General features: G+C 69.9%; 104 protein-coding genes and 3 tRNA genes. 54 read left to right on the top strand and 53 right to left on the bottom strand.

The features are described 5' to 3' along the window. Positions 1–18 precede the first annotated feature (18 nt). Entirely contained in the window at positions 19–942 is a 924-nt protein-coding gene (gene sigJ, locus O2L01_RS04805; RefSeq protein WP_270120722.1) for an RNA polymerase sigma factor SigJ, read from the top strand. Positions 943–954: 12 nt separating this feature from the next. After that, complete coding sequence (locus tag O2L01_RS04800; protein WP_270120721.1) at positions 955–1,452, top strand: carboxymuconolactone decarboxylase family protein; 498 nt, start codon at positions 955–957, stop codon at positions 1,450–1,452. A 249-nt stretch (positions 1,453–1,701) separates the two neighbouring features. Here the strand turns inward: O2L01_RS04800 and O2L01_RS04795 are convergent, their stop codons facing one another. Then, positions 1,702–2,451 carry an AfsR/SARP family transcriptional regulator gene (locus O2L01_RS04795; protein WP_270120720.1) on the bottom strand — a complete coding sequence of 250 codons (750 nt, stop codon included), beginning with the start codon at positions 2,449–2,451 and terminating at the stop codon, positions 1,702–1,704. 121 nt (positions 2,452–2,572) lie between these two features. On the opposite strand from O2L01_RS04795, the gene O2L01_RS04790 reads away from it, so the two are divergent. Then, positions 2,573–3,112: a hypothetical protein gene (locus O2L01_RS04790; RefSeq protein ID WP_270120719.1), complete on the top strand. Its 540-nt coding sequence runs from the start codon at positions 2,573–2,575 to the stop codon at positions 3,110–3,112. Positions 3,113–3,219: 107 nt separating this feature from the next. Then, positions 3,220–3,747 (top strand): hypothetical protein, encoded by a 528-nt coding sequence (locus O2L01_RS04785; RefSeq protein ID WP_270120718.1) that lies wholly within the window; start codon positions 3,220–3,222, stop codon positions 3,745–3,747. Positions 3,748–3,895: 148 nt separating this feature from the next. On the opposite strand, the gene O2L01_RS04780 is transcribed toward O2L01_RS04785, so the two are convergent. The 4 genes from O2L01_RS04780 to O2L01_RS04765 all read right to left on the bottom strand — a co-directional run bounded on the left by O2L01_RS04780 (position 3,896) and on the right by O2L01_RS04765 (position 7,468). Next, positions 3,896–4,207, bottom strand: a complete 312-nt coding sequence (locus tag O2L01_RS04780) for a DUF1416 domain-containing protein (protein ID WP_205326659.1) — start codon at positions 4,205–4,207, stop codon at positions 3,896–3,898. A 29-nt stretch (positions 4,208–4,236) separates the two neighbouring features. Further along, on the bottom strand, positions 4,237–5,088 hold the full coding sequence (locus O2L01_RS04775; protein WP_270120717.1) for a sulfurtransferase: 852 nt from the start codon (positions 5,086–5,088) through the stop codon (positions 4,237–4,239). 506 nt (positions 5,089–5,594) lie between these two features. Next, positions 5,595–6,317 (bottom strand): LmeA family phospholipid-binding protein, encoded by a 723-nt coding sequence (locus tag O2L01_RS04770; protein ID WP_270120716.1) that lies wholly within the window; start codon positions 6,315–6,317, stop codon positions 5,595–5,597. 59 nt (positions 6,318–6,376) lie between these two features. After that, a complete protein-coding gene (locus O2L01_RS04765; protein WP_270120715.1) occupies positions 6,377–7,468 on the bottom strand; it encodes a hypothetical protein in 1,092 nt (363 codons plus the stop codon). Positions 7,469–7,927: 459 nt separating this feature from the next. On the opposite strand from O2L01_RS04765, the gene O2L01_RS04760 reads away from it, so the two are divergent. From O2L01_RS04760 to O2L01_RS04750, 3 genes are all read left to right on the top strand, one after another. After that, positions 7,928–8,650, top strand: coding sequence for a winged helix-turn-helix transcriptional regulator (locus tag O2L01_RS04760; protein ID WP_270120714.1), 723 nt, complete (start codon positions 7,928–7,930; stop codon positions 8,648–8,650). Positions 8,651–8,947: 297 nt separating this feature from the next. Continuing rightward, a complete protein-coding gene (locus O2L01_RS04755) occupies positions 8,948–9,265 on the top strand; it encodes a hypothetical protein (RefSeq protein ID WP_270120713.1) in 318 nt (105 codons plus the stop codon). A 5-nt stretch (positions 9,266–9,270) separates the two neighbouring features. Next, the gene (locus O2L01_RS04750) at positions 9,271–11,085 is read left to right on the top strand and encodes a hypothetical protein (RefSeq protein WP_270120712.1); all 1,815 of its coding nucleotides are present in this window, start codon (positions 9,271–9,273) and stop codon (positions 11,083–11,085) included. A gap of 397 nt (positions 11,086–11,482) precedes the next feature. Here O2L01_RS04750 and O2L01_RS04745 read toward each other — a convergent pair whose 3' ends face one another. The 6 genes from O2L01_RS04745 to O2L01_RS04720 all read right to left on the bottom strand — a co-directional run bounded on the left by O2L01_RS04745 (position 11,483) and on the right by O2L01_RS04720 (position 19,458). Then, the gene (locus tag O2L01_RS04745) at positions 11,483–12,541 is read right to left on the bottom strand and encodes an arabinan endo-1,5-alpha-L-arabinosidase (RefSeq protein WP_270120711.1); all 1,059 of its coding nucleotides are present in this window, start codon (positions 12,539–12,541) and stop codon (positions 11,483–11,485) included. A gap of 291 nt (positions 12,542–12,832) precedes the next feature. Then, a complete protein-coding gene (locus O2L01_RS04740; RefSeq protein WP_270120710.1) occupies positions 12,833–15,784 on the bottom strand; it encodes a S8 family serine peptidase in 2,952 nt (983 codons plus the stop codon). Positions 15,785–16,106: 322 nt separating this feature from the next. After that, positions 16,107–16,694: a DUF1707 SHOCT-like domain-containing protein gene (locus O2L01_RS04735; protein ID WP_270120709.1), complete on the bottom strand. Its 588-nt coding sequence runs from the start codon at positions 16,692–16,694 to the stop codon at positions 16,107–16,109. 39 nt (positions 16,695–16,733) lie between these two features. After that, entirely contained in the window at positions 16,734–17,171 is a 438-nt protein-coding gene (locus O2L01_RS04730; RefSeq protein WP_270120708.1) for a hypothetical protein, read from the bottom strand. A 398-nt stretch (positions 17,172–17,569) separates the two neighbouring features. Then, positions 17,570–18,424 (bottom strand): hypothetical protein, encoded by an 855-nt coding sequence (locus O2L01_RS04725; RefSeq protein ID WP_270120707.1) that lies wholly within the window; start codon positions 18,422–18,424, stop codon positions 17,570–17,572. 182 nt (positions 18,425–18,606) lie between these two features. Continuing rightward, entirely contained in the window at positions 18,607–19,458 is an 852-nt protein-coding gene (locus tag O2L01_RS04720; RefSeq protein ID WP_270120706.1) for a hypothetical protein, read from the bottom strand. Between the two features lie 381 nt (positions 19,459–19,839). On the opposite strand from O2L01_RS04720, the gene O2L01_RS04715 reads away from it, so the two are divergent. Next, positions 19,840–21,075 (top strand): hypothetical protein, encoded by a 1,236-nt coding sequence (locus O2L01_RS04715; RefSeq protein ID WP_270120705.1) that lies wholly within the window; start codon positions 19,840–19,842, stop codon positions 21,073–21,075. A gap of 25 nt (positions 21,076–21,100) precedes the next feature. Here O2L01_RS04715 and O2L01_RS04710 read toward each other — a convergent pair whose 3' ends face one another. Continuing rightward, positions 21,101–21,967, bottom strand: a complete 867-nt coding sequence (locus O2L01_RS04710) for a class I SAM-dependent methyltransferase (protein ID WP_270120704.1) — start codon at positions 21,965–21,967, stop codon at positions 21,101–21,103. Between the two features lie 105 nt (positions 21,968–22,072). Then, positions 22,073–22,783, bottom strand: coding sequence for a sensor domain-containing protein (locus tag O2L01_RS04705; RefSeq protein WP_270120703.1), 711 nt, complete (start codon positions 22,781–22,783; stop codon positions 22,073–22,075). 182 nt (positions 22,784–22,965) lie between these two features. On the opposite strand from O2L01_RS04705, the gene O2L01_RS04700 reads away from it, so the two are divergent. Next, entirely contained in the window at positions 22,966–23,418 is a 453-nt protein-coding gene (locus O2L01_RS04700) for a hypothetical protein (protein WP_270120702.1), read from the top strand. Between the two features lie 131 nt (positions 23,419–23,549). Here the strand turns inward: O2L01_RS04700 and O2L01_RS04695 are convergent, their stop codons facing one another. The 4 genes from O2L01_RS04695 to O2L01_RS04680 all read right to left on the bottom strand — a co-directional run bounded on the left by O2L01_RS04695 (position 23,550) and on the right by O2L01_RS04680 (position 26,394). Continuing rightward, complete coding sequence (locus O2L01_RS04695; protein ID WP_270120701.1) at positions 23,550–23,906, bottom strand: hypothetical protein; 357 nt, start codon at positions 23,904–23,906, stop codon at positions 23,550–23,552. A gap of 510 nt (positions 23,907–24,416) precedes the next feature. Beyond that, complete coding sequence (locus O2L01_RS04690) at positions 24,417–25,151, bottom strand: DUF7873 family protein (RefSeq protein WP_270120700.1); 735 nt, start codon at positions 25,149–25,151, stop codon at positions 24,417–24,419. A 205-nt stretch (positions 25,152–25,356) separates the two neighbouring features. Beyond that, positions 25,357–25,866, bottom strand: a complete 510-nt coding sequence (locus tag O2L01_RS04685) for a hypothetical protein (protein ID WP_270120699.1) — start codon at positions 25,864–25,866, stop codon at positions 25,357–25,359. A 36-nt stretch (positions 25,867–25,902) separates the two neighbouring features. Further along, positions 25,903–26,394, bottom strand: a complete 492-nt coding sequence (locus O2L01_RS04680; RefSeq protein ID WP_270120698.1) for a hypothetical protein — start codon at positions 26,392–26,394, stop codon at positions 25,903–25,905. 254 nt (positions 26,395–26,648) lie between these two features. Here O2L01_RS04680 and O2L01_RS04675 point away from each other — a divergent pair, with 254 nt between their 5' ends. Beyond that, entirely contained in the window at positions 26,649–27,386 is a 738-nt protein-coding gene (locus O2L01_RS04675) for a hypothetical protein (RefSeq protein WP_270120697.1), read from the top strand. A gap of 113 nt (positions 27,387–27,499) precedes the next feature. Here O2L01_RS04675 and O2L01_RS04670 read toward each other — a convergent pair whose 3' ends face one another. From O2L01_RS04670 to O2L01_RS04650, 5 genes are all read right to left on the bottom strand, one after another. Next, positions 27,500–28,231: a hypothetical protein gene (locus tag O2L01_RS04670; RefSeq protein WP_270120696.1), complete on the bottom strand. Its 732-nt coding sequence runs from the start codon at positions 28,229–28,231 to the stop codon at positions 27,500–27,502. 251 nt (positions 28,232–28,482) lie between these two features. Next, on the bottom strand, positions 28,483–29,049 hold the full coding sequence (locus tag O2L01_RS04665) for a hypothetical protein (RefSeq protein WP_270120695.1): 567 nt from the start codon (positions 29,047–29,049) through the stop codon (positions 28,483–28,485). A 219-nt stretch (positions 29,050–29,268) separates the two neighbouring features. After that, a complete protein-coding gene (locus O2L01_RS04660; protein ID WP_270120694.1) occupies positions 29,269–29,964 on the bottom strand; it encodes a GNAT family N-acetyltransferase in 696 nt (231 codons plus the stop codon). A 63-nt stretch (positions 29,965–30,027) separates the two neighbouring features. Continuing rightward, entirely contained in the window at positions 30,028–32,349 is a 2,322-nt protein-coding gene (locus O2L01_RS04655; protein ID WP_270120693.1) for a hypothetical protein, read from the bottom strand. Between the two features lie 132 nt (positions 32,350–32,481). After that, a complete protein-coding gene (locus O2L01_RS04650; protein WP_270120692.1) occupies positions 32,482–33,360 on the bottom strand; it encodes a hypothetical protein in 879 nt (292 codons plus the stop codon). A gap of 425 nt (positions 33,361–33,785) precedes the next feature. Here O2L01_RS04650 and O2L01_RS04645 point away from each other — a divergent pair, with 425 nt between their 5' ends. The 3 genes from O2L01_RS04645 to O2L01_RS04635 all read left to right on the top strand — a co-directional run bounded on the left by O2L01_RS04645 (position 33,786) and on the right by O2L01_RS04635 (position 36,129). Then, positions 33,786–34,649, top strand: a complete 864-nt coding sequence (locus O2L01_RS04645) for a hypothetical protein (RefSeq protein WP_270120691.1) — start codon at positions 33,786–33,788, stop codon at positions 34,647–34,649. A gap of 239 nt (positions 34,650–34,888) precedes the next feature. Further along, positions 34,889–35,791 (top strand): hypothetical protein, encoded by a 903-nt coding sequence (locus O2L01_RS04640; protein ID WP_270120690.1) that lies wholly within the window; start codon positions 34,889–34,891, stop codon positions 35,789–35,791. Next, a complete protein-coding gene (locus O2L01_RS04635; protein WP_270120689.1) occupies positions 35,788–36,129 on the top strand; it encodes a hypothetical protein in 342 nt (113 codons plus the stop codon). The genes O2L01_RS04640 and O2L01_RS04635 overlap by 4 nt, the downstream gene beginning before the upstream one ends. Before the next feature lie 288 nt (positions 36,130–36,417). On the opposite strand, the gene O2L01_RS04630 is transcribed toward O2L01_RS04635, so the two are convergent. From O2L01_RS04630 to O2L01_RS04600, 7 genes are all read right to left on the bottom strand, one after another. Beyond that, entirely contained in the window at positions 36,418–37,554 is a 1,137-nt protein-coding gene (locus tag O2L01_RS04630; protein ID WP_270120688.1) for a hypothetical protein, read from the bottom strand. 170 nt (positions 37,555–37,724) lie between these two features. Further along, positions 37,725–38,891 carry a M23 family metallopeptidase gene (locus O2L01_RS04625; RefSeq protein ID WP_270120687.1) on the bottom strand — a complete coding sequence of 389 codons (1,167 nt, stop codon included), beginning with the start codon at positions 38,889–38,891 and terminating at the stop codon, positions 37,725–37,727. Then, positions 38,888–39,424, bottom strand: a complete 537-nt coding sequence (locus tag O2L01_RS04620) for a hypothetical protein (protein ID WP_270120686.1) — start codon at positions 39,422–39,424, stop codon at positions 38,888–38,890. The genes O2L01_RS04625 and O2L01_RS04620 overlap by 4 nt, the downstream gene beginning before the upstream one ends. A gap of 3 nt (positions 39,425–39,427) precedes the next feature. Next, positions 39,428–41,074: a hypothetical protein gene (locus O2L01_RS04615; RefSeq protein WP_270120685.1), complete on the bottom strand. Its 1,647-nt coding sequence runs from the start codon at positions 41,072–41,074 to the stop codon at positions 39,428–39,430. A gap of 281 nt (positions 41,075–41,355) precedes the next feature. Next, positions 41,356–44,328, bottom strand: a complete 2,973-nt coding sequence (locus O2L01_RS04610) for an ATP-binding protein (RefSeq protein ID WP_344469313.1) — start codon at positions 44,326–44,328, stop codon at positions 41,356–41,358. 245 nt (positions 44,329–44,573) lie between these two features. Beyond that, the gene (locus O2L01_RS04605; RefSeq protein WP_270120683.1) at positions 44,574–44,963 is read right to left on the bottom strand and encodes a hypothetical protein; all 390 of its coding nucleotides are present in this window, start codon (positions 44,961–44,963) and stop codon (positions 44,574–44,576) included. A gap of 45 nt (positions 44,964–45,008) precedes the next feature. Further along, on the bottom strand, positions 45,009–45,287 hold the full coding sequence (locus O2L01_RS04600; protein ID WP_270111720.1) for a hypothetical protein: 279 nt from the start codon (positions 45,285–45,287) through the stop codon (positions 45,009–45,011). A 384-nt stretch (positions 45,288–45,671) separates the two neighbouring features. On the opposite strand from O2L01_RS04600, the gene O2L01_RS04595 reads away from it, so the two are divergent. The 7 genes from O2L01_RS04595 to O2L01_RS04565 all read left to right on the top strand — a co-directional run bounded on the left by O2L01_RS04595 (position 45,672) and on the right by O2L01_RS04565 (position 52,130). Then, positions 45,672–46,457: a hypothetical protein gene (locus O2L01_RS04595; RefSeq protein ID WP_270120682.1), complete on the top strand. Its 786-nt coding sequence runs from the start codon at positions 45,672–45,674 to the stop codon at positions 46,455–46,457. A 270-nt stretch (positions 46,458–46,727) separates the two neighbouring features. Next, on the top strand, positions 46,728–47,465 hold the full coding sequence (locus O2L01_RS04590) for a hypothetical protein (RefSeq protein WP_270120681.1): 738 nt from the start codon (positions 46,728–46,730) through the stop codon (positions 47,463–47,465). Continuing rightward, positions 47,462–47,767 carry a hypothetical protein gene (locus tag O2L01_RS04585; RefSeq protein ID WP_270120680.1) on the top strand — a complete coding sequence of 102 codons (306 nt, stop codon included), beginning with the start codon at positions 47,462–47,464 and terminating at the stop codon, positions 47,765–47,767. The genes O2L01_RS04590 and O2L01_RS04585 overlap by 4 nt, the downstream gene beginning before the upstream one ends. Positions 47,768–47,779: 12 nt before the next feature. Continuing rightward, complete coding sequence (locus O2L01_RS04580; RefSeq protein WP_270120679.1) at positions 47,780–48,751, top strand: hypothetical protein; 972 nt, start codon at positions 47,780–47,782, stop codon at positions 48,749–48,751. Beyond that, a complete protein-coding gene (locus O2L01_RS04575; protein ID WP_270120678.1) occupies positions 48,748–50,112 on the top strand; it encodes a hypothetical protein in 1,365 nt (454 codons plus the stop codon). Before O2L01_RS04580 ends, O2L01_RS04575 begins: the two co-directional genes overlap by 4 nt. A gap of 89 nt (positions 50,113–50,201) precedes the next feature. Continuing rightward, a complete protein-coding gene (locus tag O2L01_RS04570) occupies positions 50,202–51,776 on the top strand; it encodes a hypothetical protein (protein ID WP_270120677.1) in 1,575 nt (524 codons plus the stop codon). A gap of 15 nt (positions 51,777–51,791) precedes the next feature. Further along, positions 51,792–52,130 (top strand): hypothetical protein, encoded by a 339-nt coding sequence (locus O2L01_RS04565; protein WP_270120676.1) that lies wholly within the window; start codon positions 51,792–51,794, stop codon positions 52,128–52,130. Here the strand turns inward: O2L01_RS04565 and O2L01_RS04560 are convergent. Together O2L01_RS04560 and O2L01_RS04555 are read right to left on the bottom strand one after the other, a co-directional pair. Then, positions 52,121–53,374 (bottom strand): hypothetical protein, encoded by a 1,254-nt coding sequence (locus O2L01_RS04560; RefSeq protein ID WP_270120675.1) that lies wholly within the window; start codon positions 53,372–53,374, stop codon positions 52,121–52,123. The genes O2L01_RS04565 and O2L01_RS04560 overlap by 10 nt on opposite strands. Beyond that, positions 53,375–54,622, bottom strand: a complete 1,248-nt coding sequence (locus tag O2L01_RS04555; protein ID WP_270120674.1) for a hypothetical protein — start codon at positions 54,620–54,622, stop codon at positions 53,375–53,377. 399 nt (positions 54,623–55,021) lie between these two features. Here O2L01_RS04555 and O2L01_RS04550 point away from each other — a divergent pair, with 399 nt between their 5' ends. The 8 genes from O2L01_RS04550 (at position 55,022) to O2L01_RS04515 (ending at position 60,908) form a co-directional block, all read left to right on the top strand. Next, positions 55,022–55,339, top strand: a complete 318-nt coding sequence (locus O2L01_RS04550; RefSeq protein WP_270120673.1) for a hypothetical protein — start codon at positions 55,022–55,024, stop codon at positions 55,337–55,339. A 47-nt stretch (positions 55,340–55,386) separates the two neighbouring features. Continuing rightward, positions 55,387–56,133, top strand: coding sequence for a hypothetical protein (locus tag O2L01_RS04545; protein WP_270120672.1), 747 nt, complete (start codon positions 55,387–55,389; stop codon positions 56,131–56,133). Between the two features lie 239 nt (positions 56,134–56,372). Then, the gene (locus O2L01_RS04540) at positions 56,373–57,806 is read left to right on the top strand and encodes a hypothetical protein (RefSeq protein WP_270120671.1); all 1,434 of its coding nucleotides are present in this window, start codon (positions 56,373–56,375) and stop codon (positions 57,804–57,806) included. Between the two features lie 66 nt (positions 57,807–57,872). Next, positions 57,873–58,505, top strand: a complete 633-nt coding sequence (locus O2L01_RS04535) for a hypothetical protein (RefSeq protein WP_270120670.1) — start codon at positions 57,873–57,875, stop codon at positions 58,503–58,505. 173 nt (positions 58,506–58,678) lie between these two features. Next, positions 58,679–59,011, top strand: a complete 333-nt coding sequence (locus O2L01_RS04530; protein ID WP_270120669.1) for a YbaB/EbfC family nucleoid-associated protein — start codon at positions 58,679–58,681, stop codon at positions 59,009–59,011. Positions 59,012–59,013: 2 nt separating this feature from the next. Continuing rightward, positions 59,014–59,409: a YbaB/EbfC family nucleoid-associated protein gene (locus O2L01_RS04525; RefSeq protein WP_270120668.1), complete on the top strand. Its 396-nt coding sequence runs from the start codon at positions 59,014–59,016 to the stop codon at positions 59,407–59,409. Between the two features lie 15 nt (positions 59,410–59,424). Continuing rightward, positions 59,425–60,078 carry a hypothetical protein gene (locus O2L01_RS04520; RefSeq protein WP_270120667.1) on the top strand — a complete coding sequence of 218 codons (654 nt, stop codon included), beginning with the start codon at positions 59,425–59,427 and terminating at the stop codon, positions 60,076–60,078. Between the two features lie 5 nt (positions 60,079–60,083). Then, positions 60,084–60,908 carry a hypothetical protein gene (locus O2L01_RS04515; RefSeq protein ID WP_270120666.1) on the top strand — a complete coding sequence of 275 codons (825 nt, stop codon included), beginning with the start codon at positions 60,084–60,086 and terminating at the stop codon, positions 60,906–60,908. 65 nt (positions 60,909–60,973) lie between these two features. Here the strand turns inward: O2L01_RS04515 and O2L01_RS04510 are convergent, their stop codons facing one another. Together O2L01_RS04510 and O2L01_RS04505 are read right to left on the bottom strand one after the other, a co-directional pair. After that, complete coding sequence (locus O2L01_RS04510) at positions 60,974–62,053, bottom strand: hypothetical protein (protein WP_270120665.1); 1,080 nt, start codon at positions 62,051–62,053, stop codon at positions 60,974–60,976. Further along, entirely contained in the window at positions 62,053–62,376 is a 324-nt protein-coding gene (locus O2L01_RS04505; protein ID WP_270120664.1) for a type VII secretion target, read from the bottom strand. Before O2L01_RS04505 ends, O2L01_RS04510 begins: the two co-directional genes overlap by 1 nt. A 198-nt stretch (positions 62,377–62,574) precedes the next feature. Between O2L01_RS04505 and O2L01_RS04500 the strand changes: the two genes are divergently transcribed. Further along, positions 62,575–63,417 (top strand): Bax inhibitor-1/YccA family membrane protein, encoded by an 843-nt coding sequence (locus tag O2L01_RS04500; RefSeq protein WP_270120663.1) that lies wholly within the window; start codon positions 62,575–62,577, stop codon positions 63,415–63,417. A gap of 55 nt (positions 63,418–63,472) precedes the next feature. Continuing rightward, complete coding sequence (locus O2L01_RS04495) at positions 63,473–64,354, top strand: hypothetical protein (protein ID WP_270120662.1); 882 nt, start codon at positions 63,473–63,475, stop codon at positions 64,352–64,354. A 26-nt stretch (positions 64,355–64,380) separates the two neighbouring features. On the opposite strand, the gene O2L01_RS04490 is transcribed toward O2L01_RS04495, so the two are convergent. Continuing rightward, entirely contained in the window at positions 64,381–65,373 is a 993-nt protein-coding gene (locus O2L01_RS04490; RefSeq protein ID WP_270120661.1) for a Gfo/Idh/MocA family protein, read from the bottom strand. Between the two features lie 180 nt (positions 65,374–65,553). Here O2L01_RS04490 and O2L01_RS04485 point away from each other — a divergent pair, with 180 nt between their 5' ends. Next, complete coding sequence (locus tag O2L01_RS04485; RefSeq protein WP_270120660.1) at positions 65,554–66,189, top strand: copper resistance CopC family protein; 636 nt, start codon at positions 65,554–65,556, stop codon at positions 66,187–66,189. A gap of 4 nt (positions 66,190–66,193) precedes the next feature. Here O2L01_RS04485 and O2L01_RS04480 read toward each other — a convergent pair whose 3' ends face one another. The 5 genes from O2L01_RS04480 to O2L01_RS04460 are packed head-to-tail and all read right to left on the bottom strand — an operon-like array spanning position 66,194 to position 69,200. Next, positions 66,194–66,607, bottom strand: coding sequence for a molybdenum cofactor biosynthesis protein MoaE (locus tag O2L01_RS04480; RefSeq protein ID WP_270120659.1), 414 nt, complete (start codon positions 66,605–66,607; stop codon positions 66,194–66,196). A 4-nt stretch (positions 66,608–66,611) separates the two neighbouring features. Beyond that, positions 66,612–67,784 carry a molybdopterin molybdotransferase MoeA gene (locus O2L01_RS04475; protein WP_270120658.1) on the bottom strand — a complete coding sequence of 391 codons (1,173 nt, stop codon included), beginning with the start codon at positions 67,782–67,784 and terminating at the stop codon, positions 66,612–66,614. Then, positions 67,784–68,293, bottom strand: coding sequence for a MogA/MoaB family molybdenum cofactor biosynthesis protein (locus tag O2L01_RS04470; protein WP_270120657.1), 510 nt, complete (start codon positions 68,291–68,293; stop codon positions 67,784–67,786). Before O2L01_RS04470 ends, O2L01_RS04475 begins: the two co-directional genes overlap by 1 nt. Further along, the gene (moaC, locus tag O2L01_RS04465; protein ID WP_270120656.1) at positions 68,281–68,748 is read right to left on the bottom strand and encodes a cyclic pyranopterin monophosphate synthase MoaC; all 468 of its coding nucleotides are present in this window, start codon (positions 68,746–68,748) and stop codon (positions 68,281–68,283) included. Before moaC ends, O2L01_RS04470 begins: the two co-directional genes overlap by 13 nt. Before the next feature lie 47 nt (positions 68,749–68,795). Further along, positions 68,796–69,200 carry a hypothetical protein gene (locus O2L01_RS04460; protein WP_270120655.1) on the bottom strand — a complete coding sequence of 135 codons (405 nt, stop codon included), beginning with the start codon at positions 69,198–69,200 and terminating at the stop codon, positions 68,796–68,798. Between the two features lie 134 nt (positions 69,201–69,334). Here O2L01_RS04460 and O2L01_RS04455 point away from each other — a divergent pair, with 134 nt between their 5' ends. Continuing rightward, positions 69,335–69,700, top strand: coding sequence for a hypothetical protein (locus O2L01_RS04455; RefSeq protein WP_270120654.1), 366 nt, complete (start codon positions 69,335–69,337; stop codon positions 69,698–69,700). Further along, on the top strand, positions 69,693–70,094 hold the full coding sequence (locus tag O2L01_RS04450; protein WP_270120653.1) for a hypothetical protein: 402 nt from the start codon (positions 69,693–69,695) through the stop codon (positions 70,092–70,094). Before O2L01_RS04455 ends, O2L01_RS04450 begins: the two co-directional genes overlap by 8 nt. Here O2L01_RS04450 and O2L01_RS04445 read toward each other — a convergent pair. Further along, a complete protein-coding gene (locus O2L01_RS04445; protein ID WP_270120652.1) occupies positions 70,091–70,669 on the bottom strand; it encodes a TetR/AcrR family transcriptional regulator in 579 nt (192 codons plus the stop codon). The two genes, O2L01_RS04450 and O2L01_RS04445, sit on opposite strands and share 4 nt — an antisense overlap. Positions 70,670–70,751: 82 nt before the next feature. Between O2L01_RS04445 and O2L01_RS04440 the strand changes: the two genes are divergently transcribed. Next, positions 70,752–71,762 (top strand): NADP-dependent oxidoreductase, encoded by a 1,011-nt coding sequence (locus tag O2L01_RS04440; protein WP_270120651.1) that lies wholly within the window; start codon positions 70,752–70,754, stop codon positions 71,760–71,762. A 1-nt stretch (position 71,763) separates the two neighbouring features. On the opposite strand, the gene O2L01_RS04435 is transcribed toward O2L01_RS04440, so the two are convergent. The 4 genes from O2L01_RS04435 to O2L01_RS04420 all read right to left on the bottom strand — a co-directional run bounded on the left by O2L01_RS04435 (position 71,764) and on the right by O2L01_RS04420 (position 76,759). Beyond that, positions 71,764–72,348, bottom strand: a complete 585-nt coding sequence (locus O2L01_RS04435) for a hypothetical protein (RefSeq protein ID WP_270120650.1) — start codon at positions 72,346–72,348, stop codon at positions 71,764–71,766. Between the two features lie 13 nt (positions 72,349–72,361). Then, positions 72,362–73,609, bottom strand: a complete 1,248-nt coding sequence (locus O2L01_RS04430) for a hypothetical protein (RefSeq protein ID WP_270120649.1) — start codon at positions 73,607–73,609, stop codon at positions 72,362–72,364. Positions 73,610–73,706: 97 nt separating this feature from the next. Next, the gene (locus O2L01_RS04425) at positions 73,707–74,345 is read right to left on the bottom strand and encodes a hypothetical protein (protein ID WP_270120648.1); all 639 of its coding nucleotides are present in this window, start codon (positions 74,343–74,345) and stop codon (positions 73,707–73,709) included. Then, complete coding sequence (locus tag O2L01_RS04420; RefSeq protein ID WP_270120647.1) at positions 74,342–76,759, bottom strand: FtsK/SpoIIIE domain-containing protein; 2,418 nt, start codon at positions 76,757–76,759, stop codon at positions 74,342–74,344. Before O2L01_RS04420 ends, O2L01_RS04425 begins: the two co-directional genes overlap by 4 nt. 296 nt (positions 76,760–77,055) lie before the next feature. Here O2L01_RS04420 and O2L01_RS04415 point away from each other — a divergent pair, with 296 nt between their 5' ends. The 12 genes from O2L01_RS04415 to O2L01_RS04360 all read left to right on the top strand — a co-directional run bounded on the left by O2L01_RS04415 (position 77,056) and on the right by O2L01_RS04360 (position 97,162). Continuing rightward, the gene (locus O2L01_RS04415; protein WP_270120646.1) at positions 77,056–77,709 is read left to right on the top strand and encodes a hypothetical protein; all 654 of its coding nucleotides are present in this window, start codon (positions 77,056–77,058) and stop codon (positions 77,707–77,709) included. A 206-nt stretch (positions 77,710–77,915) separates the two neighbouring features. Next, positions 77,916–80,012, top strand: coding sequence for an SPFH domain-containing protein (locus tag O2L01_RS04410; RefSeq protein ID WP_270120645.1), 2,097 nt, complete (start codon positions 77,916–77,918; stop codon positions 80,010–80,012). A gap of 75 nt (positions 80,013–80,087) precedes the next feature. Further along, the gene (locus tag O2L01_RS04405) at positions 80,088–84,998 is read left to right on the top strand and encodes a DNA repair ATPase (RefSeq protein WP_270120644.1); all 4,911 of its coding nucleotides are present in this window, start codon (positions 80,088–80,090) and stop codon (positions 84,996–84,998) included. A 115-nt stretch (positions 84,999–85,113) separates the two neighbouring features. Further along, positions 85,114–85,842: a hypothetical protein gene (locus O2L01_RS04400; protein WP_270120643.1), complete on the top strand. Its 729-nt coding sequence runs from the start codon at positions 85,114–85,116 to the stop codon at positions 85,840–85,842. A gap of 286 nt (positions 85,843–86,128) precedes the next feature. Continuing rightward, positions 86,129–88,732 carry an ATP-dependent chaperone ClpB gene (gene clpB, locus O2L01_RS04395; RefSeq protein WP_270120642.1) on the top strand — a complete coding sequence of 868 codons (2,604 nt, stop codon included), beginning with the start codon at positions 86,129–86,131 and terminating at the stop codon, positions 88,730–88,732. A 1,718-nt stretch (positions 88,733–90,450) separates the two neighbouring features. Beyond that, positions 90,451–91,212, top strand: coding sequence for a hypothetical protein (locus O2L01_RS04390; protein ID WP_270120641.1), 762 nt, complete (start codon positions 90,451–90,453; stop codon positions 91,210–91,212). Next, positions 91,209–92,000, top strand: a complete 792-nt coding sequence (locus tag O2L01_RS04385) for a hypothetical protein (RefSeq protein WP_270120640.1) — start codon at positions 91,209–91,211, stop codon at positions 91,998–92,000. The genes O2L01_RS04390 and O2L01_RS04385 overlap by 4 nt, the downstream gene beginning before the upstream one ends. A gap of 84 nt (positions 92,001–92,084) precedes the next feature. Next, a complete protein-coding gene (locus O2L01_RS04380) occupies positions 92,085–93,347 on the top strand; it encodes an ArsB/NhaD family transporter (RefSeq protein WP_270120639.1) in 1,263 nt (420 codons plus the stop codon). Between the two features lie 82 nt (positions 93,348–93,429). Continuing rightward, positions 93,430–94,380 carry a hypothetical protein gene (locus O2L01_RS04375; RefSeq protein WP_270120638.1) on the top strand — a complete coding sequence of 317 codons (951 nt, stop codon included), beginning with the start codon at positions 93,430–93,432 and terminating at the stop codon, positions 94,378–94,380. A gap of 12 nt (positions 94,381–94,392) precedes the next feature. Continuing rightward, on the top strand, positions 94,393–95,208 hold the full coding sequence (locus O2L01_RS04370) for a hypothetical protein (RefSeq protein WP_270120636.1): 816 nt from the start codon (positions 94,393–94,395) through the stop codon (positions 95,206–95,208). Positions 95,209–95,231: 23 nt separating this feature from the next. Further along, a complete protein-coding gene (locus O2L01_RS04365) occupies positions 95,232–96,269 on the top strand; it encodes a hypothetical protein (RefSeq protein ID WP_270120635.1) in 1,038 nt (345 codons plus the stop codon). 71 nt (positions 96,270–96,340) lie between these two features. Then, positions 96,341–97,162, top strand: a complete 822-nt coding sequence (locus tag O2L01_RS04360; protein WP_270120634.1) for an MOSC domain-containing protein — start codon at positions 96,341–96,343, stop codon at positions 97,160–97,162. A 51-nt stretch (positions 97,163–97,213) separates the two neighbouring features. Here the strand turns inward: O2L01_RS04360 and O2L01_RS04355 are convergent, their stop codons facing one another. The 3 genes from O2L01_RS04355 to O2L01_RS04345 form a co-directional block, all read right to left on the bottom strand. Further along, positions 97,214–98,152 (bottom strand): DUF6528 family protein, encoded by a 939-nt coding sequence (locus O2L01_RS04355; protein ID WP_270120633.1) that lies wholly within the window; start codon positions 98,150–98,152, stop codon positions 97,214–97,216. A 218-nt stretch (positions 98,153–98,370) separates the two neighbouring features. After that, a tRNA-Arg gene (locus O2L01_RS04350) sits at positions 98,371–98,446 on the bottom strand. Between the two features lie 113 nt (positions 98,447–98,559). After that, positions 98,560–99,249, bottom strand: coding sequence for a hypothetical protein (locus O2L01_RS04345; RefSeq protein WP_270120632.1), 690 nt, complete (start codon positions 99,247–99,249; stop codon positions 98,560–98,562). A 142-nt stretch (positions 99,250–99,391) separates the two neighbouring features. On the opposite strand from O2L01_RS04345, the gene O2L01_RS04340 reads away from it, so the two are divergent. Further along, positions 99,392–100,534 (top strand): winged helix DNA-binding domain-containing protein, encoded by a 1,143-nt coding sequence (locus O2L01_RS04340; protein ID WP_270120631.1) that lies wholly within the window; start codon positions 99,392–99,394, stop codon positions 100,532–100,534. 198 nt (positions 100,535–100,732) lie between these two features. On the opposite strand, the gene O2L01_RS04335 is transcribed toward O2L01_RS04340, so the two are convergent. From O2L01_RS04335 to O2L01_RS04325, 3 genes are read right to left on the bottom strand one after another with little or no spacing between them, the layout of a single operon-like run. Then, positions 100,733–102,430, bottom strand: coding sequence for a DUF885 domain-containing protein (locus O2L01_RS04335; RefSeq protein ID WP_270120630.1), 1,698 nt, complete (start codon positions 102,428–102,430; stop codon positions 100,733–100,735). Further along, a complete protein-coding gene (locus O2L01_RS04330) occupies positions 102,427–103,359 on the bottom strand; it encodes a prephenate dehydrogenase (RefSeq protein WP_270120629.1) in 933 nt (310 codons plus the stop codon). Before O2L01_RS04330 ends, O2L01_RS04335 begins: the two co-directional genes overlap by 4 nt. Next, positions 103,359–103,697, bottom strand: coding sequence for a GroES family chaperonin (locus O2L01_RS04325; protein ID WP_270120628.1), 339 nt, complete (start codon positions 103,695–103,697; stop codon positions 103,359–103,361). Before O2L01_RS04325 ends, O2L01_RS04330 begins: the two co-directional genes overlap by 1 nt. Before the next feature lie 398 nt (positions 103,698–104,095). On the opposite strand from O2L01_RS04325, the gene O2L01_RS04320 reads away from it, so the two are divergent. The 5 genes from O2L01_RS04320 (at position 104,096) to O2L01_RS04300 (ending at position 110,280) form a co-directional block, all read left to right on the top strand. Next, on the top strand, positions 104,096–105,511 hold the full coding sequence (locus tag O2L01_RS04320) for an AI-2E family transporter (RefSeq protein WP_270120626.1): 1,416 nt from the start codon (positions 104,096–104,098) through the stop codon (positions 105,509–105,511). Beyond that, on the top strand, positions 105,508–107,490 hold the full coding sequence (locus O2L01_RS04315; protein ID WP_270120625.1) for an ATP-dependent DNA helicase: 1,983 nt from the start codon (positions 105,508–105,510) through the stop codon (positions 107,488–107,490). The genes O2L01_RS04320 and O2L01_RS04315 overlap by 4 nt, the downstream gene beginning before the upstream one ends. A gap of 285 nt (positions 107,491–107,775) precedes the next feature. Further along, positions 107,776–108,405, top strand: a complete 630-nt coding sequence (locus O2L01_RS04310) for a DUF47 domain-containing protein (RefSeq protein WP_270120624.1) — start codon at positions 107,776–107,778, stop codon at positions 108,403–108,405. A 2-nt stretch (positions 108,406–108,407) separates the two neighbouring features. Then, the gene (locus O2L01_RS04305; RefSeq protein ID WP_270120623.1) at positions 108,408–109,433 is read left to right on the top strand and encodes an inorganic phosphate transporter; all 1,026 of its coding nucleotides are present in this window, start codon (positions 108,408–108,410) and stop codon (positions 109,431–109,433) included. A 94-nt stretch (positions 109,434–109,527) separates the two neighbouring features. Further along, entirely contained in the window at positions 109,528–110,280 is a 753-nt protein-coding gene (locus O2L01_RS04300) for an NUDIX hydrolase (RefSeq protein WP_270120622.1), read from the top strand. 3 nt (positions 110,281–110,283) lie between these two features. Here the strand turns inward: O2L01_RS04300 and mshD are convergent, their stop codons facing one another. The 3 genes from mshD to O2L01_RS04285 form a co-directional block, all read right to left on the bottom strand. After that, a complete protein-coding gene (mshD, locus tag O2L01_RS04295) occupies positions 110,284–111,219 on the bottom strand; it encodes a mycothiol synthase (protein ID WP_270120621.1) in 936 nt (311 codons plus the stop codon). 165 nt (positions 111,220–111,384) lie between these two features. Continuing rightward, a tRNA-Ser gene (locus tag O2L01_RS04290) sits at positions 111,385–111,476 on the bottom strand. A gap of 38 nt (positions 111,477–111,514) precedes the next feature. Beyond that, entirely contained in the window at positions 111,515–112,363 is an 849-nt protein-coding gene (locus tag O2L01_RS04285) for an IucA/IucC family C-terminal-domain containing protein (RefSeq protein ID WP_270120620.1), read from the bottom strand. Between the two features lie 267 nt (positions 112,364–112,630). Here O2L01_RS04285 and O2L01_RS04280 point away from each other — a divergent pair, with 267 nt between their 5' ends. Together O2L01_RS04280 and O2L01_RS04275 are read left to right on the top strand one after the other, a co-directional pair. Beyond that, positions 112,631–113,425 carry a CPBP family intramembrane glutamic endopeptidase gene (locus tag O2L01_RS04280; RefSeq protein ID WP_270120619.1) on the top strand — a complete coding sequence of 265 codons (795 nt, stop codon included), beginning with the start codon at positions 112,631–112,633 and terminating at the stop codon, positions 113,423–113,425. Positions 113,426–113,500: 75 nt separating this feature from the next. Then, positions 113,501–113,588 (top strand) — tRNA-Ser (locus O2L01_RS04275). Positions 113,589–113,831: the final 243 nt, after the last annotated feature.

The following is a 113,831-nucleotide window of genomic DNA, read 5'->3' as shown; positions in this document are numbered from 1 at the left end:
ATGCCCCGTCCTCCTCGCATGAACCGCACGGAAGCGCACCACACCGAGGCACCCGCCGAGGCGCCTCCCACCACCAGCGCGCTCGCGCACTTCGAAGCGCTGCGCCCGCGCCTCTTCGGCGTCGCCTACGGCCTCCTCGGCTCGGTCGCCGAGGCCGAGGATGTCGTCCAGGACGCCTGGATCCGGCTCCAGCGCACGGACCTCGACGAGATCGAAGACCTCACGGGCTGGCTCGTCACCGCGACCTCCCGCCTCGCGCTCGACGTGCTGCGATCGGCCCGCACCCGCCGGGAGGCGTACGTCGGGCCCTGGCTGCCCGAGCCGGTCGAGACCGCCCCGGACCCGGCCGACTCGGTGAGCCTCGCGGACTCCATGTCCTGGGCGATGCTCGTGGTCCTCGAGACCTTGAGCCCGGCCGAGCGCGCCGCGTTCGTCCTCCACGACGTCTTCGGCCTCACCTTCGACGAGGTCGGAACGGCGCTCGGTCGCAGTCCCGCGGCCTGCCGCAAGCTCGCGAGCCGCGCCCGCGAGCACGTCGAGGAGCGCAAGCCCCGCTTCGACGTCGACCCGGAGGCGCACCGCGCCGTGGTCGAGGCCTTCTCGCAGGCGACCCGCTCGGGTGACCTGGACGGCCTGCTCGAACTGCTCGACCCCGAAGCGGTCCTCACCTCTGACGGCGGCGGGCTGGTCCGGGCCGCGCGCAACCCGATCCACGGCGCCGACAAGGTCGCGCGCTTCCTGGTGGGGGTCTCGCAGAAGTACGCCGACCGCGCCCACCGCCCGATCGTCATCAACGGCAGCCCCGCCCTCATCACGGTGGGCGGCGGCATCGTCGACGGCGTCATCGCCCTCGGCATCGAGAACGGCCGCATCACCACGGTCGACTACCTCCGCAATCCCCAGAAGTTCGCCGGCCTGCGCACCACGCAGGCCGACCAGTAGGAAGGAAGCATCATGGAACCCCGACTCGCCTTCACCGAGACCGAGTTCGCCAAGCACTTCTACAAGAACATGCTCGCCAACGAGAAGCTGTTCCACACGGGCCCGGTCCCGCACACCACCATGGAACTGCTGAAGCTGCGCGTCAGCCAGATCAACGGCTGCGGCTACTGCGTGGACATGCACTACAAGGACGCCGTCCACGCCGGCGACGACCCCGAGCGCCTCAACCTGGTCACCGTCTGGCGCGAGGCTCCGGCCTTCACCGAGGCCGAGCGCGCCGCGCTCGCCCTCGCCGAGGAGTCGGCGCGCATCGCGGACAACCCGCACGGCGTCAGCGAGGAGACCTGGGAGCTCGTGCGCAAGCACTACGACGACGAGCAGATCGCGGCCCTGGTGGCGATGTGCGCCCAGATCAACGCCTGGAACCGCATCAACGTCATCCTCCGCACCCCGGCCGGCTTCTACGACCCGGTCACCAAGACGGCCCGCTACAAGGACCTGAACAAGTAACCGCACCACCGCCGGTCCGCCGGCCGGCGGCGGACCGACGGCGCAAGCCGAAGCGCGCGAAGGCAAACGAACGGAGTCGATTCGCGGCAGCCAGCCGCGATCGGCGGCGCACTTCCTGCTGCGACACAGCGACACAGAAGCTGCCGCGCTGAACAGCGGCATTCACAGGGGTGGGTGGGTGAGGGGGCGGGGGAGGGGAGGCCCCCTCTTTGACGGAAAGAGCCGCCCGCCAAACCCGCGATCACCAAGTCACGACGGCACATCGTCGTCCAGGATGCGCCGGTGCGTGCGTTGGAGCTCCGGCCCCGGTTCCAGGCCGAGCGAGTTCGCCATGAGATCGCGCGTCTCCGTGAAAACCTGCAGCGCCTCCCAGCGCCGGTGGTCCTTGTACAACGCGAGCATCAGCAGTTCCGCAAGCCGCTCGCGGAACGGATTCGCGAGGACCGCGGCCCGAAGCTCGCCGATCGCCGCCCCGAAATCACCGGACTCGACGAGCAGCCCCCACCGCCGCGACTCCACCGCATAGCGCCGCTCCGTGAGCTCGACCGCCTTGGCGTACAACGGGTTGTCGACATCGATGCCGTCGAGGGGATTCCCCCGCCACAACCGCAGCGCCCGGTCGTACAGGCCGACCGCCGCGGCCGCGTCGCCCGCCTCGCGCGCGCGATCCGCCGCGCGGCACGACTCCTCGAAGACCTCGAGATCGAGCTCGCCCGGCTCCGTCCGCAACGTGACCTGCCGCCGGTCCGACACCAGCCGCGACTCGAGCGACAGCGGATCGACCAGCGCCGACCGCAAGCGCCGCAGATAAGTCCGCAGGTTCGGCCCCGCCGAAGGCGGCGGGTCGTTCCACACCAGACTGCCCAGCCGGCGCCGCTGCAGCGGGCGCCCGGCGTTCGTCAGCAGCACACCCAGCACCGTCTGCTGACGACTCCCTCCCAAATGGACGGGAACCCCGTCGATGAGCACTTCAAGTGGTCCGAGCATCCGGAACTCCATACGGGACTCCTCCGGCCGGCGGGGTGCACAAGTGTTCGCGACGAGGGGTCGCTCCATGTTATACGCCGCGTATGCGATCTGAAGTTGCTTTCGTATCCACTGCGCCACATACAGTTCGGACATGGTCAAACGCATCACGAAGCACTCCGGCTCCTCCGACCGCAAGCGCGCCATGGTCGCCGTCGCGCTCTCCTTCACGGCCGCCGCCGGCGCGCTCGTCCTCGCACCCTCCGCCGCGAACGCCGAGACCGCCGGCGATCACTGCGTCTACAACCTCACCCGCGACGAGCTCACCTGCTCCGACACCCCCGAAGCGGCCATCGCCGCCGACGCCGTCGGCATCCAGGCCACCAGCACCCTGGTGCGGCTGTACGACGACGCCAACTACGGGACCTCCAACGGCACGTTCACGCTGACCGTGGACGGCACCTACAACTGCACCGCGGCGTACACGCCGATCGAGTTCACCGTCGTCAACCTCGGCTCCGCGGGCTGGAGCAACCGGGCCAGCTCCGCGCACACGTACCACTCCTGCGACGTCAAGCTCTTCGACAACAGCGACGCCACCGGCACCTCGTCGACCTGGATCGACAACCTCGCCAACCTGAACACCGCCGCCGGCGGCTGGGCCAACCGGGCCGGCTCGTTCCAGGTCAGCTAGCCGCACACGGAAAGGCCCGGCCGCGAACGCGACCGGGCCGTTTCGTATACGCGCCGTGTGCGATCTGAAAGCGCTTCCGTATCCATTGGGGCGCTTACGGTTCCGGCATGGCTGAACCCACAATCCGCAACACCCCGCTCCGCCGCCGCGTCAAGACCGGGGCGGCGCTCTCGCTCGCCCTCGCGGCGGGCGCGCTGGCGCTCGCGCCTTCCGCCGCGAACGCCGAGACCACCGGCGACGACTGCGTCTACAACATCGTTCGCGAAGAGCTCACCTGCGCCGATACTCCGGAAGAGGCCCTCGCGGCGAGCTCGGTCGGCCTCCAGGCGGACACCGTCCTGGTGCGCATGTACGGCGACACCAACTACGGGACCTCCTCCGGCACCCACACCCTGACCGTGCCGGGCGCCTACACCTGCTCGTCCGCGTACACGCCGGTCGAGTTCACGATCACCCGCATGGGGTCCTTCACCAACAAGGCCAGCTCGGTGCGCACCTACAACTCCTGCGACGTCAAGCTGTTCGACAACGACTCCGCTACCGGGACCTCGTCGACCTGGATCGACGCCCTCGCCAACCTCGACACCGCCGCGGGCGGCTGGGCCAACCGGACCAGCTCCTACCAGTTGAGCTAGACCGACGAACACGAACGGGCCCGGCCGCGACGGCGGCCGGGCCCTCATCGCTGGGCGGCAACGCAAAAGGCGGGGCCGCGAAAGCGGCCCCGCCCTTCAGACTGGGTTACGAGCTGAATCGCCCCGGTCGGTCTCGGTGGTCGTGGGTCTAGCGGCTCACGGCCAGTTTGGTCTCGTTGAGACCGCGGTCGGCCTCGACCTCGCCGGTGGCGTCGCCGTAGCGCGAGAGCGCGCGGAGCGTCCACTTGCCGGGGGCGGCGAAGAAGCGGAACTGGCCGCCTTCACCGGTCACGACCTCGGCGGTGAACTCGCCGGAGCCGTCGAGCAGGCGCACGTACGCGCCCTGCACGAGTTCGCCCTCGTCGTTCACGACGGTGCCCGTGAGCACGGTCTCCTTCTCGATGTCGACCGACGCCGGCAGGGCCGCGTCCTGGTCGGGTGCAGCGCAGCTGTCAGACATGGTTGTTCCTTTCAGTACCGTCGCCGGTGTTACTTGGTGCCGGGCTCGTCGCCGAGGGCGATCGGCACGCCGACCAGCGAGCCGTACTCGGTCCAGGAGCCGTCGTAGTTCTTCACGTCCTCGTAGCCGAGGAGCTCGCGGAGCGCGAACCAGGTGTGGCTGGAGCGCTCGCCGATGCGGCAGTAGGCGATGGTCGACTTGGACTCGTCCAGGCCGGCGTCGCCGACGTAGAGCTCGCGCAGTTCGGCCTCGGACTTGAAGGTCCCGTCCTCGTTGGCGGCCTTGCTCCACGGCACGCTGAGCGCGGTGGGGATGTGGCCGGCGCGCTGGGACTGCTCCTGCGGGAGGTGGGCCGGGGCCAGGAGGCGGCCGGCGTACTCGTCGGGGGAGCGCACGTCGATGAGGTTCTTGACGCCGATGGCGGCCTCGACCTCGTCGCGCTTGGCGCGCAGGTCCCAGTTGAGGGGCTTGGCGACATAGTTGGTGGGCTCGCGCTTGACGACCTCGGCGGTCACGTCGCGGGCGTCGAGCTCCCACTTCTTGCGGCCGCCGTCGAGGAGCTTGACGTCCTCGTGGCCGTACAGCTTGAAGTACCAGTACGCGTAGGCCGCGAACCAGTTGTTGTTGCCGCCGTAGAGGACGACGGTGTCGTCGTTCGAGATCCCGCGCTCGGAAAGGAGCTGCGAGAACTGCTCCTGGTTGACGAAGTCGCGGCGGATCGGGTCCTGGAGGTCGTCCTTCCAGTCGATCTTCACCGCGCCCTTGATGTGGCCGTAGTCGTAGGCGGAGGCGTCTTCGTCGACTTCGACGAACACGACTCCGGGGGTGTCGAGGTTCTCTTCCGCCCAATCGGCGGTGACCAGCACGTCTTCACGAGCCATGGCTTGTTCTCTCCTGAACGTAAATGAGACTTTGAGTTTCGAGGTTCGAGAGCGAGCCCAGGTCGTGATGCGAAGCGGGGCGGAATGCTGCTTCTCGCAGCTGAGCAGGGATCGTCCGGGACGGATGGTCCTGGATTCAAGCCGATGTCGACGTCACACTCGAGAATCCCGCTCTCTCGAGCGGGTATCGGGGTTGTGTGAGTCGCAAGCCTTGCTCTGGAGTTCGCGCACGCTGGGCCGCAATGCGGCGACCGCCGTTCGGCCTCATGGGGCCTGGCTGGTCGCCTAGGGCATTCGACAGAGCGTGGTCGCGATCATGCAGTAGTCGATCGCGCGCCGCTTGGTGAGCATCGGCTTGCGCATGGCTGGAACGCTAGCAGACTTCCCGGGCCGAATCCATACCCGTTCTCGCGATGCGGACTGTGACGAAGACCCAGAGCGACGGTCCGACGCCTCCGGGTGCCCGCCCGCGTGACGCGCGGGCGGGCGGTGAAACCGCAGGTGGATCAGGTGAGGACGACGTCCTGGGCGGTCCCGGAGACGGTCACGACGTCCCCGTCGAACGCGATCTCGGAAAGCTGGATCCCATATGGCAGTTCGGGCAGATCGACCGTGGTCTCGAACTCGGAGGCGGCCTGGTCGACCAGCGGCTGCACCTGCGGCGGCAGGCCCTCGGTGAGGGATTCGACGGCGTCGGGCGTGAACGTGAGCGCGTTGTCGCCGAACTCGAACGTCCCGGTGGCCTCGAGTTCGACCTCGACGCCCAGGAGTTCCTGCGAGCCGACGAGCGAGGCGGTGCCGTCCTCGTCGATCTGCAGGTCGTAGCCGGTCTGCTCGGCCATGATCGCCTCGATCGAGTCGACCGAGACGGAACCGCTGACGTCGAGGGTCTGCGCGACGGCGTCGCCGCCGTCGCTGAGCTTGCGCCAGTCGGCGTCCACGTCGTGCGCGACGAGGTCGAGCGAGGGGAAGGTGAGCCCGTTGGAGCCGACGTCCTTGAGCGAGATGTCGATCTGCCCGAAGTCGCCGGTCCAGGCCTGGGTGAGGAACGGCCAGCCGTGGATCGTCACGTCGGGCTTCTGGTCGGAGTAGGCGCCGTGCTCGGCGGCGGTGTTCGCCACCTCGGTCGCGATGCGCCGCTCGACCAGCGCGTTCGCGACCCGGTCGCCGAGGGCGAGGACGGCGGCGACGATGACGAGGGTGATGAGGAGGCGGCGGAGGATCTTCACCAGGGTGTCTCCTGTGCGGATGTGCGGCCGGCGGCGTGCGCCAGAGCGGACTGAATGCGTCAGTCGATCATGTAATAGGCCGACAACAAGTACACGACGGGGCCGGTGACGGCGAACGCGAGGAGCGGCCCGGCGGCGCTGACCACCGGGTTCGGGGCCGCGCCCACGCCGTCGATGCGACGGGATGCGGACGTGTACCCGCACGCGAGGTCGGCGAGGACCGCGGTGAGCGCGATGAGGAGCCCGCCGATCGCGGCGTGCGACGGCTCGGGGCCCTCGATGACGAGCCCGGCGTACGCGGCGGAGGCGGTGCCGCACATGGTGCCGATGACGATGCCGAACGCGCCGCGCGTCACCTGCCGGTTGATGCGCGGGTCGGGCATGACGAGGTCGACGGCCCGTGCGGCGAGGATCGCGGTGCCGGCCGCGACGACCGCCGAGTACATGGCGGGCGGCGCGGAGCCCAGGCGCGAGAGCGCGATGTAGCAGGCGTAGCCGCACACGGCGACGCCGAGCAGCATCGTGAACCCGAGGTTCTCGGTGACGCCGACGTGGGTGCGGCGAATGAGCTGCGCGGCGACGGCGACGCCGAACGCGAGCGCGAGGAGCACGGTGATCGGGACGAGCGACACGGGCGTCCAGGCGACGGCGGCCGCGTCCGCGGCGATCGCGAGGCCCGAGGCGACGGCGAGGGGGACCCAGGCGCCGTCGATCTTCCGCAGCCAGGTCACCAGGCCCACGGTGGCGAGTTGGAGGACGGCGATCCCGGCGGCGTAGGCGGGGCGCTCCAGCTGGGTGCCGAGGACGAGCCCGGCGCTGATGACGATGGTGACCGCGATGGCGGGGAGGCGGTGCAGGAGCGCGGGGCTGGGCGGCGGGAGGGTGTGGTCCGCTTCGCCGCCGGGGCCCGCGGTCCGGTACGAGCCGGTGTTGCGGGCGCCGGTCTCGCGGGAGCGGGCGGCGGCGCGGCGGCGCTCGGTGCGGCTGGGAGGGGCTCCCGGTCCGCGGGGCGCCTCGGGTCCGCCGCGCTCGTCGGGGGCGCCGGCGTCGGCGGTTCCGGCGTAGGCGTCGCCCCACGCGGGGCCCTCGCTGGGGCCCGGCGGCTCGGGAGGCTCGTAGCCCCAGGTCTCGTCGGGTCGGCTGTACGACACGTCCACAGCCTACGGCAGCAGGAAATCAGGGCTCGCGTCCTTCGCCATGAGTCACCCTTGCGGACGGTCGCGGGTCCGGCGGGTGCCGCCGCGTCCGGTCAGGCGGGGGCGGTGCCGGATCGTCGTCCGGCCCGCGCTCATCCCATCATGTGGACGCGGCGAGCGGGCCTGATCGACCTCGCCGCACAGGGGCTCGGGACGGGGCCCGCGGATCGAGCTGCGGGCCAACGGTGCGGGGCCGGGTCGTGACCGGTCCGTGTCGGTCCGGTGAACGCGACTTGTCGGAGTCCTAGCGCCGCGCCGTCTCGCATGGTGAGGTTTCACGGCGGTGACGCTGGTCTTTTGAGTGGTGACCGTTTACACTTGGCCAGGACTCCACCTACCGCATGTAAGCCCGCCCGCCGCCGAAGCCGGGAAGAGCGATAGTCGCGTGTGCTCACCAACCAGCGGAGGACTGCTGTGGAAATTCTCATCCTCACTTCCAACCCCGTTCCGGAGTCCCCTGAGTCGATCCTGCCCTCGCTGGAACTGCTGCCCCACCGCGCGCGCTACGCCGGCCGCGACGTGCGGGCGCTCCTGAGCGGCCCGAGCCCCGACGCCGTCATGGTCGACGCCCGGTCGGACCTCGCCGACGCGCGCGCCACCTGCCGCGTCCTGCAGGCCACCGGATTGACCGTGCCCCTCTACGCCATCGTCACTGAGGCCGGTCTGGCCGCGCTGCAGGCGGACTGGGGCGTGGACGACTTCCTGCTCGCCTCCTCCGGCCCCGCCGAGGTCGAGGCGCGCCTGCGCCTGGCCACGGGCAAGCCGAACGCGGCGACCGCCGCCGGCCCGGCCGTGATCCGCGCCGGGGACCTCACCGTGGACCCGGACACCTACGCCGCCAAGCTCAAGGGCACCCCGCTCGACCTCACCTACAAGGAGTTCGAGCTCCTGCGCTTCCTGGCCCAGCACCCCGGCCGGGTCTTCACCCGCGAGCAGCTGCTGCGCGAGGTGTGGGGCTACGACTACTTCGGCGGCACCCGCACGGTCGACGTCCATGTGCGGCGCCTGCGCGCCAAGCTCGGCAGCGAGTACGAGTCGATGATCGGCACGGTGCGGCAGGTCGGCTACAAGTTCGTGGCCCCGCCGCCGGAGAACATGCGCGAGTCGGAGCCGGCCCCCGAAAGGGTCGACGCCTGATACGGCTTCGCACTGAAGAGTGACGTTTGAAGCGGGTCCGCGAATGCGGGCCCGTTTTCTTCATTGTGTCCGAAGTTGACAGAGTGTCGAATGTGCTCGCTGGGGGAACAGTGAATCGCGGATCCCCGGCAGTGATCGAACAATGCGATCGAATAAGGAAAACTTACCATTCTTTCTCGGGTTCGAGAATGGTCCTATCCGGACAAATGCCGCAACTCTGAGTACCCAAGGTATTGCGCTCGGTGGTTAGAATTGAGTTCGCTTTGGACCTAACCTTCCCCCTTGGAGTGTGACCCAGTGTCCGATCGCTCCGTCGACCCCGAGGCCCTCGCGGTGTTCCGCGAGATCGCGCAGGGCCGCTTGGACTACCTCGAATCCCTCATCGACCAGATGCGCAACGGCAACGAGCTGGGCGTCGAACCGGGATTCGGACTCCTCGACAGCGCGACGACCGCGCGCGAGGCCTACCGCGAGTTCCACCGCCAGACCTGGAGCAACCTCCAGGACCTGCGCGCGGACCTGACCGGCATCATCGCCACCCTCGACGGCGTCTCCCAGCGCGCCGTCGAGGACGACGAGACCTCCGCCGTCCACCTTTCGCGCGGTAGGGACTGAGCGCCATGTCCGACACCCAGCAGCAGAACCAGACCCAGCCGCAGGACCCGGACCTCGGCGACGCGCCGAACTACGACGACGAGCTCGACCCGGACGGCGCCCTCGACCCCGACCGGGCCGAATCGGAGACCACGCCGGCCCCCGAGGACGGCGACGACCCGGTCGACCCCGACGCGGCCGAAGAGGACGCCGACGAGGAGTCCCCAGAGGACGAAGACGGCGACTCCGAGGACGAGGACGAAGAGGACGACGACCCGGACGACGAAGACGAGGAAGACGACGAGGACGAGGACGAGGAAGACGACGAAGAGGAAGACCAAGAAGAGGGCAAGGACCACGAGGACGACGAGGACCGGGACCACCAGGGCCGGCAGTCCTACGAACGCGAGGAGTGGGAGGGCGGCGCCGCCCCCGACAACTCCGCCGAGTTCGAGTACCAGCGCATGGACGCCGAAGCCCTCTTCCTTTCAGGCGCCCCCTGCCCGCACACGACCTGCGAGAACCGTGTGAACCCGGCCGAGGCCGCCTGGATCAAGCTCGTCTCCGCGATCCCCGAGGCCGGCCAGGTCAACAACCTGACCGTCGTCACCGCCGGCACGGCCGCGCCGAGCCAGGACGCCATCCAGTCGCTCGTCTCCCAAGTGCGCCCGGACAACCCGGACAACTACGCGCTCAGGGCGATCAGCACGCGCTGGCAGGAGTTCAAGGACGGCTTCGACACCGACCCGACGACCGGGATCGCCCCGATGCTCAAGGCGGGCCTGCGGGACCTCTCGGAGCACTGGCAGGGCGACGACTTCGACGCGTTCGCCGAGCAGGTCGAGGTGGTGATGGCGAACTGCGCGTCGGTCTGCGACGACATCGGCGACCTCTCCTCCGGCGCGGTCGGGCTGCTGGAGCAGAAGGCCGACGAGTTCTACGGGCTGCAGGGCGGCGCCTCGGGGGAGCTGCCGTATCCGGCGCCGCTGTACTGGATCTCGGACCTCGAACGGATGTACACCGACCCGTTCGTGCATGTGCGGCCGCCGTTCCGCAGCGGCTCATGCGATGTGACGGACGGGTGCGGGCACTCGGGCGGGCTTCTCGGCTCGCTGCTGGAACTCGGCGGTTTCGACAGTGACTACCTGCGAGAGACGCGCAACTACGTCGAGAACCAGACCCAGTACTACATGGACAAGTTCAAGCACGAGAAGCCGCCGCCCACGCGGGAGCAGGCGGCGGCGTGGGCGCAGGCCGACGCGAACAACGAGATCAGCGGCGACATGGTCGACGGCATGGAGGACTACGAGTCGCGGTCGCGGATCGCGAACGAGGACGTCATCAACCGGTGGGAGAACGCCGAGGAGTCGGCGGGGACCTTCACGCCGGAGGCGAAGCCGTCGAACCCGTCGAGCTTCCGGGAGGCCTCGGACATGTACGGGGACACCTACAGCGGCCTGGACGCCGGCTCGGGCGGGTTCCAGCCGGGCTCCGAACCGCCCTCGCCCGACACGGGCGGTGCGGGCGGCGGCGGAGGCGGCGGCCTGGTGCCGCCGGGTGGCGTCAGCGGTGGTCTCGCCAGCGGCGGGTCGACCCTCGGCAGCGGCGGTTCGTTCCCTGTCGGTCCGGCTTCTTCCACGTTGGAGGGCGGCGGCGCAGGGGGCGCCGGCTCGATGTCGGCCGGCGGCCGCGGTGGCGGCGGCATGATGGGCGGCATGGGCGGTGGCGGCGGCCGCGGCATGGGCGGTGAGCAGCAGGCCGAGGGCGAGCACCGGGACTGGCTCGAGGAGGACGAGGAGATCTGGGGCATCCGCGCCATCGACGACGACCCTTACGCATAGGGCCGCAAGCGAAAGCGGGGCCGCGATCCAATGGATCGCGGCCCCGCTCTGTTCACTCTTTCGAGTGGATTCTCGCGGGCCGGCCGGTGTTCGGGCCGGTTCTTGTCGGGGCCGGGTGTGACGCTGGAGCGGCCGGGCCCGACGATCTTTCCCCTCTTGTGGTGGGTGGGGGTTTGTGGACGGCTATTCGCGGTGCGGTGCGGTGCGGTGCGGTGCAGTGCAGTGCGGTGATGCAGTGCAGTGCAGTGCGATGCGATGCGATGCGGTGATGCGGTGCGGTCCGATCCGGGCGGGCCGCAACGATGCTCTTGCAGCGCTGACCGTCCAGGTCGCCTGCGTTGTCCTGGGCGACGTCCAAGCTCTCAGCCGCGGACTCCGTCGAGTTCGCGCGCTCGGCCTAGACCCCGTCGAGGACCGGCCACCCCTGGGCGTTCCACTCGATCTTCTCGATGCCGAGGTCGAAGTGGCCGTCCTCGTGGTACGAGTGGTACGCCATGAGGCCGTTGGAGATCGACTGCCCGCCTGTGGCCACGTAGTCGCCGTGGGCGCCGAGGACGAGCGTGCCGCCGCCGTCGGTGAGGGCCACGCCGTTCGCGTCGACGAACGGGCCCGTCGGCGAGGTGGAGCGGCCGACGCGGATGTTGTACGTCGAGTCCGCGCCCGCGCAGCAGACGTCCCACGAGGTGAAGAGGTAGTAGTACCCGCCGTGCTCGGTCAGCACGGGCGCCTCGATGCCCGCGCCGCCGCGCCCGGCGATGTGGGCCGGGGTCGCGCCGCTCTTCACTGTGCCCGAGGGCCAGTCGAGCTCGAGCATGTAGATGCCCTGCCACCAGGAGCCGTACGCCATGTAGTGCTTGCCGCCGGCTTCGAGGATGGTCGGGTCGATCGCGTTGTACGGGTCGCCCTGGTTCGACTCCCACACCTGGCCTTCGTCGACCCACTCGTAGTCGTCGTCGGCCGGGTCGAGCGTGGTGTTCGTGGCGAGGCCGATGACCGAGCGCTGCTGGCCGAACGTGGAAGCGGAGTAGTACAGGTAGAACTTGTCCTGGGCCTCGTCGAAGTGGATCTCGGGCGCCCAGATGTTGTCGACGCCGGGGACGGCGTCCTTGAGCCACTGGGGCTTCGCGTCCCACACGGTGTCGACGTAGTTCCAGGTCGCGCCGTCGTCGGTGGAGGAGCGGATGGTGACGTTGCCGTCCCCGAGCGGGCCCCAGCCGGTGGCGAACACGTACCAGGGCTCGCCGTCGGTGCACGGCGCGAACAGGCCCGGGTCGTGCGCGCCAAGATCGCCGCCGAGCGTGCCAGGCGCCTCGAGAGCGCAGTCCTGCCGGTCGTGGCCGTACGCGTGGCCGCCGCCGGGTTCGGCGAGCGCCGAGGGAGCGATGATCGCGAGCGCCGCGGCGGCGAGGCCGACCGCGCCGGTCGCGGCTATGAGGGTGGTGCGCTTCCGTTGCATGGAAGACCGCCTTGTCCTGAATCGAAGGATTGAAACGACTCAATGTTAACGGGAACATTGAAACGAGGTCAACCGTTCGGGTGAACTTCGAGCCGACCAGGCGCTCGCGGCCGATTCCTGTCGGACCCGGGCGCAACCATCGACCCCGGACCCCGGACCCCGGACCCCTCGGGTGGGTGGGGGCTTGTGGACGGTAGAACGCGAAACGCCCGCCGCAGCGGACCAAAGGCCTTCCGGCCCCGGCCGCCACGACGGGCGCTTCGATCACGTCAAGCCCTGCGGCTCAACCGATCAGGTAGCGATACTCACGATCGTCGAATCGATCGCCGAGCCGTCCGCGGCGTAGTTCACCGTGCCGAGGAACCGCTGCCCCTCGGCCAGGCCCGACCACGTCAGACCCACCGAGTACTCATCGCCCATGGCGACCGTCTGCTCAGCCGGATCCACCGCGAGGTTCCCCGCGTCGGCGGCCGGGACCACCCACGCGTGGAGCTTCGCGTCCAGCGGCGAAGGCCCGGCCCACTCGTCCACGAACACCACGAAGGTGTAGCCGCCAGGCAGCGACACCGTCTCGTTCGAACCGCCCGAGGCCGAATTGCCCACGAGCGTCAACGTGCCGTCAGCGTCCTTCGTGTACACGAACAGGTCCAGGTCCGTACCCGCCGGGTGATCCGCATCGAAAGTGGAGAAGCGCACCAGCGCCGCGTCCTCCGGCGTCGTGAACTCGTACGACACCGCGTGCGAGCTCTCCACCGGCGCCTCCGACGGGAACGTCGACGAGTCCGGGTCCGACAGCGAAGCCGTCTTCACCTCAGACGCGACGAGACCCGACACCGAAGCCCCCAGCGAACCGTCGAAGCCCGACGTGCCCGACAGCGTCGCCGAACCCGAAGCGCCCGTGAAGCTCGCCTCGTCCGCGGCCGCCAGCTGCACCGGCTTGACCACGATCGGCGAACGCACCTCGTGCACCGTCCGGGTGCCCTTCTTCTCCACCCACGTGACATCACCGAACGCCCACTCGTCGAACGCCGCGTCAGTGCGCGTGATCGTCAACGTGTACGTCGCCGACTCGCCCGGCTTCAGCGTGAACTTCGTGACGTCCGAAGACACCTCGAAGCCCGCCGGAGCCGTGATCTCGGCCTTGTAGGTGCTCTTCTTCTCCGACACGTTCGTCACCGTGCGCGTCACCTGGTACGAACCGGTCAGCTCCGCCACCGTGATCGACGGGTAGTTGAGCTGCGACGGGTCGATCGCACCCAGCGCGTCGCAGTACGACTGCACCTTCGACGCCTCAGGCGTGCCGCAGATGTACTGGATCCACTCGGTCGGGTTCGACTCGTAGACCAGGCCCGGATCGAACATCGCCTGGCCGTCGACGTGACCGGCCCCGTAGTCGAACGGCGTCGCGTCCGCGCCGCCGCGCTGGATCGGGTCCCCGTCCTGGTCCGTCTGGTACGCCGTCGTCATGATCGCCGACTTGACCGCCATCGGCGACCACTCCGGGTGCGCCGACTTCAGCAGCGCCGCCAGACCCGCGATGTGCGGGCTCGACATCGACGTGCCCTGGTTCGACGCGAAGTCGTTCCCCGCGTGGTTGAACGGCGTGATGCCCGCCAGGATCTCCACGCCCGGAGCCGTGATGTCCGGCTTCAGCAGGTTCTGCTCCGCCGCCAGCGCCGGACCGTTCGACGAGAACGCCGCCATGCTCGGCGCGTTCTGGTAGTCCAGCTCAGACGTCTCGACCTCGATGCGCGGGTTCGACTTCGAGTCCACCCACTCCGCGAGGGCCAGGCCGTCCTCGTAGTTCACGTGCACCACGGGCACCGCCTGCGACGTGACCGTCGCGGCCGGACCGCGCTCGTACTGGTCGCGCACGATCAGGGCCACGCCGCCGGCGGCGTGCACCTGATCGGCGTTGGCGCTGAACAGGTTCCCGCGCACGCAGACGATCGCGAAGCCCTCGGCCTTCGCCGGGTCCAGCGTGCCCGCGTCGCAGCGGGCCGCCGCCTCCGGGTCGGTCCCGTCGTACGCCGCGTCGACCGCGTTCTTCACGTACCACTTGGCCTCGCCGACCAGAGCGGCCGCGGGGATCTCCTCGCGGCCGAACTCGACCTCGGTGCGGAACGTCTGGTCGTGCGTCGACGCCGCGACCGTGGTCACCCACGGCTCCTGGTGGTCCACAGTAGAGGTGGGTCCGTCGTTGCCGGCGCTGGCCGCCACGAAGACGCCCGCGGCGGCCGCGTTGAAGAACGCGAGCGACACGGAGTCGACGAACTCGGGGGTGCCGGTGGAGCCGATGGAGAAGTTGATGACGTCGACGCCGTCGTTCACGGCCGCTTCGATGCCGGCGACGAGGTCGGCGCCGGGGCAGCCGCCCCAGCAGACCTTGTAAGCGGCGACGCGGGCGGCGGGGGCCATGCCCGAGAACGTGCCGATCTTCTCGCCGTCGATCTCGACCCTGGTCTTGTAGTTGCCCGCGGCGGTCGTGGCGGTGTGGGTGCCGTGCCCGTCCTGGTCGCGGGGCGAGGCGAAGCCGTCCTCGGCGTAGCCCCAGGTGTCGAAGTACCGGGCGCCGATGAGCTTGTTGTTGCACTCGACGTTGTTGGCGGGGTCCTCGTCGACGCCGGTGACGCACTCGCCGTTCCACTTGGCGTCGATGACGTCCTGGTCGGGGCGCGGCTCGGAGAGCGGGGCGAGGGCCGGGTTCTCGGGCCAGATGCCGGTGTCGAGGACGCCGACGATGACGCCTTCGCCGGCGTCCTTCGGGCCGCCGAACTCTTCTTCCCAGGAGCCGTTGCCCCCGGAGAGGCCGAGGAAGCCGGAGGTGTCGACGGCGCCGGTCGGCTGGTAGATCGTTTCGGGGACGACCGCGGCGACCTCGTCGCTGGCGGCCAGTTCTTCGGCTTCGGCGGCGGTGAGGTTCGCGGCGAAGCCGTTGAGGACGGTGTCGTACTCGGCGGTCGCGTCCACGTCGTATTCGGCGATGACCGCTTCGCGCTCGTCGGCGAGGGTCTCGCGGTAGTCCTGGACCGCGGAGGCCCCGAAGTCGATCGTCTCGCCCTCGGCGGGCGCGGTGGCCTCGTAGGTGGCGATCGGGTCGGCGGCGAGTTGGACGATGTAGTTGCCGTCCTTGTAGTCGACCGGCAGCGCCGCGGCCTCTTTGAAGTATTCGGGCGTGACCTCGGGGAGCGCGGCGGGCTCGGCCGAGACCGGTGCGGCGGCGGTGGTGAGCGCGACGGCCACCAGCGGGACGGCCGCGGCCGCCAGTACGGCTCTGGTTCTGGCTCGGGCGCGCGTCGATGCGCGACTTCGCCTACGGAGGGACGGAGATCCCATGCGTTGAGCTCCTCTCAAGGGGGACGTGCGCCGTGGGTGAGTGCTCCGGCGGGGACGGCGGACCGCCCCGCGCCGCGGCGCACGGAAACGAGCCTATTGCGAGGCTCGTTCGCTGTAAACCCTCATATGAGGAGATTGCCGGGATCAGGCATGACTGTTATGCGCCCGTTACAAAGGACGTTCCAGCGAGTGGATATTCAGTGAATTCCAGGCATTGCGGCAGGTGCGATCACCAGCGCCACCAGAGGAATCGGCGCTCGTGGCGGAACTGCACGGAACTGCCCGTCGCCTTGCCGGAGACCGAGAAGCGGATTGCCGTGCCTCCTTTGTAGGTGGCGCGGTTCTTCACGGAACTGCCGAAGACTTCGGTGTTGTCGTCCACGGCGTACGCGCCTTCGGGGAGGACGACGGTGAGGGAGGAGCCGAGGAGTTTCACGTCGAGGTCGACGGTGTCGGTGTGGATCACCGCGTGGCGGCAGTCGAGCTTCACCGAGGAGCCGGTGGCGTTGATGATGACCTTCGGCGGGACGACCCAGTCGCCGTCGCGCTTCACGGACGAGCCGGTCGGCTTGAGGCGCAGCTCGGCGGGGCCCGCGGGGACGGGGCGCTTGGCGGTGGGGACGGCGAGGGCTTGGTTGTCGGGCAGGTCGGCGAGGAGGCGCTCGACCTCGCCGTAGGTGCGGGCCTCGTAGGCCTGGCGGGAGCGGTCGGCGAACTCGTCGAGGTCGAGGCGGCCTTCCTCGGTGGCGGCGTGGAGCTTGGCGATGATCGCTTCGCGTTCGGCGTTGGAGACGCGCATGTTCGGGTCGTGCGTCATCGGTGGCTCGCAGGCTTCGTCTTTGACGTCATCGGGCGCTTACTTTCTCGTCGGACCGGGGTTGAGTCGCCGGGGCCTGCGCACCAGCCCGCCGTTGCACCATTCGTGGTAGTCGAACAGGTCCGGCTGGCGGATGAGCGCTTTGGTGTTGGCGGCCCAGAGTTCAACGTACTGGTCGCCGCAGCCGACCGCCTTCTCGAGGAGGCGGTCGACGCGTTTGCGGGCGTGGACGCGGAAGTTGGTGCGCACGGCGTCGCCGGCGTAGATGTAGAGCACGTGGAGCGCGAAGGAGCGCTTCGGGCAGGTCGCGTCGGCGGCGAGGTCGAGCCAGGTGTCGACGAGTTCGTCGGTGGCCTGGGTGAGGTCCCACTGGCGGCCTTCGGGGGCGGTCGAGTAGGGGTCGAGCGCCCAGTCGCGGATCTCCTGCGGGGTGGGTACGGCGGGGCGCGCGAACCCGGTGAAGGACCCTTCCGCCACTGCCGCTCCTGCCGATTCGAACGATGCTCGCACCGATCCTAGCCCGACTCCGCCCCGTGGCCGGTCCGCGATTGCAATCCGTGAGATCCAGGGCCCGGGGTCCGGGGGCCCTCCCCCCCCACCCCCACCCCACCTCTCCCTCACCCTCCCACCCGCTCGGCACCGCCCAGCCCGCCCTCGCCACCCGCCTTGCGCCCACGGGGGTCAGGACCGCGCGCCCCGCGATCGCCATCACGAACCCGGTGATCGCCACCGGCGGGATCGCGCCGTGCCGGCCCTGACGGTCGTCTGCTGCTGCCACATCGTGCCCGAGGCGTCTCGAGCTCGGTTGTCCCGCTTCGGTTTCGATTCGGCCGGCGGGCGGGAGGCGCCTTCCTGCCCGCCGGTCGTGGAGGTGATCAGGCTCGGCTCACTGCCAGGTTCACCGCCTCGATGCGCTCGTTGACGTCGCGGAGTTCGTTCGGGTCCGGGTCCCAGCCGTGGTCGAGGAGGATCTCGCGGAGCTTGACCAGCCAGGGGCGCGGATGCTCCATCACATCCGAGGCGGTGAGGACCAGGATCTCCCAGCCGAGGTTCCGCAGCGCCTGGTGGCGGCGGCGGTCGGCGGTCTCTGAGGCGAGGCCGAGATGGGTGCCCATGCCGTCGTACTCGACCCCGACCTGCCAATGCTCCCAACCGAGGTCGAGGAATTTGGAGCGCCCGTTCGGCGTGCGCACCCGCAGTTGCGGGACCGGCGCCGGGAGCCCGGCGTCGCCGATGAGGCAGCGCGTCCAGGACTCCATCGGCGACTCCGACCGCGGATCGGCCGCGAGGAGTGTCGCGTTGGCGCGGCGCAGCCGCTCGCCGTGGACCGGTTCGAGCGCGGCGGCAAGGCTGCCCGCGTCGATGCCGGCCCGCAGGATCTGGTCGGCGGCGGCCACGGCCTCCAGTCGCGGCAGGTCGGCCGCGCAGTCGACCAGGGTGCGCGCCAAGCGCGTCACCGGCAGGCCGTCGATCACCGTGATGTCCGCCAGCGGCGGATCAGGTGAACTCTCGACCGGCCACTCGCGCTGGTCGGCTCCCGGTGGCAGGACGTCGAAGCCGTGGATCCAGGCCGCGGTGCGGCCCGTGGCCACCTGGCTGAAGTCCGCCTCGAAGGCGGCCTCGAAGCGCATGAGCAGGTCCCCGGGCATGTCGCCCGCGTCGTTCAGCGGCGCGTCGAGCGGCCGGTGCATCGTGGCTGTCGTGGTGCGGTACATCGGTATCTGCGTCATGTACCAACTGTCTCCGAACCGCTCCGGAGCGTCAACAACTACTTTTCGGCCTGTGGATAACCTTCCGGCAGGCGCGCGAAATACCAGATCAGGGCCTGTGGATAACTGGTCCGGATACGAGTTCGCGGGTTCGGTGGTCCGCGGGGTGGAACGAAGCCGAGCGGCCGAAGCCGCTCGGGCCGTTACCAGGTCACGTCGCAGAGCTTCCAGCCGCCGTCTTCCTCGATCGCCGTGAAGGTGTAGCCGGAGCCTTCCTCCATCTCGGCGGTGCTGCTCGGCGCGCTGTCGTCCATCGTCCAGCCGACCCACACCTCGACCCCGCCGTCGACCTCGCGCGACATGCTCCAGAGCAGGAAGCCGAAGTTGTAGCCCGTGTTCTCGAGCTCCCAGTCGAGGTCCGACTGCATCGCCGAACTCGGCGAAGCGCACACCTGCGCCTGCATCAGGTCGTCGTCGTCCGTGTCCGAGCCGATCCGGTAGTTGATCGCCGCCGCCTCCGGCGTGCCGCCGGCGACCTCGTCCGAGTTCACGGGCGTGCCCCAGGTGGCGAAGTCGTCGTCGCCGCCCGCGTCGGCGGTCTCCTCTTCGCTCGGCTCGGTGGCCGGCTCGCTCGAAGCCTCCTCAGTGGAGGGTTCGGCGCTCTCGGAGGTCTCGTCGCCGCCGCCGGCCTGCGGGTCCTCGTCGTCGCCGTTGACCAGGCCGGGGATGAGGAGCACCGCGGCCACGCCGAGGACCACGACGAGCGCGACGACCACACCGAGGATCACGGGCAGGTTGCCGCCCTGCTTGGCCGGCGGGAGCGGCGGCGGCAGGATCGAGCCGGGCGCCGAAGGGTAGCCGGGCTGCACGCCGACCTGCGGCGGCATCATCGGCTGGCTCGGCGGCTGCGTGTACTGCTGCGGCGGCGGCTGCTGGTAGTAGTTGCCGGGCGGAGGCGTGCTGTTGTAGCCCTGTGAATACGGGTCGCTGGGCTGCTGCGGTTCGGGCTGCAGCTGGTACTGCGGGTTCCCACCGCCGGGGGGCGGATACGTCATCGCTCTACACGCCTCGTCTGCTCGGGGGCAATCGGTCGCGGTGATTGGGCTTCACCGGGGTGACTTCGATCGTACAGGCATCCGCAGACGATGTGGCCCCCGGAAATCCCCAGGTCGCACCGCCCGCGAAAGGCGAAGCGGCCGTAACGGGGCGAACCGCTCGCGGAGCGGGGAGCGGGTGGACCGTCGCACACCCTGTGCGACGCCGAATCCCGCTGTGGGACTACGATTTATGCCCCGGCACCCCCATGCGGCCTGCTAGAAGGCGCCGTCGATCCCACGTCGAGGCCGCGCGGCGCCCGAGGCAGTCCCTGCATCGGTCGCCGGCGGAGCCGTACCGAGAAGTCCCCGCCAGCAACGCTTCTACCCGAGGTTCGACGTATGGCGAACGCCAATGCAGTGCAGCTTTGGACCATCCGCTTCTCCGCCGCGCTCGCCCCCGTCCCGGTGGTCGAGCTCCTCGACGTGAGCCGCCTGTGGGGCTACGGCCTCCTCTACCCTGCGATAGCCGCGACCTGGGCGACCAGCAGATGGCAGCGCCGCCGCCAGCTCGCCCGCATGCGCGACGAGCCCGATCCGGCGCCCGCCAGGGCGCGTTCCCGCTTCTGGGGCAACGACTCCGAGGACGAGAACGGTCTCGGCGTCTACGAGGCCGCCATCGAGGACGCCCGCGATTCCTCGGTCGCGCCCTTCGGCCGAGCGCCGGCGGGCGGCGCCCCCGAGCCGCCGATAGGCACTCTCGGCGCTGCCCGCGAGCCGTCGATCGGCATGGCCGTCGTGTCCGTCCCGCATCAGCGCCGCGACCGCGCCATGAGGAACCTCGTGGGCTCCATCAAGAACGAGGCGATCGACGCCGAGCTGCGCATACAGCTCATCCAGGACCTCGTCGACCTCGGCGGCCGGGACATGGCCATGCGCCTCTCACCCGTGGCCCGACTGTCCAATGTGGATGTCGAGGTGCGGCTCGAGGTCGCCGAGCACATGGGCCGCTTCAGCGTCGAGGACGCCGCCCGCGCACTCGAAGCCATCGCCGCGGACGCCACTGTGGACGCCAAGTACCGGCTCGACGCCGCCTGCGCCCTCGTCGACTGCGCTGCCGGACCCGCCGGGATCGCCCTCATGCAGCTCGTCACCGACGAAGCGGTGAACGAGTACGTGCGCCACAGCGCCGCCCACGCCCTCCGCGACGTCCACGGCTCCGCCGCCGCGATGGCCCTGCGCCACTTGGCGAACGCCCCGCGCATCTCCGTACGGCTGCGGCTGATCTGCGCCGAGCAGCTCGCCGAGGACAGCGTCATCGACGCCGAGAACGCCCTGTGGCGCATCGTCAAAGGCGTCGAGTCCGTCATGGACTTCCACCTCGGCATCGACGCCGCCGAAGCGATGCACGGCATCAGCCCCGACGTCGGCGTCGAGGCCTACTCCGTGCTCGCCTCCGACGACTGCTTCCACTGGTTCGGCCGCATCGAGGCCGCCTACCGCCTCGGCCGCCTCGGCCTGCGCGACGGCTACGACCTGCTCAGCGACTTCGCCCGCGCCGACCACATGGACGAGGAGTACGCCCGCGCCGCGCTCGAACGCCTCTTCCAACTGGAGGTCGACTCCGAGAACGACTGAGCGGACGCCTAGCGCCGCAACGCCTTCAGGGCTTGACGGCCACGAAGTACGTGTCGATCGACAGATGGTGCAGGTCCCGGCGGCGCCCCAGCCACTCCGGGCCGCCCTCGTCGAGCAGCCGCGCCCACGCCGCCTTGTCGTCCTCGCTCAGGTAGTGCTCGAACCAGCCCACCTTGGTGCCCAACGACTCCAGCGCGTGCGCCAAGTCCGCGCCCTCGAGCGGCGCCGGCTTCGCCACGAGCTCGTTCACCTCGCGCACCTCCACCAGGCCCGCCCGCTCCAACGCCACGTTCCAGCCGTACGCGAGCGGCGCCGACCCGTGCTCGATCCCTTCCCCCTCCAGCCGCCGCGAACCCGCCTCGATCAGCCGCAGCTCCAGACCCGGCTTCCCCACGCCCACATGCCAAGGCAGGAACTGCGGGGCCGTCCCGCCCTCGCCAATCGCCAACCGCCCGCCCGGAGCCAACAGACCAGCCAGATGCTCAAGGGCCGCTTGCGGATCCGACGCGTGATGGATGACGTGCCCGGCCCACAACAGGTCCGCCGACGCCCCGACCGCCTCCGCGAGCGCGCCCGCGTCGTCCACCGACGCCAGCGCCGCCCGCACTCCCGCGCCGCTCTCGGCGGCCCTCTCCCGCACCAGGTCGAGCATCGCCGGCTCGGCGTCCACCGCCACGACCTGCGCCTCCGGCAGGACCTCGGCCAGCGCGAACGCCATCGACGCCGCCCCGCAACCGATGTCCGCCACGACCCGGTCGCCCGGGGCCGCGAGCTGTTCCGCGAGCCGCCGGTACTGCGCGGCCTCGGCCGCCGCCCGCTCCTTGAACCGCGTCGCGGCCTCGGCGAAGTCGAACGCCGCAGTGTGGTCCCCGTGCTGGTGATGCGCTGCCATGCGCCCCAACCTAGCATCGGTGAAAACCGTTCCCAGCACGAAAGTCCGGGCGGCCCAGCGGCCGCCCGGACAGGGTTTCCCGGATGAAGGTCTATGCGGCAAGGTCTATGCGGCGGAGAGGCGCTCCTGGATGCGGGTGACCTCGGCGTCGAGCGCGGCGGTGCGGACCGGGCCCTGATGCGGCGCGTCCGACTCCGAGAGCGAGGCCAGCAGGCCCCGGCCCAGCGCGGCCTGGGTCAGCGCGAAACCGCGCACCACCAGGGGCAGCAGCAGCGCCATGATCAGGCCGCCGGCGAACGCGAGGGCCGCGATGGCCGCGTACGAGTCGCCCCAGCCGAGCCAGCGCGTCGCGTGCTCCAGGCCGTCGCCCTCACCGGTCGCGCGGCGGATGATCCAGCCGTAGAGCGGGTACGCGAGGGACGCGACCGTCGCGACCCACCAGGTCAGGGCCACGCAGAACCCGGCGACCGCGAGCGGGAAGTTCACCAGGCCCCAGAGGAGGTTCAGCCACGACTGGCCGTCGGTCAGCGGCGTCAGGTAGCGGCGCAGCGGCGAGGCGTCCTCAGCGGCGCGCTTGTACTGCGGCTTCGCGATCGGCTGCCGCAGCACGGCCCCGAGCTGGCTGCGGCCGGCGGCGGCGAGGCCCCGCATGGCGAACAGGGTCGCGGCGAGGATCGGCACGCCGACCCAGACGACCGCGGTCCCGATCCCGGCGGCGAAGCCGGCGACGGTGATGACGAACGCGGGAATCGCGATCGGAAACGAGGAGAGCAGGTACGCGGAGTCGGCGCCGAGCTGCTTGACGATCTTGTTCATGCCCTCAATGTTCGTCCGATCGGGGCTCGGGAACGACCCGGCGAGCAGGCATTTCACGGGTAGGGACAGCCCTACCCGGGTTGTCGGGCCTGCCCGGGCCGGGCGGCGCGGGAGGCGGCGTTGAGGCCGTTCTGAGGTGTTTCCGAAGTGCCGCCGAGGTCGGCCGGGGACGCTCGCTCGCTATGAGATCGATGGTTTTCCAGGCCGCCCGGGCCGGCACGGTCGCGGCCCTGGCCGCTTTGGCGCTGGCCGCCTGCGGCGAGGACACGGCGTCGACCGACGACGAGACGACCGCTGCGGAGGACCCGCTCGCGGCTTACACGGCTTGTCTCGCGGAGCAGGGTGTCGAGCTGCCGGAGGACTGGACGCCGTTCGGCAGTGCGCCGGGCGAGATGCCCACCGGTGAGCTGCCTACGGGGGAGATGCCGACCGACGGCGGGATGCCCACGGGTGACATGCCTTCCGGCGCAATGGGACCCGGCACGATGGCCGCTCCCGACGGCGTGGACGCGGACGCCTGGGCGGCGGCCACCGGGGCCTGTGCCGACCAGCTCCCGCAGGGAGGCGGCGGGATGCCCGGCGGCACGCCGCCCGGCCAGCAGGAGGCCACCACTGAAGAAGGCACCGACACCTAGGACCTTGCCCGCTCCTCCCCGGAGAAAGCGACGCCGGCAGCGCCATTCCCGCTGCCGGCGCCGCCTTTCGGCGTCCACGGGCCGTACGCCCGGAGGCGATCGAGTGCGGCGGGACCCCGGTCCGCGCCTCGTCAAGTCCGGAACCACCACCACGGGCCCTCGGTCAGCTGCGGCTTCGGAAGCGTGCGCCGGAGGAACCGTTCGTCGAGCGGGGCGACGAGGCGCCGCAGTTCCCGAGCGGAGCGCTGCGGCAGGAGATGCAGCGCCAGTTCGAGGACTTCACGGCTCGGGGAATTGCAGAGATCGCAGTCGGCGTGCGTCGCATGGTCGCGCGCGCGTCGGACAGGGCCGCTGACCACCCACTGCCACACGCGGAATGCCGAGGCGACTTCGCCTGGGCTGAAACGCGGGTCGTCGTTCTCGAGGCGCGTGATCGCGCCTTGCAGGGCGGCAGAGGCTCCGGGGATATGGGGGAGGGGCCGGGGCACCGCAGGAGTGCGGTGGCGGCGCTGCTGTGCGCGTACTCGCGCGGGCGGCCTACGCGGCATCGCCCTTTCTGTTGTCGCTCATGGCGACCATTATGCCGCGCGGACGCCACGGAGAGGATTGGTGCGGCCCGGGTCGTTGACCTCGACACCGGGCCGCCATGTGCCACATAGTGGCCGCTGCGATCCGTGGCAGCCGTTGAGTCTGCTGCTAGCACCGTGCTCTGCCATTGAGCTACCGCCCCGTGTGGTGGGGCGGGGAGGATTCGAACCCCCAACATCGATGTCCCAGGGGACTGCTCGCGGAAACGCGCGGCGTGGCGAATGCTGAAGTTGGAGCGAGAGTCTCAGTCTTCGCGGCTTGCCTCTGCCAGTTGGGCCACCCCGACTTGGTGCCGGGGGAGGGAATCGAACCCCCACCTCTACCGCGTTGTGCTGCTACTGAACTTCAATTTCAGCGTGTTTCGGCGCTTTCGCGCCACCCCTGTCGCTCAAAACAGGGGGTCTGTGTGCCTACTCGCCGAGCAGGTAGCCGAAGACCTTGGCGCCGATCTGCTCGTCGACGACCTCGGTTCCGTTGGCCTCCTCCCGGGCGAACTTGACGGCGATCTGGAGCTTCTCGAGCCGCTCCGAGAGCTGCGCGACCCGCTTGGCGGGGGCGGCGCCGGAGAACTTCACGGTCGTCCAGTAGCCGACCGGGATGTCCTCGTAGTAGACCTCGACCTGCGCCGGGTGCTCCTCGGTCGCTTCGGCTTTGACGTGGTTGCGCGGGATCTTCTTGGTGCGCACGGTCTTCACCGGGTCGGTCGCGAAGGCGTCGGACGCGTCGTTGTACGTCCACGACTCGGCGGCGTCGAGCACGGGCAGGCCCTTGACGAACGCCTGCAACTCGGCGAGCTGCTTCTCCAGGAACAGGAGGTAGGTGACGGGCACGTCCGCGACGAGCACTTCACCGTCCACTTTGATGTCTGCGGTGGCGAGGGCGTTGGTGCGGTCCTTGGTGGCCGTGACGTCGAACAGGCGCGTCATCGCCGCCGAGACCTCGCGCAGCTGCTCCTCGACGCGGCGCTGCACCTTCGTCGACTCGGGCGGCAACTGCTCGCCTTCCTCGTCCTTCGGCTGGTAGGTCCGGGAGATGCCGGACAGCAGCGGCGCCTTGGCGAGCTCGCGCCCGGCGTCGCCGAGCGCACGCGCGGCCTTCGCCTTGACGCTCTTCTCGATCGCGATGATCTGGTTCAACTTGGTCACGGAGCAACCCTCACTTTCGGGCTCCACCATAGGCCCCGCGCGCCACTCGCGGCAACGCGGTAAACGCGCCGCGGCCGCCCTGCGGAACCTCCGCAGGGCGGCCGCGCGGCCCGGCCAACAGGGGGCCCCCAGGGGGGGGGGCCCGCCGGGTAACCCCCCCCCCGGCCCCCCGCCGCCCCCCCCCCCGGGCCCCCCCGCGTCCGTCCTATTCGCTGCACCAGTGCTTCGAGTCCGCAGTGGACAAGAGGCCGATGATGGTGGCGGCCAGGGCGATGCCGATGAGCGCGCCGACGACGCTGCCGGCGGTGTTGCCCGCCGTGTTCGCGCCGGTCATCTCGATATCCGGGGTGATCAGCCAGGACACGATGCTGAGCAGCACGCCCACGGACTCGAGGATGATCGCGCCCTTGCGGGCGCCCGCGCTGCGGTGGGCGATCTTCACCGCGAACACCGCGCGCAGGACCGTCCAGATCAGCAGCTGGACGATCGAGGCGATCATGATCGGCATGTACGAATCGGGGATCACCGCGTCGCCCTGTTCCTCGAGCGACGCGAGGACGGAGTAGCCGAAGGCCAGTGCGCCGCCGCCGCAGATGCCGAAGCCGAACACGATCCACAGGAGCACCACGGCGCCCTTCGTGGTGCCGGGCATCTTCTCGGGCACGGCGCCGAGCGGCGGGCCGGGAGGGGGCGGGGGAGCAGGGGGGTAGCTCATGGGCGTACTCCTAACGTAGGGCGGTTCTTCAGGGGTCTAGCGGTCGCACCACCAGCGCGACCGGTTGGCGGACAGGAAGCAGATGACGAGGACCGGCAGGACGAGCCCCGTGCAGTCGAAGCTGATGTTGTAGCTGGAGGACTTCGCGACCTGCGACATCGTGGCGTTGAAGATGAGCACAGTGAGCACGAGCTGGCAGGCCATCGCCACGGCTTCGACGACGATGGCCATCGTCCGGGCCGAGCTGCTGCGCCGCGCGACCTTGACGGCGAAGTAGGCGCGGAAGCCCGCCCAGATGAGGCCCTGCCCTGCCGTGATGGCCGTCAGCACCGTCACCCGGGTCCCGAACGGCCCGTCTATGACCGCGAGCACCGGGATCGCCAGGAGCGCCCCGAACACGCTCAGCGTGACCATCACCCACATGAGCACGATCGCGGTCGTGGTGAGACCGGGCATGCGCGGCGGCGGCGGTGGCCCGTAGGGGTAGCCGGGCGGCGGATACGGGTGGGGGTGGGGCGGGACCGTCATGAGGTGCCCTCCGGGGGCAATGAGGGGATGTCCTGCTCATGCTAGTTGGATTCGGCGTCGAACGGGGTACCCCGCAATCGCGGCCGCTATGCGCGCGTGCGGGAAGGCGAAGCCCTCCGCAGCGATGTTCGCGCCCGTAGCCATGGGGTACTAGGGTGGACGGGTGCCTTGGGCCGCCCGAAATGACGGGTTCGCGGCGGCGGAGCGGCGACGTGCGAGCGCCGCGGGTGAGCGGCTGACGGACGGAGGAGCAGATGATCACGCGATTGGCCGAGTCCCTCGGATACCGGGTGCTCGAAGTGCGCGACGGGGACGGCACGATCTCGCTCGGCGGCCACGACGGGGCGAGCGCGCTCCGCGTCGGCTGGAGACCGCTCATCGTCGAGGGGTACACGGGGTCCGGTTCCATCGACCGCTTCGCGATCCGCACCCGCGACCCCGAGTCCCGCACCTCGCTGCGGGACATGCGCGGGCGCCTGCGCCACGCCACCCGCGACACCGACCCGGTCGAGCTCGCGCGCCCGATCCTCGGGCTCCTGCAGCCCGGGCACTACGGCGTGCGCATCTGGCGCGACGCGAACGTCCACATCGAACCGTTCGGCGAGAACGGCACCGCCTGGTGGTACCCGTACGAGCCCATCGGCACCGAGGGCACCGCCGTCATCCCCACCGACTCCTGGCCGCCCCGCGACGAGGCGACGCTCGACGGGTACGTGAACGCCATCGAGGACGGCGACCGCCCGCTCGCGGTCATCCTCCGCTCCGAACCGCCCGGCGACGAGCAGGACTGCGCCTCCTTCCTCATCGACGGCCACCACAAGCTGGCCGCCTACCGCCGCACCGGCATCAACCCGCACTTCCTCGACATCGCCCGCCTCGCCGACCGCCGCCCCTGCGCGCCCGCGGACCTCCGCGACGTCATCGCCGGCGACGAGAAACTGGAGCAGTCCGCCGCGAACCTCATGCGCTACTTGGAGGACGAGCACGCCTAGCGGCCCCGCAGAGTCGGTTGGATCGATGTCCGGTGATTCGATGCCGAACCTCGGAGCGCGAACAACGTCGGAGGGCCCACCCCCAATGGGGGTGGGCCCCTGCATGTACATCGCTATTTCGGGGTGATCGTCCAGGATCCGTCGGCGTTGACCGTCACGAGCCCTGGACCGGCGACCACGGCGGCTTCGCCGTCGTAGCTTCCGATCTCGTTGATCAGCAGCGGCATTTCAAAGTCCGCATCCGTGTAGACGCTGAGCGCGAAGTTCGACTCGCCGTCGTGCGTGACGCTCCACGTCGCCGCGTCGCCCTCATACCGGAATACGCCGTCGCCGCTTCCGGACTCGGGCAGAGCCGGTGCTGATGAGAGCGGCGCGATCGTGATCGTCCAGTCGCTGTCGGCGGTGACTTCCAGCCGAGCGGGCTTCCCGGCAATGTCGAACATGCCGAGCGCCGTCACGCCTTCGTACGAGCCGATGGTGTTGACGAGCAAGTCCGCAGTGGACTGGTTGTTCTCGTCGAGCGCCGAGATCGAGAAGTTCCCGCTCCCTTCGTAAACGGCGGTGACCATGGCCTGGTCGACGCCTTCGGGCAGGTCGATGACGCTGTCGCCGTCGCCGGAGTGCTCGACGGGCTCGAACACGGGGTAGGTCTCGGCGAAGTAGTCGGGTTCGCTCTCGTCGGCTTCCTGGTCGTCGCCTGCTGACGTTGCTTCCTGATCGCTTACCGCCTCGTCGGACTGACCGCCGGCCGTCTCGTCGGCACCGGGTTCGTCGGGGTCGCCGCCAAGGAGGCCTGCGAGGCAGGAGAGGAAAAGGAGACCGACGACGACGTAGATGACGATCATCCACCAGCGTCCCCATACTGACTTCTTGGCGGGGGGAGGCACGGGCGCGGGCTGTTGGGGTGGGTACATGCGTTCGCTTTCACCTGCGGAATTGGACGGGGAAGGGCTGCCGGTACCAGACACACGCGTTTCGTGTTGGAGTGGTTGCGCTTCGGAGTCGTCACTTTCGCGGGCCGCACCGCGAAACGGCTCAGCGGAGCACGAACGACATTGCGTTCGACTCCGGCGGGCCGCTTCGGGTTCGGAGGCGCTCAGCCCAGGACCAGGTGCGGGGCGTAGGCGATGGCGATGAAGCGGATCGAGCGGCCGATCAGGCAGGCGGCGACGAACAGCGGGAGGTTGATGCGCGTGCCCGCCGCGCAGATGCTCGTCGCCATCAGGGGCGGGAAACCTGTTGTGGCGCTGAGAAGGAGGATCGGCGCGGCCAGGGAGGGCCGGTCCAGGAGGGCGAGGAGCCTGCGGCCGAGCGCCACCAGGGCCGCGATCGGCGTGCGGATGCGTTCGCGCACCGCGGTGGCCGCCGCGCCGCTCGGGGGAGCGGTTGCGGCCCTTTCGCAGCGGGCGGCCCGCCGGTCCTCGCGGCGGCGTTCGGCGGCGTCCACCCAGCCGCGCAGGCGTTCCGAATGCAGCGCCCCGCGCACGCCGAGGAAGAGCGTCGTCTTGCCGATCGTCTGGCCCACGGCGGCCGCGATGCCGAGGGCGATCGGGCTGTAGTCCGTGGCGGCGGCCAGCGCCACCAGGTACGGCTCGACGGGCGTGATCGGGAAGAACGCCGACACGAGCGCCGTGAGCGCGGCCGAGACGCAGGCGGCGATCACGGTCGTGCCCTTCGCGGGACCTGAAGGCGCACAACCGCATCGGATGCGGCGGAGGCGCTGGTGGCGGGGTGCTCGATCATTCCAATACGGGTTCGCTCGGGAGTGTGGCTTGGCGCACTAAAGAGCGACTGTAGTGCACCGACGCCGGTCTCGACATACCCCAGGCGCTACCATCGCCGCTCTCGCAGCCGCTACCCTCACCGCCCGGCGCGGCCGGTGTCACCGCTGAGTCTCGTTGCGCCCCATAGGGATACCGTCCTCACGGCCGATGGCCTTGAGGAGTGACTTCGCGTCCCAGTCGGTCGGCGTGGCGCCTTCGGAGGACTCGAGGTACGCCTCCATGAACGTGCGCAAAGGCCTGCCGGACAAGCGGTCCGGGCGTCCCTCCGTGAACGAGGGGTCGGCGTGGAGCACCAGCAGGAGCATCCCGTGCACCCGCTTGGTGGGGCCGCCGATGCCCGGCTGGAAGTACGGCAGGTCGAGGATCTTCGCGCCCGCGGACTCGTAGAACGCGAGGCGGCGGCGCGGGTCGCCGTACGCCTCGTGCACGGCCGGCGCATCCGGGGATTCGACCTCGGCGAGGATCATGCACGGGTCGTACCGCCCACGCCATGTGTCCATCGCCTCGTGCAGCAGCCGCCCGCCGAGCCCGTGCCCGCGCGTCGCCGGGTCCACCGCGAGGTACGTCAGGAGCTGCACCCGCGAGGCCTCCGACCAGCGGCCGAACGCGGCCCCGGCCGGCTTGCCCTTGCCGTCGACCGCGACGAACAGGCTCCCCAGCCCGGCGTCGAGGGTGTCGGCGACGCTCGACTCGCTCTCGATCTCCTCCGGCGGGAACGCCGGCAGCAGCACGCCCCGGTACACGTGCTCGAGCATCCCGCCCGGCCGCGTCTGCTCCACGATCCGATACCGCACCCCGCGCCCCCTCGCTCCTGCCTCCAGTATTCCAAGAAACGGCAGGCCAGGGGGCCGCTCGCGCTATTCGCGGCCGCCGCGCGCCCGCCTGAAGAGCGCGAACGGGGCTTTCGCGATGCGCAGCGCGGTCGCCCAGACGCCGTAGTAGGAGACCCAGCGGCGCATCACGTACACGACCGCCCAGACCGCGACGACCGCCGTCACCGCGCTCCATCCGAGCGGCGTCCACAGGCCCGCGGCCTGCCAGATGCTGATCGCGGCGCACACGCTGAGCGCCGAGACCGCGGCCGTGAGGGAGTCGCGGATGCGCTGCTGCCGGTCGCCCTCCCACCGCTGCAGGGTCGCCTCGGACTGGTCGGCCATGACCTCGCCGAGCCCGGCCTCGAACGTCTCGAGCTGCTCGTCCGTGCCGCTCTCGGCGAGGAGCCGGCGCAGCGCGGCCGAATTCGACGGGGACCGCAGCAGCGACGGCGAGTGCAGCAGCGAGATCACCTGCCGGGTCTCGCTCTCGAACCCGAGCATCCGCGTCCGCGACGCCTTGATGGCCTCGAGCTGCGCGGACCGGTCGGCGCCGGGCGTGTTGTACGCGGCGATGGACTCGGTGACGCCGGCCCGGTAGCTGTCGAGCTGGTGGTTCCAGGCGGCGAGGGTGCCGCTGAGGCAGGCGGTGAACTCCGCGATCGCCTCGAGGTCGCCGGAGATGAAGTTCGGGGCGTCGAGCGCGGCGATCACCGTCGTGTTCTCGGTGGAGATGAGGAGGTCGCCCTGGTTGCGCTGGTTCCAGATCTGCCGGCTGTGGTCGTCGGCGAGCCGCACCCAGTCCCACAGCGACTCCTTCGCGTCCGGCGCGGCGTGCAGCAGGACGGAGGCGCCGACGAGGGTGAGGAGCCGGTGGCCGTCCTGCACCATCTCGCTGCCGTCGTCGCCCACATGCGGGCCGTACTCGAACTTCCGTTCGCTCGCGCGGAGGACGCGAAGCAGCACATGGGACCGTCCCCTGTGTACTTCGATCGGCGGAGCGTCGCGCCGCCCGCGCTCGGAGTTCGCGTCGCCTTCGAGCTGCACCGGCAACTGCTTCTGCAGCAGGTCGCGGGCGAAGCGCGCCAAGCGATCCCAGGTCCGGCCGGAGTCCCTGCATGTGACCTCGATGGTGCCGTGCTCGCGCGCGGCCCGGAACATCGCGGCGTGCAGGTCGCTCGGGTACACGTCCGTCAGCGTCCGCTCGAGCCTGAGGCAGTGGACGCCCATGGGGGAGAACCGGATCGACGCCGCGAGCTCCTCGGTGTTCCCGTCGTCCACGCGCAGCCGCACGTTCGGCAGCGCCATTTCCATGCCGTCGAACCGCTTGTCGGTCTCGAGGCGCGGCTCCCAGATGTCGGCGTGGTACGTGAAGTGGTCGAGGATCGCGGTGGGCCGCAACAGATCCGGCGACGCGGGACGCTCGCACGACTGCCGCAGCCTGGAGGTGATCGTCTCGTAGTCCAGCCCGGTGACGCCGAACGGGAACAGGTACACGATCCGCCCCTCGTCCACCCGCATCCACCGCCGGTTCGCCTTCTGCGCGGCCTGCAGCCGCTCGAGGGCTTGCCGGTGCGCGTTCAGCTTGCTCAACTCGACCGACGAGAACGGCCACGAGTTCGCCAGGTGCTGCAGCTCCTTGCGCAGCTCGTACTTCCACTTCTGCCCGCCCGAGACGGCCGCGAGCGCCCGGAACGCCCGCCTCAGCACCAGGTGGTACTCCTGTCGGACGCCCACCTCGTCCCGCACGTACCCCGCGATCGGGTCGCTCAGCCCCTCGGTCTCGTCCAGGATCTCCCCGAACGCCGCGACGACCTCGTTCAACGCCTGCTCGTACCTGGCACGCGACCCGGTCTTCAACCGGTCCTCGAGCAGGATCTCCGCCCGCACCAGATCGCACAGGCGCAGCGCCAACGCCACCGACTCGTCCGGCTCCTCGTCGAGGCCCCACGATTCCCGCACGGTCGTCTCGAACCGGATCATGCACTTCGTCAGCAGGTCGACGCGGTACGTGTGGTTCCACGCCCGCACCGAACCGTGGTGGACCCAAAGGCACAGCAGCGCCCGATCCAGACTGTTCCGCGTCCGCGCCGCCTGCGCCGCGAACTCCGCGCCGGCCAGCTCCAGGAACGTCTCCTCGAACTCGGGCCCGCCCTCCGCCCCGATCTCCGCCTGCAACCCGTTCCACACGAAGCAGTCCCGCACCGCCCGCGTATCGACCCCGCACTCCCGCAACCGCGTCTCGATCCGCAGATGCACCCCCGCGGCCCTCGCCTCCAACGGCCCGTCGAACACATCGCCGCTCGATCCGTTCCGCGCCAGAGGAACCGCCGGAGCGGCGGCTTCAGGCTCCGAGGGGATGCTCATGCATCCCAGCCTAAAGCGGTCGAGCCAGCGACCGGGTACGCGAAATCAGCCGGGCCCGCTTGGAACGGGGCCGGGCGGGAGTCCAGGTTCGCGGACGGAACCGCCTGCGATGCGACCTGCACTCGACAGGCGTTAGCGCCGGCGGCCTCTGGTGTTCCACAGCGCGTAGACGATTCGGATGCCCGTGTACCCGGCTATGGTGACCCACCACCATTTGAGGTCGTCCCCGTCGGGGACCTCGTCGATCGGCATCGCCGAGATGCGGTCCCGTGGGTCGTAGAGGATCTCGATGTCCTCGCCCTCGGTCGCCTGGACCGCGTCCGCCTCCACCACATCGATATCCGCGACAGGGCAGGATACGAGATGGTTCCAGGTGGAGGTCGAGCCGCCGTTCTCGTTCTCGACGACCCGCTCGACGAGCGACTCCACGGTGCAGGTGTCGACCTCGCCGACGGTCCGGAGCGCGCTGTCCGCGATGCCGTTCCCCAGCGTGGCCGCGCAGATGTAGATCAGCAGCTGGCTGAGGAACATGAACCCGTTCCACCAGTGGAAGCCCAACCCGAGAAAGCACACGATGTTGATCGCGTAGGCCAAGGCCACGGCGAGCATCGCCAACGGGAATGAGGCGAACGGCCCGGGCGCGTAGCCGAAGACCCAGCCCGCGAGGACCGCACTCCCCACTGTCACGACGGGAAGGCCCACCGCGTAGAGCAGTTCGAACCTGACCCCGTAGGTATCGCCGAAATCCCAGCTCCAGCTCAGCCGGTCCCGCCAGGACCAGCCCAGGCTTGACCGGGCCCGCCGTCGGGGGCGGAGAGCCACTGGCGTTCCCGTGGCTTGAGCTTGGACGTCGGCCTGCTGCCTCTCACGCTTTCGCTTCAGGAACAGCGGCGTCACGACGGCCAGCGGCCCCGCGAGCCCGATCCCGGTGCCCACGTTCACGAGAATCGACTGCAGGAGCACCTGCTCGGGCGACTGCCCTTCGACAAAGAACGCCAGCGCAACGATCACTGCCCCGAGCAATGCGAAGAGCAGAATCCAACCCCACCGTGCACCGATGCCGTGGTCAGGTCGAGTCACTCGGGCGTCCTTCCGGTCGTTCGCGCAGACACAGACGGGCCGATGTCCACGACGGCGAGACCTGATTCATTGCGAGTGGGGGCGATCGGACCTGATTCTAACGGTCGGCCGCTGTAGCGACGGCCCTCGAACGCGCCCCGGGAAGCGCAGACCTCTGGACTCGCTTCCAGCGAAGTTGAGGGAAAGACGTGGCGGGAGTCGGACGCTTCTGGTTGAGGTTCGTGGGGCCGGTCCAATAGGGTGTTGGGATGGGTAGGTTGTTCCGGCGTGTCGTTCGTACCGCTCGTGGTTCCCGGCGTGTTAAACGCGCGCCTGCGGTGCAGGGGGCCGACGGCAGGCAGTACCGCGTCGTCGCGGTGGACGAGAACGAGAACAACGAGTTCGCCGACCCCCCAAGGAAGTGGGGGCGGGTCGGCGTCATGGCCGCGGCATGGGCTGCGGCATTGGCGCTTGGAGCGTGGGTTGCACCTGGGTTCGCAGCGAGCGGTAATCCCGAGAACCAAGACCCACGCGACGAGGACGCGACAGATGCCAACGGCGCAGTCTGGAGCTACCTGCGATACGGATCAAACGAAGATCTGGATCGAGCCGATGCTGTGCTCTGCGATGATGCCTCTCCGGTGCTGAAACCGTCGGATCTCGATTCGATCCGCGAGTCCTACTCCGACAGCCTTGGCGGCATTACCGACATTGACCTAGATATCGGCGATCCGGTTACCACCTCTGATGGTATCTCGATCCCGAGCACGGTTTTCTATATCTACCAAGGCAATCAACGCAGCGAAGATTTCGTTGTCACCGTTCAGGAGAGCGGCGGCGCGTACTGTGTCTCGAACGCTGTCCAGGTGAGCGAGGAGGAGCCGAGTTCCGACGAAGGCACCGGGGAAGCCGTCGACCCGAAGGAGCTCGCTACCGACTTCATGCGTGCGATCGTCGTTGCTCGAGACCCCAACTCTGCGGTTGCCTTCCAATGCTCTTCCTATGCAGGCGTTACTCCTCAGGACGTCGATGCGGGGATTACTGAGTGGGCCGCGACCAACGGCGAGACCACCGCGTTCCTCAACGGAGTCAACCCCGCGGAGTCCTCAGAGACGTCTATCACGAACTTCGAAGTCGAGATCTCTCTTTCAGGCGGGCTCAATCAGGAGTCGTTCGCCTTCACCGTTGGGGTGCAAGGAGACTGCGTTGCTTCGTTGTCGGGTGGAGATGGATTGATCTGAATATCTCGCAGGAAAGCTCCATTTGAGACTCCGCGACACGCCGTAAGTGGCGGTTGACAATCGGGCGATGTTCGCTCACCATTTGGTCAGCGCGCCTCGGACGCACTTCTGGTTTCATCCGCTTGTGCGAGGCGAGCTATCCAACTGAATATGGCAGTGAAACACTGCCGCCCGGTGGCTCCTAACTTTGGCGAGCCTGGACCACCGGGCGGCCCCTAACACCAGAGGAGCAAGCTCCCTTGGCAACTACGACCATACTCGATTTCGGGCTGCCCGCAAACAGCCATTCCGGGGCGAGTCAGAAGCGTCGACCGGGCGTTCCCGCCTACCTTGAACAGGTGGTTTACGCCGCTGTAGTCGACCCGTACGCTCCCGGCGCGCACCGTTACGACCCCGATTCCTCCGACCCGACGCTCCCCGAATCGGACCCCCGATCCCCGCGCTACGAACCGCCGCAATTGCGGCACCGGCCCGGCGACACGTGGATCATCGATCGGGACCGCCCACACGATCCGCTCGATCTCGGTCCTTTCGGCTCGCCGGACTGGCGTCCCGACAACCGAACCGGCCGCCACCGCCGGAGCGAACTGCCGGACCCTCCACGCGACATCGAGCCGAACCGGCCCCGATCCGAGCGGGCCACTCGACCGTCACCCGGTCCCACCTCCGAAGGGGCCGAGGAGCGGTGGCCGTCACCCGGGCCTGGCGGCAACGAGCCGCCCGGACCCCCGGAGCGGCCCTGGCGGCGGTTCTGGGAGGACGGCAACGAGGATCGTTACGACTTCGGCAAGCTCCGCGAGGAGGCTTGGACGCGCTTCCTGGCCGGGTCGCAAGAACTGCACAACGCCCATCTGATCGCGACGACCACCTTCGCGGACCGATGGACGCAGTTCTGGGTGACCCTGCGCGCCTTCATCTTCCGCGTGCTCGGCATCGACTCGGCTATGCGTCCACCTGTCGAAAGTCCGACCGTGCAACTTCAGGTCCTCCGCGAAACGGCCGAGACTTCGTCGCGCCGCCCTCGGCTCAGCGGCGCGCCTTTGCAAGGGTCGCACCGGACCAATTCCATCGGTCCCTTCCGCGGCACTTGGGAGCGACATTTCGATGAGCGTCAAGCCTTCCGAGAGGCGGTGGCGCTGTGAACTTCGTGCTCCCTGACGACTGCGACCGGCCGCGGTCCGATCCATCAGAAGACGAACTCGACGGCCTGCACTTCGCCGCCGTGATCGGCGGACGCCGACTCTACTTCGCCGCCATCCCTTCCCAAGCGCGTTTTCGCGTAACGATGGCCCGGGCCTGGGAGATGCAGACCGAAGCGCTCGGCTCGGTGATCCGGCTCGACACCGACATGCCCGGCCTGCGGGTCTGCGCCCCAATGGAAGTCGAGTGGGCGGACAAGCACGCAGAGAAAATCATCAGCGAAGCCGTGTCGGTCTGGAGATCGATCATCCGCGACTGCGAAGCTTGGGAGGGGAATTAGAGGCAGGTCGGCGCACCGCGGTGGGGCAGTGCGCCGACCTTTTCATTATGAGGCTTCGAAAATCTTGGCAGAAAGGGCATCTGGCCTAGCCCGGCCGGATAGCCCCCGATCAGTACTCACCGTTGCGGCCCCGCGCGGCAGGTTCTGTAGGTCCGAGGAGATCTGTTTTCGGCAGGTTCAGTGACCTGTGGTGACGTGGGATCCTCCGGCGGGTTTGTCCATGTAGGTTCTGGTAAGTCATGTCCATTTCCTATGGGTGTGTGGAGGCTAGACCGGCACCGAGCGTTATCACCGTATAAGCCGCGCGTACTCCGCGCCCTCGGGAACCGCTTCCAGCCGGAGACCGCGCGGAAGTAGGTGTCGCTGGCCTTGTGGGAGGCGGGCACGGGCGCGGGCCTTCGCGCCCTCGAAGGAGTCGACTGCCAAACCATTAAGCTCGGCCGCGTTGAAGCTCATCGGTCCGTCGAAGATAGCGTCCTGGAACAGGATCGAACCGTGACGGTGGAAGTGCGCTAGCAGAACGAAGGCTCGCCCGCGGATGTGGATGCGCTGGAGGTTGAATTCCCCGTAGAGAGTCGCGTAGGACAAATCGATGTTGCGGACCTCGCAGTCGGAGAGATTGATGTTCTCGAGTGCTGCTTCGGACAGGTTCAGATCGATGTCGGTCCAAAAGTTCTCGGGGTCGTTGGGCCGCAGATGACGTGCGAGGATGGTCTGGGCGTGGAGTCGAACCCGGCGTTCGCTCGCGCTGTCGGCTTTCTTGTCGTCGCTATCGTCGTCTTCGTGCTGCTCTCGAACGGGGGTGGTTGACGGGGCGGAGCGTTCGTTGAGGTAGTCAACGGCAGTGGTCATCAAGAGCAGCATCAGACCTGAGGTCTTCCGCCTCCGCCGGAAGCTGGGTTGAAGGTTCGCTGGTTCAGATGCTTCGGCAGGAGGTCGGTGAGGGGATTGTGGTTCGCGGGCGGGTGGCTCGTACGGCTGTTTGAGATAAAAGCAGAACTCGTCGACGACGCTTTGTCGCAGATGTGGGTTTGCCTGAGCGAGGCGCTCGAGATCGTGCAGCGCGGTGACCCGGATATGGGCCTTGTCTGATTCGAGAAGTCCTGCCGCCCGGATGTGAAGGTCGGTGATTCGCTGCTCGACATTGTGCCGCTGTGTCTCGGCTTGGTTGATCTTCGAGAGTTCGTGATCTCGCGCGGTGATCACGACTCGGATCATTACAACGGTCGCGGTCGCAAGGGCGACCGGGGTAGTGATCAGCAGGAACCGTTCCCGTCCCGAGAGTGGTCCATCCAAAGGTGGCTGTCCGAACGCTCCCCAAATCGCCAGTCCGATCAGGAGGACCGCGATCCAGGCGACTCCGATCCAGATCAGCAGGACGATCGTCAGAGGTGCTCGCAGGTGCCATGAGTGCTTTCCATCCACCCGCCGGTTATAGCAGGACGGGCTGGCAGAGGAACACCTGAACCATGGCGGGCCTCACTGATGCGAATTCCGGCAACTGCACTTCGGCCCGGGTCGCAGCCGCTCCGCCGACCGCTTGATGGACACGATCACCGGAAATGGACAGGACTAGCCGGAACCTACAGGTTCTGCTATTCGAGTGGGGCGCCCATCTGGTTCATGAAATCGATCGGGTCCACGGCTCCCGCCGGGCTTCGGTCGGCGTTCAAGTGCGTCTCGAAGTGCAGGTGGGGGCCGCTCGATCGGCCCGAAGAGCCGACATAGCCGAGGATCTGACCGGCCTGGACCACGTCGCCCTCCTTCACCAGCGGCGCGGAGCCCATGTGGCAGTAGCGGGTGAGATAGTCACCGGCGTGGACGATGTTGACGTACCAGCCGCAGCCGGCCACTTCCGGAGAACCGTCCTGGTTGCAGGAGTAGGGCGCTCCGTAGAGGCTCGCATTGCACTCCGAGGTGATCACGGTCCCCGCGGCGGCGGCGACGATCGTTGCTCCGCGCGGAGCGCCGATGTCGACGCCGTTGTGGGTCGGACGCTCAGGCGTCCTGAATCCCGAGTTGATCGGTCCCTCAGCGGGAATCATCCAACCCGAAGCGGACAGTTCGCCCGGCTGCGTGCAAGTACCCAGCTGGGTGTCGACGGCCGCCACACGGCCGCCTCCACCGGTCAAGGTGTTGACGATTTCCGTGGCCTTCGGCTCATGCTTGGCGTACGCGTCGGGGAACGCGGAGATCTGGACCCGTTGGGCCGCAACGGTGAGGGGCAGCGTCTCCCAGTTGTCGATGGTGACGAGTTTGTTGTAAAACTTCGTCGATGCGTAAACAGGGTCCGTGACCTGTTCCGGTGTACCCCAACCGGATGAGGGTCGCTGCTGGAAGAGCCCGAGGGAGTCGTGGTCGTTCTGGTCGCCCAGGTGGCCCAGGTTCGTCAGCCGGGATTCCTGCATTGCGGTGGCAACCGCGATGATCCAGCCCCGGGCAGGAATCTCGAGGTCTTGGCCGACCGAGATGATGATCGCCGCGTTCTTGATCTGCTCGGAGCTGTACGGCTCGATCGCCGGGAACTCGGCGTTCGGGTCGACCGTGGAATTCGTCCCGCACCCCGCGAGGGTCACGGTGCCGTCCTCGCCGTTCGACTGGTCGGAGAGCAGCTGCACGATCGAGACCACCGCGCCGAGGCAGCACACGCTGACCACGGTCAGGATCCACATCCATGGGCGGAGCTTCTTGGGGATCTTCGGGGCTTCGGGGTCTTCGTAGCGTTCCTTGGCCGTCAGTTCGTCATCGCCGATGGTGCTCATGACTGCTCCCAATCGATCGCCGAGACGAGCCAGTCGAGCTCGGTCGAGTTGTTGGAGCCCTCGTTCATGGTGAGCGTCAGCGTGCCCGTGTCCATCGGGATCGCGACCTTCGCGCCTTCGGGAGTTGCTTCGCCGGTGATCTCCTTGGCGGGCACCGAGATCGGGTCGACACCCTGCATGAGCTCAGCTTGTTCGTCCGTGAGGAAGGGGACGATCGTGTCGTACCAGGCGTCGGGGCTGTACCCGTTCGGGTTGAGCCACGCCTCGGCGAACTCGACCGATCGGTCCACGGCCTCTTGCGGCAGTTCGACATCGGGGTAGCAGTCGTCGCCGACGCAGTCTTCGGTCGCGAGGCCGTCGTCTTCGGTGAAGGCCTCGGAGCTCGAGTCGTCGGTCGAGTTCCCGTTGGAGGTGCCTCCGTCCAGCGGCGTCTGCTGGCGTTGCGATGCCAACGCAATCACGCCGAGCACCAGGACCAGGATGATGACGACGATCCCGTAACGGGAGAAGATGATCCGGAGGGCTCGGTTCATCGGTCACTCTTTTCTCGAAGGCCGGTAGACCTCTCCACCGCCGGAGCCGCCGCCACCGCCGGATGCTCCGGCGGGGCCGCCGGCGCCGGCCGGTTGGTCGGCTCCCGTCTTCTGCTCCGGCAGGGTGTCAGCGCCGCTGCGCGGGGTGCGCACGGTGTCAGGGACCTCTTCGGGTCGCACGTCGTCGCGGCGGCGAGAAATCCGTTCGCGATCACGCTCGCGTTCGGCCTCGCGCTCGGCCTCGCCGGTGCGCCTGCCGAGCAGGGAGTCCGCTACGCCGCCGCCGGCGACGAGGCCGGCGATGCGTCTGCCAGGTCTCAACAGCAGCCAGGCGGCGACGCCAAGGAGTCCAATGAGGACGACTTGGAGCCAGACGGGCATCGTCGTGCCCAGGATCCGACTCGAAGCCCAGATGTAGATCACCGCCGCCAGCGAGAAGATCGCGACGTTGATGATCGCGCCGAGGACCGTGTTGACCAGGCGTTTGAATGGCCCACCCGCTGGTCTTAGGAGCGCTATGGTGCCGATGATCGGTAGGGCCACGATCGCAAAACGCACGATCATGAAGCCCAGGATGATGAGGATCGAGGCCGTGAGGTCGAAGAGCGAGAAGAAGATCGCCGTCAGCAAGGCGAGGAATCCGGTGCCCGTGCGTTCCCAGGCCCGCTGGCCGCTGATGTTCGCGTAAGCCTCGGGGTCCTCGGTCTGGATCTGGGCGACCAGGTTCCGCCAGAGTTCCTGCTTCTCCTCGATTAGCCGATTCCGAACGGTCGGCGAGTCTCCTGCCTCCTCGTCTTCACGCCAGGAGAAGGCCTGAGCGGCAAAAAGAGCGGGACCGTACTTGTAGGCGGCGTTGGACTCGGTGACGACTGGATTGCCCTCGGCGTCTTCGACGACCTCGCCGTCGCGCTCCTGGAAGGTGACCTCTTCGCTCTGGCCGAGCATGGTACGCAGCCAGTTCTGGTAGAGCACCTGTCCGGCAACGGTGTCCGAGGCGACCACCGAGGCGTTGCGGGTGTCGATGCAGAAGTCCTCGCCGTTGAGCTCTTTGAGCTCGTCATAGCGGTCCTGCGTCATCCCGTCTTCGCGGATGCAGCCCTCGACCTGGTCGTCGTTGATGAGCACAGTGCTGAGATTCATGCCGATGGTCAACGCCTGGTCGGTGTATTCGGCGGCCTTGACGGGCCATCGCACCACGGCGGTGACGAGCACCAGGATGAGGACGGCCCAGGCCACGGTCGTGACCGCGTTGTTCATGTCGGCTTGCCTTGAGCGCCAGAGTAGGTAGAGACCGATGAGGCCCACGGTGACCGCACCGAAGACGGTGAAGATCTGGCGGTACAGGACCTCGGTGCCCTGCTCCATGAAGTCGTTGGACCAGCCCCACATGTTGTCGGGCTCCCACGCCGCCTGGCGCATCGAGTTCGCCGCGCCGACCGTGGCGACGGACAGGTTGAACTCCATGTTCGCCAAGGCGTTCGCCGTGTCGGCGCCGTTCGGGATGGAGACTGAGTCAATGCAGCCGCCGCCGATGGACGCCTCTTGCGAGCCGTACATGGGGAGTTGATAACCGGCGTAGCCGTAACGGCTGTAGGTGCCGATGCCCTCGCTCTTGTCGAGATTGCTCGGGTCGGCGAACCAGCCCGCCATCCCGGAGTCGGGCGAGGCCGGTTGGGGTGCGGCCTCGCATGGAAGTTCTTGGCCTGTAGGCAGGTCCTCAACGCATTGGGACCACGCGGTGTGCCACTCGTAGTCCGTGCACCCCTCCGCATTACCTTGCGCCCCAGCCATACCCGGCGTGAAGATCAGGGCTCCGGCCGCAGCGGCCAAGGCCAGCAGTACCCGGCCGAGGCGTCCGGCCGCGCGTTTTGCGAGGCCTGGTCGTCGGTGTGCGGTTGAGGGAGGGGCGAGGTCGTGCGCGGAGGGGTCGGTCACTTCGTCTCCCCGGGCGTGGTGTTCAGGTACTCGAGCAGGTTGCGGACCCAACTGAAGTCGGCCCGGATGCGTTGCACGCGACCGTCGACGTCGCGCATGACGAACTCGCGGTAGGGGAGCTTCTGCGTCTCCGCCGCGTCCACTTCGGAGAGCGAGGCGAGGACGCTCTCGTAGCCGACGCCCGTGGGCACGCGCAGGAGCTTCAGCGCCTCCTCGGCCACCTCGCGGTCCTCGGCGATGCGGCCGACGAAGACCGTGGATACCAGGTTCTGCACGTCGAGCCCGAGGATGTCCTTCGGGTTCTGGCTCGCCACCAGCGCCGCGAGGTTCCACTTACGGGAGTCGCGGGCCAGGCGGACCAGGAACGAGCGGCCGGACTTCCAGCCCTCCATGAAGTGCGCCTCGTCGAGGCCGACGAGCTTGCGGCGATGCATGTCCCCGCCGTACGCACGGCGTACGGCCAGGCGGTGCGCGGTGTGGAGCATCGGCAGGGCCAGGGCCTCTTCGGCGCTCCAGTACTCGCGCTCGATGCCGAGGTCGGGCAGGCGCAGGCCGGACATGGTGATGACCGTGAGCGCGGTGTCGTCCTCGAGCACGCCCTTGTCGGGGCTGCCGAAGAACAGCTTCGCGAGCGGCATCTCGGCGGTGTCGAGCAGGAGCGCGGCGAGTTCGGCGCCGTCGCCGGTGACGTGGTCCTCGGCGTCCTGCAGGGATTCGACGATGTCCTCGATGGTCGAGTCTTCCTCGGCCGGGACGTGGCGGGCCGCGTGGCGCAGGAGGCGGGCCGTGCTCGCCTCGCGCTGGATCTGCGGCGGCAGGAGCATCGCGCAGATGTCCTGCACGAGCATGCGCCTTTCGCTGCGGGCGTTGGAGACCGCGATGTCGTACTCGCGCTGGCCGTCGGGGGAGTCCTCGTAGTGCTCCCGCTTCGGGGACGGGATGAGCGCGTACGGCGCGAGGGTCCCGTACTCCGATCCGGTGAGGTTGAGGACCCGCGAGTACGGCTTGAGCTCGGGCATCTCGCACAGCCGCGCGAGCGGGCCGGACGGGTCGAGGAGCGTGACCTGGACGCCGCGGCGGGCCGCGAGGTAGCCGATCGCGCCCATGAGCGTCGATTTACCGCCGCCGGGTTCGGCGACGAAGACGCTCAGGCCCGACTTCTCGCGCACCTCGGTGGCGAAGTGCATGTCGAGGAAGACGGGGCGGCGGCAGGTGCCGGCGGTGCGGCCGATGAGGTCGCCCCGCTGGTCACCCACTGTGGACGCCGCCTGCGGGAGGGCCGCGGCGAGGAGCTTGACCGGCATGCGCCGCACGTACCCGGTCTGCGCGACCGGCTCGCCCGGGATGAACTCGCGGGCCAGCCAGTCCTGGTTCTTGGGGTGCTGGAGGCTGATGCGCATGTCCCGCTGGTACATCTGCATCAGCGTGCGGGCGCGCTCCAGGCACTCTTCCTTCGTGTCCGCGGTGACGGCGATGCGGTGCCAGCCGTGGGCGCGCGCGGCGTCGATCGGCAGGCCGGTGGTCATCTCGTCGCCGACGCCGAGGGCGCGCTCAGCGAGGCGCTGGAGCTCCGGCGGGGCGTCCATCGCGTGCTCGTCGTAGTCGCGCTGCTGGGAGCGGATGAGGCGGAGGCGGTGGTCGAGGTCGCGGAAGGCCTCGCCGGGGCCGAGGATGTCGACGCGGCTGGAGATCTCCACGGGCCATGGGCAGCGCTCGTGGAAGTGCAGCCACGGCTCGTGGCGCTGGGGGATCTCGAGCTCCTCCATGCGGCCGACGGTGAGGACCGCGGTGTGCTTCTCCTCGCCGGTGAGGCGGTTGACGAGCTTCACCGTCGAGCCGTACGGACTCCGGTAGCGCTCGATCGACTCGGTGAGGGCCAGGACGTCGCCGGACTCCCACTCGTCGTTCGAGCCCGAGAGCAGACGCGGCGGGGACATGCCGAGCGCGACCGAGCGGTAGACGAGCCATTCGAGCTCGGCCGTGGTGGCACGGCGGGCGCGCACGCCGAACGAGCCGAGGACCTCGTCGAACTGGAGGCTGCGCTTCTCGATCTTCTCGCGCTCGGAGAGCTTGGTGCCGCGGCCGAACATGCGGCCGACCTTCTCGCCCAGCTGGTCGAAGGCGCCGCGGCGGCTGAAGGTGATGCCGAGGAACGTCTCGCCCTCGGCGTGCGAGAGCTGCTGCAGGTGGCGCTGGGCGGCCACGAGGTGGTCGGCCCAGCTGGTGCCGCCCGGGACGGTGCGCAGCGGGCGGGCGGTGTGCTGGTCGACGGTGCGGGCCCACTGGTCGGCCGGGAACGGCCGGGTGGTGCGGCGCAGGTGCACGCGCATGCCCGCGAGGCCGGCGAACTGCTCGGCGATCGCAACGATGAGCGCCTCGCGCTCGAGGTCGGGCCGGAAGGACCAGCGGACGCCGGGCAGCTTGTACCAGGCGGTGACCGAGGCGGGCGTGAACGTCGCGTGCCCGGCGATCTCGGTGAGGCTCAGCTCGCGGAGCGGCTGCTTCTCCTTGTCGCGGGGCAGCGGCTTGACGCGGGTCGGCTTGAGGTCGGTGGTCTGGAGCTGCGCGGCCTCGGCGCGGGCCTGCTTGACCGGCACGAGCGCCTGGCCGGGCACCCGTTGTGCACCTTTTTGTTCAGCTCCTGTACGACCTGTGGAAACATTCCCGCGCCGCTGGTCAACAGCCTGTGGATAACTCTGACTCTGCTGTGGATAACTTCCGTTGTGCTGTGGATAACCCTGTGGATTTCCGCTGGTCGGAGCCTGTGGGTAACGCTGTGCATACCCCTGTGGATAACTCCCCGGATTCTGTGGATAACCCTGGGGATAAGCCTGTGGACGACCGCTCGCGGGCGGAGTCGTCGACGCAGGTGGGGAAGCGTGTCGGACGGCGTCCGACGGGGAGGCGGAGCGGACGGAGTCCGACGGGGCAGTGGAGCGGACGGAGTCCGACGGGGTGGCGGAGCGCATCGGGTCGACCGGCGAGGGCGTCGCGGCGGGGCTCGGCTGCGTCGGGCTCTGCGCGGGCGGGCTCGCCGCGTGATGCGCCTTGGCCGGCTCCGCCTTGCTCTGCTTCTTGACGGGCTCCGCCCGAAATACCGCATCCGCCAGCGCCGTGGCGTCGTCGCCGAGGTCGCCGGACTGCCGCTCCCGCACGGGTGCGGGCGGCCGGGGGGCGGAGAACTTGGCGACGGGCTGTCGGCGATCCTCGCCGCTCATAGACGCTCCTCAATTCGGACGGGCTCAACGAGTGTGGGCCGCAGACGGATCGAACGGGTCGTGAACGCCGGTATCCGCTTCTCGGCACCGGTCTCGCGCGTGTGCTTCCAGTCGGTGAGCAGCGTGCGGACGACCGTGGTGGCGGGGCGGTCGGCGTCGACGTAGCGGAAGATCAGCGAGGTGGCGACGAGGGCGAGGGAGATCTCGATGGCGGGAAAGAGGTCCACGTCGCCGGTGAAGGCCCAGCGCAGGAACATGAACAGTCCCAAGAGCGCCGCGAAGGCACCGTACTGCCCGTAAGGGAGGTGGACGGGAAGCGTGTAGCCGGGAGGGCCGAGGTACAGCAGGCGGGCACGGTAGATGTCGTCGTCGGTGCGCAAGCGCATGGGCGTCCTCCGTCCGGCCTTACTTCGGGGGCTGTGTGGGGGCTGCTAGTCCTCGGAGCTGAAGAGGACGTCGACCAGACCGCTGCCGACGGCCACCAGGACCACGGCTCCGGCGATGAAGGCGATGCCGATGATCGCGATCGTGGAGGAGGTGAGCACGCGGCTGACCTCGCCCTTGTTGGAGCGCGCAATGAAGATGAGTCCCAGGATGGCCAAGAGGATCGGGGCGATCTTCGACAGGAAGAACCCGATGATCCCCTGCGTGTTGATCTCGGCGCCGGCCTGGGCGTGCGCGGCCACCGTCCAGAGTGTCTCTCTCATCATCGTCAGTCCCATCCTTCCGTCACAGGAGTCACTGCTGTCTCACGTAACGCAAATTTCACTCATGTTTCTTGTCTCCCAACCCATTGCGGGGTCTGCCCTCATCATATGCCGCTGCGCTGACAGAACGCACCGTCGTCCTGCCGATGAGCTACTGCAAGCGCTGCCAGAAGACAGTGAATCGGATTCAGGGGCCAAAGGCAATCCGATGACCGCGATCACTCCGTGTCGGCAATCCGACACTAAACTCGGGGAGGCCGGTGTCCTACGCTCGGAAGCGCCACGGCACCGCACAATAGAGCCCGACGACGCGGCACCGACCAGCACAACCGAATCCAGCCCACACCGCCGGCCACCAGGCCGAGCACCGACCTCGCGGAGACCATCTTGGACTACATCGACGACATCGCCGGGCGGCTGACCGCCGCCGCGATCGCCTTCGCCGTCGCCGGTCTCGCCGTCGCCGCCCTCTCCGCCGCCGCCCTCGGCGGCGTCCGCGCCTCCGAGAAGTGGCCCTCCGCCCCCGTCCCGCGCCTCGGCCGCCCCGCCGTCATGGCCGGCGCGCTCGCCGGCCTCATCGTCTTCGCCCTCGCCGCGGGCCTGTTCTCCTTGGCGCAGTTCGGCACCGGTCTCAACGCCAACCTCCGCGTCCTCCTCGCCGTCGGTGTCGACCTCGCCGCCCTCGCGCTCGGATTGTGGTTGGTGAGCTACGTTGCGGGGAACGTCGAGATGCGCACGCTCATCAACGTGCCCGACCAGCCGGTGAACCCGCCGCCGATCCCGGTGTCGGGCGACCCGACCCGCTACCAGATGCCGGACTACACGGAGACCCCCATGGAACCCGAGCCGCAGGACTACCCGACCGCACCCGAACCGCGCTCGCCGTACGCCCCGGACACCGCAGCCACCGGAAGCATTCCGCGCTCGAAGGTGCCCACGATCCCGACCGACACCCGGCCCGGCTGGGTCTTCCAGGACCGCGGCACCGGCGCCTACTACGCCGCCGTCGCCCAGAGCCGCGGCGGCATCAGCCTCCTCGCCCTCGACGACTTCACCGTCGCCCGCACCGCCTCGCTCGTCGGCCCCCTCGAACTCGTCGGTTCGGTGGAAGCCACGGTGTGGCCCTTGGAGAACGGCGAGAACGGCAGGACCGAGGCCGAAGCCGAGCGCTGAGCGGCGCTCCCTCCGGGGCGTCATCCCGCACTCCGAGGAGCCGCCCGTATTCGGCCGCGCCAAGCCCGGTCGCGCGCCGTCCGCGACGCCTCGGACGCCCGCGCGACGGCCGCCGGGGCGATCGCCGCCGTCCACTACGCCCCGTTGAGACGACGCCGAACCCGGCGGTGAGCTGCCCGAACGGCCGCTCCTACCGCTCGCGCAGCGGTGCGCTCAACACGAGTTTGTTCGGTATTGTCTTGGTGACGTCCACCGAAGTGAGCCGCCGCTGTGACCGAACCCGGCCAGACTTTCACCGACATCGATGAATATGTGACGCTGCGCCTCGACGGTGACAAGATCGTCGTCGAGGTGACGGCCGCCGGATTCCGCCAGCCCCCGAGCACCGTCGCCCGCCTCGTCACCGAACTCGCGGCCCGACTGCCCCGCCCCGGAGCCGAGGCCGACGCCGCGGTCGCCAACGGCATCAAGGCGATCGGTGAACTCCAGCAGGCCGCCGCCAGCGGCGGGTACGAGGCCTTCGCCGCCATGATGCGCGGCCGCCTCGGCATCGACGCCCCCGGCGGCACCCTCAGCCGCGACCCCGAGCACGACCGCGCCCTCGCCGGGCACCTCGACGGCGTCCTCAAGACCATGCGCGCCGCCCAGACCGCCCGCGCCAAACCCGACCGCGAACAGCTCGACGTCACCGTCCACAGCGACGAAGGCGACCTCACCGTCACCTCCAGCGCCGAACGCGCCGTCGCCGGCGTCCTCATCGCCCCCGCCGCCCGCCAGCGCGGCCTCGACGGCCTCGGCCAGGCCCTCACCGACCTCATCGCCCGCGCCCGCGACGAACTGCGCCGCGCCGCCGAGCAGCGCGCCCGCACCGCGCTCCCCGCCGACCTCGCGGAGCGGACCGAGCAGGCCCCGGCCGCCGCCGACCGGGCGTCCCGCACCGCGAACGACATGGCTAGCGGCATCCAGCGGCTCAGCGACAGCATCCAGAGAAAGGCAGACCCCCGATGACCCGCGTGTTCGACAGCGAATTCGTCCGTCAGCTCGGCGCCGACATCGAGGCCAAGGTGGTCCCGATCCTGGAGAGCACCGACCAGTACCTGCAGGTCATGAGCGAGATCGACCGCGGGCTCTACACCACGGTCACCCTCCCCATGGCCGCCGCCTACTCCATCGCCACCTCCACCGTCACCGAGTCCATGGCCGGCGCGGCCGAATGCTTCCGCGAGGTCAACGCCGCACTTGACGCGTGCGCGCAGGATATGGACGACACCGACGAAGCCTGCGCCACCGCGTTCGGCGCGAACGGATAGGAGCGGTCGAGCATGTCCACGGGGCAGAGCATCATAGAGGCCGGGGAGGCGATGGCCGGCGAGTACAACGCCGTCATCAAGAGCTGCGCCATAGGCATCGCCGCGCCCGCCATCGCCTTCGGGCTCTCCACGCAGGCGCTGGCCACCGTCGTCTACCTCAACCAGTGCAACCCCGGGGACATCATGAAGGGCGCCGGGGCGTGGATCGCCTTGGCCGAGAAGAACCTCGAAGCGGTCGAAGCGCTGCAGGCCGAGGTCGACAAGGTCAACGACGGCAACTGGTCGGGCGACGACGCCGAAGCCTTCAAAGCCGCCTCGGGGGACGTCAAAGCCCAGCTCACCCAGCTCGCCGTGAACGCCTACCTCGTTGGGGCGCAGCTCCTCGCGTTCGCCGTGATGCTCACCGTGTTCTGGCTCTTCCTCACGGCCGCAACGGCGATCATGGTCGTGTACTTCGGCGCCTACGCGGCCGCGCTCGCCGGCGTCGTGAGCTCGATCGGGGCGCCGGCGATCATGGCCAGCGCCAACGTCACGGCCGCCGCGCTGCTCGCGACCGCGAAGAGCTTCGAGGCCACGCTCATCTCGATCTCCACCGGGTGCGCCGCGATCACCGGCGCGATGACCGTCTTCACGTTCGCCTTCCAGAAGTCCCAGGGGAACCCGGTCTCGCCGCTCGACATCGCGGGGGCGGGCCTCACCAACATGATCGAGGGCCTGCTCGTCTACGGCCTCAACGCGGCCACGATGACCGCCGGAGGGCGGCACGCGCTCGGGCCGATGGACAGCTGGAAGGAATGGGGCCGCCATGCAGTGCAAGCGGTCGGGGCGGTGTTCCCGCTGTACAAGGGTGAAGACGAAGGGGTGGTGGGCGGATTCGAAGGCGGCGGACCGCTCGGGGGGATCCCGGACTCGGCGCTGAACTGGCTCTGGGAGGACGACGCTCCCGATTCGATGACGAACCCCGAAGACTTGGACTGGTCATGATCGCGACGGGAAGTCCGGTCTTCCGGGCGCCGCGGAAAGGTTGGGAGATCACTCCGATCGGCGAACGCGGGCCGGTCGCCGGCAGCGGAGTGCTGGACCTCCGGGTCGGTTGGTGCGGCGGCCGGGTGCTCGGCAGCCCGGCGCAGCGGCTGCAGCGGGTGCTGGACCGCGAGCAGTCGGGTGATCCCGTTGCGAGCGAAGCGTTCCTGCGGTCGAGTCTCGTGCCGGTGGTCCTCGTCGACGGGAAACCGAACGCGACCGGTTGGGGGCGCATCCGTGTGCCGCTCTCGGCCGGGCGGCACCTCGTCGAGGTGCAGACCCAGCATTCGCGGACCTGGCGCGCGGTCGATGTCGAGGCGGGGGGCACGACGAAGATCGACTATGTCGGGATGCTCGGTGAGAGCCACCGGGAGTACGGCGGCGACGAACTGCCGTACCGCCTGCGGGACCTCACGGGGCATGCGATCGGGCCGCGCGGGAGGCTGAACTACTTCCAATACCTACCGGCGAACGCCAAGGAGCGCTTGAGTTTCGCGCTCTTCCTGGCCTCGATCCTCATCGCCGGGATGTCCATGGCGATCCTGGCCTACTTCGGGGCGCCTGTAGGCGTGTACATGAGCGTGTCGACCGCGATCTGGGTGAGCGCCTTGGCGTTCTGGGGGATCAGGATCGCGTGGACGTACTTCCGGTTCAACCGGTCGGAGCCCGAGGCGCCTCTGGACTCGCGGGCGTTCACGCGCCCAGGCCGGACCGCGCCGGTCGTGCTCGACGCGGACGGCGACCTGCCCGCGCTGGAGCCAGGCGCGGCGGGCGTGCTCCTGGACGCGCGCTTTCTCAAGGCCGACCTCGCCTCGGACGAACTGGCGCTGCAACTCCCTGAGGGACAACGGCACATCAACGGCCCGCAGCGCAAGGCCCTTGACGCGGTCGGCGAGATCGTGCCGATCCGGCACCGGTACGCCGCGCCGCCGCCCGAAGTACTGCTCGACGGGGTTCCCTTGGGGGCGTTCTGGACCCGCATGTGGTGGGAGGTGCCGCCCGGGACGCACCGGCTCGAGGTGCGCACGCCCGCGCCGCCCCTGCCGGTCGAGGGCGAGGCGCACCCGCCGCACACCGCCGTCGCCACGGTCAACGTCGCGGCGGGTGAGGCCGCGCGGATCGACCTGGCCGTCACGGTGACGGCGGTGCCCGATCCGCTGCGTCCCGTGCTGCACCTGTGGCACTGCCGCATCGACCGGTTCGGGCCCGCGCCCGATCGCGAGGCGCCTGCCGCCCCGAAGGCCGACGTGCGCGGCGGGCTGCGCCGGACCGTCACCGGGCGGTACTGGGAGACCAAGGACGACATTCCGCGTGAGCGGTGAACGCGCCGGTTCCGGCGGTTCCCATCGATGGCGTCCTGTTGCTACCGTGAATCCAACCGGTCACCCCTGACGTCGCGAGGTGCGAATCGATGAGCGACAACTCGATCGAGTCCTACCAGGGACTCGACCCCGCCGCCCCGGCCATGAGCGCCCCCGCGTTCGGGGACGTGCCCGTGGGCGGCACCGCACCCGCTGCCCCGCCGCCCCCGGGCGACACCGGGATCGTCCCGCCGCCGGTCGAGAGCGCCCGACCGGCCTGCTCGAACGCCAACTGCGGCAACCCGACCGAGCACCCGGCCGAACTCGACTGGCAGCAGCTCGTCTCGGCCGTGCCGGTCGAAGGCCAGTTGTACCGCCTGCGCCCCAAGGAAGCCGGGATGGCGTTCCCGACCGAGACCGACTTCCGCGCCGCCGTCGCCGCCGTGCGGCCCGAGCACGCGGACGCGCACTCGCTCGAGCGGCTGCGCAACGCCTGGACCGACAGCGTGGCCGGGCGGCTCTCCAGCTGGTCCGAGCAGATCAAGTCGAACCTGAACGAGCTCGCGGAAGGCTGGTCGGGCACCGACTTCGAGGCGTTCGAGGCCGCGTGCACGCAGACGCGCGAACTCGTGGACGCGCTTCTCGACGACATCGACTCCACGGTCGCAAACCTCCAGTCCACAGAGGAGGTGATCTACTCGATCCAAGGCGGGAACTCCGGCGAGATCCCGTACCCCGCACCGCAGTTCTGGATCGACGGCGACTGGCACAGCTGGGTGTCCGTGCACGTCCGGCCCGCCTGGTGGCACGGCGACTGCATCGAGTACACCTGCCAGGACGCCGAGCACGTGCTCGCCCTCGGCGGGGCCGAACCCGAGCTCGCCACCGAGATCATCGACTACATCGACGAGCGGATCCTCCACTACATCGACTACTACGCCAGCCCCGTCAACATCGAGCGCGACGGCCTCGACCCCTCGAAGGGCCTCACCGTCGAGGAGGCCAAGGAGCTCGCGGTCGCGGACGCCATGGAGCACTACGGGACCCTCGTCGACCAGAGCTGGGGCGCCTACGACGCCCGCCAAGCAGAGTCCAATGAGGACATCAGTCAGCGCAGCACCGACACCGACGCCGAGGACCGCTCCGTGCGCACTGTGCGCAGCGACAAGGAGTACCCGGCCGCCGCCGACCCCGCGTACATGAACCTCGAGCCCCCGCCGATGGAGCAGCCATCCGGCACCGCCCAGCCCATGGCCAGCGAGGACCCCTCCCTCGACCCGCCCGCCGGCGAGGCACCGCCCGAGACGCCCCCCGAACAACCCGTCCCGGACGACGAAGAGGACCCCAGCGGCGGCCTCGCGAGCGGCGGCCCGAGCACCACCGCCGGTGCGGGCGGCGGCTTCGGCGGAGGCGGTTACGGCTCCGTACCCTCCACGGCCACTTCGGGTTCCACCCCTTCGATGGGCGGCAGTCTCGGCGGCGCTCTCGGCGCGACGGCAGGCGGCGCGGCCGCAGCCGCTGCCGGCCCCCGCACTTCGACCTCGATGATGAGCGGCGGCGGCGCGGGAGCCGGCGCCGGGCGGGGCATGAACATGGACGACAAGGAACGCGAACCCGACGTCGACCTGGTCGAGGACGAGAACATGTGGGGCTTCGTCAACGAAGACGACGACCCCTACGCGTAGAGAAGGAACCCCAGCATGGCCACGCGCGCATTCGACCCGGCCGCCCTCGAGCGCTACCGGCGGTTCCTCGCCGACCTCCTCGAGGAGCTCGAGAACGAGATCATCCCGTCCCTCAGCGAAGGCGACCTCAAGAAGGCCCCCGCCTTCGGCACCGCCCCCGGCGCCGCCGAGAACGCCGCCACCGAATACGCCGACTTCCACGCCACCACCTGGCGCAACCTCCAATACCTCCGCGGCACCCTCCACGGCCTCATCGCCGGCCTCCAGACCGCCATCGACAACGGCGGCACCGTCGACCAGCAGATCGCCACGGACGTAGCCCGCCTGGTCGAAGGCGACGACCTCTACGCCTGAGGCGGGCGCGCGGTCCAGTAGCGGGTCGGGACCCAGACGTCGTTCGCGGACTCGTTCCGGTTGAGTTTGGCGAGCGTCGACTTGGCTTCGCGCTGAACCGAATGCGTGATGCGGGGTGGCAGCTCCGCCGGGGCTGCCGTGTCGGCGTCCCAGAGCTTGAAGACCTGGACCGGCACGTGGACCACCGTCAGGTCGGGGACGTCCTTGACCTTGACGGTGAACTCATGGCGGGCCTCGCTGTCGCCGTACTCCACCGCGAACCGGTGCTCGCCGGGGGTGAGCGGGTAATGCCATGATGCCCAGTCGGCGGGGGCTTCGATGCCGTCGATCCATACGCGCGGACCCGCCGCGTGGGCAAAGGCCAGGTGCTCGCCTGAGCCGGTGTACTCGGCTCCGTCCGAGGTGCGCGTCAGGCGGTAGAGGAACAGGTCGGAGACCAGCAGCACGCCGCGCGCGCCGCGTTCCTTGACCCATTCCTGGGCGTCGACCGGGCCGGGGAAGGCGATGGCGCCGCCGGTCGCGACGCGGTGGGATTCGAGGCGGGTAGCCTTGGCGCGCTTGTGGAGACGGCCCGTCGTCTTCACACCCATGGTGAATCCGGCGACGAGCGCGGCCAGGCCGAGCAGCAGCACGACGGACAGCGCCACTTCGGCGATCGTGCCCGAGACGAAGGCCATCGCGATCCCCGCGCCGACGATCACCGGCAGCGCGGCGATGCTCATCAGGCAGCCGATGCCGGACGCGTTCGCGGCCTTGGCCGACATGACCGGCATGAACCCGTCGCGGCCGGTGACGCGGCGCAGTTCGGTGCGGAACTCGATGTGGTGGCGCACGGCCGCGCCCTGGCCGGTGGTGAAGCAGACGCGCTCGCCCGCAACGGCCTCGAACTCAGTCGTCGTCGCGTCGTAGCCCTGGACTTCGAGCCGGTGGCGGCCCGGCTCGACCTCGGCCTGGTATCGCCCGTCCCCGGCGGCGACGGCCCGGCCGTCGAGCAGGACGACGCCGGTGCCTTCGGCCCGTTCATCCGTACAGACGAACAGGTCGAGCAGCGCCTTCCCCAAGGAGGGATCCAGATCCGGCGAATCACCCTTCGTGACGGCGGCGGCCGGATCGAAGCGCGCGAGGAAACCGGGGGCGACGTAACCGCGACCGTCCCGGTCCCTGTACGCGGACTTCGGGTTCGGGTCCACGTCGTCGAGCGAGGTGAACCCGTGCTTCGCGACCCGGTCGCCCTTCTCGGACATCTAGCCGTTGAACCCGTCGGCGATCGAGCTCGTGGACGGACCCCCGGTGCTGGTCAGGCCCGCGATCATGCCGACCGACTTGAAACCGGCCTCGGCCAGGGGCTTCGCGGCCCCTGAGAGGACGGGCGCGACCTTGCCGAGCACGCGGTTCGCCTCGACGAACGTCTTGACGACCGTGCCGTACCGGTTCAGCGCGGTGAGCACGGTCCTGATCGACGAGATGATGGACCGCACCATGGCCGCCGCCGTCGAGGCGCCGGCGGTGGGCACGGCGAGCGGGGTCGCCACGGCCCAGTCGATGATCCGATTGGTGATCCAGTCCGCGATGAGCGCCAGAATGGTCTTCCGGATGCAGGTGGCGATCAGCTCGCAGAGCCGCATCAGACCCTGCAGCACCTGGATCTGGTCGCCGAGCTGGTAGACCGCCTCCGCGAAGTCCTTGATCTTCTCGCGAGCCGCGTCGCCGTCCTTGCCGGACCATTCGCTCAGGCCGCCTTCGGGGACCGCCTTGATCGCGTCGCCGATCGGAGGCAGCCCCTCCTTGATCCCTCCCCAGCGGTCGATCTCGTCGGCCATGCGCTCGCCGTTGCCGGTCACCATGCCCAAGAGGTCGTCGAGCGGCTGGATGAGCGAGATGAGGAAGTCCAGGCCGGAGGCGATGAGGTACGAGATCGGGTTCATGGCCGCATCGAGCATGTCCCAGCCCCAGCTGGCGACCTGCGCGGACAGTTCCATGACGGCGTTGACCGCCTCGCCGGCGTCGTCGGCCTTCACGACCTTCACGATCTTTTCGTAGACCTCGTAGCCGCCCGTGACCGCCTTCGCCGGGGACTGCTTCCAGGCACCGGTGTCGACGATCCCGACCGACCCGGGGCCGTGGTACCGGTCGCCGTCATTGGTGTACGTCGAACCGCCCCAAGCGATGCTGTCGCCGAGGCCTTCGGGCTGGAACTTCGAGAACTCCTTGCCCATCTCCATGTCCGCGGTCTCCCACGACTCGCGGCAGTCCTTGAGCCGGTCGGCATGGCCTTCCAGACCCGTGCCCATCATCTCGAACAGCTCTTTGAGGTCGGCGACCATCTGGTAGTAGCCCGGGGAGATGAACAGCCCGGGGACGCCCCAGGCCATCATGTCGAGACCTTCGCCGTTCGCCTGCTCCGCGAGCGCCTGGGCAGCCGGCATCTGGCCTCGGAGCACGCCTTCAGCGTCGGAGAGCTGTTGCGGCGTAATGCCTACGGGTTCGCCCATGTTCGGTCACCTCGGCGGTTCGGGATAGCGTGGCTGTCGTCGTCATCGACGACTATAACCGCGCAGGTCAACCCCCTCTGATCCGCCGTTTCCCGAGCTCGGAAGAGGTTCGGTCCGCAAATCCCGCCCCCGTACCGGAACCGAACGTTCGGGCCCTCGCCTGCGACCGGTTCCTCCCCATGTCAGAGGGTGTGTCGAGGCGAATCATTCTGGTCTGTACGGGTTGCGAGCCCCTGCTAACCTGAATTCTGAACTCACACTCGAGACCCGCGTATCCCCCGGAGGACTCATGGCAGCGCACAGTCCCAGGACTGGGCTGTACCTGACCTCGCGCGATGGCGTCCGACCGTTCGTCCGGGGAACGTACCGCAGGTACTGAACTCACAGACAGGGAATGCGATGGCGTCCAAGCAAGTCGACCCGGAAGCCTTGCGTGCTTACCGCACGAAGGTGGAGCACCAGCTCGAAATCGTGGAGAACACCCTCATCCCGAAGCTGCGCAACGGTGAAGTCCTCGGCAAGGCGCCCGCCTTCGGGTACCTGGAGAGTTCGCAGACGGCCAAGCAGAGCTACGCGACCTTCCACTCCACGACCTGGGAGAACTTGCAGCTGCTCCGGCAATCGCTGGAAGGCATCATCGACACGCTCAACGATTCCGGTGCCGCGCACGAGGACTCGGACGAGGCAAGCGCCACCGACTTCGACAACGAACTGTGACAGTGGTCAGCCAGTACACGGGGCGACCGACAGAGAGGAACACTAACGTGACCCGAAACCTGACCCTGATCAAGAGCCTCGCCGTTGCAGGCGCGGCTGGTCTGCTCCTCGCCGGTTGCGGTGGCGGCGGCGACACTCCTCCCTCCGGAAGCACCGACGCCGGCGCGGACGGCAGCACCGGCGGGAGCACGGCGGGCAGTTCGTTCTCGGTCATGGAGGACTGGGAAGGGTGCGAGGCCTTCGACGACCTCCAGCCGATCCAGGACTACATGGGCGTAGTGGGCCTCGGATCGAGCGGATTGGTGACCAGCAAGATCGGCGCCGGCCTTGACGGTGAGGCGTTCACCTGCGAGGCCATGGCCGACCTCGCTCCTTACGAGGACGCCGGCCGCGAATACCCCGGCAATGCCACCATCACCGTCGGCGGCGTGCCCTGGAACTCTGACGACGAGGCGACGGAGAACTTCCAGTCGCGGGTCACCCAGCTCAAGGACTCGATCGAGACCGACGGCACCGAGCGCACGAACGTGCAGGAAGGTGAACTCGAAGGCGACTGGGACGAGAGCTACCTCTACACAGGCCAAGACACGACGTCCTGGTACATCAACGCCATCGGCCGCAAGGGCGACCTGGTCGTCTACACCTTCCTCTATTACACCGAGGACCCGGGCGTCATGTTCGGTGCGGACCCGACGCTCCCCTTCACCCATGAGGAAATCATCCCCTGGGTCGCCAACGACTACATGTCGCAGACCCTCACCGACCTCCTCGCCAAGAAAGAGAGCGGGCTCTAGCCATGGCCGATGATGAATTCGAAAAGGAAGAATACGGCGACGCCAAGGTCGGCATCCAGGACTCCGCGATCCAGACCCGTATCTCGGAGTTGGTGAAGACGCCGAGCTGCAACCTTGGAGAGTGCACGGCCAAGGTCGTCGAACCGGCCGAGGAGGCATGGCTCCGACTCATGTCGGCGGTTCCCAAGAGGGGGCAGACCTCGAGCATCCGGCCTGCGCGTGACATACAGTCATATGCGTTGCCCAATGGCGAGTCCGTCGCCTCGCTCGTCGCTTCGCTGCGCCCCTCTCCGGCAGACGAGTACGCGATCGACAAGATCGCTGAAGAATGGCAGACGTTCTACACCGAGCTCTACAACGTGCCCGAGGACCTCAAGACCGGCCTCTCCACGCTCTCGGAGGACTGGGAAGGCGATGACTACGACGCCTTCGAGGAGCAGGTCGAGAAGGTCATCAAGAACTGCCGCACGATCCTCGAGGACGTCTGGGGCGAGGACGGCGGCGCGGTCAAGGTCCTCAACGACAAGGCCGAGGAGATCTTCAGCCAGCAGGGCGGCAACGAGTGCGTGTACCCCGCGCCGAAGTTCCACCTCGAAGACGCCGCGGCGTGCTCGCACAAGATCCACATCCGCCCGCCGTACTTCCCGGAGTGCGAGGTCTTCGCCGACGACGAGACCCGGACCGCGATGGAATGGGCCGGGTTCGAGCCGGGGATCATCGACGAGGTCGAGAACGCACGCACCGAGCGGTACGACTACGCGCTCGAGTACGCCACGACCTACCCGAACGCGTACGACGTGGCCGGCAAGTCGCCGACCCAGTTCGCGCAGGAACAGGCCGACGAGTACGCCAAGTACGCCACGGACAGCCTCGGCACCGACGGCCAGGAGCAGCTCCAGGACCAGGCCAAGGTCGTCAACGGCGACATCATGGACCGCAAGACCAACACCAACGTCCAGGTCTCCGAGATCGATACGAGGGCGAAGAACTCGGAGCAGACGACCTTCAACAACGGCGAGGTTCCCCCCACCCCCGACCTCGACGGCGGTGCCCCTCCCGGCGGCGGCACGCCTCCCGGCCTGGGGGACATGACCCCGCCCGGCTCGCCCACGCCGCTCGATCCTCCGAGCACCCCGACTCCGACTCCTACCGACCCCGGCGGTCTCGACACGTACACCCCGCCCGACTCGAGCCTTCCGGACAACGGCAGTCTCGATGACGAGAACCCTTGGGATTCATCGGTTCCCGACCCTGACGACATCTCCGGTGGTCTCGCCTCCGGCGGTGGCGGCGGCGGTCTCGGTGGCGGGCTCGGCGGCGGTCCTGGCGGCGGCATGGGCGGCGGCCTCGGCGGTGGCGCCGGTGGCGGAGCCGGTGGCGGCCTCGGCGGCGGTCTCGGGGCCGGCGGCGCGATGGGCGGCATGATGGGCGGCGCCGGTGGCGGCCGCGGCATGGGTGCCGGTGCTGGCGGCGGCCGCGGCGCGGGCGCCAAGGGCATGGGTAAAGGCATGGGCGCCGGTGGGCGCGGCATGGCCGGCGGCATGATGGGCGGCGCCGGCGGTGGCCGCGGCATGGGCGGTCAAGGCGAAGGCGAGCAGGAGACCGGCACCTGGCTCACCGAGGACGACGACGTGTGGGGCATCGGGAACGAAGACTCCGACCCGTACGCGTAGCGATCGCGATGATGGCCGGGCCTGCGGGCCCGGCCATCGTCATATTCAACTCCGAAGGAGCGCAACATGGTCGAGTTGCTGTTCGACGGCCTCGTCAGTTCCGGCATCGATGGTGTGGACAACCGCCTGCACGCCCGCCGCACGGCCCGCTTCGCCGAGCGGCAGGGGCTCCGCTACGACGCGGCCGTCCAAGCACCCCATATGGCCCGGACGTTCGGCGAGATCGGTTCGGGCCCGCTCAACAACGTCGTCTCCGGTCGGATCGGCGACGGGCACGTCATCGCCTGGGAGCGAACGGTGAAGGTCCCGCTCGGCGAGGACCACGTCGAGTTCGCCGGCCAGCATCCGAGCGGCGCCTTCGTCGCCGTGCCGCTGCGGCGTCCTCGGCCGAGCCTGGTCGTCCGGAAGTGGGTGCCGGTGTTCACGAAAGATGAATGCGGTTGGCTCCCAGGCGCATCCAGGGTCCATCTGCAGGACGTGACGGCAGAGCGGCTGTTCCGGGTCTCCGCGGTCGACCACGCGTTCGCCCGGCACCTCATCGACGAACGCGGACTCCTCGCCAAGCCCCGCCGCTCCTGGGCGGTCCTCGGCGGCTGGGCGGTCTCGTTCGGGGACAGGATCCGCCGCCGAGGAAAGCACGGCCTGCATTCGGAAGTGGTCTTCCTTCGCGAGCTCGCGAGTCGCTGCGACCGATCGTGAGTCGCCGAGGAATGGGACTACGCCTCGGCCCACGACGAGACCACGTGTGGAGACGAACCCGCGCGGGCCGCGACGTCGCGTGCACACGCTGTACCCGGGGCGAGCGGGAGGCGGTTAACATGCAGGTGAACCGCGGGCAAAATGCGATCGCGGCGAAATCGAAGGGAGGCGCCGTGGACGCGGATCCGGCAATGGACATGCAGCGCAAGGCGGGCGAGATCCAGCGCCTCGCTGTTGAAGCGCGGGGCGAGGCCGTGAGCGAGGACGGCACCGTGCGCGTGGTCGCGGGGGCGGCGGGGGACATCAAGGAGCTCGACCTGCGGCTCAGTGCGTTCGAGTTGAGCGGTGTCGAGCTCGGCGAGGTGATCGTCCAGACCATCAAGGCCGCGGAGCAGAAGGTGCAGGCCGACCTGTCCGCGGAGATGACCAGGATCATGGGCATGCCCGTCGGCGGCGACGTGTTCGGCGGGGGTCTCCACCGCATCGAGCCCGAGACGGAGGCGTGAGGATGACCGACAGGAACCGCGACCCGCAGGAGATGCTGCGGCGCCTGGAGCAGATGCAGGCCGACGCCGAGCAGATGATCGAACGGTACAACCGGCTCTCCGAAGAGATGGGCGCCAACGAGATCGAGGTCGTCTCCGACGACGGCACGCTCCGCGTGAAGCTCGACTCCGACGGCAAGGTCGCCCAGATCGGCATCGACGAGTACGCGATGCGGGCGCGCCAGTCCCTCGCCCCGGCGATCATGATGCTCATCGAGCAGGCCAAGGCCGAGTACGGCGTCAAGATGACGGCGATGGCGCAGTCCCTGATGGGCGACCGCATGGACGTCATGGGCATCGTGCGCGGCACCCTGCCCGAGCACATGCGCGACAGGTTCGACCGCGAGCACGGCTTGTAGACCGAACGACGCCCCATGCCCCGAAATCCCCGATTCGACCTGAAGCTCGACTCCCCGGGCATGCTCGAACGCCAGTGGCTCGAGCCCGGCGAGCGCACCGTCGACTGGATCCCGATGTGGAAGCCGCCCGTGTGCGAGGGCGTGCCGAACCCTCCGTGGACGGCCGACCAGGTGCTGCGGCGCATCGCGAAGGCCATGTGGCTGACGCTCGCGTGGATCGTCGGTTCCGTGGTGCTCCTGATCGTGCTCGCGTTCCTCGCGGACGGGTTGAGCAGCGCGAGCGGCGGCGGCCGCGAAGGCAGGAAGGTCAAAGGCCCTGACGTGGTCTTGCGCGGGCAGGGCCGGGAGTCCGTGATGGGCCGCCTGGTGACGCCGGCGCTGCGGAGCCGCGGCCTGTGGGTGTTCACGAACCGGCGGATCGCGTTCGTCGCGGTCGAGGGCCGCACGCACGGGCGGTTCCTGAGCGGCAACGGCGATCCGGGCGCGTTCCCCGAGCCGGTGCCGATCCGCACGGTCATCGAAGTGCGCGAACCGAACTACCGGTTCGAAGGGGACGTCGACCGGGTGCGGCGGACCAGGATCCTCAGGCGGTCCAAGCCTGCCGGGGTGTACCGCCGGATCTCGTTCCCGGACGGCTCTGGCATCGACCTGCGCCGCTACCGGAAGTAAGCGCCATGGGGACCGACTGGGGCGGAGCGGGGGATGAGCGCCGCTGGCACAAGCTCGAGAACTTCGTCTACGTCACCGACACGGCCTTCTGCGACGCCACCCTTGACCGGCCCGCGACGAAGATCGACGAGGTCGATGAGGCGGCGCGGCTGTGGAAGTCGCATGCGCGCCTCAACGGGCTCGAGTACGCGGACGTGAGGAGCGACGCCGAGGCGTTCGCCCTGCCGCAGTGGGGCCCGCTGCTGGAGCGGTTGCGCGCGTGGGGATTGCCGATGCAGCGGGTGCGGAGCCTGGTGCGCGGCGAGAGCGGCGGGGTGCGGTTCGAGAACGTGTGCGTGTGCGACGCGGACGAGGACGGGAAGGTCGTCCCGTACCGGGTCTGGGTCCTGCCCGCCGCCGCGCCGATGCCGAACGTGATCTGCGATTACCGTTCCAGCCGTGGGGAAGTGCCCGACGAGGTCGCCTGGTGCGAGGCGCCGGAGGGTTTCGTCAAGGCGACGTCCTTCGCGGCGGACAAGCCGGCGATCAAGGAGGGCCGGTTCACCAAGAGCCGCATCGGTCGCGCGATCGCGGGGAAGGTCAACGACTTCCTCGACACGTCAGTGCATGTCACGGTGTGGGCCAAGGACCCCGGGGCCGCGCAGGCGACCGCGGAGGCCGCGAAGGACGAGGCGAACATGCGCCGCGTGGTGTGGATCGCGCGCGGCGGCTGGTTCGTGTACGCGACGCCGATGCTGGTGCAGGGCGCGGACCCCAAGGGCCGCAAGGACCACCTGTTCACGCACAAGCTCGTGGACCTGCAGCGGCGGTACGCGGCGCTCGCCCGCTGAACCGCCCCGAGCCGGAAGCGCGACTCGAGGCGTCCGTCCACTCCGGTCGTCGCGGGCGTGCCGGGTCAGCCGGTCGCCTGTTCGAGCGCGCCCGCGCCGGTCATGATCGCGTTCCTGTTGGTCTTGAGGAAGTCCAGGACGGGCTTGATCTTCTCGAGGAGCTCCCAGATCTGCTGCATGACCCGCGCGGCCTTGCCGAAGATGTTCGTGGCCTGGCGGATGCGCGTGAACGCCTTCATCAGCAGGGCGGCCACCTTGTAGACGGCGTCGGCGATCGCGGTCGCGACCGTGGCGCCGAACGTCGCGATGCCGGCGGCGACCTGCGGGAGCAGGCGGGTGATCGCCCAGGACACGGCCTTGGCGAGCAGGTCGACGATGTCCTGGCGGAGTGCTTTGGCCAAGTCCCCCATGCACGTCAGGAGGCCTTCCATGCCGACGGCCATGTAGCCGAGCGCTTCGATCGTCCGGCCCGCCTCGGCCACGCGGGTCCGCGCCGCGTCGCCGTCCCGGCCCGTCCAGTCGCTCAAGCCGTCCTCGCTCACCGCGACGATGTAGTCGGACACCTGCGGCGCGCCCTTGGCGACGGTGTTCCACATCGTCGCCGAGTCCCTCATGCGCGTCTCGTTGCCGGAGACGATGCCGATGAGGTCTTCGAGCGGCTGGAACACCTGGACCAGGAAGTCGATGAGGCTGCCGGCCAGCCATTGGAGCGGATCGAAGTTCGGGTCGGTGATGCCTTCGACGAAGCTCCAGAACTCCTCGGCGGCGCCTTGGACGGCGGTGATGTCGCCGGCGAGGCCGGTGGCCAGGTTCGCGTAGCCGTCCCAGTCGGTGAGGCTCTCGATCTTCGTGGCGTTCGCGACCGTGTTCTGCACCAGCAGCACCGGCGACGCGACGCTCTTCAACGCGTTCATGCCCGTGGTCGGGCCGTTCTTGGTGCTGCCGTCGCCGCCGCGGTAGCCGTCGACGGCCTGGTGGTAGAGGCCGCCCGCGTTCTTGGACGAGTCCGCGGACGGGGCGCCCTGCCCGGTCGCGGCTCTCCACGCGTCCGCCCCGCTGGCGCCGACATCGCCGTCGCCGAACAGGGTCGGCTTCTGCCGGGGCGCGCCCTCGTCCCAGGTGGGTTCCTGAATCTCGTCGGACATCAGCCTTCTCCTCTGAGTTCGGCGCCGATCTTCTCGAGGTCCGCGGCGATCTCGACGTCGCTCGCCGAGTGCTCCGCGGCGCATTCGTCGATCCGGTCGGCGAGACCGGAGACGGCGTCGATCGAGTCGGTCATCGAGGTGTGGAAGAAGTCGGCGAGCGCGAAGTACGCGGGCGCCATCACCAGTCCCGCCACGCCCCACATCCACCACTCGGGGTCGGCTTCCTTCGCGTAGTCGGCGAGGGACTGGATCTCGCCTTCGCTCTGATGCAGCGCCGCCGCTGCCGCTCGCAGTTTCTCGGGGTCGACGTCGATCCAGGTCATCGGGCACTACTCCAGGGGGGGTGCGGGCATCGTCGAGGCGAGGTCCGGATCGGGCCGATGGGCCGGCGCCCGATCCGAGAACCGAGTGTAAGGGCACGTGTCCATACGCGCGCCCGCTGCCGTAGCCTGGCCGTTCGTCATCGGATCGAGGCAGGGGTCGGCGATATGGCATCCGGTAACGCACTCCTCAATCGCTTGGTGAGAGCCCAAGCGGCGCAAGCGGACGCGTATCCGCCTCGGTCGCAGTCCAGTGCCGTGGAGGTGAAGGGCGCGAACGCCCTGACGTTCTCCCGCGCGGTCGGCTGCTCGACCGCGCTCGTCGGCCTGACGCTGGTCACGGCGGTCGCGGCCTGGATCGGCATGACCGGGCCGTTCGCCGGCACGGGCGACTGGCCGGGGGCGGGCTCGAACCTGGCCGGTGTCATCGCGGCCGTGCTCGTCGTCGCGCTCATCGTCTTCGGTTCCTTTCGGCCGCTGGTGAATCCCCTCGCGGGCGCGGTCTTCGCCGTCGCCCAGGGCGTGCTGCTCGCCTGGCTGGGCACGGCCTTCGACCCGGTCGTTCCGGGACTGTTCGTCAACGGGCTCTTCGGGACCGCGTTGGCTGGGCTCGCCGTGCTCCTCGTCGCGCGGACGCGCCTCGGCCGCCCCGCCGCGCTGCTTTCGGCCTCCGGTGCGGCCGTCGCCGCGCTGGCGCTCGCGGGCGTCGCCGCCCGCGCGGCCGGTTCCGATACGGGCCTGTTCGGGTCCGGCGACGGATTCCCGTGGCATGTCTGGGTCGTGGTCCTGATCCTGGTCCCTTGCACCGCTTACGCATTCGGGGTCGACGTCGACGTGGTGAAGCGGTACGCCGAGGCGGGCGCCCCGGCGAGGTACACGTGGGCGGCGGCGGTCGGGGTGACCGCCGGACTGACCGGCATGTACGCCTGGCGGTTCTTCGCCGGACTGACGAAGGGCTACTCGGACGGCTCACCGAGCGGGGCGAGCGACGACGGCTATGCCGACGGCGGCGGAGGCTCGGATTCCGGCGGGTCCTCCGACTAGCGCGGCGGCTTCTCTGGGTGACCGGGCGGTGGCCCCAGACCTGTATCTTGCTCGCATGGGAATGAAAGACCGCCTCGAGCAGATGAAGCAGCGCGCGCAGGACGCGGGCAAGATGGTCGTCGACGTGGGCGTCGACGCGGCGCGGGAGAAGCGCGACGCCACCGTCGGGCTCGCGAAGAGCAAAGTGGACGCCACCACGGGATTCGTCGCAGAGAAGCGCGACGGCGCGGTCAACTTCGCGAGCGACGCGAAGTCCGCTTTCAAGGAAGGCGACTTCGAGGACCTGCTGGGCCGCCTGCCGCTGCCGACCTCGCCGGTGCAGCAGGAGTGGCAGTGGAGCCTCGCGAAGCTCATCACCTCGGGGAGCAAGCCGCCCATGGGGACCGGGCTGCTGCTGGGCCTGCTCGACAACTTCGGGACGATCGACATCGGGCCCGAGACCGTGGGCTTCGACGGGGCGACCGCGAAGTGGCACAAGGTGAAGGCGATCCGCACCCGTTCCCTGGACGGCATCATCCAGAAGCTCTCGACGGACACGTTCACCGAGAGCATCGAGAACCTGCTGCCGCCCGTGCCCGGGCGCGGCTGGGTCTCCGAGAAGGCCACCTCCGCGATCTTCACGATCTGGGCGATGGTCGCCGACCTCGCCATCCGCGACCCCGAAGCCGGTCGGCGCCAAGTGGTCTGCGAGATCGAGTACAAGGGCTGGATCCGCACGAAGGAGGCCGAGACCGGGTTCTTCACCGGCCCCGTGATGGCCCTCCTGCCCAACCTCGACCAGGTGTTCCGCCAGGAGGCGGCGCGGCACGGCGTGGTCGTCGAGCAGGCCGAGCAGACCGCGATCGAGAACGCCGAGGCGCGCGTGGCGTGGCTGCGCGAGAAGCACGCCGCCATCGCCGCCAAGCGCGAACAGGCCCGCAAGGAGATCGAGTACTGATCCGCCTGCGGGCCTGAGGAAAAGCCTTATTTGGGGTGGGTCTCCCCGGGGTAGCGCAGCCCGATCTGGGCGCGCGCCTCGTCCATGATCTCCATGACCTCGATGGTGCTCTGGGGCGGCACGAGCGTGGACTCGAGTCGCCCCTGGCGCAGCGCCCGGTGCACCTCGAGCGCCTCGTGGACGTAGCCGTGGCCGACGTAGGGCGCCTCGAACTCGCGGGGCGCCTCGTCGTACCGCACCAGCGTGTACCCGCTGGGCCGGTAGGCGTACTCGCGCAGTTCGATGCGGCCCTCGGTGCCGGAGATGGTGACCTCGTTGCCCGGCCCGCCCCGGTAGGAGCAGGAGAGCTGCGCGATCGCGTTCGGGTACCGGAGGGTCAGCGCGGTCTGCGCGTCCACCCCGGTGGAGTCCATGACGCTGTGGGCGACGATCGATTCGGGCTTGCCGAGCACCAAGTGGGCCAAGGTGATCGGGTAGACGCCGAGGTCGAGGAGGGCACCGCCGGCGAGTTCGAGGTTGCGGAGCCGGTGGCTGGGCGGCATGTCGGCGGCGAAGGAGAAGTTGCCGTGCACGGACACGACCTCGCCGATCATGCCCTCCTTGATGGCGCGGCGCATCTCGCGGATGGCGGGGTTGCAGCGGGTCCACATCGCTTCCATCAGGAAGCGCTGGTGTTCGCGGGCGACGTCGAACATCGTGCGGGCCTGCGCGGCGTTGTACGCGAAGGCCTTCTCGCACAGGACGTGCTTGCCGGCCTCGAGGAGCTGAAGGGTGGGCAGGTAGTGGTGGGAGTGCGGGGTCGCGACGTAGACGATGTCGACTTCGTCATCTGCCGCAAGGGCCTGGACGGACTCCCAGGCCTGGGGGATGTCGTGCTTCTTGGCGAACGCGGCGGCGCGCTCCGCCGATCGAGAGGCCACAGCGGTGACGCGGCAATCGTCGAGGAGGGCAAGATCTTCCACAAAGGTCGATGCGATTCCACCGGTCGCCAGGATTCCCCATCGGATCGGTTCAACCATGGACGTAAGCACACCACAACTTCTCGCGATCGTCAACACGAGGGTCAGCGGTACTATCTCCGCCAACCGGGCCATTGTCGCAATCGAGGATCACCCTCTGTCACGTCGCACCTGTGACCTGGTGATTGATGTGACCTTTCCCGCACAGGGGAACCGGGCCCGCCGTGGCACTATGGCGAAATGTCTCACCGTGCTTCTCACCGACAGTCCCTGCGACGCGCCGCCGGCCTCGCGCTGGCCGCCGCCGGAGGCGGCCTCCTGGCGCTCGGCCTCGCGACCCCCGCTTCGGCGCACGCCGCGCTGACCGGCACCGACCCCGAGGACGGCGCCACCCTCGCCGAGGCGCCCGCCGAGGTCACGGCCACGTTCTCGGAGATCCTGGACGAGGCCTCGACCGAGATCGCGGTGACCGACCCGAGCGGCGCCGTCATCGACGTGGTCGACCCGAGCTACGACGGCGACACGTTCATCCAGCCGATGCTCTACACCACCCCCGGCGAGTACACGCTGGCGTTCCGCGTGATCTCCGAGGACGGTCACCGCGTGGACGACGCCATCGAGTTCACCGTCGAGTCGATCCCGGAGGGCCTGTACGCGCCCGGCTCGGAGCCGACCGCCGAGGCCACCACCGGGGCCGAGACCACCGACGCGCCGACGACCGCGGCGGAGTCCAGCGAGAGCACCGAGGCCGCGGCCGACGAGGAGGACTCGAACACGGGCGCGGCGCTCGCCGCGATCCTGCTCGGTCTCCTCGTGGTCGTCGTGGGCGGTGTCGTGCTCGTGAAGACCCTGGGCCGCAAGAGCAAAGAGGACTGACGACTTAAGGGCAGTTCACCCATTCATCAGTTCCGTCGTCGAAGAACTGGTGCTTCCAGATCGGGAGGCGGGCCTTCACCTCGTCGACGAGGTCGGCGCAGGCGTCGAAGGCCTCCTTCCGGTGCTCGGCGGCGACGGCCGCGACCAGGGCCGGGTCGCCGATCGCGAGGTCGCCGACCCGGTGCGAGACGACCACGCCGCGCACGCCGGGCCGCGCCGCGATCTCCTCGGCGACGGTGCGCAGCAGCTCGCCCGCGGACGGGTGGCCCTCGTAGGACAGCCGGAGCACGCCCCGGCCGTGGTCGTGGTTGCGGACGACGCCCGAGAACGACACGACGGCCCCGGCCTCGGCCGCGGCGACCGCGGCCTCGTGCTCGGTGACGTCGAGCGGGGCGTCCAGCACGCGTGCGCGGATCATGGGGTCACACTCCAGGGACGGTGGCGAGTTCGACGGTGGCGCCTGCGGCCCCAGCGCTTTCGGGGCCGATGACGGCGAACCCGGCGGCGTTCGCCAGGCCCCGCAGCATCGCGGAGCCGTGGTGGCCGAGCCGGTGCCCGGCCCGGTCGACGAGGGCCAGGTGGGTGAAGCCGCCGCGCCCGGGCACGTCCTCGGCGAGGACCGCGGCGCCCAGCGGCGGCAGCGGCAGGCCGCGCAGGCCCGCGAGGAGCGGCGCGACGAGCGAGACGACGGCGATCACCGCGGACTGCGGGTTGCCCGGCAGCCCGGCGATGAACTTCCCGTCCTCGGTGCGCGCCAGCAGCATCGGGAACCCGGGCCGCACCGCGACGGTGTTGATCACGTACTCCGCGCCGATCTCGGCGAGCGCGGCGTGCAGGTGGTCGACGGGGCCGACCATCGTGCCCCCGGTGGTGCACACGAGGTCCGCGTCGGCCAGCGCCTCGCGGAGGGCCGCGACGTGCGCTTCGAGGGTGTCCTCGACCGGTCCGATGCTCGGCCCGGCCGCCGCGCCGGCGGCGGTGAGCATGTGGGGGACCATGGGCCCCAGGGAGTCCCGCACCCGGCCCTCGCGGGAGACCCCGGAGGTCAGGAGCTCGTCGCCGAAGACGACGAGGCGGGCGACGGGCTTGGCGTGCGCGGGCAGGGTCGCGTGCCCGGCGGCGGCCGCGAGGCCGATCACGGGCGGGCTGATCGGGGTGCCGGCCGCGAGCAGCTCCTCGCCGTGCACGGCCTCCTCGCCGGCCTCGCGCCATTCGCGGGCGGCCGGGCCCTCGACGATGCCTTCGGCGACGTCGCTGTGCTCCAGGCGGATGATGCCCTCGGCGCCTTCGGGGACCTGCGCGCCGGTGGCGATCTTGACGGCCTGGCCGGGCTTCAGGGGCTCCGGGACCTGGCCGGCCAGGACGGCGCCGCCGACGTTCGATGCACCGGTGCGCCACGGGCCCTCGCCGGCGACGGCCCAGCCGTCGACGGCGGAGGTCGGGAACGCGGGCAGGTCGGAGACGGCCACGAGCGGCGCGGCCAGCGCCGACCCGACCGCCTCGGCGAACGGCAGCTCGGACGCGGCCGGTTTGGCGGCGTAGCCTGCGGCCCAAGCGGTCTCGCGGGCCTCGGCCCAGGGGAGCGGGGTCGTCATCAGGGGTTCCCTCCACCGGTGTCGTCTCGTTCGTGGTCGCCGTCGTGCAGCTGCGCGACCGCGTGCTCGATGAGCGCCGCGGTGAGCACGGCCAGGCCGTCCTTCGCGGCGCCGCGCGAACCGGCCAGGTTCACGATCAGGGTCCGGCCCGCGACCCCGGCGATGCCGCGCGAGAGCGCCGCGTGCGGGGTCTTCGCGAGCCCGGCCGCGCGGATAGCCTCGGCGATGCCGGGCACCTCGTAGTCGACGACGCCCGAGGTCATCTCCGGCGTCAGGTCCTTCGAGGTCAGGCCGGTGCCGCCGGAGGTGACCACCAGGTCGGCCCCGGACTCGACGGCGTCGCGCAGGGCCGCCGCGACCTCTTCGCCGTCGTGGACGACGACGGGGCCGGTCACGGTGAAGCCGTGCGCGGCGAGTCCTTCGACGAGGATCGGCCCGGAGGTGTCCTCGTAAACCCCGTCGGCCGCCCGGTTCGAGGCGACGACCACGACGGCCTTCACCGCTGCCACGTGCCGGTCTTCCCGCCGAGCTTCTCCTCCACCTTGATGTCGGTGATGACGGCGGCGGGGTCGACGGCTTTCACCATGTCCACCAGTGTCAGCGCCGCCACGGACACGGCAGTGAGCGCTTCCATCTCGACCCCGGTGCGGTCGGCGGTCTTCACGCGCGCACTGATCTCCACGCCCTCGTCGGTCACCGTGAGGTCGACCTTCACGCCGCTGATCGCGATCGGGTGGCACAGCGGCACCAGGTCGGGGGTGCGCTTCGCGGCCATGATCCCCGCGATGCGGGCGGTCGCGAGCGCGTCGCCCTTCGCGAGCGAGTTCTCGCGCAGCGCCGCGACCACTGCGGGGGTGGTCACGAGCCGCCCGGTCGCCAGCGCCGAACGGTGCGAGACGTCCTTCTCGGAGACGTCGACCATCCGGGCGGCCCCGGACGAGTCGACATGCGTGAGGTCAGCCATGCCGCGAAGTCTAGTCGCGGGGTGGGACGCCGCCGAATCTCCGCGGATCAGAAGTCGCGGCGGTTCGCCCAGAACGCGGCGTTCGCGATCGTCGCGGTGATCGCGGCGGGCACGGCGAAGATCAGCGGGAAGACCGCCTCGAAACGGGAGGGCAGGCCGAGGCCGGGGAGCGGGCCGACGAGCACGTCCGGGCCGGGGCCGGGCTCGTAGTCGCCGAGGACCGTGACGTCCTCGGTGCCGTCGTCCGTGCGGTAGGTCGCGGGCGAGCGCATCCAGGACCCGTCGGTGCACCAGGTGCCGACGCAAGTGGGTCCCGCGCCGTCGTCGAGGATCGCGACCTGGCGGTACTCGCCCCAGAACAGGTACGAGACGCACCAGACGATCACCGCGGCCGCGAGGCCGAACCAGATCGCGAGGGCGAGGGCGGCGGCGCTGAACTTGAAGGCGCGCATGGGCGTGTCCACTTCTACGACAGGGCCCGTGGGGGAGGGGCCGAGGGGCTGCCGGGGCAGGACCACACTACGCGCCGGCCACTTCGCGGCACGGCCTCGGATTCGCCGCCGAGGGCCTGTATTAGCGTCGAGGCGTGATCGATTGGCTCTACCTCGCCGTCCAGGCCGCCGCGCTGGCGATGAGCGCCTGGTTCTTCGTGGACACGGCCCGCTCGCAGCTCGTGGCCCGCCGCCACTTCGTGGGCGTCGCGGTACTCGAGCTGCTGCTGCTCGTGCAGCTCGCGGTGTCGGTCGCGATCGTGCCGGGCGAGGCCGGCGGCGGGAAGGCCCTGTTCTTCTCGTACCTGGTGACGACGATCCTGGTGCCCGTGGCGGCGAGCTTCTGGGGCTCGATCGACCGGAGCCGGTGGGGGATCGGGACGGTGGCGGCCTCGGGGCTGATCGTCGCGGCGCTCATGCTGCGGATCCACCAGATCTGGGAGCTGCAGATCCATGTCTGAGACCGAAGCCGCCCCGCGGGCGCTGGCGGCCGGGTTCGGCCGCCTCATCGTGCTGGTCTACGTGGTCTTCGCGGTCTCGGCCGGGGCGCGGGCCCTGTTCCAGGTCGCGACGAAGTTCGGCGAGGCGCCCGTGAGCTTCACGCTCAGCGCGATCGCCGCGCTCATCTACCTCGTGGCCGCGATCGCGATCATCCGCGGCGCGGGCGGGCTCGCGCTCTTGGCGGTGGGGGTGGAGCTGGCCGGGGTGGTCGCGGTGGGCGCGTTGAGTTTCGCGGTGCCGCACTGGTTCCCCGAGCCTTCGGTGTGGTCGCATTTCGGGTCCGGGTACGGGTATGTGCCGCTGGTGCTCCCGGTCGCGGGGCTCGCTTACCTCCTCAAGCGCCGCAAGGCTTAGGACCGGTCGATGAGGTCGAGTGCGGCGTCGATGCTGTGCACGGCGCTGGCGGTGTCGACCCGGGCGAGGGCGTAGGCCGCGACGACGAGGGCGGTGCAGGTCTCGGTGAGCCGCACGAGCGCGGCATCGGGATGGTCGGCGAGGTGGGCGCGGAGGCCGTTGCCGATCGCCTGGCCGAGTTCGGCGCGGTAGGCGGTGATGGTCTCGCGCACGGCCGCGTCCTCGGCGATGTCGGCCCCGGCGGCGTTGATGAGCAGGCAGCCGTTGGCGGCGATCACGGACCCGGCCCGTTCGAGGGCGTCGCGCAGTCCGGTGAGGTAGTCGAGGATCGCGTTGGGCTCGGGTTCGCCGGTGAGCGGGGCGAGGCGCGGGCGCACGATCTCGTCGAGGTAGGAGTCGACGGCGGCGTCGAAGAGGCCGCGTTTGCTGCCGAAGGCGTGGTAGATGCTCGATCGGCGCAGGCCCGTGGCGGCTTCGAGCGCAGGCACGGAGGCGGCCTCGTAGCCGTGCCTCCAGAAGACGGCGCGGGCGGACCGCACGACCTCGGCGGTGTCGAACGTCTGCGTGCGGCCCATGACGAACCTCTCTTTTGCGGAATGGTCGTTCCAGTATATGTTTGTGGAACGACCATTACAAAACTGGCAGGAGCACATCACCATGACCGAGGCCGTCAGCACCCAGATCCAGCTCGTCCGCCGCCCGCAGGGCTGGCCCGTGCACGAGGACTTCCGCACCGAGAAAGTGGGCTACGGCGAGCTCGCGCCCGGTCAGGTCCGGGTCGCGAACGCGTTCCTCTCGGTCGACCCGTACATGCGCGGCCGCATGAACGACGCCAAGAGCTACATCCCGCCCTTCGCACTCGGCGAGACCATGACCGGCGGCGCCGTCGGCCGCGTCGTCGAGTCCGCCGCCGACGCGCTCCCGGTCGGCACCGTCGTCCTCCACCAGTACGGTTGGCGCGACCTCGTCCAGGAGGACGCCGCCGGGTTCACCGCCGTCCCCGAGATCCCGGGCGTGCCGCTCTCGCTGCACCTGGGCATCCTCGGCATGACCGGGATGACCGGCTACGTCGGTCTCACCTCCATCGCCGGCATGAAGCCCGGCGACACCGTCTTCGTCTCCGGCGCGGCGGGTGCCGTGGGCACCGCCGTCGGCCAGATCGCCAAGCTCCTCGGCGCGGGCCGCGTCATCGGCTCCGCCGGCAGCCCCGAGAAGGTCCGGCTCCTCACCGAGAAGTACGGCTACGACGCCGCGTTCAACTACAAGGACGCGCCCGTCCGGGAGCAGCTTCCTCGGTTCGCCCCCGAGGGCGTCGACGTCTTCTTCGACAACGTCGGCGGCGACCACCTCGAGGCCGCGCTCGACGTCATGAACCGCGACGGCCGCATCGCGGTCTGCGGCGCGATCTCCCTCTACAACAGCACCGAGAAGACCCCCGGCCCGGACAACCTCGCCAAGATCATCCAGCAGAGCCTCACCGTCAAAGGCTTCACGCTCGGCGGCTACCTGCACCTCCGCGAGGAGTTCGGCGCCCGCATGACCGAATGGTTCGGCCAGGGGAAGATCGCCTACGACGAGACGATCGTCGACGGCGTCGAGCGCACCGTCGACGCCTTCCTCGACATGATGCGCGGCAGGAACACCGGCAAGATGGTCGTCCGGGTCTGACCTACACGCGCTCGCAGGCGTCGGCCGCGGCGGTGAGGAACCGCAGCGCCGACGCCGCGTCGTCCGCACCCCGGTTCCGCAGACGGCCCTCATGCCAGCCGACGACCCAGTTCGCCCGCGCCATCCACGCGAGCGGCGCCCGGTCCAATCGCTGGAGCACCGATCCGGCCGCGGCCGGATCGGCCGCAAGGGCCTCCGCCCCCGGCACCGGCAGGCACGGGACGTCGGGCTTGAACCAGGCCGGCGCCTCCGCGGCGACCAGCAGGTCCGGCACCGCCCGGGCCAGGCGCACGGCCGTGAACCGGTAAGGGAGGTTGCGGCGCTTCCGCTTGCTCCACACCGGGTTCTCGAACGCGATCACCTGCCGCCCTTGATAATCGCCCCAGCAGGTGTCGGCCACCGGCTGCACGAACGGCACGCCGATCATCTCCAGCTCCTCGAACCGGCCCGCCGCTTCCTCGGGCCGGCCCTCCGCACGGAAGCGCAGCCCGTGCGCGGCCGCGAACGCCTCGGCCCGCCGCCGCCGAGCGGCCCGCGAGGCCTCGCCGAACAGCAGCTCTACGAGGCCCTGGGCCAATACCTCCATGCGGACTCCTCACCTACGCCAGTTCGTTGTACTTCGCCTCGAACTCGGCCGCCGCGACCTCGTCGCTGGAGCAGTACGCCGCCTTGCAGTCCCGCAGCAGCTGCGCGTGCCCCTCGCACGACGGCCCGAGCTGGCCGGTCGAGGCGACCGCCTCCTCGCACGAGCCCTGGTATGAGGAGGCGAAGAACAGCCCGGTCAGGCCCCAGGTCATCTCCTCCGAGGCGGCCCCCGAGGCGACCGAGTTGATCGACTCGCCGTTCCCCGCGAGGCCTTCGAGCTCGGACGCGAGCGCGTCGAGCTCGTCGAGGTCCACGGTGAGCCCCGCCGGGCTGCCCGCCGAGACCGAGGCCGCCCGCCCGCTCGAGCCCGACGACTGGAACAGGGCGGAGGCCGAACCCAGGCCGGCCGTGATGCCGCCCGTGATCACCCCGCGCATGAGCACGGCCTTCCACAGCGGCTTGCCCGCCGGGAGGAAGAACTTCTGCAGCAGCGGCGCGATCTTCGCGAAGATCCTGCCCGCCTTCGCGAACTTGTCGATGGCCCGCTGGATCGCCGACATGGCCTTCACCATGCCGCTCAGCAGGAACTCCGCGAACGCCGCGCCGAACGTGAACGAACTGGCCGCCAAGGCGATCAGGCCGCGCATGATCAGCCACGACACCAGCTCGGCGAGGATCGACTTGATCACGTCGTAGATGGTCTGCGCGACGACCTCGGCCCACGCCAGGAGCTGCTTGACGCCGCCCGCCTCGTGCGCCATCGCGCCGATCGCCGCCGCGAGGCCGTAGAGCTGGTTGTAGGCGGCGTCGGCGGCCGAGCCCTGCCAGTTCGGGATGCCCGCGTCCACGGCCGAGCCGACCTCCTCGCTCAGCGCCCCGAGCGCCTCCTGGACCTGGCCCCAGACCTCCTGCTGCTCCTGCATCTGGCCCGGGTCGCCCGAGACCATCTCGAGGAGGTCGTTCAGCGGCGTCACCAGTTCCAGCAGCATCGTCAGGCCCGCGTTCGCGAGCGCGTAGACGGGGTCCTTGATGAACATGAGCCCGCCCATGGCGAGCATGCCGAGGTCGGCGGCGATGCCGCCCGCCGCGTCGGCGACGGACGTGTCGCCGTTGACGGCGTCGCTGATCTCCTGCGCGATCCCGTACACGGGCTTGGCGAGGGGGATGTCGTTCGCGATGCGCTCGCCCGCGCCGGGGCTCTCGACGGGCGCGTACCGGGTGATGTCGGATCCGTACTGGTCCGCGTTGCTGGAATCGGACATGGTGTCAGCCTTCTGCTCGCGCACCGCAGGGCGGGTTCGGGGGATGGAACGGGCCCCGGTGCGGTACTGCTCTCGCGACTATAAGCCGCGAACGCCACTAACTGAAGAAGCCCATGCAGGCGACGATCAGGGTCGAGCCGCAGACGACGAGGCCGAGGCGGTAGTTGCGTTCGAGGCGCTGCTCCTCGTCGCGGGCCGAGCGGCTGAGCTTGGGGCGGGCTACGACGCCGATCGTGAGCCAGCCCAGGCCGAAGGCGCCGAGGGGGCAGCCGATGAGGACGGCCGCCAGGAAGATCGCGGAGAGCGTGTCGTCCGCGCGGAGGTTGCGGAGGACGAAGAGCTGCACGACGACGCAGACGAGCGCGAAGAGGCCGTAGATGAGGCCGTTGCGCTCGTCGGCGCGCCAGCGGGGGAGCCACGGCGCGCGGTGGGCGAGGAAGCGGGCTTCTTCGAGTGCCGTTGCGGCCGTGCGCAGATCGGCTTCGGCAGCGGCGATGTCGGCCATCGGGTCGCCGCTCAGCGGGGGTGCGGCGCCTCGTTGCGGAGGGGCGGTGCGGGCGGCGCGGGCGAGGTCGTCGACGGCCGTGCGCTGCGCGGCGGCGTGCTCGGCGAGGCGGGCGGTGCGCTGGCCGAGGGATTCGGCCGCGGTCGCGGTGCGGGCGGCGGCCTCGTCGGCGGTGCGGCGGGCCTCGTCGAGGCGGCGGAGCTGGGCGAGGTAGTCGTCGAAGGCGCTCACTGGCGGGTCCTCTCCTCCATCGGGGCGCTGCGCTGCTGCCCGGGGCCGGGCTCGTCACTGCGCGAGAACGGGACCACGAGCCGGCCGGCGCCGGTGTCGGCGTGGCGGTCGACGAGGAGGGCCCTTCCGGCGCGGGGGTTCCAGTGCTGGAACTGCTGTCCGAAGTGGCCCATGATCTCGCCGCCGGGGAGGTTGAGGACGAGCGCGCAGGCGACGTCCTCGCGTCCGGCGCTGCCGCCGATGTCGTCGGTGAAGCGGCGGAAGTTCCGCCACCAGCCGAGCAGGTGCACGCCCCTGGCCGGGCCGGTGCGCAGGAGCGCCCGGAGCGCTTGCTGCGCTTTGAGATCGAGGGAGGCGGCGTCCAGGCCCCACGCGGCGATCACGGTGCCGTCGGGGATCTCGGCGAGGCTCGCCGCGAACGCGTCGGGCGCGATCCGCTCGGGGGCGTTTCGCAGGTCCGCGTTGCCGGTGAAGTCGACGGCGAGGATCCGGGACCCGTTGCCCGCCAGGGATTCGACGGCCGCTTCGAGCGCTTCGCCGCCCACCGGGTCGGAGCCGAGCACGGCGAGGTGCCTGCCGGGGCGGCGGTCGAGGTCGACGCCCGCGGCGTCGAGGCGCAGCGAGACCTCGCGGCCGAGCAGGGCGCGTCCCGGTTTCCGTTCCCCCGGAAGGGTTTCGGCGAGGTGGACGGGCCGGTAGCCGTAGAAGACGCGCGGCGCGCCGACCCCGGCGTGGGCCTCGCCGAGCTGTTCGCGCAGCCGGTGCATCACATGCGTGTCGGTGTCGGGGAAGCGCGCGACCCGGTCGGCCCCGGCCGTGCCGCCCTCGGTGTTGACCACGACCTGCCCGAGCGAGATCCGCGACGCCGCATCGTTGGTCGGCTCCAGGACGGTGCGCGCGCCGGGCAGGGCGATGCGCATCGGGAACTGCCCGAAGATCGAGTCCTTCTTCGCCCACAGCGCCTCGATGCCCGAGATCGTCTGCGAGGCGAGCACCAGGTGCACGCCGTACGAGCGGCCCTTGCGCGCCAGGTTCTCCAGCAGTGCAACGGCTTCGGTCGCGACGCGGTCGTTCCCGGCGAGGAGCACCTGGAACTCGTCCGCGACGCACACGATCCGCGGGTACGCCTCGTGCTCGCGCAGGCCAGCGAACGAGGCGACCCCGTACCGCTTCATCACCGTGGAGCGGCGCGTCATCTCCTCGTTCAGCGTCTTCAGTACGGCGAGACCGTATTCGCGGTCGGACTCGACGCCGACGGCGCGCGCGTGCGGGATGAAGCTCCGGTCCCGCTCGGTCGGGATGAACTCGGTGAACGAGACGCCTTCCTTGAAGTCGAGCAGGAACAGCGCCAGATCCGAAGGGGCGTACCGCGAAGCGAGCCCGTAGAGGACGTCGAGGAGGAACACGGTCTTGCCGCCGCCGGTGCGCCCGCCCACCAGCCAGTGCGGGGTCGCGTCGTCGAACCGCAGCCGCACCTCCCCGGCCGCGTCGCGTCCGATGAGGACCTCCAAGCCCCTCGCCGGGTCGCCCGATTCCGGCTGCGCCGGAATGAGGTCAGCGAACTGGAGGGTCGCGGCGGCCTTGGCGCGCTCGGCGAGCCGCAGCGCCTCACCGGCCACGAAGGACGGATCGGGGGTCTCGGGCCAGTCGACCGGCGCGGCCAGGCGCTCCCCGCGCCCGAACGGCGCGGCGGGCGGGTTCGTGATCTCCACGCGCCCTTCGAGGGCGTGCATGACGGCGGCCTGCGGCAGGTCCGGCAGCCCGCAGCCGAGCACGGTCACCCCGTGCGCCAGGCCCGAGCGCGCGAGCGCGTCGATGCGCTCGACCAAGGTGCGCGGCGGCTCGCCCAAGGAGGCGACGACGAGCAGCATCCGGTCGCTGCGGCGGCCCGCGATGTGCTCGGCCACTTGGGATTCGGCCAGGGCCACGGCGTCGGCGGCGGCGCGCGCGTCTGTGGCGACCGCCTCGATCACGCCCGCGTCCGCGAGCGGCCGCAGCGGCGCGAACGACGCCCCGAGCGTCGCGGTGTCGATGCCGACCACCCGCAGCCCGCCCGGTTCGCGCGTGCCCACGGCGTGCAGGATCGCGGTCCGCACCAGGTTCGCGACGCCCTCGACGCGGGCGTCGACCGAGGTCGCGAGGTGCCCGCGCTCGCCGAACGGGACGACGAGCGGCACGGCCCGGCCCTCATGCAGGAGCACCCGGCCGACGTGGAGGAGACCGGGGTCGGCGCGGAGCTGCTGCGCGGAAGCGGCCGCCGCGTCGGCGATCTGGCGCTCGGCCGCGAGCAGTTCGGGGTCCACAGGGGTCTGGAAGGCGGCGTCGCCGAGGCGCTGCGCCACCTGGGCGAGGCGGGCGGCGGCGGCGTCGCAGCCGGCGGCCGCGTTCGCCAGTGCGGTCTGGAAACCGGGCACCGGACCTCCTTGCGTTGAGAGGCGCGCCCCGGGGACGGACCGGGGCTGTTCGACCGGTCACACCATATCGCGGAGCGGCGCCTCGGCCGGGCCGCAGTCGCCGCCGCGGGCCCGTTCTCGGCGAAGCCTGCGAGCCGTCGATCGACGATGCGTCCGCTTTGCGCAACCTTCCCCGCCGGGGCCGCGTGCATTACCCTAGAAGCAGGCCCGATCTCGCTGACCCGGAGAGACCGCCCAACGTCCAGTGCCCGCCCGCCCGCGGGCCTTCGGATACGCCTATAAGGACCCGTTGCCCCATGAGTGAGTTTCTGGATATCGCCCTATCCTTCCCACCGGTCGTCTTCTCATTCGGCCTCGTCGTCGTGGTCCTGTACTGGCTCACCGTCATCATCGGCGCGCTCGACGTCGACATCGTGGAGGTCGGCGGCGACGCCGAGCTCGACACCGGCGGGTTCTGGTCGGCCTTCGGCTTCGGCGAGGTCCCCTTCACCGTCGTCCTCTCGCTCTGGATCACGTTGGGCTGGATCGTGACCGTGCTCGGCACGACCTGGGTGCGCAGCGCCAACATGTTCGTCCCCGCGGCCCTCACCGGCACGGCCGTGCTCGTCGCCGGCATCGGCGTCGGGATGCTCGGCGCGAAACTGCTCACCCGGCCGCTCGCGAAGCTCTTCGAGGACGCGCCCGCCACGGCGCACGCCGACCTCGTGGGCAGGGTCTGCGTGGTCCGCACCGGCACCGTCACCCTCGACTCCGGCCAGGCCGAGATCACCGACGACGAGGGCAGCCTGCTCCTCATCAACGTGCGCCGTTCCGCGCACGAGCCCGAGGGCATCGACGAGGACCTGTTCGCGCGCCACTCCAAGGTCGTCGTCTTCGACTACGACGAGATCGAGAAGGTCTTCCTCGTCGTCCCGGTGGCGCTCCCCCCGGACGTCGTCCTGGAGGCCTGAATCACCCTCCCCCGGCCATAGTGGACTCACACGTATTGCCACGTTGCGCCCGGTTTGCGAGCTCCCCCATTCGTGCCGCGAACACCCTCGCGTACCCACGGGCGGGCGCGTGCCGGTTAGGGTGTGACCACGCCCGCCGCGGCGGCGCTGCCAACTCGCGCCCCGCAGAAGTCCCGTTCCCCCGAAGTCTCGTTAGGAACCACCGCATGGACGCCACCAACTCGGCGACGCTGATCACGTTCGTGGTCGTCGCGATCGTCTTCATCGGCCTGCTGCTCATGATCATCCGGCTCTACCGCAAGGTCGCGCCCGGCCAGGCCCTCGTCGTGACGAAGCTGCGCACGCGCAAAGTGTCCTTCACCTCCGCGCTGGTCCTGCCGATCATCCACCGCGCCGAGTACATGGACATCTCGGTCAAGACCATCGAGATCAACCGCGCGGGCAAGGACGGCCTGATCTGCCAGGACAACATCCGCGCCGACATCTCCATCACGTTCTTCGTGCGCGTCAACGCCACCGTCGAGGACGTCCTCAACGTCGCCGGCGCGATCGGCACCAAGCGCGCCTCCGACCAGGAGACGCTGCAGGAGCTGTTCAACGCCAAGTTCGCCGAGGCCCTCAAGACCGTCGGCAAGCAGCTCGACTTCACCGACCTCTACACCAACCGCGACGAGTTCCGCGACCGCATCCTCAACGTGATCGGCACCGACCTCAACGGCTACTCCCTCGAGGACGCCGCGATCGACTACCTCGAGCAGACCCCGATGGACCAGCTCGACCCCAAGAACATCCTCGACGCGCAGGGCATCCGCAAGATCACCCAGCTCACCGCCATCGAAGCGGTCACCACCAACGAGCACCGCCGCACCGAGGAGAAGGAGATCAAGCGCCAGGACGTCGAGGCCCGCGAGGCCGTGCTCGAACTCGAGCGCCGCCAGACCGAGGCCGAGATCCGCCAGCAGCGCGAGATCGACACCCTCCGCGCCCGCGAGGCCGCCGAGACCCAGAAGGTCCAGGCCGAGGAGCGCCTCAAGAGCGAGACCGCCCGCATCAAGACCGAAGAGGCCACGGGCATCCAGCACGAGAACCGCCTCCGCGAGATCGCCGTCGCCGAGAAGAACCGCGAACGCGTGATCGCCGTCGAGACCGAGCGCATCGAGAAGGACCGCATCCTCGAGGTCGTCGCCCGCGAGCGGGAGGAAGAGCTCGCCCGCATCGCCGCCAACAAGGAGCTCGAGGCGCAGAAGCGCGACATCGCCGACGTCATCCGCGAGCGCATCGCCGTCGAGAAGACCGTCGCCGAGCAGGAAGAGGGCATCAAGCGCCTGCGCGCCACCGAAGAGGCCGAGCGCGAACGCCAGAAGGTCATCATCCTCGCCGAGGCCGAAGCCCAGGAGAGCCTGGTCAAGGACATCAAGCGCGCCGAGGCCGCCGAGGCCGCGTCCAAGCACCTCGCCCGCCAGCGCCTCACCGAGGCCGAGGCCGCCCAGCAGGCCGCCGAGCTCGAGGCCCGCGCCAAGATCCGCCAGGCCGAAGGGGACCAGGCCATCGCGGCCGCCCCGGGCCTCGCCGCCGTCCAGGTCCGCGAGGCCGAAGCCGACGCGATCGAGAAGGGCGGGCTCGCCGAGGCGAAGGCCGCCGAGGCCAAGGGCCGCGCCGAAGCCGAAGCCCAGGCCGCCATCGGCAAGGCCGAGGCGACCGCGACCTCCGCGAAGGGCCTGGCGGAAGCCGAGGCCCAGGCCGCGAAGGGCACCGCCGAGGCGAACGCCCTGCGCGAGAAGCTGCTCGCCGAGTCCATCGGCCTCACCGAGAAGGCCGCCGCCATGGACGCCCTCTCGGACGCCAGCCGCGGCCACGAGGAGTACCGCCTGCGCCTGGAGATGGAGAAGGAGCTGCGCGGCATGGAGATCGACGCCCGCCGCTCGATCGCCGAGCAGCAGGCCGGGGTCATCTCCGCCGGGCTCAGCAACGCCGACATCTCGCTCGTCGGCGGCGACACCCAGTTCTTCGACCGCGTCGTCGGCGCGATCGGCTACGGCAAGGCCGTGGACGGCTTCGTCGCGCACTCCGATGTGGCGCAGACCGTCGCGGCCTCCTGGACGAACGGCTCCACGTCGTTCGCCGAGGACCTCAAGGGCGTCCTCTCGGGCGTCGGCAGCGAGGACGTCAAGAACCTCACCGTCTCCGCCGCGCTCGTGAAGCTCATGCAGGGCGGCGGCGACCACGACGTCCTCTCGGGCCTCCTCGGCAAGGCCAAGGAGCTCGGCGTCGCCGAGAAGCCCGCACTGGAAATCGCCAAATAAAGCCACCGCCGGGACCGCGGCCCTCGACCGGGCCGCGGTCCCTCCGTCCGACTCCCAACGCTCCCAGGGGAACCCATGGCCGAAGAGAAGCCCGCCACCGAGGCCGCGCCCGCCTCGTCCCTCGACGCCGGCACCTACGAGGTCCTCTCGACCCGCCTCGCCGACTTCGCCGACGAGCTCGCCGGCCGCGCCGAAGCGCTCAACACCGCGCGCACCGACGCCTTCGGCTCCACCGGGCTCACCCTCCTGGGCACCACCCGCATCCGCACCGCCAACAACTGCGTGCCCCGCGACATCGCCCGCGTCGGCGACCGCCTCCTGTTCGGCTACAACGTCCACATGGGACTCAAGTCGCAGACGAACGTGGGCGACGTCTTCACCCTGCACGACTTCAGAAGAGACGGCAACGAGTTCGCCTTCACCGAGGTCGCCGAACCCGGGCACCTGCTCGACCAGCCCAAGTTCACCGCCGACTTCACCGAGATGTACCGGTACTACCGGTCCACCGAACTCCTGCAGGTGCGCGAGGTCGACGGCCGCCTCCTCGCCGTCTTCAAGATCGGCGAGCAGCTGACCGACCAGCGCGTCCTGCGCTGGCAGCTCGCCGCCGGCAAGGAACCGGCCTATATGGACGCCCGCGGCGACGCGGACGCCGTCTGGCCCGAGCCGTACGACTTCGAGTGGACCCCCACCGGCCGCGAGCACCACGTGACCGGCCGCCACCCGCACGTCTCCATCGAAGACGAGATCTTCGTCGAGTGCATCAACGGCGACCTCACCGTCAAGATCGAGGACAACACCGAGACCGGCGAAGGCGTCTACACCGAGCCCGTCGCCGAGCCCCTCCAGTCGCTCGCGGACGCCGAGATCGCTTACGCCCGCATCGGGCCCCTCATCCTCCTGCGGATCCTCCCCTACAAGGAGACCGTCACCCGGTACCTGATCTTCAACTCCCGCACCGGCACCATCGTTCGCGCGGACGCGATCGGCCAGGCCTGCCGCCGCCTCCCCGAGGACCACGGCCTCATCTTCCCCGGCGGCTACTACCTCAACGAGGGCAAGCTCAAGACCTTCGACCACGATGTGACGGACCTCCGCTTCAAGCGCGTGATCCGTTCCCCCAACGGCGAAGACGTCCTGTTCGTCTTCTACCACGAGGCCGAGGGCCGCTCGCTCCTGTTGCCGTACAACGTCATCCGCAAGGAAGTGGCCGCGCCGATGAGCGTCCACGGCTACGCGGTCTTCGACGACGGCACCCTCGCGGCCTTCCGCTTCACCGGCGAAGAGGCCACCCGCGTCCACCCGATGCAGATCTGGTCCACCCCCTTCGTGTCCGAGGCCTACGCCGCCGCAACGGAAACCGGGGACACCCCCGTGCACCGCATCGGCAACGCCGAGGCCGTGCGCGCCGTCTCGGACGCCCTCTCGGTGGCCCGCATGGTCCGCGAGATGCAGCCGGCGCAAGCGGTCTTCGAAGCGCTCATCGCCGCCGCCACCCGCTGCCTCGACGACTACCCGTGGCTCGGCGACGAAGGCCTCCACAGCCTCGACGAGAGCCTGGCGAAAGTGCGCGACACCGCCGAGGCCGTGCTCGACGAGTACGCCACGGTCGCCGAACTCACCGCCGAAGCCCAGAAGGCCTTGGAGGAGGCGCAGACCGGCACCGTCAAGCTCCTGCGCCGCGCCCGCGGCGAGGCGCCCAAGTCCGCCGAGGAATGGGTCGCGCTCCTCGCCGAGCTGCGCGGCGCCGGCGGCCACCTCGTCACGCTTCGCGAGACCCGCTACATCGACCTCGCCGGGATCGAGGCGCTCGCCGCCGAGGTCACCGAGACGCTCGACGGCACCGGCCGCCGCGCCGTGGCGTTCCTCGAGCGCGAGGACGCGTTCGCCGCGTACTTCGAGCAGGTCGCCGACCTCGAACGCAAGGCCGAGGCCATCGCCTCGGTCGCCGAGTCCGACCCGCTCCTGGGCGATCTCGACCAGCGCCAGCGGGGCCTCGAGACGCTCACCGAAGTGGTCGCGACCCTCGAGATCGGCGACGCCGTCGTGCGCACGGCGATCCTCGGGCGCGTCTCGGAAGTGCTCGCCGCGGTCAACCGCGCCCGCGCCACCTTGGCCGCGCGCCGCCGCGAACTCGCCGTGGGCGAAGGCAAAGCGGAGTTCGCGGCCGAGTTCGCGCTCCTCGGGCAGTCCGTCACCGCCGCGATCGCGGCCGCCGACACGCCCGCCGCGTGCGACGAGCAGCTGGGCCGCCTCCTGCTCACCGTCGAGAACCTCGAGACCCGCTTCGCGGACTTCGACGAGTTCCTGACCCAGTTGGGGGACAAGAGGACCGACGTCTACGAGGCGTTCTCCTCGCGCAAGCAGCACCTGCTCGACGAGGCCGCCCGCCGCGCCGAGCAGCTGGCGCAGTCGGCCGACCGCATCCTGGAGGCCGTGGCCCGCCGCACCGCCACACTGTCCTCACTGGACGAAGTGAACACGTACTTCGCCACGGACCCGATGGTCGAGCGCCTGCGCAAGGTCATCGGCGAGCTGCGCGGCCTCGACGACACCGTGCGCGCCGAGGAGATCGAGGGTCGCATCGCCGCCGCCCGCGCCGAGGCCGGGCGGGCGCTCAGCGACCGGCTCGACCTCTTCGACGGCGACGCCGTCAAGTTCGGCGAGCACCGCATCCCGGTCAACACGCAGCCGCTCGACCTCACCCTGGTGCCCGCCGGGGACGCGCTCGCGTTCTCGCTCACCGGCACCGACTACCGCCACGTCGTCACCGACCCCGGCTTCGCGGACACGAAGCCGTACTGGCACCAGTTCCTGCCCTCGGAGAACGAGGGCGTCTACCGCGCCGAGCACCTGGCGGCCGCGCTCCTCGCCGAGCACGGGCCCGCGAAGCTCCTCGCTGAAGACCTCCCCGCGTTCACCGCCGCCGCCGCGGCCGAACGCTACGACGAGGGGTACGAGCGCGGCGTGCACGACGCGGACGCCGCCGCGATCCTCGCCGAGGCCCTGCGCCTCTACGCCGCCTCGGGCCTGCTGCGCTACCGCTCGGCCGAGCGCGCCGCCGCCCAGCTCTACTGGGGGCACGGCATCCCGAAGGAGGAGCGGATCGCGATCCGCACCCAGGCCCGGTCGCTCGCGCGCGCCCGTGCCGTCTTCGGCCGCGCCGACGCCCTCGCCGACCTCGCCGCCGACCTCGGCGAGGCCGTCAACCACTACCTCAACTCGACGCTCCTGCCGCTCGAGGTCGACGCCGACCTCGCGGGGGAGTACCTGGCCGAGGAGCTGGCCGACCCCTCCGGCGGGTTCGCCGTCTCCCAGAGGGCCCGTTCGCTGCTGGCCGCGTTCGAGCGCCAGATCGGGCCGGGCGCCAAGGCCGACTTCGAGTCCGACCTGCGTGCCCTCGAAGACGACATGACCTCCAAATGGGAGCTCGCCGCCGTCTGGCTCGAATCGTTCCTGCGCCAGGCAGAACCCGAGGGTTTCGATGAGGCGGACCTGCCCGAAGCGCTCGCCGTGATCCTCGCCGAAGTCGACACGTACGACGTCACCGCCGACCTCTCCAGCCGGGTCACGGGCCTGCTCGGCACCCACCCGCGCATCGAGGGCCGCGTGCTCGCGCTGCGCCTGGACGAGTTCCTGGCCCGCACCGGCCGCTTCCGCCGCACCGTGCTCCCCGGCTACCGCGCCTACCAGCGCCGCCGCGGCGAGATCATCGAGACCCACAAGCGCACCTTGCGGGTCGAGGAGTTCAAGCCGAAGACGATGGCCGGGTTCGTGCGCAACCAGCTCATCGACGACGTGTACCTGCCGCTCATCGGCTCGAACCTCGCCAAGCAGATCGGCGCCGGTTCAGGCGAGGGCCGCCGCACCGACCAGTCCGGCATGCTCATGCTCATCTCCCCGCCCGGCTACGGCAAGACGACCCTCATGGAGTACGTCGCCGACCGGCTCGGGATGCTGCTCGTCAAGGTCAACGGGCCCGCGCTCGGGCACGAGACGGTCTCCGTCGACCCCGATGACGCGCCGAACGCGACCGCCCGCGCCGAGGTCGAGAAGATCAACTTCGCGCTCGAATGCGGCAACAACGTGCTGCTCTACCTCGACGACATCCAGCACACCAATCCCGAGCTGCTGCAGAAGTTCATCTCGCTGTGCGACGCGCAGCGGAAGATGGAGGGCGTCTGGAACGGCCGCACCCGCACGTACGACCTGCGCGGCAAGCGGTTCGCGGTGTGCATGGCCGGCAACCCGTACACCGAGGCCGGCCAGAAGTTCCGCATCCCGGACATGCTCGCCAACCGCGCGGACGTGTGGAACCTCGGCGACGTCCTCTCCGGGCGCGACCAGGTGTTCGCCCGGTCCTACATCGAGAACGCGCTCACCTCGAACAAGGTCACCGCGCCCCTCGCCGGGCGCGAGCGGGCCGACACCGCCGTCCTCATCCGCCTCGCGAGCGGCGACCCGACGGCCGCGCCCGAAGCGCTGCGCCACCCGTACAGCGCGGGCGAGCTCGACCAGGTCCTCTCCGTGCTGCGCAAGCTCGTGCGGATCCAGAAGACGGTGCTGGGCAACAACCTCGCGTACATCGCCTCCGCGGCGATGGACGACAGCGCGCGCACCGAGCCGCCGTTCCTCCTCCAGGGCTCGTACCGGAACATGAACCGGCTCGCCGAACGGGTGGTTCCGGTGATGAACGACGACGAGCTCGAAGCGGTCATCGACGACCACTACGCGGGCGAGGCGCAGACCCTCGCGTCCGGCGCCGAGGCGAACCTCCTCAAGCTCGCGGAGCTGCGCGGGCGGCTCACGCCCGAGCGCGCCGCCCGCTGGGAGGCGGTCAAGGAGGCGTACCGGCGGGAGCAGACGCTCGGGGGATCGAGCGATGATCCAATGTCGAGAGCCGTCGGGGCCATCACCTTGCTCTCCGATCGCGTGAGGGGCATCGAAACCGCCCTGCAACAAAGGAATGCCGATCAAGGGGAATAAGTCCTCTCCGCTGGCCCGGTGCGACCTGGGCACCCGGTACGCTCTTGAGCAATAGCCTGGCGCGTAGCCCGTAGTGCCCCTGCAGCCGACAACCACCGAATAAGGGAGGTCCCCCGTGCCGACGAAGACGGGAGATAAGGTCCGGATCATCGTCTTGGGCACCGGCCCCGACGCCGAAACCGCCCGCGCGATCGCCGAGTCCGACGCCGATGTCGCGCTCGCCAAGCAGTTCACCAAGACCGTCACCCACCTGGTCGCCGACGACACCGTGAAGCCCACCGAAGCGCGGTTGAAGAAGGCCGAGGAGGCCGGTGTCCCGGTCCTGACGGTCGCGGAGTTCCGCGCCCTGCTCGTGGCCGGCGCCGAGGACGAGGCCGACGAGGTCATCGAGGCCGAACTCGAAGAGGCCCCGGCCGAGACCCCTGTGGCCGTGGTCGACACCGAGCCCGAACCGGAGCCGGAAGCGGCGCCGGAACCCGAGCCCGAGGCCGCCGCAGTAGAGGCCGAGCCCGAGCCCGCGCCCGAACCGGTCGAAGAGCCCGAGCCCGTCGCCGACCCCGAACCCGAGGCCGCCGCGGAGCCCGAGCCGGTCGCCGAGACCGAGGTCGAGCCCGAGACCGAGTCCAAGAAGGACGACGTCGCGGTCGAGGCCAGCACTGTCGAGGCCGGCACGGTGGAGCCCGTCGCCGAGGCGATCGACGAGCCGGAGGAGGTCCCGGCCGACCCCGAGAAGACGGTCCCGTCCCAGGCGGACGCCCCCGCCATCGAGACCGACGCGAAGGCCAAGCCGTCCTTCCTCGACAAGATCAAGTCGATCTTCGGCCTCAGCACCGCCAAGAAGTAGCGGCGCCGCAACGAAAGGGCCCCGAGCCGACCGGCTCGGGGCCCTGCCGCGTCCCGTGGTTTCGCGCCCACCGCGCCGACCCATAAACCCCGGGCCGGGCGGCCCGAGGCTTTACGCTACGGGCGAAACGGATCGAGCCGTCTCCGGAAGTTGAGTCGGATACACTCAACTTCGGGTCGCGTCGGCAGCCGCCCGCAACGCGCCCTCCTGGAGACAGATGCCTTCGCGACAGCATCGATGACAGCCGCGACAGCATTCGAGGACAGCACAGAGGAGCAGGGGAACCGTGGACGTCAACCGTTTGACCACCAAGAGCCGAGAAGTGATCTCCCAGGCCGCGCGCACCGCCGCCGCCGGCGGGAACCCGGCCGTCGAACCCTGGCACCTCCTGGACGCCCTCCTCACCGTCGACGGCTCCACCGCGCCCGGGCTGCTCCAGCTCGTCGGCGTCACCCCCGGCACCGTCTCGGCCGAGACCGAGCGGCGCATCGACGAGCTCCCGTCGGCCTCCGGGCCGTCCGTCTCGGAGCCGTCCATGGCCCGCGAGTCCCTGCGCGCCATCAACGCCGCCGACAAGATCGCCACCGACTACGGCGACGAGTACGTCTCCACCGAACACCTCATCACCGGCCTGGTGCAGGCCGGCGGCGAGGTCGGCACGTTCCTCACCGCCCAGGGCGCCACGGACAAGAAGCTCATCAGCGCCTTCCCGACCCTGCGCGGCGGCGACCGCAAGATCTCCACCGCCGACCCCGAGCAGGGCTACAAGGCCCTCGAGAAGTACGCCGTCGACCTCACCGAGACCGCCCGCTCCGGCAAAGTGGACCCCGTGATCGGCCGCGACACCGAGATCCGCCGCGTCATCCAGGTCCTGTCCCGCCGCACCAAGAACAACCCGGTCCTCATCGGCGAGCCCGGCGTCGGCAAGACCGCGATCGTCGAGGGCCTCGCCCAGCGCATCGTCGCCGGGGACGTGCCCGAGTCGCTGCGCAACCGCCGCGTCATGCTCCTCGACCTCGCCAGCATGATCGCCGGCGCGCAGTACCGCGGCCAGTTCGAGGAGCGGTTCAAGTCCGTCCTGGAGGAGATCAAATCCTCTGACGGCGAGATCATCCCGTTCATCGACGAGCTCCACACCATGGTCGGCGCCGGCAAGTCCGAGGGCTCGCTCGACGCCGGGAACATGCTCAAGCCCGCCCTCGCGCGCGGTGAGCTCCACATGATCGGCGCGACGACCCTCAACGAGTACCGCGAGCACATCGAGAAGGACGCCGCGCTCGAACGCCGCTTCCAGCAGGTGTACGTCGGCGAACCCACCATCGAGGACACCGTCGCGATCCTCCGCGGCCTCAAGGAGCGGTACGAGGTCCACCACGGCGTGCGCATCACGGACTCCGCGCTGGTCGCCGCCGCGCAGCTCTCGGCCCGGTACCTGCCCGACCGCAGGCTCCCCGACAAGGCCATCGACCTGGTCGACGAGGCCGCGAGCCGCCTGCGCATCGAGATCGACTCGCGCCCCGAGGAGATCGACACGATCGAGCGCGCCGTGCGCCGCCTCGAGATCGAGGAGACCGCCCTCCAGAACGAGAAGGACGACCCGGCCTCCGCCGAGCGCCTCGCGTCCCTGCAGCGCGAACTCGCCGACGAACGCGAGAAGCTCGCCGCCCTCTCCCGCCAGTGGGAGTCCGAGAAGCACCGCATCGGCAAGGTCTCCGAGCTGAAGGAGGAACTCGACGACCTCAAGACGCAGGCCGAACGCGCCGAACGCGAATACGACCTCGAGAAGGCCGCGCAGCTGCGCTACGGCCGCATCCCCGAGCTCGAGCAGCAGCTCTCCCAGGCCGAGGCCGAACTCGCCAGCGCCGACACCGACCCGGCGAAGCAGCCGATGCTCAAGGAGGAGATCGACGCCGACGAGATCGCGGACGTCGTCTCGTCCTGGACGGGCATCCCCGCCGGCCGCCTCCAGGAGAGCGAGAGCCACAAGCTCCTCCACGCCGAAGAGGTCCTGGGCGAACGCGTCGTCGGCCAGCTCGAAGCGGTCACGGTCGTCTCCGACGCCCTGCGCCGCGCCCGCGCGGGCCTCTCCGACCCGAACCGGCCCACCGGCTCGTTCATCTTCGCCGGGCCCACCGGCGTCGGCAAGACCGAGCTCGCGAAGGCCTTGGCCGAGTTCATGTTCGACGACGACCGGGCCATGATCCGCATCGACATGGGCGAGTACACCGAGCAGCACTCGGTGGCCCGCCTCATCGGCGCCCCGCCCGGCTACGTCGGCTACGAAGAAGGCGGCCAGCTCACCGAGCCGGTGCGCCGCCGCCCGTACTCGGTCGTGCTCCTCGACGAGGTCGAGAAGGCCCACCCGCGCGTCTTCGACACCCTCTTGCAGGTCCTGGACGACGGCCGCCTGACGGACGGCCAGGGCAGGACGGTCGACTTCCGCAACGTCATCCTCATCATGACCTCGAACCTCGGCTCCTCGGCCCTGGTCGACCCGCTGCTGGAGGACACCGCGAAGCGCGACCAGGTCATGGCCGCGATCCGCTCCCACTTCAAGCCGGAGTTCCTCAACCGCCTCGACGACATCGTCATCTTCCACGCGCTGGAGCACGACCACCTCAAGGCCATCGTGGAAGTCCAGCTCCGATTCCTGGAGCACCGCATGGAGACTCGCCGACTGCGCCTCGCCGTCAGCGACGACGCCAAGTCCTGGCTTGCCGACCGGGGCTTCGACCCGGTCTACGGCGCCCGCCCGCTCCGCCGCCTCATCCAATCGTCGATCGGCGACCCGCTCTCCCGAGAACTCCTGGAGGGCAAGATCATCGACGGCGACACGGTCGAGGTCGGCGTCAGCGACCAGGGCGAAAAGCTCACGGTCACCAAGGCCTGATCGAGTTCCGGAGAGACGGCGTCAGCGCCGTCTCCCCCGGTCGAGTTCCCATCGAGCGGAGCCGACCGGGCACCGGGCGGACTTCAGACAGTCAGTGACGACGAGGCAGGAGTGCACCTGGGGTGGCGAGGCTGCGGCCGGGCGCGTACTGGGGCCGGATTCAATCCGGCAGCGACGACGGGGCAGGTGGATGGCGCGGGTTGTGTGGCTGCGGTCTGGCTGGTGTTGGGCCGGGTTCGATCCGGCGGCGACGACGGGGCAGAAGGATGCCCGGGTTGTGTGGCTGCGGTCTGGCTGGTGTTGGGCCGGGTTCGATCCGGCAGCGACGACGGGGCAGAAGGATGCCCGGGTTGTGTGGCTGCGGTCTGGCTGGTATTGGGCCGGGTCAGACCCGGCAGCGACGACGAGGCAGGAGGCTGCCCTGGGCTGCGTGGTCGTGCCCGGCCGGTGTTGGGCCGGGTTCAGGCGGGCGGCGATGGTGCGGCGGATCGGTGCTGCCGTGAACATCGCCGCGCCCCTGTCCGCCGCTTCGGCAGCGGTCGCCGGAACGTTCGTCGAGTGCCTCTCGAGGCGGATCGGTTCGGGCGTGCATGCACGTGGCGCAGTCGAGGCCGTGTTCGCCATTGACTTCTCACCTCCTTTCGGATATCCGGAGCCGCTCTGCGGCTCACCATCGTTCACTGCCTGAGCTTCGACGCATCGCGCCCGGCAGGTGCCGTGCTGACCCGGGAGGCCCTGTCGCTTCCGCGCCTTCCCCGTGCACTTGCCCGGGAGGCCCTTCCGCCCACGCACGCCTTACCGGTGTGCCTGCTGAAGATGCCTTCCGCGTTCCTAGCGCACCTGCCTGGTGCGCTTGCCCGGGTGGACTCTCCTCCCGCGCCGGTCTTGCGGTGTTGCTCTCCGGGGAAGTATCGGCCCTCCCCGAGTGCTTTTCCGTCCCGTGGGCAGAATGGTGCCCGGGCCGGGGTCGTGCTTCCCGCGTGCATCATGACGGTGCAGGCGCGGTGTAGTGCTTCCGTGGCACGCCAAGGAGCGCGCTCAGGACTGGTGCTGTGCCGTGCATGGTGGTGATGGGGTAGACCGGGTCCCTAATTGCCCGGCCGTCCCTCACCGCTCACGCTGGCGGTCTTACTGGTGTGTGCCTCGTTCTGAACACTGCCGCGGCCGAGGTGATCCCGACCAACGATCTCCCACCCAGCACGCCCCTACGAAAGGGCCGTGGTCCGCTGTGGAACCCGATAGCACGAAGAGATTGAGCTGACGAGGCTCGGAATCGGTCTGGTTTGCGTTTCGGCCAGAGGCTTGGCGTAGTCTGCTTGCACCTACTCGACACCTGTACGTTTTCCGTATCCCTGTGCGTACATCAATTATCTCCCATGTGACCCCAGGCTGTCATCACCCACAGGTGTACAGAACCCTCATGTTCCGTCCCAACCCACTTGCGCCCCAAGGAAACAGGACACCTCCGTCCCCCGCGGTCGGGTGTGTCGCCCCGCCCCCAAACGGACCCGACTCCCGCTAACAGACCCCAACCGTCCTGCCACCTCTTCGTCGCTGCCCGCCTGAAGCTCAACCCCCTGCGATCGAAAGTGTCGCTTGGTCCTGGGGGCCTCTTCGACCGAAATCGCCGCCGGACGTGTTGTGTGAACTGTGCTTGGTTCGTCGCGGCCCTACACTGTGGGCATCCCTCGTATTCACAATTGGAAAGCCCCTCCCTCATGCGACATGCGATCCGCCGCTTCGGCCCGGTTCTCCTCTGGCAGCTCGGCACGCTGCTGATCTGGTTCGGCGCCCTCGCGATCGGCGCCCGAATGCCGCTTGCAGAATCACCGCCCCTATGGATCGGGGCATTCCTCGGCCTGATCCTGCTCATCGCCGTAGCCGGGTTCCTCCAGGCAGCCAGCGGGAGTCTGCTGGCCCGTTCATGGCATGGACGACCACCGGCGATCGCAGCCGAGTTCGATCGGCTGACCGGATTTCTCATGACATCGATCCCCGTCGCGGCTTGCTCGATGATGGAGACTTCGGCGCGGGAGGGCTTCTTCTACGCCGCTTCGATGTTCACGGTCTTGTTCATCCTCTTCGTCGCGGGCGCTTGGATCGCTTGGTCCTGGGGCTACCTCCGACCGAAGAGCGACGATGAACCCGGTGACGTGCCTCGCGGTGTCGAAGCCGGAGGGCTCCGCTTCATCGCTGAGCCGGATGGCGACGGCAGCGACCAGCTCGGCTTCCGTGTAGTCGCGGACGACTCGGCCACCATGCGGTCGGTCGTCGCGGCGCTCGCCGGCTCGCAGTTGCTCCCGGGCCTTTCGGGCGGGAACCGGACCTGGTCGGTGTCCGTCGACGAGCGGCCGGTGGCCGTGGTGACGCAGACCTGGGAGCACCCGCGCTGGTGGCCCCCGATCGACTGGTCGGCCGACCCGGACGAGCCGTTCCCCGAGGGCGGCGTGCTGCGGACCCGGCCGGGAGGGCCCGCATGACCCGGGTGATCCGCCGGATCGGGCCGCTGGTGCTCTGGCAGTACGCCGTGTGCCTCGCCATCCTGCCGCTCTATCTTCCGATCGCCATTTTGGTCTCGGACGAGGACACCTGGTCCGGGTGGCTCCTCCCGAGAGGGGTGATCGCCGCACTGGTCGTGGCGGTCATCGTGTGGCGTCGCCCGCTCCTCGATCTCATCGACAGGGCCGCCCTGATCGAGCCGGAAGTGGAGCTTCGCCGGAACATGCGCGCGCTCAGGGTGGAACGGCACTTCCACGTCTTCCTATACGCATGCCTGGTGAGCGGCCTGCTCGCAGTCTTTCAATCGCTGACCATGGTCGAATCCGCAGGCATGGCGAACGGACTCTTGGCCTATCTGCTCGGATGGCACCTCTTCTTGTCTTTCCCGCTGATCGCGTGGGCCAAGAACAGGGACGCCGAGCGGCCCATGCCGCCGAAGCGCGCCGCCGCGCCCCCGGGCCTCGCCGACCTGTGGATCGTGCCCCCGGACGAGGACGCCGAGGAAGGCCCGGTCACCGTCGCGGTCGAAACCGAGGGCATCCGAAGCCTGGAGGAGGTCGTGGTCGCCGTGCTCGGCCGCCCGGTCCTGCCCGCGGTCGACGGCGGCCGGCGGCGGTGGTCGATCGAGGTGGACAGCGCCCCGGTAGGGGAGTTGACCCAGTCCTGGCATCACCCGCGCCGGTGGCCGCCCATCGAATGGCGCGCCAGCCCATCAACACTGTTCAAGAGCGAACAAGTGACGTTCCGACCGGTCGACGGCCCTCGATAGACCGCCCCGATCCGGCATCGTCGATGCTGTGATCTCGTCGCGCTTCGTAGCCGCCGCTCTCGAACCGTTCCTAGCATTGGCGCAGTGACCACGACCCCGCCAGGCCCGGCCGACCCGGAGACTCCAGCGGGCACGGCTACCCGGGAAACCCGGAAGCGCCGCCGACTCGAACCCCTCGACCTCGTCAGCCTCGGCATACTCGCGGTCGGCCTGCTCTGCTGGGCGACCGGCGTGCTCCCCACCTCCGACGCCCTCGCGAACCTCGCCCGGGTCGCGCCGCTCGTGCTCTTCCTCGGCACCGTCATGGTCATGGTCGCGATCGTCCAGGCCTCCCAGCTCTTCGACCTCGCCGCCGCCGCGCTCGCCCGCGCCGGCCGGGGCAGCCACCTCGCGCTCTTCGCGTACTGCTTCGCGCTCGCCACCGCCACCACCGTCTTCCTCAACCTCGACACCACGATCGTCCTGCTCACGCCCGTCATGCTCGCCCTCGCAGCGGTCACCCGCGCTCCCGCGCTCGCGCTGGCGATGACCACGGTCTGGCTCGCGAACACCGCGAGCCTGCTCCTGCCCGTCTCGAACCTGACGAACCTCCTCGCCGCCGACCGCATCGGCCTCGACCCGCTCGCGTTCGCCTCCCGCATGTGGGCCCCGCAGCTCGCCGTCCTCGCCGTCACCGCGCTCTGCCTCTGGTTCGGGTTCTGGCGCCGCCGCCACCGCGAACTCGACCGCTACCGCGTCCCCGAACGCCTGCCCGCCATCGCCGACAAACGTCTGCTGTGGACGGCGGCGGTCGTCACCGCCGGGTTCGTCGCCGCCGTCGTGGCGGACGTGCCGATTCAGATCGTCTCGAGCGTCGCCGCGGGGCTCCTCCTCGTCCACTGCCTGCGCCGCCGCGACCTGCTCGCCTGGGAACTCATCCCATGGCGGCTGCTCGTGCTGACCGCGGGCCTGTTCCTCGTCATCCCGGCGGTCATGCGCCACGGCGGCGCCGACGCCGTCGCCGCGCTCATCGGCTCCGGCACCGGCGACGGCGCGGTCCTCCGGGCCGGGCTCACCGGCGCCGGGCTCTCGAACCTCGTCAACAACCTCCCCGCGTACACCGCGGTCGAAGGCGTCGTGCCGGCCGGCGACTCGACGACCCTCCTCGGCCTGCTCATCGGCACGAACGTCGGCCCGCTGATCCTCCCGTGGGCGTCGATGGCGACCCTGCTCTGGTTCGACCTCGTCCGCGCCGGCGCCCCCGGGACGCCGCGCCTCCGCATCCCCATGGGTCGCTTCATCGCCGCCGGCGCGCTCCTCGCCACCACCGGCACCCTGGTCGGCCTCGCCGCCCTGCTCTGGCTCTGAATCCCAAGGTGCGCAAGCGCTCCACGGGGTGAAAATCGTCCATTTCCCGGAATAACACGTCACAGTTGGTCATAGTGCACACATGGCCATTCCCGAACCACTGGGCCTGACACGCCGCACCGTCCTCACCGGAGCGGCCGCCCTCCTCGCCGCCGGATCCGCGGGCCTCACCGTTCCACGCCCGGCCGACGCGGCGGGGCTGCCGCAGATCAGGGCCGCCGCCGCGGGCTGGACCGGCCGCAACGGCGAACTCCTCGTCCTCACCGCCGACCCGGCGACCGAGGACGACTACGCCGTCCGCCTCCTCACACCCACCGAGAACCCCGCGACCGGCGCCGAACTCGGCCCGCCGCTCCCGCTCTCGCTGCCCGCCGGGTTCCACCCGCATTCGATGGCGGCGCTCGGCGACACCCTCTGGATGACCGGCGCGGTCGAACTCGGGCCCGACCGGGCGCGGCCCGCGCTCGTCCGCGTCCGCGAGTCCGCGGCCTCGTACGCCCCGCTGCCCCTGCCGAAGACGATCCGCTCAGGCATCGCCACGGCCGTCGCGCCGCTCGGCGAACGCGGCCTCGCCGTCGCCGTCGAAGGCTGCTCCGACCCGCACCTGGCCGTCATCACCCGCGCCCACCTCGCCGTCACCGCGAACGCCGGCCGCTCCTGGACGGACCGCCCGCTCGCCACCGGCCTCGGCGAGGGCTACGGCACCGTCCTCGCCGGGACCGCCGGCGGCCTCTTCGCCGTCGTCGCGAACGGCGAAGGCGCCCAGACGATCCGCACCGGCCACCGCCTCGCGCGCGCCATGACGCTGGCGGACGCCGGGCGCCCCATGGCCGCCGTCGCCGCCCCCGACCACGTCAGCGTCTTCTCCGACCACCACGGCACCGTCACCGAAACCCGCTTCACCCACGCCGGCGCGCCCCTCGAGGCCGCGCCCGCGTGCGCCTGCCGCGGCGAGATCCTCGCCGTCCCGGGCCGGCCCGGCACCTGGCTCGAGACCGACGGCCAGACCATCCACATCAGAGACATGAGCTGAGGAGGAGGACCGATGGCATTCCCCAGCAGCAGCACCGCGTTCGCGCGCTCGACCTGCGACTACCCGGACATCACCCGGAACTGGTTCTGGGACGGCTCCCTGAAGACCCGCTACCGCACCGCGTTCGACGCCAACGGCTACGGCGTGCACCCGAACGTCACCTCGTTCACCATGCACGAGGAGGCCCACCAGCAGGCCGGGCGCGTCATCCGCGACCTCAACGACCTCGGCATCGAATACGCGCGCAGCGAACCGCCCTGGCCCTACCGGTGGACCGGCCTCGCCGGAGCCAAGGTCTGCAAGCCCGGCTACCACCGCTACGGCGCCGCCATCGACTTCACCCGCTTCGACTGGGGCTCAGGGCATTACGTCGACACCGCCGTGCACGGCAAGGAGCGCCGCCTCTACCTGCGCCGCCGCTACCTCGCCGTGATCGCCATCTGCCGCAAGCACTTCGGCACCGTCCTCCACTGCAACAACGACCCCGACGGCTCCCACTGGAACCACATCCACGCCGACCGGGGCCGCCAGGCCGTCGCCGCCGACTGGAGCTACCAGACCGACACCACCATCATCCAATGGGCCGCAAGGGATCTCGCGGGCGTGAAGGACATGCCCATCGACGGCAGCTTCGGGCTGAAGACGAAGGCGGGCTACATCGTGCTGCGCGAGAAGCTCGGCCTCGTCGACATCGGCCCCGGCGACTCCGCCGCGAACTTCCGCATCTGGCTCGACCTCATCGCCCGACACGGCATGGCCGACAAGCCCGCCGGGACCTTCTTCGCCGACGAAGCCATGCGAGCCGACGCCGCCGCAGCGAGCGACTGACCGCACCCAGTAAGGAGCACGCCTTGCACGATCCGCACCGGAGCACCGGCCGGAAGCACCTCGTGATCGCCGCGGTGCTCGCGCTCGCGGGCGCGACGGTCGCCTGCGACATCGACGCCGTGTCCGGCACCGGCGACGGCGCGGACGCCGGCGCGTTCTACGCCCTCGGCGACGACCACCGGCTCTTCCGCTGGGAACCCGGCGGCGACGAACCAGCGCCCGTGCTCGACCTCAGCGGGGTCTGGGACGCCGAGGGCGACGTGGGCGCCGTCCTCCGCTCGTCCCTCAGCATCGACCCGACCGGGCGGCACGCCGCCTGGATCGCCGGCGCGACCGCCGACGCCGCGCTCATGTTCGGCGACTTGGGCACCGGCGAGATCAGCGAGGCCGTCGAGTACCCCGTCGACCACGCGTGCCTCGACCCGGCCTGGCTCCCGGACGGCTCCGCGGTCCTCGCCCACCGCGCCGAGGTCTGGGGCACCGAAGCGGACCAGGGGACCGACGAGATCCCGTTCCCCGTCGAGGACTGGGGCCCGACCGAGTGGTACTCGCCCGACACCGGCCAACTCCCGACCACAGTAGACATTGGTCAGCAGGGCTGCCGGATGCGCTGGTACACCGCCGAAGACGGCTCGGCCCAAGCGCTCTACCACGACCTCGACCTCACCGAGCTGTACCGTGTCGACACCAACGGGCAAGTGCTGCAGACGATCCCGGTGTCGACCCTGCAAGGCGTCCATCCGCTCACCATCGGCCTCGTCAACGTCGACCCGACCGGCCGCTACGCGTGCCTCGTCGACGACTACGGGCCCGAAGGCACCGTCAAGGGCGGCTTCACCGTCCGCGCCGAGGCCGGCACCCGCGTGGTCGACCTCGAGACCGGCGAGGCGATCGGGCCCGAGGAGGTCGGCTGCACGAGCCTCCACGAGGACGGCTACGTCGACCGCGACGGCGCGGACGTCTCGTTCATCGGCTACGACGGCGAGAGCCGCTGGGCCACCGAGCTTCCCGCGACGATCGCCCAATCGCCGGTCCTGTACTTCTTCCCGGAGGGGTCGTGAACGCAGGAACCGGATCGGGCACCCACTTCGTCCCGGAGGGGCCTTGAACACGGCGGCATAGGATCGCAGGCGTGAACCGCGTCCTCGACCTCCGCCGCCACCCGCTCAAGTCGGCCGCCCCAGAGCACGTCGCCGACGCCTTCATCGGCAAGCACGGCCTCGACGGCGACCGCACCTGGACCTGCCTCGACGCCGACGGCACCATCGGCAGCGCCAAGCAGCCGCGCCTGTGGAGCCGCCTCCTCGACGTGGCCGCCGCGTTCGATCCGGCGCAAGGCGAAGTCACCGTCGCCGTCCCCGGCCGGACCCCGGCCCGCGCAGGCACTCCGGAAGCCGACGACGCCGTCTCGACCTGGCTCGGCCGCCCCGTCCGCCTCACCCGCCAACCGCCCCAGCAGCTCAAACGCCACCACTGGTGGCCCGACGAACCCGGCATGATCCCCGACTGGGCCACCGGCAAGGAACCCGGCGGCGACGACGTGGTCGCCGCCCGCCACGACGCCGAAGGCGGCCGCTTCTTCGACTACGGCGCCCTCCACCTCGTCACCACCGGTGCCCTCGAACGCCTCAGCGCCGAGCACGGCAGCGCCGTCGACCCGGCCCGCTTCCGCCCCAACCTCGTCCTCGACCTGCCCGCCGACCCCGAACCGGGCCAACGGATCACGATCGGCGCGGACGTCGTGCTCGAAGTGGCGATCCCGACCCCGCGCTGCGTCATCCCGTCCCTCGCCCACGGCGACGCCCCCGCCGACCGCGCGCTCCTCAAGACCCTCGCCGCCCACCACCGCATCGACGTCCCCGACTTCGGCCGCGCCACCTGCTTCGGCTTCTACGCCGACATCCGCGCCGTCGGCACCGTCGCCGTCGGCGACGCCGTAACGGTCACCGGGTAGCGAACGGCCCGTTCAGCGCTGTGCACTGAACGGGCCGTTCACCACTGGGCGCTAGTTGTAAGCGGTCGTGTAGTACCGGGCCTTGTAGAACTCGGCGCCGTCCCTTGTCCGGTCAGCCGACTCCGAGAACACCACGGTCGGGCTGCCCCAGTCGCGCGATCCGGCGTTGTCGCCGCGCACGTAGAAGTACTCGCCGGTGCTCATCTTCACGTAGGCCTTGATGCGCGTGGTCGTGTGCAGCGTCGTCTTCGCGAGCGTGCCCTTGTCGATCGAGTACACGCCGTACGAGTCCGAGACCAGCAGCTTCGCCTTGTTCGAGAAGTCCGGCTGCAGGTCGTGCCCGAGCCCCGAGAGCGTCACCTTCTTGCTCGACGCCTTCAGCCGGATGTCCCGGTACGTGCCGGACACCGTGTAGGCCTGCACGATCTTGTTGCCCGAAGCCCACAGCAGCTTGTTGTTCGGGTCCCACACGACCCCGTGCGCGCCGGCCAGCGACACCGTCTGCACCTTCGCGAGCGTCGACGGATCAGAGATCTTCGTCGGCGCGTACACGGTCAGGAACCCGTCCGACGACGCCGCGACGAACGCCCCCAGGTCCGGAATCCGCTCGAGCGCGTGCGGGTTCCCGCCCGGCGTCGCACTCCACAGCACGTCGTTGAGCTCCTGCTCCCGCTCGTCGGTGATGTTCCAGATCCCGACCTTCCCGCCTGACGCGGCGGCCAGCCCGATCGCCCCGAACTGCGCCGTGTCCCGGATCCGGCAGTCGGACAGGTTCGCCCAACCGCCCGTGCCGGGGCTCCACATCTTGTAGGCGTTGGCGTTGCTGAAGGACTTGTCCTTGTCGAACACGAACACCTTGTTGGAGACCTGCTCGGTCACGATCACCTTGAAGTTCGCCGTGTCCGCCGCCGCGACACCGACCCCGATCGCCCCGGCCGCAGCCAAAGGCGCCCCGATGGCCACCGCACGAAGGATGTTCCGCCTCTTCATCTGTTGCTCCTCATGGGGGTATGAAGCGTCCGCACCCGATCCGGGCCGCGAACCACCCAACAGTGTGCGACACCCGAACCAGTCCAAAAGACCTACGCGCCAACCACACCCACGAGTTGCCCCGCCCACCGAGCGAGACCCGATCCGAGAAACGCCGTCGACCACCCGCAATGGCCGCAAGAAACCAGAAAAGCCAGGTCCGAAGACCTGGCTCTCGTTGGTGCGCCGCGAGGGATTCGAACCCCCAACCTTCTGATCCGTAGTCAGATGCTCTATCCGTTGAGCTAGCGGCGCAGGTCGGCTTGATCGTTTCGATCAGGACCGGGCATAACCTTACCTGGGCCGAAAACGGATCTGCAACCGGGTAAGCGGATGTGCCCTGCGTCATCGACCAGGCGAGAGAAGCCTCAGCAGTTGTCGAGGACCGTCTTCGCCAGGGCACGCCAGGCGGCGGGGAGGGCTTCGGCGCGTTCGGGGAGCGGGGCGCCGGCGGCGGTCCATACGGCGGCTTCGGCCTCGGTGACCTCGTCGCCCAGGACGTAGCGCTCGACGAAGGCCGCACGGTGCTCGTGGCCGGGGAAGAAGTACCCGCCCGCCGCGAAGAGCGCCACGTAGGCGCGGTGGAGGCCCTCGGTCAGGGTCTCGGCGAGCTCCCAGGGGTCGGCCGCGTCGCCGAGGCGCTTCGCGATGGCCTCGACCTCGCCGGCCACGGCCTCGCGGGACGCGTCGGCCAGGGCCTGCGGGAACTCGGTGGCCTCGGCGCGCGCCCTCGAGCCCAGCTCGGAGTCGTCGGCGAGGAGCGTGCCCTCGGCGAAGCGCGCGATGACGTGCAGGGCCTCGTCGCCGGGCCGCTCCCAGCCCTCGCCTCGGTCGAGCGCTTCGAGGTGCGCCTGGAAGCGCGCGACGGTGAGGTGCACGGCCTCGTCGCTGGCGTCGGCGGGGACGGTGTCGGTCTCCCACACGCAGACCAGCTCGGCCTCCTCCCCGAATCCGGACAGGGCGGGGCCGTGCGCGTAGGCGAACGCCAGGCGCTCGTCGTCGTTGATGTCGGCGAGGACGTCGGTGGAGAGCCTGAGGACCGCGTTGGGAAGGGACATGCCGCAATTGTGGCCGTTGTTCGCAACCGCGTCCACCCGCTCGTTCGCCAGCGCGACCGGTGATCTCGGCCATGCGCCCGGCTCGGCGGGACACGCGGATCGGCGGAGCGCTCATGTCGTATGGGGCGGTTAGCATGTCCAGATGGCATCACCCACCGGCCGCCTCGGCACCGATCTCGAGCCGGGCGCGGTCGCCGCCTGGCGGGCCCACTCCCAGCGTCTCTGGGGCGAGCGCTTCGCGACGCCGCTGGACGCCTTCAGGCACCTCGGCGCGGTCCAGTCCCAGGAGTACCAGCCCTCGAAGCTCACCCCCGCGATGCGCACCCGGCCCGACGCCGACGGCCAGGCGTTCGCGTCCGTCGAGACGGTCGACGACCTCATCGACAAGGGCGCGGTCGTGCGCACCCACGTCCTGCGCACCACCTGGCACACCGTGCCCGTCGAAGACCTGCGGATGATGCTCGCCGCCGGCGGCGAGCGCGTCCGCAACCTCATGGGCACGAACAACCGCGCCTGGGGGCTCGACGACGCGACCCTCGGGCGCGGCGCCGAAGTGCTCGCCGCGGCCACCGCGGGCGGGCGGCACCTGACGCGCGAGGAGGCGTCCGAGGCGCTGGCCGCGGCCGGGGTCGCCGATCCGACGAGCACGAGGCTCATCCACCTGCTGATGCACGCGGAGCTGGAGTCGGCGATCGTCTCGGGAACCCCCAAGGGCGGCAAGCAAACGTACGCGAACTTCGACGAGCGCGTCCTGGCCGGGTCTATCGCGCAGGACGATGCGATCCGGGCGCTGGCGGAGCGGTTCTTCGCCTCGCGGGGCCCGGCGACGCTGAAGGATTTCACCCGTTGGGCGACGTTGAAGGTGAGCGACGCGAAGGCGGCGGTCGACGGGCTCGGTCTGCAGGAGCTGCGGGTCGGCGAGCGCGTCCTCTACTACACGCAGGAGCCGCCGGCGGAGCGCGATTCGGCGCCGGTGGTGGACTTCGTGCAGGGCTTCGACGAGATGATCTGCGCTTACACGGACTCGAAGGAGTTCGTGCTGCACCATTCGGTGCCGCGCACGCGCTTCCCGGGCCGGGCCCGGTTCACGTCGGTGATCCTGCTCGACGGCCAGGTGATCGGCAGTTGGAAGGCGACGCCGAAGAAGGAGTCCGTGCTCATCGAGACGTGGCGGGTGCGGGGGTTCACGGCCGCCGAGATCGCGGCGCTGCGCCGCGGCGCGGACCGGCTGCGCGCCTGGTACGGCAAGCCGGAGATGGAGCTCGTGCTCGATCACGAGGATTGAGGCCCTGGCGGTTCCGGCCCGGGGCCGCGAGGACCTTTCGCTTACTGGCGGTGTCGGTGCCGTCGCATACCTTGGTTGACGAGGGGGCCTGCGTGAGGGACAAATCCGGAATTCCCGAAATGTCCCTGACGCAGGCCCCCTCGTCAATTACCTATACCTCAAGGGACCGACACCACCGGCCCCAGAAGCATCTTCGCGTTACAGGCGGCCGAGGGCCTCGGCGAACGGGGCGAGGCCCATCGAGCCGAGGTTCAGCGCGTCCGAGTGGAACTGCTTGAGGCTGAAGTCCTCGCCCTTGCGCGACTTGTAGTCCTCGCGGGCCTGCATCCACAGGCGTTCGCCGACCTTGTACGACGGCGCCTGGCCGGCCCAGCCGAGGTAGCGGTTGCGCTCGAACTTGAGCATGTCGTCCTCGATCGTGCGGGTGTGGGCGCGCATGAACTCGAACATCTTCTCGCCGTCCCAGGTCTCGCCCTGCCGCCAGCCGAACGGGTTGTCCTCGGGGATCGCGAACTCGCAGTGGAGGCCGATGTCGACGACGACGCGGGCGGCGCGGAACGCCTGCGCGTCGAGCATGCCGAGGCGACCGCCCGGGTCGTCCTCGTAGTAGCCGAGCTCGTCCATGAGCCGCTCGGAGTAGAGGGCCCAGCCCTCGCCGTGGCCCGAGCACCACATCATCTGGCGCTGGAAGCGGTTGAGCAGTTCCACGCGCGCCATGGTCTGGCCGACCTGGAGGTGGTGGCCCGGCACGCCCTCGTGGTACACCGTGGACTTCTCGCGCCACTTGCCGAAGAGCTTCTGCCCCTCCGGCACCGACCACCACATCGCGCCCGGACGGGAGAAGTCCTCGCTCGGCCCGGTGTAGTAGATCGCCCCGTCCTCGGTCGGCGCGATCTTGCAGTCGATGGTGCGGATCTGCTCGGGGATGTCGAAGTGCGTGTCCGCGAGGTCGGCGATCGTCGAGTCGGCGAGCTCCTGCATCCAGTCGCGGAACACGTTCTTGTCGGTCATGTTCTCGTCGGGGTCCTGGTCGAGGAAGGCCACGACCTCCTCGATCGTCGCGCCCGGCTTGATCCGCTCGCAGGTCGCGCGCATGTCCGCCTCGATGCGGGCCAGCTCCTGCCAGCCCCAGGCGTAGGTCTCCTCGAGGTCGATCGCGGAGCCGATGAAGTACCGGGACGCGCGCGAGTAGCGGTCGCGGCCGACCGCGTCCGTCTCGGGGGCCTGCGGGGCCAGCTCCTCGCGCAGGAACCGCGCGAAGTTGTGGGTGGCCGAGCGCGCCCAGGCGGCGGCGTTCCCCAGTTGGATGCGCAGCGGGCCGGCCTGCACGGGCTCGCCGTCCACGGTGATGCCCGAGACGAGGTCCGCCCAGAAGTCGGTGCCCGGGCCCTTCGCGCCGTTCCAGTTGTCGCAGTGGGTCGCCACTTCGAGGACCTGGCGCTTGGCGGCGACGCGCCCTTCGGCGGCCTCGGCGCGCAGCGTCTCGGTGTACTGCTCGAACGCCTTCGTGATGGCCGCGAGGCGGGCCGCGATGTTCTCGGCGGCCTCCTGGCCCTCCTTGGGCATGAGGTCGAAGATCTGCCGCACGCCGTGCACGGGGGAGGCGAGGACGTTGAGGCTCAAGTACGTGTCGCCCGCGTCGTGGCGCTCGATCTGGAGGCGCAGGCGCTCGAGGATGGCGTCCTTGGCGACGCGCTCGCGCTCGTCGACGGGCTCGGCGGCCTCGAGGTCGGCGATCGCCTTGCGGGTGAGGGCGGCTTCGGCCTCGAGCCCGGCGGGCGAGAGGTCGTCGATCTCGTGGTCGTGTCCGGGGACGCCCATGCTCGTGGCCGTGAGGGGGCTCAGAGCGATGACGTCCTCGACGTACTGGTCGGCGATGCGGTCGATGCTTCTCATGGAGTGGACTTTACGCGAGGGCGCCGGGCGAGCGCGACCTCGCTTTCGACCGCTTCGAGCCATCCGCCGGCCTCGCCGAGTTCGACGAGCGCGTCCCGCGTGAGCGGGATGCGTTGCGCCGCAAGGACTTCCGGAGGCCAGTCCGCGCGGAGCGCGCGGGCCCCGTCGAACCATTCACTGATTGGGTTCGGCCGATCGGTCGTCTGCAGGTACCCGTGCGCATACCCGAGCTCCTCGCCGAGATCGTCCAGCGCCGCCAGCAACTGCTCCCGGTTGCCTTCGACCATGCCGGTGAACAGCGCGGTCGGGCTGGCCGCGACGCGGGTGCCGTCGCGGAACGAGCCGGCCGCGAGCGTGCGGGCCAGCGGCTCGTCGGCGACGCGCACGAGCGCGGCCGCGACCAGGTGCTCGAGGTGCGAGATGCGGGCGGCGGCCCGGTCGTGCGCGGCCGCGGTGGCCGGCACGACGTGCGCGCCGATCGAGGTCCACAGCGCGGCGAGGGCCGTCCAGTCGCCGAGGTCGGTGTCCGCTTCGAGGCACAGCACCCACTTGCGGTCCCGGAACAGCCCCGGTTCGGCGGCGGCGAAACCCGCGGTCTCCTTGCCCGCCATGGGATGCCCGCCGACGAAGCGGTGGCGCGCGAACAGCCGCGCGGGCACGTCCTTCACGGAGGACACGTCGGTCACCAGGCCCGTGTAGCCGGCCAGGGTCTCGTCCGCGATCGCGGCGAGGTGCCGGAACGGGGCGGCCACGACCGCGAGGTCGGTGCCCGCGAGTCCGGCGGGGTCGGCGGTGACGGGGAAGTGCGCGGCGGCGGCGTCACGGGTCGCGGCGTCGGGGTCGAGGCCGAGCACGTCGTGCCCGGCCTCGGCGAGGGCGAGCGCGGCGGAGCCGCCGATGAGGCCGAGCCCGAGGACCGCGACGCGCATCAGAGGTAGAGCCCCGTGCCGTCGTTGTCGACGCGTTTGGCGGCGACCGCGTGGATGTCGCGCTCGCGCAGGAGGATGAAGGTGCGGCCCTGCAGCTCGACCTCGGCCTTGTCCTCGGGGTCGAACAGGACGCGGTCCCCGGCCTCCACGGAGCGCACGAGCGGCCCGACGCCGACGGCCTCCGCCCAGTGCAGGCGCCGGCCCATGGCGGCGGTGGCGGGGATGACGATGCCGGCGGCGGAGCGGCGCTCGGAGTCCGCGTCCTCGCGCACGAGGAGGCGGTCGTGCAGGAGCCGGACCGGCAGGCCGGTCGTGGAGTCCAACGGTGTATCGGTCACAGCGCGCCAGCTTACCGGCTGCGGGCTCGAAGGGAGCAGCCCGAGCGGGCAGTCCCACGTCCGCGCGCGGCGTCCGGCCCGGGACGCGACGGCCGGACGCCCGCACCGGCCCGCGAGCCCGGGTGCGGCGCCTCCCGGCGCCCCCGAACACCCATGGTGCCCGGCGGGTACGACACCTCCGGCAGGTCGGGGGACCGGGCGCGCCGCGCGGCACCGAACACCAAGCGCCCCAAGCGGGCACGAGATCCCTTCCCCGCCACCGCCGTCCCGCGCCCCGCAACGGCGTGCCCGCGGGCACTCGGTACAGGCTGCTGTATCGGAAGAGTCGCACCGAACCGGTACGGTACGTGTTGACGTTCCACCCACCTCCTTCCGGAGGAACCGTCCTTGGAGACATCGTGAGCCGATTCCGCCGCACCACCGCCCGGGCACGTCAGTTGTGGATAGGCATGCGCCTCAACCCGGTCGCCGAGCGGGCGCTGGCCGTGCGCGAACCGGTCGACGACGACCCCGAGATCCCCCTGGCCGGCGGCGACCTACCGCCCGAACTCGACCAGGCCGGCGACGGCGAGGGCGCCGAGCGCCGCTTCGTCCCCACCGGCCTCGCCGTGGCCGCCGCGTGGTCCTGGCGGATCCTCATCGTCGGCGCGGGCGTCGCGGTGATCCTGTACCTCCTCTCCTACGTCACCGTCGTCGTCATCCCCGTCGCGATCTCCTTCCTCCTCGCCGCGATGCTCCAACCGGCCGCCGCGTGGCTCATCCGCCACGGCTGGAACAAGTCCCTCGCCTCGATCCTCATGCTCGTCGCGGGCCTCGCGGCCGTCGGCGCGATCCTCACTTTCGTCATCCAGCAGTTCATCGCCGGCATCCCCGACTTCTACGACTCGATCCTCACGGGCCTCAAGGACGCCCAGGCCTGGCTCGAATCCGGCCCCTACGGCCTCGACGGCGCGCAGGTCGCCGTGTTCCTCGAGGACATCCAGGGCAACATCACCGACTGGTACAACGAGAACCAGCAGACCATCGTCCAGACCGGACTCGACGTCGCCGGCTCGACCGCCTCCGGCCTCGGCAACTTCGTCACCGGCCTGTTCCTGGTCCTCTTCACCACCTACTTCTTCATCCGCGACGGCCGCAAGATCTGGACCTTCCTCACCGGGATGCTCCCGCGCTCCGCCTCCGAGCCGCTCCGCTACGCCGGCGGCGCCGGCTGGTCGACCCTCGTGCAGTACATGCGCACCATCGTGGTCGTCGCCGCCGTGGACGCGATCTTCATCGGCTTCGGACTGTGGCTCCTCAACGTCCCCCTGTGGCTGCCGCTCACCACACTGATCTTCCTGGGCGCGTTCGTCCCGATCATCGGTGCGACGGTCTCGGGCATCATCGCCGTCGTCGTGGCCCTCGTCGGCACCCCGAACGGCATCGTCACCGCCCTCATCGTCCTCGGCATCGTCCTCGCCGTGCAGCAGCTCGAGTCGAACCTCCTGCAGCCCTTCCTGATGAGCCGCGCGGTGAAACTCCATCCGCTCGCGATCGTCCTCGCCGTCACCGCCGGCGGCTTCGTCTGGGGCATCATCGGCGCCCTCGTCGCCGTCCCGCTCCTCGCGATCGTCAACGGCACCGTGCGCGCCCTCAACCGCTACCGCGAGGCCCGCCGCGAAGCCCAGGCCCGCGGCCTCGAAGGCGAGGACGCCACCGCCGAAGCGGTCCGTGTCAGCGCCGGAGGCGCCCCCTCGAACAGCGCCGGTTTGAAAGACAGCACCGGTTTGAAAGACAGCACTGACGCCGGCGGGCAGGCGGCCCAGGAGGCATGAGCACCGACGCAACCGCCACCGCGCCCGCACCCGCCACCAAAGCCGAACGCGACGCCCTCGCGATCCTCGACGCCGCCGTCGCCGCCACCCCGCACGGCCAGGCCCGCGAAGGCCAGCGCGAGATGTGCGCGGCCGTCGCCGCCGCCATCGACACCGACGAGCACCTGCTCGTCCAGGCGGGCACCGGCACCGGCAAGTCCCTCGCCTACCTCTGCGCCGCGCTCGCCGCGGGCAAGCCCGTGGTCGTCTCGACCGCCACGCTCGCGCTGCAGCACCAGCTCGTCGCCGTCGACCTGCCGCGCCTCGTCGAGGCCGTCGCGCCCGTCCTCGGCCGCAAGCCGACCTTCGCGCTCCTCAAGGGCCGCCACAACTACATCTGCAAGCGCAAGATCGCCGGAGAAGAGGACGAGGACGACGGCGCGATCGAGGGCACCGAGACCCTGAAGTGGGCCGGCCAGCAGGCGTCCTTCGCCAAGCAGGTGCAGCGCCTCTTCGACTGGGCGGGCGACACCGACACCGGCGACCGCGACGACCTGGACCCGGGCGTCTCCGACCGCGCCTGGAAGCAGGCCTCCACGAGCTCGTCCGAGTGCCCGGGCGCGAAGGACTGCGCCCAGGGCCAGGACTGCTTCGCCGAGTGGGCCCGCGCGAAGGCGCACGAGGCGGACATCGTCGTCACCAACCACGCCCTGCTCTCGATCGACATGATGAACGAGCGCAGCGTCCTCCCCGAGCACGCCGTGCTCATCGTCGACGAGGCGCACGAGCTCGTCGACCGCGTCACCTCGGCCGCCCGCGCCGAGCTGCACCCGGCGCGTCTGCGCTGGCTCGCGCAGCGCGGCCGCCGCCTCATCGATCCCGATGTGGCCGACCAGGTCCGGGAGGCCGCGGACGCGCTCGAGGGCGCGCTCAACGCCGCGGGGGAGCGCCGCTTCTCGGGCGACCTGCCCGCGCCGCTCGTCGAGGCCCTGAACCTGGTCAACGGCGCGTGCGTCAAGGCCACCACCCATCTCTCGACGCTCGACGCGGAGACGAAGAAGCAGTTGAGCGCCCAGCAGCTCAAGGCCGGTCTCGTCGAGACGATCGAGACGGCCGGGCGGTGCATCGGCCCCGCGGGCGACGACGTGATCTGGTCGGAGCCGAACGGCCCGCAGCTCGTCGCGGCGCCGCTCTCGGTGGGCGGGCTGCTCTCGGCGATGCTCTACGAGGACCGCACGGTCATCGCCGCGTCCGCGACGCTGACGCTCGGCGGCCGCTTCGACATCGTCGCCCGCAACCTCGGCCTGCCCGCGGACGGGCACGGCTGGTCCTCCCTCGACGTCGGCTCCCCGTTCGACTACCGCAAGCAGGGCATCCTCTACGTCGCGGCGTCGCTGCCGCGCCCGACCGCCTCGGGCCTCTCGAACGAGTCCGGCAAGGAGCTGCTGCGCCTGGTCGAGGCGAGCCGCGGCGGGACGCTCGGCCTGTTCTCGTCGAAGAAGGCCGCCGCCGAGGCGGCCGAACTCCTTCGCGCCCAGACCGACTACGACATCCTCCTGCAGGGCGAGGAGACCCTCGCGAGCCTCGTGAAGCGGTTCAAGGAGGAGGAGTCCACGTGCCTCCTCGGGGTGATGAGCCTCTGGCAGGGCGTGGACGTGCCGGGCATGACCTGCCGCCTGGTCGTGGTCGACCGGATCCCGTTCCCGCGCCCGACCGAGCCGCTCACTGCGGCTCGATCCGAGGCCGCGGACGCGGCGGGCCGCTCGGGGTTCACCGAGGTCTCGGTCCCCGCCGCGGCGATCCGGCTCGCGCAGGGCGCGGGGCGGCTCATCCGCCGCACGACGGACCGCGGCGTGGTCGCGATCCTGGACTCGCGGCTGGAGACGAGCCGCTCCTACGGGAAGTTCATGCGGGATTCGCTGCCGCCGTTCTGGTACACGACGAAATCCGATTCGGTGGTCGGCGCACTGGGGCGCCTCGCCGAGACCGCGAATGACTGATTAGGCGCGGCCCGCGCTGGGAACCCGTTCTGCCCATATGGCAGGAGGGCCGCGTCGCGGTGCTCCGCACACGTCCCCGGAGTCAAAGGTGAACACAAGATGAATTCAAGTGAAACCTTTGCATAACCCCAGCTTGGAGCGGTTTCGTGGAGTCTCACACAGCAGACTTCACGAGCTTGTGTCGCGTTCACCTGGATGTTAACTTCGCGGTGACGATTTCCACCCGTCCCCTGAGCCGATCGGTACAGTGAGGACAGTCAAAACGACCGAAAGCAGGGGTGCCCAGTGCGGTTCTCACTGAAGCCTCAGGACGACGCGTTCTACGCCTTCTTCAATGACGCGGCCGACAACATCCGCCGCGGCGTGGCGATCCTGGCCGAGCTGGGCGACGAGTCGGCCGACTACCAGAAGATCTCCGAGCGCCTCGTCGACGTCGAGCACGACAACGACCAGCTCACCCACCGGCTCTTCAACAAGATCAACTCCACGTTCGTGACCCCCATGGACCGCACGGACATGTACCACCTCGCCGGCAAGCTCGACGACATCCTCGACCACATGGAAGCCGCCGCGAACCTGGTCTACCTCTACGGCCTCTCCGAGCTGCCGACCCTGCCGCGCGAGATGATCGAACAGGTCACCGTGCTCGTCTCCCAGGCCGAACTCCTCGCCGAGTACATGCCGAAGCTCAAGGGCCTCAACGCGACCATGAAGGAGTTCTGGGTCGAGTGCAACCGCCTCGAGAACGACGGCGACCGCGCTTACCGCATGCTCCTGGTCCGCCTGTACTCCGGCGAGTACCCGGCGCTGACGGTCATGAAGCTCAAAGAGGTCGCCGACGAGCTCGAGTCCGCCTGCGACTCGTTCGAGTCGGTGTCCAACGTCGTCGAGTCGGTCTACGTCAAGGAATCCTGAGCGTGGACACAGTCCTCATCGCCGTCTTCGCGTGCATCGCCGCGGCGCTCCTCTTCGGTTACACCAACGGCTTCCACGACTCCGCGAACGCCATCGCCACCTCCATCTCCACCCGGGCGCTGCGTCCCCGCGTCGCGCTCGGCATGGCCGCGATCGGCAACTTCATCGGCGCGCACCTCGGCGCGAAGGTCGCCAAGACCGTCGCCGAGGGCATCGTGGCCCTCCCCACCGGCATCGAAGGCCTCCTCATCGTGCTGTCGGGCCTCCTGGGCGCGATCACCTGGAACTTCATCACCTGGTACTTCGGCCTCCCCACCTCCTCCTCGCACTCCCTGTTCGGCGGCATCGTCGGCGCGACGATGGCGGGCGGCGCGATCATCGCGGGCAACGCCAACGACTGGGTGCTGTGGCACGGCATCGTCGAGAAGATCGTCCTGCCGACCGTGATCTCCCCGCTCGTCGGCTTCGCCCTCGGCTTCCTGGTGATGATCGCCGTCTACTGGCTCTTCCGGCGCGGCCGCCCCGACAAGCTCAACCGCGGCTTCCGCCACGCCCAGACCGTCTCCGCCGCCGCCATGGCCCTCGGCCACGGTATGCAGGACGCCGCCAAGATCATCGGCGTCATCGTCCTCGCCCTCTACGTCGGCGGCATCCAGGACGACGCCACGCACATCCCGGAGTGGGTCTACTGGGTCTCCGCCGCCGTCATGGCCGCGGGCACCTACGCGGGCGGCTGGCGCATCATCAAGACCATGGGCCGCAAGATCATCGACCTCGGCCCTCCCCAGGGCTTCGCGGCCGAGACCGTCGCCTCCTCGGTGCTGTACGCCAACACCTACCTGCTGGGCGCGCCGATCTCGACCACGCACACCATCACGTCCGCGATCATGGGCGTCGGCTCGACCGGCGGCAAGCGGGCCGTGCGGTGGGGCGTGGCCCGCTCGATCGTGATCGCGTGGATCATCACGTTCCCGATCGCGGCGCTCGTCGGCGCCCTGTTCTACCTGCCGATCCAGTTCCTCGGATAAGGCTCTGACGGCACGGCGGCCCGGCTTCGGCCGGGCCGCCGTCGTTTCGGCCGTTGCGCACTGGAAACGCCCGGTCTTGGGCTAGCGTGATGGCATGTCCATCCAGCGCTTCGGAAAATGGGACTTCAGAGCGGTCGACTCGTCGTCGGCCGCTCGTGCGCTCGCCCGTCTCCGCAAGCAGGGCGGCCCCGTCGAACCCGAGCGCGCCGCCGCCGTCGTCCTCCTCCGCGAGGCCCCGCTGCGGGTGTTCCTCCTGCGGCACGCGGCGAAGGAGCCGTTCGGGCTCCCCTCGATCGGCCGCGCGGACACGCTCCAGGTGCGCGAGCGCTGGGCGCACCTCGACGTCGACCACTACGAGAACGCCATGAACGGCCCCCGAGGCGCCCAGTACGGCTTCCCGGGCGGCCGGCACAAGCCCGACGACCCCGACGTGGCGATGACCGGTCTGCGGGCCGTAGAGGAGGAGACCGGCGCGATGGTCGCCCTCCAGCGCGCTTGGGCGCGTTGGGTGACGCCCGAGTACGAGCCGGTGCGGTTCGACTCGTGGATCTACGTGGCGACCCTCGCGGAGGGCTTCCAGCCGCGCATCCGGGTGCGCGAGCCGGAGTACGCGACGTGGATCGGGCCGGAGCAGGCGGTGTGCCAGTACGGCGGCCAGATGTCGATCCCGGAGGCGACCACGCTCGCCGAGCTCGCCCGCTATTCCACCGTGGGCGAGGTGTTCGCGGCCGCGGAGCAGCGCGACATGTCGCCGATCCTGCCGCGCGTCTCGGTCGACGGCGAGGAAGCCCGCCTGGTGCTGCCGGGCGAGGAGGGCTACCCGCGGGACGCCCTCGCCTCGGCCTGAACGTCAGCGCAGCCGCTTGGCCCACTGCACGTCGGTGCGCACCACCTCGAAGCCCTGCGAGCGGTACAGCTTGACGGCCTTGGTGTTCGACTCGTCCGCGTACAGGTCGACCTGCTGGATCCCGTGCGCCGCAAGGTGGGCGAGGCCCGCGAGGGTGAGCGTCCGGCCGAGCCCGGTGCCCTGGGCGCGGGGGTCGACGCCGAGGACGTAGACCTCCCCGACGCCCTCCTCCACTTTGGTCCAGTGGAACCCGAGCAGGCCCGTCTCGTCCTCGGCGACAAGGAGGCCGTCGGGATCGAACCAGGTCTCCTCTTCACGCGCGGCGAGATCCGCTGCGGTCCAGCGCCCCTGCTCCGGGTGGCTCGCGAACGCCGCGGCGTTCACCCGCAGCCACTCCGCCTCGTCGCCCCCGACCCTGAAGGGCCGCAAGCGCACTCCTTCGGGCAGCGTCGCCGCCGGGCCGTCGCCGGTCGGCCAGTTCCGGCCGATGCCCTCGGGCCATGCGGCGGGCCAGGCGAATCCGTCGAGTTCGCGCGAGAACTGGAACAGCACGCGGTCGCGCGTGAAGCCGTGCTTCTCGGCGAACCGTTGCGAAACGGGCAGATCGCCGTGCGCCCACACTCGCAGATTCGTGATGTCCGCCTCAATCCAATCCAAGACCGCGTCGAGCAATCGGTGACCGACCCCCTTGCCGCGGTGCGCCGGATCGACCGCCAGCTCCGCCTCCGCGCCGTCCCCGACCTTCTCCGCACCCGCGTACGCGATGACCGCATCACCAAGGCGCACAACGAAATGCCTGCGATGTCTCTCCGGGTGGCGGGAGAGCGCGAGGGTGGTCTGCTCGTTGAACGGGGCGATGCCGTCCGCCTCCTCGCAGCGGTGCGCCATCGTAACGATTCTGTGAATATCCCGACCCGGAAGTGAAGCATGTTGCGCCATGGGGTTACCCTAATCGTGGACTCAGCACCGTGCCGGGGTGCTGAGTCCTTTTTCATGCCCTGAACACGGCAGGACCCCTGGCGCACAGCGACGGCCAGGGGGTCATGCGAACGGGATGCCTGCGCGAACGCGCTTTTCGCCGGAAATGTCATGCGGCGGTGCGGGTGGCGGAGAGGGTGGGATTCGAACCCACGGTGAGCTTTGACACCCACGGCGGTTTTCAAGACCGCTGCACTAGTCCACTATGCGACCCCTCCAGGGCCTGTAAGGCAAGCGCCAATCTATCAAACTGCGGTCAAGGACGCTCGGTCCGGACGCAGCAGGTGGAGCAGGTGCGGTTGCCCTCGATGGTGAGTGCGAGGCAGCAGGTGCGGCGGCGGTAGACCAGGCGGCCGGCTTCGTCCGTGCTGATGTCGACGAGGTCGCCGACGTCGAACGCTTCCAGCAATGTCTTGGCGAGCACGTCGTCCGGGTCGGGCACGACCTGCGCGATCGACGCGACCGCGTAGGCGATCCCGGAGGCGACCGAGCCCATGAGGGTGCGGCGCCCGACGCGGGCGTTCGCGAGGAACCCGTCCAGGACCGGCGCCAGGTGGGCGTCGAACACGGTGGCGCGCAAGCGTTCCAGCAGGACCGCCTCGTTCGCGACGACTTCCACGTCCGGGTGCGCGGCGCACGGGTCGTGCGGCAGCGCGAGGAACTTGGGCCGGATCTGCCGCACCGAGAACATCGGGGCGTCGTCGGCGACGCCGAAGACCGCGTTCGCGGCGTCCAGGACGGGCACGCGGCGGGCGGCGATGTAGCCGAGCACGACCGGCGCGAGCGTCCAGTAGCAGTAGGTCTTCCAGGCGAGGGCCGCGTTCGCGTGGGCAGAGCCGCCCCACAGCGCGGCGGCGGCGCCCATGAGCTCCTCGATGCGCTCGCCGGCGGCGAGTCGGGCGGCGGGGAACTCGATCGCGTCCCGGCCGGTGTCGCCGTCGAGCCAGGCGCGGACCCCGGCGAGCGGGTGGACGCTGACCTCGCGGTCGACCCGGTCGGCGACGGCACGGAGCGCGTCCACGGGCTGGGGGAGGAGGGCCGCGAAGGGGCGGCGTTCGATTGCGGTGCTGCTCAGGACGTGAGCCTCCGCAGTCGCGAGCCGCATAGCGTACCCCTCTCAGGTAAGGACTGGCTAACCTTACCTGATTCGATTCGCGCAATGTCAAGAAACCGACAGACACCGGGCCGCGACAGGGTGTAGGAAAGCGAGGTGCTGCGAGCGGTGAGCGTCGCCGAGTGGGATGGGATTCACAGCACCTCGCCTCGTGCACTGATCATCCTCGCGCCGCCCGAAGGCACGTCGCACAACCGGTGCGACCCGGCCGCGGACCGCTGAGCGCGCCCGCCCACCGCCTCTGGCAGGCTGGAACGCATGTCGAACCCCGAGACCGCGCTCGCCGGCGAACCGGCGTCGACGCTCGCGCCCCGCGTCATCCGGCGCGAGATCTGGATCGTCCTCGCCCTTTCCCTTGGCGCGTCGGCGATCTGGTCGATCGTCACGATCATCGGCACCCTCACCGAACCGGGCGGCCTCGCCGACAGCGTCCAGGCCCTCAACTCGGCGAAGGCCCCGCCCGAACGGCCCTGGTACGACCTCGCGCGCCAGCTCGTGAGCCTCGCCCTCGCGATGGCGCCCGTCGCGCTCGTCCTGCACTTCCTCAGCCTCGACCGCGGCAACCCCTTCCGCGCCATCGGCCTCGATGCGCGCCGCCCGGCCTTCGACCTGCTCAGCGGCGCGGGCCTCGCCGCGTGCATCGGCATCCCCGGGCTCGCCCTCTACTTCACCGCCCGCGCCCTCGGCATCAACGCCGAGATCAATCCCGCGGACCTCAACGACGTGTGGTGGGCCGTCCCGATCCTCATCCTCGCCGCGCTCAAGAACGCGATCATCGAAGAAGTCGTCGGCCTCGGCTACCTCGTCACCCGCCTGCGCCAACTCGCCTGGAGCACCCCCGCGATCATCGCCGCCCACGCCCTCCTGCGTGGCACCTACCACCTCTACCAGGGCTTCGGCGGCTTCATCGGCAACGTCGTCATGGGCGCCGTCTTCGCCCTCTTCTACCTCCGCTGGAAGCGCACCGGGCCGCTGATCTGGGCCCACACCCTCCTCGACATCGCCGCCTTCGTCGGATACCTCCTGGTCGCACCCCACGTGAGCTGGCTCTGACCGACCCGAACCCGCTTGGGCATTCCATGACCGGCCCGGTATGCTCTGTGCTTGGTACGCGCTCCGGCGCGTCCTGGAGGATTCGCATAGTGGCCTAGTGCGCCCGCCTGCTAAGCGGGTTTCGGGTGATACCCGATCATGGGTTCAAATCCCATATCCTCCGCAACGAAGTGGAAGAGGATCTGAAGCAGAGCCTCCGCCACAAAGCCCCGTTGACCTGCGGCGACGCAGGATCACCGGGGCTTCTTCCTTTGCCGGTCTTTGAATATCTTCAGGCGGCCCAGCATGTCGATATTCCGACTCGCTCCCCAGCCCGCAGCACAGTGGGCGGTGTGAGGCCCGGAACGAAGCCCCGGCCGGCCACCCCGCCGCGCCGGGCGCGGGGCGGGCGTTGCCGGCCCGGGGG

The sequence above is a fragment of the Glycomyces lechevalierae genome (assembly GCF_027622945.1).
GTDB lineage: Bacteria > Actinomycetota > Actinomycetes > Mycobacteriales > Micromonosporaceae > Glycomyces > Glycomyces rutgersensis.
Note: the sequence above shows the minus strand (reverse complement) of the source record. Positions and strands in the feature narration are given on the sequence as shown.

What these genes read in the sequence shown, in the direction of transcription:
- sigJ (WP_270120722.1), top strand. Translation starts at nt 19, where the DNA reads ATGAACCGCACGGAAGCGCACCACACCGAGGCACCCGCCGAGGCGCCT.
- O2L01_RS04800 (WP_270120721.1), top strand. Translation starts at nt 955, where the DNA reads ATGGAACCCCGACTCGCCTTCACCGAGACCGAGTTCGCCAAGCACTTC.
- O2L01_RS04795 (WP_270120720.1), bottom strand. Translation starts at nt 2,451, where the DNA reads ATGGAGTTCCGGATGCTCGGACCACTTGAAGTGCTCATCGACGGGGTT.
- O2L01_RS04790 (WP_270120719.1), top strand. Translation starts at nt 2,573, where the DNA reads ATGGTCAAACGCATCACGAAGCACTCCGGCTCCTCCGACCGCAAGCGC.
- O2L01_RS04785 (WP_270120718.1), top strand. Translation starts at nt 3,220, where the DNA reads ATGGCTGAACCCACAATCCGCAACACCCCGCTCCGCCGCCGCGTCAAG.
- O2L01_RS04780 (WP_205326659.1), bottom strand. Translation starts at nt 4,207, where the DNA reads ATGTCTGACAGCTGCGCTGCACCCGACCAGGACGCGGCCCTGCCGGCG.
- O2L01_RS04775 (WP_270120717.1), bottom strand. Translation starts at nt 5,088, where the DNA reads ATGGCTCGTGAAGACGTGCTGGTCACCGCCGATTGGGCGGAAGAGAAC.
- O2L01_RS04750 (WP_270120712.1), top strand. Translation starts at nt 9,271, where the DNA reads ATGTCCGACACCCAGCAGCAGAACCAGACCCAGCCGCAGGACCCGGAC.
- O2L01_RS04745 (WP_270120711.1), bottom strand. Translation starts at nt 12,541, where the DNA reads ATGCAACGGAAGCGCACCACCCTCATAGCCGCGACCGGCGCGGTCGGC.
- O2L01_RS04735 (WP_270120709.1), bottom strand. Translation starts at nt 16,694, where the DNA reads ATGACGCACGACCCGAACATGCGCGTCTCCAACGCCGAACGCGAAGCG.
- O2L01_RS04725 (WP_270120707.1), bottom strand. Translation starts at nt 18,424, where the DNA reads ATGACGCAGATACCGATGTACCGCACCACGACAGCCACGATGCACCGG.
- O2L01_RS04720 (WP_270120706.1), bottom strand. Translation starts at nt 19,458, where the DNA reads ATGACGTATCCGCCCCCCGGCGGTGGGAACCCGCAGTACCAGCTGCAG.
- O2L01_RS04715 (WP_270120705.1), top strand. Translation starts at nt 19,840, where the DNA reads ATGGCGAACGCCAATGCAGTGCAGCTTTGGACCATCCGCTTCTCCGCC.
- O2L01_RS04710 (WP_270120704.1), bottom strand. Translation starts at nt 21,967, where the DNA reads ATGGCAGCGCATCACCAGCACGGGGACCACACTGCGGCGTTCGACTTC.
- O2L01_RS04705 (WP_270120703.1), bottom strand. Translation starts at nt 22,783, where the DNA reads ATGAACAAGATCGTCAAGCAGCTCGGCGCCGACTCCGCGTACCTGCTC.
- O2L01_RS04700 (WP_270120702.1), top strand. Translation starts at nt 22,966, where the DNA reads ATGAGATCGATGGTTTTCCAGGCCGCCCGGGCCGGCACGGTCGCGGCC.
- O2L01_RS04685 (WP_270120699.1), bottom strand. Translation starts at nt 25,866, where the DNA reads ATGAGCTACCCCCCTGCTCCCCCGCCCCCTCCCGGCCCGCCGCTCGGC.
- O2L01_RS04680 (WP_270120698.1), bottom strand. Translation starts at nt 26,394, where the DNA reads ATGACGGTCCCGCCCCACCCCCACCCGTATCCGCCGCCCGGCTACCCC.
- O2L01_RS04675 (WP_270120697.1), top strand. Translation starts at nt 26,649, where the DNA reads ATGATCACGCGATTGGCCGAGTCCCTCGGATACCGGGTGCTCGAAGTG.
- O2L01_RS04670 (WP_270120696.1), bottom strand. Translation starts at nt 28,231, where the DNA reads ATGATCGTCATCTACGTCGTCGTCGGTCTCCTTTTCCTCTCCTGCCTC.
- O2L01_RS04655 (WP_270120693.1), bottom strand. Translation starts at nt 32,349, where the DNA reads ATGAGCATCCCCTCGGAGCCTGAAGCCGCCGCTCCGGCGGTTCCTCTG.
- O2L01_RS04625 (WP_270120687.1), bottom strand. Translation starts at nt 38,891, where the DNA reads ATGAGCACCATCGGCGATGACGAACTGACGGCCAAGGAACGCTACGAA.
- O2L01_RS04620 (WP_270120686.1), bottom strand. Translation starts at nt 39,424, where the DNA reads ATGAACCGAGCCCTCCGGATCATCTTCTCCCGTTACGGGATCGTCGTC.
- O2L01_RS04615 (WP_270120685.1), bottom strand. Translation starts at nt 41,074, where the DNA reads ATGGCGGGCTGGTTCGCCGACCCGAGCAATCTCGACAAGAGCGAGGGC.
- O2L01_RS04610 (WP_344469313.1), bottom strand. Translation starts at nt 44,328, where the DNA reads ATGCGCTCCGCCACCCCGTCGGACTCCGTCCGCTCCACTGCCCCGTCG.
- O2L01_RS04605 (WP_270120683.1), bottom strand. Translation starts at nt 44,963, where the DNA reads ATGCGCTTGCGCACCGACGACGACATCTACCGTGCCCGCCTGCTGTAC.
- O2L01_RS04600 (WP_270111720.1), bottom strand. Translation starts at nt 45,287, where the DNA reads ATGATGAGAGAGACACTCTGGACGGTGGCCGCGCACGCCCAGGCCGGC.
- O2L01_RS04585 (WP_270120680.1), top strand. Translation starts at nt 47,462, where the DNA reads ATGACCCGCGTGTTCGACAGCGAATTCGTCCGTCAGCTCGGCGCCGAC.
- O2L01_RS04580 (WP_270120679.1), top strand. Translation starts at nt 47,780, where the DNA reads ATGTCCACGGGGCAGAGCATCATAGAGGCCGGGGAGGCGATGGCCGGC.
- O2L01_RS04575 (WP_270120678.1), top strand. Translation starts at nt 48,748, where the DNA reads ATGATCGCGACGGGAAGTCCGGTCTTCCGGGCGCCGCGGAAAGGTTGG.
- O2L01_RS04570 (WP_270120677.1), top strand. Translation starts at nt 50,202, where the DNA reads ATGAGCGACAACTCGATCGAGTCCTACCAGGGACTCGACCCCGCCGCC.
- O2L01_RS04565 (WP_270120676.1), top strand. Translation starts at nt 51,792, where the DNA reads ATGGCCACGCGCGCATTCGACCCGGCCGCCCTCGAGCGCTACCGGCGG.
- O2L01_RS04560 (WP_270120675.1), bottom strand. Translation starts at nt 53,374, where the DNA reads ATGTCCGAGAAGGGCGACCGGGTCGCGAAGCACGGGTTCACCTCGCTC.
- O2L01_RS04555 (WP_270120674.1), bottom strand. Translation starts at nt 54,622, where the DNA reads ATGGGCGAACCCGTAGGCATTACGCCGCAACAGCTCTCCGACGCTGAA.
- O2L01_RS04550 (WP_270120673.1), top strand. Translation starts at nt 55,022, where the DNA reads ATGGCGTCCAAGCAAGTCGACCCGGAAGCCTTGCGTGCTTACCGCACG.
- O2L01_RS04535 (WP_270120670.1), top strand. Translation starts at nt 57,873, where the DNA reads ATGGTCGAGTTGCTGTTCGACGGCCTCGTCAGTTCCGGCATCGATGGT.
- O2L01_RS04525 (WP_270120668.1), top strand. Translation starts at nt 59,014, where the DNA reads ATGACCGACAGGAACCGCGACCCGCAGGAGATGCTGCGGCGCCTGGAG.
- O2L01_RS04520 (WP_270120667.1), top strand. Translation starts at nt 59,425, where the DNA reads ATGCCCCGAAATCCCCGATTCGACCTGAAGCTCGACTCCCCGGGCATG.
- O2L01_RS04515 (WP_270120666.1), top strand. Translation starts at nt 60,084, where the DNA reads ATGGGGACCGACTGGGGCGGAGCGGGGGATGAGCGCCGCTGGCACAAG.
- O2L01_RS04510 (WP_270120665.1), bottom strand. Translation starts at nt 62,053, where the DNA reads ATGTCCGACGAGATTCAGGAACCCACCTGGGACGAGGGCGCGCCCCGG.
- O2L01_RS04505 (WP_270120664.1), bottom strand. Translation starts at nt 62,376, where the DNA reads ATGACCTGGATCGACGTCGACCCCGAGAAACTGCGAGCGGCAGCGGCG.
- O2L01_RS04495 (WP_270120662.1), top strand. Translation starts at nt 63,473, where the DNA reads ATGGGAATGAAAGACCGCCTCGAGCAGATGAAGCAGCGCGCGCAGGAC.
- O2L01_RS04490 (WP_270120661.1), bottom strand. Translation starts at nt 65,373, where the DNA reads ATGGTTGAACCGATCCGATGGGGAATCCTGGCGACCGGTGGAATCGCA.
- O2L01_RS04485 (WP_270120660.1), top strand. Translation starts at nt 65,554, where the DNA reads ATGTCTCACCGTGCTTCTCACCGACAGTCCCTGCGACGCGCCGCCGGC.
- O2L01_RS04480 (WP_270120659.1), bottom strand. Translation starts at nt 66,607, where the DNA reads ATGATCCGCGCACGCGTGCTGGACGCCCCGCTCGACGTCACCGAGCAC.
- O2L01_RS04475 (WP_270120658.1), bottom strand. Translation starts at nt 67,784, where the DNA reads ATGACGACCCCGCTCCCCTGGGCCGAGGCCCGCGAGACCGCTTGGGCC.
- moaC (WP_270120656.1), bottom strand. Translation starts at nt 68,748, where the DNA reads ATGGCTGACCTCACGCATGTCGACTCGTCCGGGGCCGCCCGGATGGTC.
- O2L01_RS04460 (WP_270120655.1), bottom strand. Translation starts at nt 69,200, where the DNA reads ATGCGCGCCTTCAAGTTCAGCGCCGCCGCCCTCGCCCTCGCGATCTGG.
- O2L01_RS04450 (WP_270120653.1), top strand. Translation starts at nt 69,693, where the DNA reads ATGTCTGAGACCGAAGCCGCCCCGCGGGCGCTGGCGGCCGGGTTCGGC.
- O2L01_RS04445 (WP_270120652.1), bottom strand. Translation starts at nt 70,669, where the DNA reads ATGGGCCGCACGCAGACGTTCGACACCGCCGAGGTCGTGCGGTCCGCC.
- O2L01_RS04440 (WP_270120651.1), top strand. Translation starts at nt 70,752, where the DNA reads ATGACCGAGGCCGTCAGCACCCAGATCCAGCTCGTCCGCCGCCCGCAG.
- O2L01_RS04435 (WP_270120650.1), bottom strand. Translation starts at nt 72,348, where the DNA reads ATGGAGGTATTGGCCCAGGGCCTCGTAGAGCTGCTGTTCGGCGAGGCC.
- O2L01_RS04430 (WP_270120649.1), bottom strand. Translation starts at nt 73,609, where the DNA reads ATGTCCGATTCCAGCAACGCGGACCAGTACGGATCCGACATCACCCGG.
- O2L01_RS04415 (WP_270120646.1), top strand. Translation starts at nt 77,056, where the DNA reads ATGAGTGAGTTTCTGGATATCGCCCTATCCTTCCCACCGGTCGTCTTC.
- O2L01_RS04410 (WP_270120645.1), top strand. Translation starts at nt 77,916, where the DNA reads ATGGACGCCACCAACTCGGCGACGCTGATCACGTTCGTGGTCGTCGCG.
- O2L01_RS04405 (WP_270120644.1), top strand. Translation starts at nt 80,088, where the DNA reads ATGGCCGAAGAGAAGCCCGCCACCGAGGCCGCGCCCGCCTCGTCCCTC.
- O2L01_RS04390 (WP_270120641.1), top strand. Translation starts at nt 90,451, where the DNA reads ATGCGACATGCGATCCGCCGCTTCGGCCCGGTTCTCCTCTGGCAGCTC.
- O2L01_RS04385 (WP_270120640.1), top strand. Translation starts at nt 91,209, where the DNA reads ATGACCCGGGTGATCCGCCGGATCGGGCCGCTGGTGCTCTGGCAGTAC.
- O2L01_RS04375 (WP_270120638.1), top strand. Translation starts at nt 93,430, where the DNA reads ATGGCCATTCCCGAACCACTGGGCCTGACACGCCGCACCGTCCTCACC.
- O2L01_RS04370 (WP_270120636.1), top strand. Translation starts at nt 94,393, where the DNA reads ATGGCATTCCCCAGCAGCAGCACCGCGTTCGCGCGCTCGACCTGCGAC.
- O2L01_RS04355 (WP_270120633.1), bottom strand. Translation starts at nt 98,152, where the DNA reads ATGAAGAGGCGGAACATCCTTCGTGCGGTGGCCATCGGGGCGCCTTTG.
- O2L01_RS04345 (WP_270120632.1), bottom strand. Translation starts at nt 99,249, where the DNA reads ATGTCCCTTCCCAACGCGGTCCTCAGGCTCTCCACCGACGTCCTCGCC.
- O2L01_RS04340 (WP_270120631.1), top strand. Translation starts at nt 99,392, where the DNA reads ATGGCATCACCCACCGGCCGCCTCGGCACCGATCTCGAGCCGGGCGCG.
- O2L01_RS04335 (WP_270120630.1), bottom strand. Translation starts at nt 102,430, where the DNA reads ATGAGAAGCATCGACCGCATCGCCGACCAGTACGTCGAGGACGTCATC.
- O2L01_RS04330 (WP_270120629.1), bottom strand. Translation starts at nt 103,359, where the DNA reads ATGCGCGTCGCGGTCCTCGGGCTCGGCCTCATCGGCGGCTCCGCCGCG.
- O2L01_RS04315 (WP_270120625.1), top strand. Translation starts at nt 105,508, where the DNA reads ATGAGCACCGACGCAACCGCCACCGCGCCCGCACCCGCCACCAAAGCC.
- O2L01_RS04300 (WP_270120622.1), top strand. Translation starts at nt 109,528, where the DNA reads ATGTCCATCCAGCGCTTCGGAAAATGGGACTTCAGAGCGGTCGACTCG.
- mshD (WP_270120621.1), bottom strand. Translation starts at nt 111,219, where the DNA reads ATGGCGCAACATGCTTCACTTCCGGGTCGGGATATTCACAGAATCGTT.
- O2L01_RS04285 (WP_270120620.1), bottom strand. Translation starts at nt 112,363, where the DNA reads ATGCGGCTCGCGACTGCGGAGGCTCACGTCCTGAGCAGCACCGCAATC.
- O2L01_RS04280 (WP_270120619.1), top strand. Translation starts at nt 112,631, where the DNA reads ATGTCGAACCCCGAGACCGCGCTCGCCGGCGAACCGGCGTCGACGCTC.